This window comes from Streptomyces sp. NPDC000075 (genome assembly GCF_040301925.1).
GTDB classification, from domain to species: Bacteria; Actinomycetota; Actinomycetes; order Streptomycetales; family Streptomycetaceae; genus Streptomyces; species Streptomyces polychromogenes.
Genome location: NZ_JBEPFL010000037.1, coordinates 1 through 83,835, shown reverse-complemented (window position 1 = coordinate 83,835; position 83,835 = coordinate 1). Strand labels below are relative to the sequence as shown.

The window sequence follows — 83,835 nt, the reverse complement described above, 5'->3', positions numbered from 1 at the left end:
CTCGACCTCCTCGACATCCTCGTCAACGCCCACCTGCTGCAGAACCCCGCCCCCGACGTCTACCGGTTCCACGACCTCCTCGGCGAGTTCGCCGCGGAATGCGCGGAGCGGGAGGACGACGAAGACGAGCAGCGGGCCTGTCGCCTGCGGATCCTCGAGTGGTACCACGCGGCACTCCACCGGGCCAACACACCCACCGGCCCCCGACCGCACGCCGACCCCGCACCGCTGTCCGACGCCCCGCTGCCGGAGTTCGCTGGCCCGGGCGAGGCGCTCGCCTGGACCAGTGCGCACCTGGCCGCCATCCACCACGCCGTGAAGACCGCCGCCGAGATCCGTCCCCAGCTGAGTTGGCAGATCGCCAACTGCCTCTTCACCTGGACCACCACCAACTGGGGTGTCGCCGGGGAGTGGGAGCAGCCGTTCCACGACGCCCTCGCCGCAGCGGAGCGCGTCGGCGACCTCAAGGGCCAGGCGCGGATGCAGAACATGCTCGGGGTGGCCCACGGATGCTCCTTCCGCAACGAGACCAGCCTCGTGTACTTCCGCACCGCCGCCGCTCTGTACGAGCAGCTCGGGGTGCCGGAGCGGCAGGCCCAGGTCCTGGCGAACTACGGGACCGCGTGCGGCCAGGCCGGCAGGGTGGAGGAGGGGTTGAAGGCGATGCGGCGCGCCATCGAACTGCGCGGACCGGCTGCGGCTCCGACCGCCTCCTTCCTCCATCCCCTGGGCACCCTGCTCCTGGCAGCGGGGGACGCGGCGGCCGCGGAGGCCGTCTTCCGCCAGTGCCTGAAGATCAGCCGCGCCGACGGCCAGGTCCTTCACGAGGGCATCAGCCTCGTCACCCTGGGCGACTCGCTGCGTGCGCTGGACCGCCGTGAAGAGGCCGTCGCCTGCATCGAGGAGTCCCTGAGGATCTACCGTCGGCTCGGCAACGACTTCCACACCGCGGACGGCCTTGAGGCGCTGGCCCGCACCCACTTCCACTTCGGCGACCACGAACAGGCCAGGGACACCTGGAACCAGGCCCTGGCCATCGCCCGCGACCACCGGATCGAGCGCGTACGCGAAGACTGCCTGAAGGGACTCGCCGCCCTCGACTCCTGAACACGTGTCCGAGGCGGCGTGGGGAGTGCCCCCGCGGACCGCGGCCCCCGCCGGGATCTCCCGGCAGGGGCCGCTGATCATGCTCTACCTGGGGTGGTTCAGTTCCAGACCTTGCCGTAGAAGTAGCCGCCGGTGCCGTGCTCGTAGTAGTGCTGCCCGTACAGACCGCCCACGCACCTCGTCTTGGTCTCCACGGGGTTGCTGGCGAAGGAGGCGACCATCACGCCGGTGTCGGCGTCCCAGAGCTCGGCCCGACCCCAGTAGGCGAGGGCGGTGTGCGTGCCGGAGAAGCAGACCTGGTGGTTGCCGTTGGCCGGTATGCTCGCGCTGTTGCAGGTGTACCCCTCGCAGACGGCCTCGGCCGCGCTCGCGGGTCCGGCGGCGAGCAGGCCGAAGGTGGCTACCGCGAGGGTCGTCACGACAGCCTGACTGATCTTCTTCTTCTTCACGATGCCTCCATGGTGTTCGGGAAAGCCGGCTGGACGTCGCACGTCCACCGCTTGACTCGTCACAGGCGCCGCTCGCTGAGGAGGGGCACGCAGAGCACTGTGCCGGGCCCCGCCAACAGCCCACTAACACGCCACCAACACGGCCCGCGCCGGGCCGGCCTCTCGGTAATGGGCGACGTCGGCCGGCCCCGCGACCACCTCCCTGCCGTACGGCTGCCACGTGTATCGCCGCCTGCCGGGCATACGCTGGTGGTAGCCAGCCTGGTCTGGTGAGCCGGCCGAGGAGCCATTCCACCCGTACTTCGACGACCTCGGAAGCGAACGGTGGCTCTTCGCGCGCATCTTCCGAGCCGACCAGGGTGCTGTCGCAGAGTTCTCCGTCCGTCCTCCGGAGGACTGGCCACGGCTCAAGGCCCAACGGCTGGAGCACCATTTCAGGCGCAACAAGCTCGACCTCAAGTTCCGTGTCGAAGCGGCGCGACATCTCGCCACCCGGCGCAGAAAGGACGCGCGCACCTGCGCAGCCTCGGGGCGTGAGCTCTGCGGCTCGTACTCGTAGAAGACGCCGAGAGCGTCGCGGACGTCGACCCAAACGACTGGGAGTCGGCCTGGTTGTACGCCCTCGCTGAATGCGACTGGTACCTCGACGGCGGCATGAACGAGATCTGGCTGCGTAGGTGAGAACCGGCTCTGGTCCACTTCTCCATGAAACGGCCACGCAGAGTAACGAATTGGCTTGGTCTGGGCTCCAGGTACAGTCGGAGCGCCCCGTGAGATCGTGCTCGCACAGGAGTCTTCCTTGCTCGAACCGGACCGCTTCGCCCTTCTCATAGTCAAGCCAGACGGAGTGGCCCAGCACCTCACTCGGCTCATCTCTCACTGGACACGCGACCGGGGCTACAAGCTGCGCGGTTTCCGGGAGCTGACCCTGAGGCCGGAGCACCAGCTCATCCTCGATGTGGACTCCCACGTCGGAGGGCGGATCGATCGGCAGCTGAGCGAGGTGTTTTACGGTTTGGGACCGGTGCACGCCTTGCTCCTGCAGCGGGAGGGCAGCCGGTCCTCGGACGAAGGGTCGGCTGCAGCCGAGCTCGCGGGCCGTTTCATGGGGGATGCCCTTCCCCACCGGGCCCGACCGGGCACTCTGCGGGGGGATTTCGGGGCCCTGAACCCCGTCTTCAACCTGGTTCACGCAACCAACAGCACCGACGATCTCGACCGGGACGCCCGGGCCCTCTTCGACCGCCCTCTCGTCGACCTCCTGGGACTGAACGGTGCCAGACCGGATGGAATAGCCCAGACCCCGCACCTACTGCGTCCGTTCAAACTGTGGAGCACTGTGGCGGACGTCCTGACCACCTGGCTGGGGCCGGGGGTGGTACGGCCCATCGACTGGCCTGCCGACTCCCATGGCCCGTCCCATCCGGCGGCCGGCGCTGCCCTGATGGCCTGCGCCCGCGCCGCACAGCGGGCCGGGGCCGAGGATGGCGAAGTGCTGACGGGAGTGCTGGACGGGAACACTTCCTACGCGCAGTTCGCCCGCCAGGTTCCGACGGTGGACACATGGCGCGGATACCTCGCATACACGACGCTGCGTCACTTGACGCTGTGCGCTGACACCCCGTGAGCCCTGATCGCTACTGGCCGCGACGTTTTCGGTACAGCGACACCCAGTCACGCTAATAGGACGCGCTTGCGAAGGAGCTGGAATCCCGCGCGGCCGAACATCTGGCGTTTGAGCATCTTGATCCGGTTGACATGGCCTCGGAGGGTGGGGCGGAGATGCCCCGGCCTCGGCCGACGAGAGCGCTCGGGAGGGCTACTGTGGCTCATATGATCATCGAAGCGGGGGACGAGGCCATGCCCGACAACACCGGTCCGTCCAGGGCGATCATGATCGGGGGCGGGCCCGCGGCCCTGGCCCGCCCGACGGGAGCCCTGTTGGTCGACGACTGCGGCAGCCTGTTCCACCGAGGCGTGCTCGACAGCCTCGGCCACACCCCCGATCAGTTGCGGGCCCTCGACCGGTGCGGCTTCGACCCCTACCTCCACGCCGCGCCCACGGAGCGCGTGCCGAGCACGGCCGTCCGGGAATGGCTGGACCAGCTGGCCACCTCCGGCCCGGTGATCAACGGCACCGCCGAGCTGGCCGTGGACGTGGAGGGCCGTCTGGTCGCGATCATCGAGCCCGCAGGGGACAAGGCCCCCCTCACCCTCGACGTCGAGGGCATACCGACACTCGCCCCGGGCCTGCCCGGACAGCTCGTACCCGGCACCGACCCCGCACTGCACTCCTTCAACCAGGTCGGCCATGAGCTGCTGAAGACTCTGCACAGGACGGGTCCGGCGGCGAACGAGCTGGTGGGGGCACTCATCGACCTGGTCAACGAGAGGGGCGGCGGCCCGGCAGACGTGCTGGCCCTGCTGGAAGGTGCCGATCCGCTGCTCCTGGCACCGGTCACCGCGCCGGTCCAGGCCATCCGGGCGATCGCCGCCTTCTCGCGCGCCCGCGCGGACGCCGCCGGACGGCTCTGCTTCGGGGACTCCCTGGTGTACGGGCGGTACGCGGCGACGGCCGCCGACAGCTGGATCGTGGCCGGCGGCGGGGATCACGCTCTGGCCGCGGCCGAGGCCCTCCTCACCGGGAACCCGGCCGCCGAGGTCACCGTGGTCGCCGCCGCCATCGACACGGCAGCGGCCAACACGGCGCGCTACCGTGATCTGCGGAGCCGCCATACCGCGGACGGCGGTGGTGACGGACGTCTGCGGTTCCGTACGGGCACCGAGCCCGGCCCGATCACCCTCACCGGTACGGGCCGCTTCACCGAGGGCGGGGTGGAGGCGGACGGGTACGCGATGGCCATCGGCCGGCGGCGCGAGCTGCCGCACGCCGTGGGCAAGCTGACGTACTGGGCGCGATGGGCCCAAGGACGGATCACCGGCACGCTGCTCTTCGACACCGACCTGCACTACCTCGGCTACCGGCTGCACTTCGCCGGCGAGGGACTGGTGCACCAGGTGGACGTCACCGGTGCTGCCTCGTGGTTCCTGCCCGCCGAGGTGTTCCCGGCGGAGCAGGCCCGCCGGGTGGAACGCATGGGGCAGCGTGCGACGCCGCCGGAGTCGGGCCTCACCCCCACCGACGTGCTGCCGGTCGCCGAGCAGGGTGCCCGCCTGGCGGCCGCCCGACGACGGGGCACGGTGCGGGAGGCCGACACCGTCCCGGAGCGCTGGGTGCCCTCCGCCTGACCTGGCGCCGGACACCGGCCCGGGCGGCGTCATCCGTGCGGCCCACGACCTGCTGCCCGACCCCGGCCTCTCCATTACCTCTATCGCGAAGCCGCTGGGTGCCCCCCCCGGGCACCCTTTACAACCACATCCCCGACCTCCAGGAACTCCGTCCGGGCGCAGTGCCCCGTCAGCTCGAAGCCTCCGCGAAGCAGGCGAAGCCCAGCAAGATCGTTCTCACCGGGAGTTCTTGTACCCCAACTACTCACACCCGAAGAGGCCCGCGGGTTCAGGAAAACCGAAGTCTGTTCAGCGGGAACTCGCGGGTCGGTCCGTGTGCATCAGCTGGGCGAATCCGTGGGTTCGGCGGGAACCGTGGGGCGGGCTGCGAGGCGGCCGGCTTCGGCGGTGACCTCGGCATCGACCTGGTCCAGGGTTCTGTCGCCGTATTCGAGGATGTCGTACTCGTCGTCGAGTTCAGCGAGGCGCTCGGTCAGGGGCAGCTCATGTCCGTGGCGCTGGTGAATCTTGAATGTGAACTCCCGAGGCGTGAGCTCTCCAGTGAGCATGCGGCGTGCGAGGGCTCGGGCGGCGGCTTCCTGACCGGCCTCGCCGTCGACCGGATAGAAGGCGAGGCCGAGTTCGTCGAGTGCTATGGGAAGCAGGTAGTGGACGTCGTAGTCCGCCTCGGCGCGCGTGCAGGCGGCGAGGATGCGAAGGCCTGGGGTGTCGAGTCCGGCGACGAGCGCATCACAGGCGGCGTTCACCACGTCGCTCGCGCGGATTTCGCCCATGCTCCAGAGAGCGGCATGGTCCTGGAGCGCGATTGCTGCTGCTTCGGTCGAAATCACCCATCCATGATTCCCTTCACGGCACGTCCAGGTCGACCGGATTTCATCGAAGGTGCTGTTCAGCGGCCTGTTCCAGCAGGGCTCGTGTGGAGTCCGCGTAGCGCATCGCGGTCTTCCCGTCGAGCCCGAAGACCTCGGCGAGATGCAGTGGGTCAGGCCCGTGGGTCAGGGCCTCTTCGAGCTGCCGGTCAACACGAAGCCGCTCCAAGGTGGCGTCCTGTCCCCTCGTCGGAGCACTGATCCAATGGGTGCTGGCCCGGCTGGTCGTGTTGGCGGTCTGGTTGTTGATCAGCGTGTGGAGGTTCGCGGTGCTGGGCCACCGACGGCGCCGGTATTCCAGCCACTCCACCATGAACTCCAGAGTGAGGTCGTCGAGAGGCCGGGCGCCACCAGCGATGGTCAGCCGGCGGTTGCCGAGATCGATGTCGTCGAGCATGAGGGCGGCGATCGGGCCACCCGGGCAGCATGGACCGCCGCGAGGGCGAGAACGAGCCGCGCCGCCGGGGTCATCGCAGCACCAACGGAGCGTTCGACCTGCTCAGGGAGGAGCGGTTGCAACACCGCGTACTCGATCTGACCGACCTTGATCCGGCTGGTCAACCCTGGGGTCCGGCTCCCCAAAGGTCCTTCAGGGCCCGCCCCCATCAGCCGCACCGGATCATGAGACTCACCGGGGCACTCGCCTCTTCGACACCGCAACTGCCGCGGCCAGACCACTGAACCGCATATCGGGGCCGGCCGGGGACGAAGCGGAAGAGGTGCTGCGTGACCACCTCGCCTGATTCCCCGGCTGCCGGCTGCCGGCTGCCGGGAGGCCACGTGGGTCAGGGCCGTGATGGTCGCCCGCCTGCAGGCGGGCGGCGACCGGCGGCCTCTTCCCTCCCACACCGTTGCGGCGCTGTGAGGAAACCCGCCCGCCGGCCTGACCCGGCGCTCCGGCCGTCACCTTTCGACCCGTACGCCGAAGGAGCACCCACGCGATGAGCCGCTCGCCCACGAGGGAGAGCTGGGACGCCCATGACGGGGCCGGCCGCAACTTCCGCGCGCTCGACGACGCCGAAAAGGCCGTTCTCCACCAGCACCTCGCCCTCCCGGATGAGCGGCGGGGCGCCCGGGCGTCCTGTGTCCCGGCGTCCACCGCTGCCTCGGGGAGCGCAGACCGACCGCCGTCGCGGCCGGCCGCCGGGCGTTCGGGCCGTGCGCCTGGTCGCCGCTCGGTCGGGCCGACGCCCGGTGCAGGTCGTGCCGGTCGGGTGACCTGACCCATCCGAGTGGGCATGTTTCCGGCATATTCACCGGCGCCTGTGGCTTTGTGTGCGGCATGACTCCTCTCCGCCGCCCCGGCCGGTCCCGTCTGCTCGCGCTCTGCGTCACCGCCATGGCCGCGCTGCCCCTGGCGGCCGCCTCCGCCACCGGTGTCTCCGCCGCCCCCGCCGTCACCCGAGTCCCGTCTCCCTCGGACGGCGACGGGGCGGAGGTGCTCCGTGACCGCACCGTCCCGCTCGCACTCGACGACTTCCGGACGCTGTGCACCGGGGCTCCGTTCGGCGCCCCGCGCGCATGGACCTTCGACTTCTTCGACAACGTCCGCCTCACCGCCGTCGAAGACGGCATCGACGACGACGCGGGCACGCGTACCTGGTCCGGCCACGTCAAGGGCAGGCCGGACACCAGCGTCATCGTCTCCCTGCGCGGCGTCTGCTCCGCCGCCCGCACCCAGCCCGAAGGCACCGTCGTCGAGGTCGTCGCCGACCTCGGGAAGCACGTCTACCACCTGGAGACCCTGCCCGGCCGCCCCCTGCGCGCCCGCATCACCGAGGAAGACCCGGCCAAGCAGCCGCACCACGCCCCCGACGAGCTGGCGGTGAGTCCGTCCGCGCGCACCGCGCCCCGCCACTCCCTCGCCGGGCGGGCCGCGGCCACCTCGCAGAACCCGGCCGTCATCGACGTCATCGCCGGATACACCCCCCTCGCCGTGCAACGGGCAGGCAGCGAGCAGCAGGTCGTCAACACCATCCACTGGGCCGAACGCAAGATGAACGAGGCCCTCGCCGACAGCGGCGTCCCGGCCAGCATCGACATCATCGGCACCTACAACACCGGCTACACCGGCAACAACACCTCCTCGGTGATGTGGAGCAAGCTGAGCAACCCGCACGACTACGAGCTGGGCAGCGCCGCCGCAGATCTGCGCCGCCGCTACGGGGTGGACCTGATCACCGTCGTCAACAGCGTTCCGGGCCAGTCCTCCGGGCAGGGCAGCCTTCCGGTGCGCGGCAACTTCGACGAGAGCCTCGCCTTCTCGGTCGTCGACTACGACTCGCTCACCGGCTGGTACAACCTCGGTCACGAGATCGGCCACAACCTCGGCCTCTTCCACGACCGGCGGACCCTCTCCCAGCAGGTCCCCGACGGCAGCTGGGTCAACGACCTCAACACCCCGTACGGGACGGGCTGGATCACGGCCGACGAGGAGCACACCTCCCTGATGGCGTACGCCAGCTCCTGCCGCCGGCCGTGCCGCACGGAGAACACGTACTCCGACCCGCAGCTCAGCATCTACGGGCAGCCCCTCGGCAACGAGAGCAACGACAACGCCAGGCTCGCCCGCCTCACCGCTCCCATCGTGGCCGGCTACCGCGCCCTCACAGTGGCCCGGACCCGCTACGCCCTCACTCTGGAGAGCTCCGACGGCGGCAGCGTCCGCCCTGCCGTCTACGGCCCCTACAAGCCGGGCACGGTCGTCGCCGTCACGGCGACCCCGGCCGCCGGCCACCGCCTGGCGGCCTGGATCTACGACGGTCGCCAGTACGGCCCGAGCGAGCAGGTCAACGTGACCATGGACGCCGCCCACACCCTCAGGGCGGTCTTCATCGAGGCCTGAGGCCGGGCAGGCGTCGTCGGCGGCCACGCCGAACAACGAGCCCCCGTTACCTTCTTCGTGGGTCCCGCAATGGGGCCTCCGGCCTTCGGATCCGGCATGACTTCCCCCTTGTTGTCCATGAGCCGGGGGGTGTCACTAGGTCCGGAGGCATCGACGGACCGCTGATGAGGGGCTTGAGCACCGGTTTCACCCGAGCCAGAAGGACGAAAGCGTGAGGGAGGGGCCCGCACGTGATCGACACCGGCGACATCGACGTCTTCCTCGGCCTGGACGTCGGCAAGGGCGAACCCCACGCCACCGCCGTCACCCCGGCCGGGAAGAAGGCGTTCGGCAGGCGGTTGTCCAACACCGAGCCCACGCTCCACGAGCTGTTCGCCAAGCTGAAGGCCAAGCACGGAACGGCGCTGGTCGTGGTCGACCAGCCGGCCTCGATCGTGAGGCGAGGACCGACGCGAGGGACGCGTTCATCATCGCGGACGCGGCCCGCGCCCTGCCGCACACGCTGCGGGCGATGGACGGCGAGGACGAGACGATCGCCGAGCTGGAGATGATCGTCGGCTTCGACGACGACCTGGCCGGCGAGGTCACCCGGGTCGCGAACCGGCTCCATGGCCTGCTGACCCAGATCCATCCCTCGCTGGAACGGGTGTTGGGGCCGCAGTTGCAGCACCCGGCGGTCCTTGCCTTGCTGGAGCGGTTCGGGTCGCCGGCCCAGATCCGCAAAGCCGGGCGGCGCCGCCTGGTCACGGTGTTACGGCCGAAGGCACCAAGGACGGCCGAACGGCTGGTCGAAGACATCTTCACGGCCCTGGACGAACAGACCGTCACCGTTCCCGGCACCGAGGCGGCAGCGCTGATCGTCCCGAGCCTGGCCGGTTCCCTGACCGCCGTCCTTGACCAGCGCAAGCTGCTGGCCGGGCGGATTGAGGAACTGCTGGACGCCCGCCCTCTTTCTACGAACCCCGGCCGGCAGCCTCAGGCTGATCCTCAGCTGCCTCGCCGCACACGGGGCAGTCCCGCGCGTCGACCGAATCCGTCACGACCGGATGACCACAGAAGTCACACGGCCGCACGCCCTCGCCCGCCGAGTCTCGCGGCTGCGCCGCCGCCCTGTGTCACGCGCCTTACGAGTTCCTCTTCGCCTACTTCCAGACCTGGTAGTCGCTGCCGTTGCAGGCGTGGGTGTAGACCCTGCCCTCGCGGTTGCTGTCGAGGCACAGGCCGGTCAGTCGGCTGACGATCTGCATTCCGTCGCCTGTCCAGTTCTCCACCCACTGCTGGTTGACGTTGGCCGGGGATCCGCAGGGCTCGATGTAGACGTTCCCCAGGCCGTCCTGTCCCTGGTACCAGCTGGAGAGGCAATACCCGTTGGAGAATCCCGAAACGTTTGTGGTGATCTTCCAGAACTGGTTGTTGGTGTTTTCCTTGATGTTGTTCTGCGAGTCGTTCCAGATCGTGCTTGCGTGCTTGCCATCAAGGGGACCGGCCATACCGCAGCGCGCCACGGCCCCGGCGCCCGTGTCGATCGCACCGTTGTTCCAGACCCTCAAGCAGCCGCCGGTGGCCTTGCCTGCGGTCCGAAGGCTGGACTCGGCCATCTTTTAGCCACGGCTAAACGAACAGGGTGGGGATGCGCGTGGCAGTGGGGATCCGGCTCTCGGCGGCCGAGGTGGCGCGGGTACGGCTGGCGGTATCACCGCTGGCGGAGACGGTGTTCGGAGTGCGAGCCGCGCTCGGCACCGGGGGCCACGAGGTGCACCGGATGTGGGTGCGCGAGGCGCAGGTGGTGTTGGCGCGGGAACCGGAGCTGCCGTTGCTGCGGATGCTTCTCGGACACCTCGTGCCGTCTTTTCTGCTTCCTGTGCCGAGGGAGCGCCTGCCGGCGTTCGAAACCGAGCTGGCGGATGTGCGGGCCATGGAGCCTGAGTACGTCATCACGGAGTGCGCCGCCGCGCTGCCCGGTCGGGCTCGGGAGCTACCGCCGCCTGCGGTGCTCGTGGAACGGGTGGCCGATGCGCTGGAGCGCTGCCACAGCCTGCTGGTGGCACCGCACTGGGGGCGGATGCGGGCCGTTCTGGAGGCGGAACTGAGCCGGCTCGCGGTCGCGCTGGTCGATGGCGGGGTGGAAGGGCTCTTCGCGCAGGCGCACGGTGATGTGGTGTGGCGGGAAGGCGAGTTGTTCGTGCGGCGGCGCTCCCATCCGGATCAGGTCTGGAAGGTCGAGACCCGCGGCCACGGACTCGTCCTGATGCCTTCCGTCTTCGGCTGGCCGAACATCGGCGTCGATCACTCCCCCTGTGGTGCCGCCACGATCCAGTACCCCGCTCCCGGCGTGGGACTGCTCTGGGAGCAGCCCTCGCCGGCATCCGCGGGACTGGCCGTCCTCCTCGGCCGCACCCGCGCCGCACTGCTCGCGGAACTCGCCGAGCCCCGCAGCACTCCCGACCTCGCCGCCCGCCTCGGTGTCACCGCCGGTGCCGTCTCCCAACACCTCGGAGCTCTGCGCGGAGCCGGCCTCGTGACCACTCGACGCACCGGACGCACGGCCATCCACCTGCGTACCCGAACGGGCACTGCACTCACCTGTCAACCAGGAGAACCGACGGTCTGACACAAGCCGGGCAGCACTTGCCGGCAGCCGCCGGGTACGGAGGAACACGTCGACGGACCAGTGGCCGGTGGACGAGCTGCTCGATCTGGCGCGGGAAGGGCTCGGGATCGGGGCATGAGTGATCAGCCGGGGGTGCGTGCCCGGCGGCTGTGGAATGCGTCCAGGTGAGGGGTAGTACCGCGGCCGAACGGGGCGAGGGCCGGGCCCGCCACCGTTGCGGAGCGGACATCGCGGGAGTGCGTCCTAGGGTGGCCGTCGCTCGCAGGCGACGGACGAACGGACGCTGATGGCGCAAGAACGAGTGGACCGGACGATCCACGGGGCGGCCCCGGCCACGCTGACCCCCACCCCCGTCCACGACATCGGCCTGCTCCTGCTCCGGCTCGTCGTCGGCCTCAGCATGGCCGCGCACGGCACGATGAAGCTCTTCGGCTGGTTCGGCGGGCCGGGCCTCCCCGCGACCGGCAAGGGATTCACGGCGGCCGGCTATCCGGCCGGGGAGGCCATGGCCGTCCTGTCCGGTCTCTCCGAGACCCTGGGCGGCCTCGGCCTCGCCCTCGGTCTGCTCACCCCGCTCGCGGGCGCGGCCCTCATCGGCGTCTTCGTCAACATCCTCGACGTGCGGGGCCTGAGCGCGTACTTCCCTCCCCAGGGCGTCGAAATGGAGACGGTGCTGTTCGCCGCCGCGGTCACGCTCACCCTGACCGGGCCGGGCCGCCTCTCCGCCGACCACTTCCTCCCGGTGTTGCGCGAGTCGCGGGCCCGCCATGCCCTGCTCGCCGTGGTGGCCGGGGTCGTCGCGGGCCTCGTCGTCTTCTTCGTGAGGGACTGACCGCGCGGAGACACCGGGCGGGCGGGCTGGGGTGGTAACTCGGTTGCGCCGGTCCGTGCTACGAGCCTTCAGGGCTCACCGGTGCCCTGCCGGCTCCAGGGCTGGTGCACCTCACCTACGAGACCACGCTGGACGGACGCCGGGGCGGCGGAGTTCGCTCTGGCACAGGCAGGAGACGGCCGCGACGTGGCGGTTGTACTACCACCAGGCCACGCCCCTCCCGCCCGACGCCAGTGCGGTACCTGAACGCGAGGGCGGTGATCACCCCGCCGCGGTGGCCCGGTACCGGCAGCGAGGGCCGGTACCGGGCTACCGGGTGTCAGTAAGCGGCAGACCTTCAAGAACGGCCTAGTTGAGCCGTGCGGTCTGGCTGGCGACGAGTTCGCCGCCGACGAAGCCCTCCACACGGGCCGAGTGGGCGCCGGCCGCGTCGGGGACGGTGAGGTCGGCCTGACCGTTGGAGAGGTCGACGGAGGCGCGCGGGCGTTGGTCGACGTAGACGTCCAGCCGGTCGACGTTGACCGCCTTGACCTTGAGCCGCAGGGCGCCGGCGGCGGCGGTCGCGTCCGTGATGCTCAGGACGTGCGGCGTGAGGCCCTTGAGGACCTCCCCGGCGCGCTCGAACAGGTCGGCGTTGCCTTCCAGCAGGTCCCGGCGGGTCATCCGGTAGGGGATGTCGGGGGTGATGCCGAGGTCCTCCACCGGCGTGCCGGAGTTGGAGCCCACCCGCAGGCTGCGGCGGATCGCCACCCGCATGCCGGCTCCCTTCGGCAGTGGCCGGTACGGCGTCTCGGGGTCGCCCGCGAGGAGCTCGACGAGGTGCTGGTGCTCCCAGACGTTGGCGCCTCCGGCTCCGGTGTTCTCGTCGGTGCCGAGCACGGGGCCGATGCGGTGGTCCTGGAAGCCGGCGGCGAAGATGTCGGTGGCCGAGTAGCAGCGGGCGCTGGCGATGAGGACGACCGGGCCGAAGTACTGCTGGCCGATCGCGTTGGCCTTGTCCTCGGGCGTGAGGGGCACGGCGCTCGAATAGGTGGCGCCGATTTCGACGGCCTGCTCCATGGAGGGCAGCCAGTCGCCCAGTTGCTGCTGGTTCCTTCGGCAGATCCGGAGGTTGAGCGGGGTGTTGATGAACTGCGTCGGCTCCGGGGTGATGCGGCGGGGGGTGAGGGTCTGCAGGGCGAGTTCGGAGTTCCAGATGACGCCGCCGCCGTTGTCCCGGACGTCCAGGATCAGTCCGCGGTCCGGCATCTGGCGGAGCAGACCGATGAACTCGTTGATGAACCCCGCCACATCCGACTCGTTGAAGGTGAAGATCCGGATGTAGCCGAAGGTACCGGAGGCCGTCTGCACCTCCTGCGCCCGGAACACCTTGGGCATCGAGGTGGGGATCTCACCGGCCCTGACCTCCGGGGCGGTCTCGCCCGCTTCGAGGGCCCTCTGCCGGGCGATGACCTTGGGTGCGAACAGCATCACCTTGGCGCGGTTGGCCTCGTCCATGTCGAGGTCCAGGCCCATGGCCAGCGCGGCGCCGGTCGGTGCCGCCCCGCCCGCGAACGGCGGGAGGAGGGCGTTGTCCACGATCCGCCAGCTCTCGCGCAGCTCGCGGAGCGTCGCGCCGGCGCCGGCTCCGGCGTCCGCGTCGGTGTAGCTGACGGTCACCCACTCCTCGAACGGGGGAAGGTGCATCGCCAGCGGCCTCAGGGTCAGCGACTGGATCCCGCGGCTGCGACGGGCGGCCGCGTTGCTGCCGGCGAAGCGGGCGGCGTTGAGGTCGACGGCCTTGGCGATGGGGATTCCGCTCCAGTGGGTGATCTCGACGCCGGGCTCGAAGCCGGGGGCGGAGAAGCCCTGGGCCACGTGGGCGACCATGAAGTGCTCCCCCTGGGCGTCCTCGTACCGCTCCACGAGGAACGGCAGGAAGGCGATCTTGCCTCGGTACGGGTTGGGGAGGAGGTAGTTGGTATGGAGGTCCCGCACCGAGTGGAAGATCTCCGACATCTCGGCATGGAACAGCCATTCGACGGGTTTGGTCTCATCGGTCTGCTGCTCCAGCCGGCGGCGCAGCACCCGCAGGCGCTGCACCGGGTTGACGGCGTACATCGCGGACTTGAGCGGCAGGTGGACGTAGTTCTGGTCCAGCATGAGCAGCGCCTGGTCGACGATGAGCCGGCGCTCGGCCAGCGACAGGGTGCCGGCGCCCTCGAGGAAGGCGGGCAGTCCGGTGGCCGCAGCCAGGTGTTCCCGCACGGCTTCGGCGGTGTGGGGGACGAAGTCCGGGGTGAGGCTGTCGGCGCGGTGGGCCATGGTTCCTCCCGAGGTGGAGTGAGGTGGGGTGAGGTGCCGGTGCCGGGGTGCCGGGGGTCCGGGACCGGCGCCCTCAGGTATTCCCGGCGTCGTCGGGCGAGTGGGCCGTAGGCCTCTCTTTCGCCTGAAAGGAGCCACCCCCTCCCTTTCCGCGCCCGCCCGCCGTCACCGACGAGGCCGACAAGGCCGACGAGCGCGTCTTCGCCCCTGTGTCGGCAAGAACAGCACCCGGAGCGGCTGGGGGGGCCGGGCACCGGCTCGCCGGGCGGGGAGGCGCGTGCTGCCTGGAGGTTGGTGCGCTCGGATCCGTCGGGGAAGCGTTCCAGGAATCCTCGTGAGCGGCCCACCACGGACCGTCAAGCTACGCCCGAGGCCCAACGGGGCGGCCACTTCACAGCGATCAGTCCTGCCCGGCAGCAGCACGTCAAGGCACCTCTTCCGGTCCAACGCTTCCGCGTCGGCGGGCCGCCCGGCCCAGGTGGTCCTGGCTCTCCCAGGGAACGGCAGGCCCTGGTTGGCCGTCCCGGCCGGGCGCAGAGTGGTCCGCATCCGCCCACGTCGGGCCGGTCCAGCAGGACCGGCCCGCGCAACAGACCAGGAGCACCACATGAGCTACCCCACCCTCGCCGCCCGTACCGCTGTCGTCACTGGAGCGGCCAGCGGCATGGGCGCGGCCACCGCCCGCCTGCTCGCAGCGGGTGGTGCCCGCGTCGCCCTGCTCGCCCGGCGCGCCGACAGGCTGGACGCGCTGGCCGCCGAACTCACCGCCGCTGGGGGCCAGGCCCTCGCCGTCACCGCTGACGTCACCGACCAGGCATCCGTCGACGCCGCCGCCGAGGCCGTCCACCATGCCTACGGCCGGGTCGACCTGGTGGTCAACAACGCCGGCGTAATGCTGCCCAACCCCCTCGCCGAGGGCCGGCTGGACGAATGGACCCGGATGATCGACACCAACCTCACCGGCGCCCTGCGCGTCATCCGCGCGTTCACCCCCGACCTCACCGCTGCCGCCGCCGACGGCCGCACCGCGGACCTGGTCAACGTCTCCTCCATCGCCTCCCACGTCCTCTTCCCCGACTACGCCGTGTACGGCGCCACCAAGGCCGCCCTCACCCAGCTGTCCGCCGCACTGCGCACCGAGCTGGGCCCGCGCGACGTCCGGGTCAGCACCATCGAGCCGGGCCTGACCGACACCGAACTCGGTGGGCACATCGACAACCCGGAACTGCGCGAGCAGCTCGACGGGATGTTCACCGCGATCCCCGCCCTTGCCGCCGAGGACGTCGCCGACCTCGTGGCGTACACCGTCAGCCGTCCGCGGCACGTCAACCTGCGCCAGTCGATCGTCTTGCCGACCCGCCAGGCCTGATCCCCGTCTCCTGAGCGATGGGCCGCTGCCTGGCCCTGACAGGGCCAGGCAGCGGCCCATCGCGATCAGCCACAATCGTCGTATGACCACCGCGACCAGCCTGAGCGGCTTCCTCCGGACCCGCCGCGCCCGCCTGCACCCGCACGACGTGGCCCTGCCGGATTTCGGCGGCACGCGCCGGGTCGCCGGCCTGCGCCGCGAGGAGATCGCCCAGCTCGCCGGAGTCAGCGTCGACTACTACACCCGGATGGAACAGGGCCGCGTGTCCAACCCCTCGGACGCCGTGCTCAACTCACTGGCGCGCGCACTGCGGTTGAGCGACGATGAGAGCCGGCACCTGCACCAGCTGGCCCGACCGCGGCACACCGCCCGTCCGGCGCGCAGGCACCAGGTCAGCCGACAGCGCGTGCGGCCGATGCTCCAACGACTGCTGGACGAGCTGAAGGACGTGCCGGCCATGGTGATGGGCCGGCACATGGACATCCTGGCCTGGAACCCGGCAGCGGTCGCCCTCTTCGGCGACTACGCCGCCATGGACCCGGCCGAGCGCAACATCGCCCGGATCACCTTCCTCGACCCGGCCTCCCGAGAGCTGTACGCGGACTGGCCCTCCTGCGCCCGCGAGAATGTGGCATATCTCCACCTGGAGGCTGGACGGGACCATCCCGGCGACCCGCGGCTGGCACAGCTGATCGGGGAGCTGTCGTTGAAGAGCGCGGACTTCCGCCGCTGGTGGGCGGAACACCCGGTCCAGGACAAAACCTCGGGCACCAAGAGGTTCCACCACCCGTTGGTCGGCGACCTGGAACTGACCTACGAGACCCTGCGCCCCGCAGACGACCCCGACCAGGCGCTGATCACCTATGCGGCCGAGCCGGACACCTCATCCCACGACGCCCTCCGCATGCTGCTTGCGTGGACCGCCCCCACGGCCACCGGCACGCGTCAGGCGACCGAGTGACGCACGAGACCGGCACGCCTGAGGGATCGGTGTCAGCGGTCTCTGCGAGCATACGGATCATGAAAGGATCCGACGATCTCCTGGCAGGGCTGGACGACATCGACTGGGCGGCCCTGGGGCATGCCTACGGCAGCGCCGAGGACGTGCCCGGCCAGCTCCGGACGGTGTGCGGGCTGGACGAGGAGGCCCGGGAGAGCGCCTTCCGCAGCCTGTTCGGCAACATCTTCCACCAGGGCACCCGGTACTCGGCCTCTCCGTACGCCGTGCCGTTCCTCACCCGGATCGCCGTCGCGGGCCCGGCCGGCGCCCGGGCCGACGCGCTGCTGCTGCTGACCCGTCTGGCCGTTGACTGGCACGACGAGTACGACCTCCCGCTCGGCATCGACACCGCCGCGTGGCGCGCAGCGGCCGTCAGCCCCGAAGAGAATCTGCGCTGGTACGACGAGCAGATCGCCGCCGAGACCGACGAGAAGCGTCTGAAGAACCTGTGCGAAGGACGGGCGTACTGTGCGGCGGGGCACCCCGTCGACGCCCGCGAGGGCGCGCTGCGTTCCTATGACGCGGTCCGCGCCCAGCTTCCCTTCCTGCTCGAACTGCTCGACGACCAGGACGCGGAGATCCGCACCAAGACCGCGTACCTCCTCGGCTGGTTCCCCGAGGAGGCCAACACCACCCTGCTCCCGTTGCTGGCCCGCCTCGACGGCGAGCGGGACCCAGTCTGCGTCGCCACGGTCCTCGTCTCGGTCGGGCTGATCACCGATCACGATCCGGACGGCAGACTCCAGTACTACCTCGACGACGAGCACCCCTTGCCGCGCTGGGCCGCCGCCACCGCCCTGACCCGTTTGCTGGTCGCACACCCGGCCACCGCGCCCGGCCTGCCGCCGGCGGAGCGCATCGCCGCCGAGCTGGCGGCCTTCGGCGCCGGACCGGCCCCCGAGACCGTCACCGCCCACCACTCGGGCGACCTGCGCAGCTACACCGTCCGCAGTCTGCTGCACCTGATGGACGCCGCCGAGGACCCGGACGGGGTCCTCCTGGAGATCGTCCGCGCCCTGCCTCGTATCGAGGAGGCCGGAGTCGTGCCCCACCCGCTGGCGGCCCGCACCGAAAACCTGCTGGAAGCCCTGTTCGACCCCGCGGACGCCGTACCGGTGTTCGCCGAGCTCTCCCCCGGGCGCCGGGAGTTGCTGAGGGTCCTGGCAGAGCTCCTGACCGCCGCGGACTTCCAGCCCCTGCCGTTCGGCTCCGGCCTCCACGCGCGGTTCACCCAGTACGGCCTCCCCGGCACCCGCCCCGCCCTACGCGCCTACGTCGGACTGTCCACCGAGGGCGAGGACCCCAGCGCTCCCCTCCCCGACCCCTGGGCACCATTCCGCAACCACTGATCCACCGCCTCACCGAGCGCCGGCCGCTGGCGGAGAACGGGTGACAGGACCGGCCGCGATCGAACTCACCTGTCGGAGGACAGGAGGGGGTGGCGTGGGCCCCGACTCACAACCTCACACCCTCATCGCGAACCCGCTTCTACCTGGGGAAACGTCCTGTGAGCCTCGTAGACCTCACAGTCCGAGGCTCACGTCGCACCTGGGGTGAGAGGCGTGACGTAGTTCCAGGTCGCATCGTCCCGGGCTTCGCTTCGGCTGGTGACTAGCGACGACGGCCGTGGCCGGGGTAGGGCAGGCAGGCCGGCCGGGATCGCGTACACGCTGGAACCGCTGCTGCTTGGGACCGGCTCCCTACGCCACCCCTCGGCCGGCTCCAGCGACACCATCCGCAGCAATCCGTCCACGACGGGACGGGGAGCGGTCGCCTGTATCGGTTCTCCGGACAGGGGGCACCGCTCCCCTTCTGGCATGGAGTGGAGGGCAAGGGCGTTCTTGTACGTGACCGGGGTTCAGGTGCCGCAGCCGCACTCGAAGGCGTTCGTCAGCTCTTTGCAGGTCAAGACCACCTCCCCCGACTTTGGGCAGGCGATTGTGCCGCCCGGCGCTGGGTGTTCGAAAAGGGGACTGGTGCGCAGACAGACTCAGCGCGACGGCGTGCAGACGAAGGAAACGTGAGATGCCCAGGCGACGTCCTGGACACCATCCGTACACCCGTCGCCTGGACGCCTTGCGCGTACCGGCCGGTAGGGGCAGCAGGGCGGTCGCGCTTCTGCGTGCCGCTGTCGTTGCCCTCGCCTAGTGCCGGTCTTGCACAGCAGGGCGCACACGGGGCGCTATTGGGCATGCTCGCGTCAAGCGCGCTTGCACTGCGCGCCTCGGTGCACCCAGCTGAGTGCCCTGGCGGGTTCCGACCCTACGGACCTGTCGGCGAAGATCAGCTCGTCGGGCCTGCTGATTCGGGCCGTCGTTCCAGGCTGATCGATCGGCGTTGATGGGGGTGACTGTGGTCCAGGACAACCGCGGGGCGAGCGTGCATGAACGTCGGGAAGTGATCGGACGGGCTCCGTCTCCGCGACCGGCCGCAAAGTTAGTGACGGCCGGTAGCGGTCCGGGCGGTCCGGCTCACCTGGCGGTCATCCTCGATGGCAACCGCCGTTGGGCGCGGGCACGGGACCGGCATCCGGCTGAAGGCCATGTGGCGGGCCTGGCCAAGGTGCCCGAGTTCCTCGGCTGGTGCGAAGAGGAGGGATTGCGGTACGTGACGCTGTGGCTGCTGTCCCCCGACAATCTCAACCGTCGCTGGGATGAGCTCGCGCCGCTGTTCAGCACACTGGAGGACACGGTCCGTTCGGTGGGCCGGCTTCAGCGTTGGCGGGTTCGGCACCTGGGCAACCCCGCGATTCTGCCGACGGCTCTGGCTGAGGCTCTGGCCGAGTCGGAGACGAGCACGCGCGAGATCGCGGGGATGGGCGTGAACCTGGCGGTCGGCTACGGCGGCAGGGAAGACGTCCTCTTCGCCATCCAGCGCATGATCGCCCAGGCGCTCGAAGGAGGCATCGCCCCCGACCAGCTCGCCGACTGGGTCTCGGCGGAGCGTCTGGCGGACGAGCTCGGCACTGGCGGCCAGCCTGATCCCGACCTGATCATCCGCACCTCCGGCGAGTACCGTCTCTCCGGATTCCTCACCTGGCAGGCGGCACGGGCGGAGTTCTACTTCTCGCCCACGCTCTGGCCCGATTTCTCCCAGTCCGACCTGCGTGAAGCCCTCCGGTCCTACAGGCAGCGCAACCGTCGGTTCGGCGCCTGACTCCCCGGCACACCCGCGTCGGACGCCCGGGCATCCCGTGTTCGATGCACACCCGCGAACAGGCCAGACACAAACATTCCGGAGGAACGACGGGCATGCCTCGCATCGATCACTCGGTCTTCGAACCCGGGATCTTCGAACCGGGTAACCCCATGGTCAACCCGCTGACGCCGGCGGCCTACGGAGCGGCCGTGGCGTGGTGCCGTGGCGTCGGCATCCTGACCAGCGACGCCGAGGAGCAGCAGCTCCACTTGTACGACCTGGGTACCCTTGTCGGCAGCCAGCTCCCCGACGCCACCCTCGACCAGCTGGTCCTGGCCATCGAGGGGATGATCTGGTTCACACTGCGCGACAATCAGTGGGACAACCCGGCACTACCGGACCCTACCGAAGCCATCCGCGCCACCCGCAACGAGGTCATCGGCGTCTGCGAGCAGCCTGGACACGTCCCAGCCGATGCCTTCGGCGCCGGGTTCCATCATCTCTGGCAGGCGCTCAGAGCAGGCTCCAGCCCGGCAGCCCTGCGGCGCTTCCGCGACGGCGTGGTCTCCTACTTCGAGGCCAATGAGCGCCAGACCGCGCACACCACGTGCAAGACCGTGCCGGAGCTGCTGGAGTACATCACGTTGCGGCGCGCTACCGTCGGCGTGCCGACCTGGGTTGAGCTCCTGGTGTGCAATCTCGGTCTCCAAGTTCCCGAGCCGGTGCGTGATCACTATCTGATGCGTGAGATCGTCGATTGCAGCTCCGACATCCAGGGCATCGGCCAGGACATCATCAGCTTCGAGAAGGAGGATTCCGAGGCTTCCGCTGCAACATCGTCCACGTGCTCGCGCGCACTCTGGACTGTTCGGCGGAGGAGGCCGTGGGCCGCGCTCTCGCGCTGCACCGCGACCGGCAGCACACACTGCTGCAGGCCGAGGCCGAGGTGCCGGCTCTTCTCGTACGCCTGGGCTACTCAGATAAGGCGGCCACAGCACAGGAATTCGTTCGCATGGTCAAGAGGTCTGCCTACAGCACCCACTACTGGTTCGGCTCTCTGGCCAACCGCCGCTACAAGGTCGACCAGCTTTAGACCAAAGGTGTTTCCGGCTCCGAATCCGGCACCCGCGCGGCACCGTCGCTACAAGGCGGCCCATCCGTACGACGTGTTCAGTCGGCATGCGATGGGGCACGGCGACGCCAGGACGTATCGGTGAAACTACCGGCGTACCGCCGCGGGCAGTGGTGAGCCATGCACTGGCGCGCAGGAAGAAGGGAGATTTGGCTGTGGTAGATGTCTCTGGGACGCCGCCTGTCGATCACGGACACGCCGTGGTCGTGGGTGGAGGTATCAGCGGTCTGATCACTGCTCGTGTCCTGGCTGATCACTTCGCCCGGGTAACCGTCCTGGAACAGGACAGCGTCACGGCCGACACCGGGTACCACAGGGGGGTGCCTCAAGCGCGTCATCTGCATGCGTTGTTAGCCCGAGGCTCTCAGATCATGGAGCAGCTCTTTCCCGGCCTGCGTGACGAACTCGCCGCCCAGGGCGCGCCCGTCTTCGACATGGGGACGTCCGCTCGGGTCCTCTTCCCCTCCGGCTGGGCTCCCCGCACGCACATCGGTGTTCTCATTCAGAACTGCTCCCGTGCCACGCTTGAGCGGTGTCTGCGGGCCAGGGTGCTGGCGATCACGCGGGTGTCGGTCCAGTCGGGGTGGCAGGTAAAGGATCTCTGCTGGGATGGCACTCGCAGCCGTGTAACCGGGGTCGTGGTCTCCTCGATGAGCAAGGCCCCGGGCCAGCCGGCCGACGGCGATCCGCGACATGCCACCGCACCCGCGGTCGAGTCGATCACAGCGGACCTCGTCGTACATGCCGCAGGCCGCACCTCTCAGCTAGCGGACTGGCTGCACCAGGCCGGATACCCAAAACCGGCTTCCCGCACGGTTCACTCCGGTACGTCCTACGCATCACGGCTGTTCACGGCGCAGCCCGGCATCATGAACGACCATCACATCATCAGCGAAACCCCTCACGCCCCCGATGTGCGCCGCGGGGCCGCCGTACAGACGGTGGAAGGCGGGGCGGTCATGGTCACCTTGCTGGGGGCCGACGGGGAAGTTCCCCCCGCGGACGAACAGGGCTTTGTCGCCTACGCCCGCTCGCTGCGCGACTCCGCAGCCGCTGAGGTGATCACGTCCGGCACTCCGCTGGGACCCGCCTACCGTGCCCTTCGGCTGGACAACCGCTGGGTCCTTTACCACCGTATGCCGCGCTGGCCGGATCGCCTGCTGTGCGTGGGAGACGCCGTCTGCTGCTTCAACCCGGCGTACGGCCAGGGCATGACAGTGGCTGCTTTTGAAGGCCAACTGCTGGGCCGACTACTGGGCCGGAATCGCTTCGTCCGCGACCTGACCGGACTCGCTCCGATCTTCCAGCGCCGACTCGCCCGCGCCCTTGCCGTTCCCTGGGCCATGGCAACCAGCTCCGACCTGGGCTGGGCTCCGGACAAGCCACCGCTTGGGGCTCGCCTCGCCCGCTGGTACAGCGACCATCTCATCGCCCTCATTCCCGGCAGCCCCCGCGTCTACCAGAACCTGTACCAGGTGGCGCAGATGGTCCGGTCCCCTGCCGCACTTCTGCACCCGGCCATCCTGGGGCAGGTCGCCCGACGCGCCGTCCTTACCCGCAACCGACCCAAAACCAGGGAACCCGGAAAGCGGCCAGCAGGTCCACGCGAGCGGGCCGGCGACCTCCTCCTCGACCCCCCGGACTGATCACTCACGGGGCGACGAGGTCATGCAGTCCAGCCACCTGCGACCCCAAAGCTCCAGGCCCAGCAGATTCGGCTCCCAGCCAGCTCTCCCCATCACCAGCGCACCACGCCATCGGGACATGGAACTGCGGTGGTCCTGGTCGGGTTCGGTCTCGGCATGGTCAGCGGCCCGCTCGCCGACATGACTCTCGCCAAGGTCCCGCACGAGGACGCCGGGGCCGCTTCGGGCCTGTTCAACACCGCCATGCACCTGGGCATCGCCCTGGGCACGGCGCTGACCGCCCTGGTGTTCTTCGCCGTCACCAACGGCTCTGCCGACTCCGCACTCAACCGCGACGCGTTCCTTGACGTGCTGTGGTGGGTCAGCGGGCTCCTCGCTTTGATGTGGGCCCTGATGTTCTGCCTGCCCAAGCGGCCGGATGACCAGGCCGACTGAGCACATCGCCGAAGTCGCCAAGTAGGCCACCTTGCCACACAAGGTCCCTCCCCCTGCTCTGCTGGTCAGGGCCCGACATGGACTCAGCGATGGCCGCTCCTCGCACATGGGGCAGAGGCCATCGCTGTGTCCCCGGCCAGCTCAGGCGGAGGTCCACACCCCCGCCCGCGTCGGCGGCCGCTCTCGTCAGCGAGGTGTCGGCGGGCCGGATCGGCCACTTCCCCCACTGGTGGTCCGCCGAGGCCGGCCGGTGGCATCTCGGCGAGGACCGCTTCGAGAAGGCCGGAGGCGACCATTTCGGTGTTCTCCCACATCGGGATCCGACGGGGTCCGGCCGCCGGTGGTCAGGCCCGCTCGGCGAGGGCCTGCTGCCAGACCGGGCTGTCCACGTAGTGGTTGTCGAACCGCTCGGAGGAGTCCTTGATCTCCTGCGGGCTGGCCTCGCCGCGCATCACCCGGCCGAGCAGTCGCAGGTAGTCGAAGCGGGCCATGCCGGGCGTGAAGACGAACAGGACGTCCGCCTCGGAACCGGGGGCCGCCGCGAAGGCGTGCGGGGTACGCGGCGGCACAAGCAGGAAGTCGCCCTTCTCCAGGACGGTCAGCTCCTGGTCGAGCAGGACCTGGAGCGAGCCGTCGAGCACGAAGAAGAGTTCCGAGGCCCGGGTGTGGAAGTGCGCCGGCGCCCCCACCGCACCCCTCGCGAAGGAGGAGCGGTAGCTGGTGAGCTGACCGCCGGTGGTGTCGGAGTCGGCCAGCAGCGTCATGACGCTGCTCGGGTCACTAGTAGTCTCAGCGTCGGCGGCACGAGTGAGGATCGGAGCGAACGTCGTGTACTTGTTCATGATGATCACTCTAATCGTCAAGTGGCTTGGCTGATTGGTGCACATGAGTGTTGTGATGGTGGGCCAATTCCGTCTGGAGTGTCGACTGCGTGTGCCCGACCGGGCTGCCCTTGCAGGCGTCATGTACGTGTTGCGGACCGATGTCGCCTGGCGCGATGTCCCTCGCCGAGACCGTGGGCTCAACCGCCACGGCACCCCGATCGGCGCCACGCTCACCGGCGGGAACCGACATGACGTCACCCCGGTGCTGCCGCTACTGGACGCAGTCCCAGCGATTCGGGGTCTACGAGGACGTCCCCGCCACGAGCCTCGACGCCTGTACGCCGACCGGGGCTACGAAGCGCGGCACCAAGCCGATCAGCGCCCGACGCGGCGTCGCACACGGCTCGGGACTGGGGAAGGTGCGCTGGCTGGTCGAGCATGCCGCCGCCTGGCCGTATCAGTTCAAGCGGCTCCGCATCCGCTACGAACGACGCTCAGATCTCCACTCCACCAGGGCCTGCTCGACTAGCCTGCGGCCTCATATGTCTTCGCCGCTTCCGAACTTCATTCTGAAAGATCAGTAAGGGGCGACATCGGAGTCGGTGGCAGGGGGCGAAGTCGATTTGCTGCCCTTCCGAGCTGAACTCAGGTGAGGTCGAAGGTGACGCTCACCGAGCCGTCCCAGTCCGGTGCCTGCGGCAGCAGATGAGGGTGCAGGCGATGCCGGTGCAGGCCAGGAAGTGTTAGGCCTTGCGTTCGTAGCGGCGGTGGAGTGGGAGGCAGCCCCCCGCCGCCCGCGGTCACCGTGCGCAGCCCGTGCTCTGGCGGGTGCGGCCTCCTGGTGGAGCGCGGCGGCGGCCGGCTCGAAGACCTCAGGCCGGAGACCGTCCGGGCTCTCAGTACGCGGCCTTCGACGGAGCATGCGGAGCATGGCTTGCACCCCGCCCCTCACCCGTCTCCGGGATGCCGAGACCGGGATCCCGGAGAGGATGAGGAGCGGGGGCAGGCGGTTGGGCGGGCGGTCAGGCGGTCTGGGTGAACGCGTGGAGGTGTTCGCTGAGGAAGGCGGGCAGGGTCCTGGCGGGGCGGCCGAGGATGGTCTCGATGGTGTTGTTGGGGGATTCCGGTCGGGCGATGGCCAGTTGCTGGATCTCCACCACGTGGTCGGCGAGCCAGGGCGGCATGTGCGCGTTGGTCAGGAGGTGGCTGTAGAACTCGCTCGGCGGCAGGTCGATGTAGCGGACGGGGCGGCAGGTCAGCTCGCTGAGCAGACGGGCGAGCTCGGGGTGGCTGAAGGCCTGCGGGCCGGTCAGGGTGTAGGTGGCGCCGGCGAGGCCGGGGCGCAGGAGGGTTTCGGCGGCGACGTCGGCGATGTCCCGGACGTCGATGTAGTTGCAGGGTGCGTCGCGCATGGCCCCGATGAGTACGCCCCTGGCGATCGCGGGAGCGTTCAGGGGCAGCTTCTGCATGAAGGCGTAGGGCCGGAGGAGCGTGGCCGTCATTCCGGTGGCGGCCAGGTGTTCCTCGACCTGCCAGTGGCTGCGCGAGATGGCTACCGGTGAGGTGGGCTCGGCTGCAGGGGCGGAGAGTTTGACCACGTGCCGGACGCCGCGGTGGGCCGCGGCGTCTATCACGTTGGTCTCCAGCTCGGCCTGGCGCGGGCTGTTGGCCATGGCGAGGAACAGCTGCGTGGATCCCTCGAAGGCGTCGCGGAGCGTCTGGGGGTCTGCGGCGTCCGCACCGACGATCTCGACCGGCGTGTTCGCCCCGATGGCGGCGCGCAGGTTGTCGGGTGTACGGCTGACGGCGCGGCAGGGGACTTCGAGTTCGATGAGCCGCTGGAGCAGGGCGCTGCCGGTGGCGCCGGTGGCGCCGATGATGGTGATCACAGTGTGCCTTTCGTGACTGAGGGGTCAGGAGAGTTGAGTGGGGAGGGCCGGGTCAGGCCTGTTGCGGGTACGCCGTGCTGTGCCGTGCCACCGCCAGGTGATGATGGTGGTGGCCAGGCCGGCCGACAGCGGCAGGTCGATCCGCAGCCGCTTCAGCCATCCGGCGGCGGGCACCGGTGTGTGCGAGGGAAGCCAGTCGGACGCGAACCATCCGGCCAGGCCGGCGATGCCGACCGCGATCAGGACCAGTCCGAGGGTGAGGAGCGGTCGCGGCGCCGAAACCGTCCAGCGCCGGGGCCGGCCGCGGCGGTGCAGCCATGCGCCGACGAGGCAGGCCACCACGGCCGAGGTGACCCCGATGGAGGTGAAGGCCGCCCTGGTCACCGCGGGCTGCCCACTGAGGAATCCGCCGAGCCCGGCGGTGAGCGCGGGGGCCAGGTAAGCGGTCGCGACTTCCTTCCACAGGGTGAACGGACGCGTGACGGAACCGGCCTGGGAGGTTCTGGGAGGGGGACTCATGTGGCTGACTCCTCGTAGATAATCAGCTGGCTAAGTATTTGATTAGTGAGCTAACTATTTGGTTATGGAAAAGGGCGGCTCGCGGTCGAGGCGGTCGCCCCGGCACGGAAGTGATGCCGCGGCTATGCGGCAGTCAACGCGCCGATCCGCTGAGTGATCCGTTCCAGGAGGTCGAGGAACAGCCTGCGTTCGTCGGCGGCCAGTCCGCCGACCAGCGCCTCAAGCCGAGCGAAATGGTCCGCGGCCATACCGCGCAACCGCCGGCTGCCGCGCGCCGTGAGGACGACCACCGCACCTCGCCCGTCCTCCGTCGAGGCGCGGCGAGCCACCAGGCCTTCTCGCTCCAGGCCGACGACCAGGCCGGTCACGGTGGCGCGTGAGACGCCAAGACTCTTCGCGAGCTGCGACGGCGACTTCTCCCCGTCGCTGTCCTCAAGATCCACCAGGAGACGGTAACGCCCGGTCGACAGCCCCGAACGCGCGAAGTGCACTTCCGACGCCCGGTCCAGGCGCGCCCCGGCAGCCATCAGGCGCACCGCGACGAGCACCGCCTGCGGGTCGGCCTCAAGCCCGTACCGTTCGATCTGCTTCCGAGCCTGTTCGAGCGTGGGTGCAGCGCCGGGGTTCACGTCCTCGTCCCTCATGAGAAATAATATGGCAGCTAACCATCTGCCGGTCAAGCCGCCGAGCGCTTCGCATCCGCGGATTCCGGACGGCTCGCGCGCCCAGGGCCCGGGGCCACGGCAAGTTCGTGGTGGCGTCGTACACCAGGTGACTGGCCGTCAGCGGAGCACGGGGCACGGAACGTCGTCGCGGCGTCCGTGAACCAGCGGTACCTGCGGTACCGGGGTCCGCCCTGGGGCAGGAGGTGGAGCAGCGGCGCAGCCTTGTCCCCGCCAGCGGCGCGCGGAGCCGTTGGCACCTGAGCGGGGACCGAGGCGGGCGGGCGTACTGCGTGAGCAGGGACGGAGCCGCGTGCGGGAGCCGGGAGCGCAGGAGGACCGGCGTGGCGATGACCCGGTCGGTGAACACCAGTTGGCGATTCGGTCCCGCGCCGGCCGCACGTAACCGGCCGCAGTCTCGCGACGCTCTTGTAGTCGGCCCTCCTGCGCGGCCGTCCACGCCTCGGCCGGCCCTGCGATCCGGCGAACCGAGCCGTCGGTGCTTGAGGCCGGCGAAGAGACGGACGATGGGACAAGCTCGTGCGGCCGAGGTGTCGCGTCCCAACAACGCCCGGCCTGCACGGCCCTGTTCATGTCATGGCAGAAGCATGACCGTTACAGCGCGCCGCGCAGCCGGGTTTCCGGCGCCGGGTTCATCCCGAGCTCGGCGGGAGAGCGGAGAGCAGGGCCGAGGCGGCGCTGTCGAAAGGCGCGATGCTGCCCGCCGCGCGACAGAGGATGTGGGCGCCTTCGAGTGTGACGATCATGAGGGTGGCCAGATCGGCGGCCTGGGAGGGGCTCATTCCGGCGTGGGTGAGTTTTCCGGTGAGCTCGCCGACCCAGCCGGCGAATCCTTCGGCCGCGACAGTGCGCAGGCTGCTCTGGTCGGCGATGGCCGCACCGCCGTCGATGGTGACCGCCGCGACCGCGCAGCCGCCGCCGTCGGCGGAGGCCTGCACCACGGGGCGGATGTTGCCAAGGAACGCCTCCACGACTTCGCGTGGTGTGCGGGCCGGCAGTTCGCGCAGGTGGCCGCGGACGTCCTCCGCGTTGCGGCGGGCGGCTTCGAGCGCGAGCTGCTGTTTGCCGCCTGGGAAATGGTGATAGATCGCCCCGCGCGCGGCCCCGCTCTCGGCCAGGACGTCATTGAAGGTCATCGCGGCCAAGCCGTGGCGTCGCAGCAGTCCGATTGCTGCGCTGATCATGCGGGACTTCGTGTCCGTGGCCATCGCGACTCCCTTGACTAGTACGCCCATCCTAGTTCATGCTCGCCACTAGGACGCACGTACTAGTAGCGCGGGCTGGACAGCCCCGAAACCGGAGGTTCGTGATGGGCAAGACGTTTCTCTACACCGAGATCCAGGCGGCAGTGCCGTTCGATCAGTTCGACTGGCAGCAGATCAACGCGGCGCTGAAGACCGCGCCGGGCCTGATCCGCAAGACGTGGCTGTCCGGCATCGGCACGCACACCGTCGGCGGCTTCTACGAGTTCGACAGCGCCGAGAACGCCCTGGCCTTCGCCCAGGGCCCCTTCGCTGAGGAAGCCCGCCGGGCCGGAGCCCCGGCGACGACGCGGCTGTTCGACGGCGACATCGTCAAAGACGCCAGCCTCGACCTGAACTCGCCGTACTACACCTGACACCGCGCCGATCGCCGCCAGGTCAGCTCTGAACACCGCCTCGCCCCACTGCCGGGGCGAGGCGGCCCCGAGGGAGAGGCATCTCGATGGACATCACGCGGCACCCCGAGAACACCGTCAGCTGGATCGACCTCGGCACCCCCGACATGGAGACGACGACGGCGTTCTACACCGCCCTGTTCGGTTGGACCGTCCCCACCGGACCCCAACGGCTACCGGCTCTGCACACTGCGCGGGCATCTCGCCGCCGCCCTGGGTCCGGCCGAGGACCCCGGCGCACCCTACTGGACGATCAACGTCACCGTGTCGGACATCGAAGCCACCGCCACCCGCTTCACGAGCCTGGGCGCCCAGATCGTCGTGGCACCCACCCGAGTCGGGGCGCTCGGCCACGCCGCAGTCGCCCTCGACCCCGTCGGCGCACCGCTGTCACTCTGGCAGCCCGGCACCCACACCGGCATGCGGCTGGCCCACGAACCGGGAACCTTCGCCGGCATCAGCCTTCTCACCGACCACCCCGAGCACGCCGCCGCCTTCTACCGGCCGGCCCTGCACTGGAGCTCCAACCCCGAGCACACCGAGTTCCGGTTGCCGGACGACTCCACCGCCGTCACCGGGCCGCCGCCAGGTGAACCCACGGCGCAGCGATCACTCTGGCTGATCAGCTTCGCCAGCAACAGCCCCGAGGCCGACGCCAGGCGGGCCCGACAGCTCGGTGCGACCGAAGTCCGCCAGGACGCCGACGGAGACATGGTCCTGCGCGATCCCACCGGAGCTCTGTTCGGCCTCAGCCGGCATCGCGCACCAAGTCGTTATTGACTTCAGCTCGTCGGGGTGAATCGTTGTGAAGTCCCTGATGGGTGTGGGTGGGTGGCTGTATCCGTGCTGTGTGAGATACGCGGATGGGGGCGGGCTGACATCTGCGGGACGTCAGCGCCGGGAGACGGTACGAATGCAGGCGGCTGAACTGTTCGAGCGGAGGGTCAAGCCGTCGGAAGTCGCACAGCGGCTGCGGGTGAGCGTGAAGTCGGCGTATCAGTGGCACCAGTGGTGGCGGGATGGCGGTGTTCAGGCTCTTGCCTCCCGGGGTCCGAGCGGGAGCCGGTGCCGGCTGTCTCCGCGGTATCTGGCGAAGCTGGCCGGTTATCTGGAGGAGGGCCCGGCGGCGCATGGCTGGGTGGAGGACCAGGTGTGGACCGCGTCGAGGGTGGCAACGCTGATCGGCAGGAAGTTCCACGTCTCCTACAGCGTCTCGGGTGCCACCCGGTTGCTGCACCGGCTCGGCTTCAGCCCGCAGGTCCCCGCGCGGCGGGTCGCCGAGCGCGATGAGCAGGTTGTCACCGTGTGGCGGGAGGTGACCTGGGCGGAGGTAAAAGGGCCCGGGCGGCCTGCGGGGACTACGTCTGCTTCGAGGACGAGGCAGGCTTCAACCGTCGGCCGCCCCGGGGACAGACCTGGGGTCAGCGCGGAGTAACTCCGGTCGTCACCATCAGCGGCCGGCGGGCAGGACGGCTTTCCGTGGCCGGGCTGATCGCGATGCGGCCGGGTTCCAGAACCCGGCTGTGTCACCGCCTTCGGACCCACCCCGCCGGCAAGGGCGTACGCCGCAGCATGGGGGAGCGTGACTTCATCTCACTGGTCGACGGCGTTCATCAGCTGGTCAGAGCGTCGATCGTGCTGGTCTGGGACCGCCTGAACGCCCACGTCTCCCGCAGGATGCGCGACCTCGTGGCCGAGCGTGAATGGCTGACAGTGTTCCTGCTGCCTGCCTACTCACCCGAGCTGAACCCCGTCGAATGGGTGTGGGCCCACGTCAAACGCAGCCTCGCCAACCTCGCCCTCATGGCCCTGAGCCGACTCCAAGTCCTCGTCCGTCACCGGGGCAAACGCCTTCAGTACCGGCCCCACATCCTCGACGGCTTCATAGCCGGCACCGGCCTGGCCCTCGACGCACCAGTCTCACTCTGACAAGCCGACGTCAGTAGGTGATGGCTACCGGTGTTGAGTCGGCGGGCCGGTAGAGCCGTCCTGGTAGGGCGCTTTGACGCCGCTGCATGTGAACCGGGAACGCGCACGGGGATGGCTGCTTTCTACCGCGTCCCCGTGCGCATTCGGGTGGTGAGTTGACCCGGTATCTCGGTGGCTCAGCAGCCAGTCCGGAAGCACTCGTTCAGTCGGGCCGGCCGCCTGAACTCGGCCTGCGAAATCCGGTTCAGCAATTCCGCGAACTAATTCTCAGCGTCGACGTAGTGAACGCTTTGGTCGGTCCGCAACAGTGCAACATAACGCGCCAGGACGTCTTCTACGCGCTCTCGGTAGTTCGCACGGATAGCCTCTCGTACGAGTGGGTCGTCGAAGAGAGCCAGGCAGCTATGGCAGTGATGCGCATATCGATCCTCCCAGTCGATGCGAGAATCTTTACTCGCTGCCCACGCGAGTATCCGTTCAGGACCGTCAACGAACAACCACACCTTCATGAAGTCGCGAACGCCAGCAGTCAGGATGTCGTCAAGTGTCCCGCCGGCCCAATCTGCGTTCAGCTCCGGAATGAGCTCTCGCGTGAGGCCACAGCAATAGCCGACACGCTGATCTGGCGTTACCACGATCGTCTTCAAGACCGACGTACATCCTCCCCTCAAATGCAATGTTCGGCGATTGAGTAGCCTGTGTTGCGGCTGTTCGATGTTCTCCCGATAATCCATCGGCATCCACGGCGATTCTATGATGCTGAGCTGTTCGCCTTCTATGAGCTCGCGAATTCGCGGATCCGCCGCAAAGGTTTCTGAAGTTACGCTCCGATCCTTTCGCACCTCGACCATGATCATTGGCTTAAGGCCGAACTCGGCCGCTATGCAAGCGGCGTTAATGACACTCTCCTGCGGAACCCAGCGCTGATGAAAATCTCCGGTGCTAATATTCAGTTCCGCTAGGCCAGCCTCCACAAGTTCCCTCAGCCGGCGTCTGCCGTGGGGTATTCTTCGCGCCCAAAAGCCGTTGGTGACGCACCGCGTGTGCATCCCCAGGCTTGCTGCATATTTGACAGCGGAAACGAGGTCTTTTCCGAGGAGGAAACACTCTCCACCGGAGAATACAACCAATTTACATGTCGGATACCTCGCCCCCTCCTCCACGAACGACAAGATCTGCGCGAGATCCAGACGCTTCGTGATGAACGGATTACTGCCGAAGCAACAGTTCTCACATGCTGCGGTGCATTTGTAGGTTCCCAATATTGTCAGCGCTTCTGGCTCGAGAAATATGCGAGTGCCGGAGTGCGGCTCTCCGAGCCCGCCCTTCGAGGTCATCATGGGCGCCCCTCGAAGTTGCTGACGTGTACCATCATTTCCCCTGCAAGCCGGAAGAGCGCACCTGCAGTGGCCATTTTGCGCGCGGCATCGGGGTCGCCGAGAACAGCTCGCCGCTGCGTGTCGCGGCTGAAGTCGGCGTATACATTAACTTCTACGAGCAGCGTCACAATGGCACCCGCTTCAACAGCCGCAACGAGGGTTACTGCAGGACCGACTTCTAGGACGCCGAGCCCCCCGTACGGCTTCCCGATGCCGTAGTTTTCGTCCCATTCTTCTAGGATCGGAAACTCCCGGACTGCGCGCCGCTCCCCCACGGCTCGTACAAGTTCGTCAACGTATTCAGTGATTCTGTCCGCCGAGTACCGATTCAGGAGAATGCGTCGGTCATTGAGGTCGGTCAGGGTTGCAAGGAATACCCGGCGAAGCATCTCCGGATTACCCGCCAAATGCTCGAAACCTGCTATGTCGTATTCCAGGCTGTTGCCTAGCTCGCCTCCCTGAATCGCCGACTCGAAGGTTTGCCGATCGGATCCGGACGGACCGAAGCGCGAATAATGCTCTGTGAGCAATTCGAGCAACTCTCTGTTTGTCAGTACTGCATAAAAGACGCGATTGACGCGGTCGTGGATCTCTCGTGAGGTTTCAGGGTGAAGCCCGAGGCGGGTAACTACGCCACTGGGATCCCGCAGGAAGTCATTCGTGGTCGCAGGATCACTGATTATCCGAGTCATGACAGAGTCTACGCGCTCAAGATCGGGTGTTATGTCCAGGATGAGACGGTCGGGCGTTGGATCGGTCATGTCACACCTCCATAAGGCTAAAGTGCTGCAGAATTATCAATCAATCCCCGGCAGCGCGCGTCATCTGCAATAGGCAAGTAAGCTCCGGAAGCTTCTCTTGGTCTTTCGGTCGAGCGGCCAAGGTCATTGACTTGATTACGCCTTCTAGCGACGCGACGCGGAATGTCCCGGAGCCGATGGTGCACGGAACAGAATCTCGCAGCAATTCGAAATACCCACCCACCTCCGGGTAAAATGGATTGAAGAGCACCCCAAGACCAAAATCGCGAACGTCCAACGGTTCAGGTGGATTTGCTGGTACCCCTCCCGCGCCAAGCTCCTCCAGCCGCCGGCCTATGAGGTCTTGAGCTGCACGCCAGAGTGCGAGCCGATTGTCCTTCCTAAGGTCTGGCATGACGTCTACGTCGGACGTAGGCCCCGGCCAACCATGGAACATAGCCGCGAGTCCACCGAAGAGGATAAAGCGCACTTGATGACGTAGGAGGGTGCCGAGAACTTTGCTCGGCGACACTGCATAAGAAGTGCGTTCACGGAACCTGGGGGTGGCGGATTCCTGATCTCGCGCCAGCCAATTTTCCAGCTGATGAACTACGTTCTCGAATTCGATGTTCATCTGGGTCGCCATTGCTGCTCCGCCAGTCGAGAACCACAAATGGTCTGGTCCGTTGCTCTAGCGTTGGCATGCCAGAATGGGGCGCAGCGAAGGCTGGAGAAGCCCAGTGCGACCCGGGCAGCGGGCATGAAAGAAAACCACTACGGCTTTTTCGACCGCCTCATGTCACAGGCCCAAGGGCTGTCATCGGCGAGTGGTCTTCAGCCGCGGCCCGTGATCGGAGCCAAGGTAAGCCGCTTAACTCCTTCAGCGCCTACCAGTTGGTCGTATGTGGGCCTCGTGGTGCTGGGCGGCCTGGCCGCCTTGCCCTCAAGTATGCGTGAACCGACGGGTCCTTGCACACTGGTCGGCCACCGCATCCAGCCGCCATACCCGAGTGGCGGCCGCCGGTGGCCTCGGCGACGACGTCTGCGACGCTGGGCTTCTCCCTGAAGCGGTGGCCGATGTGCTCTTCCAGGGCGGCTACCGGGTGGGGAGGTCCAGACCCGGGGCCCAGCACAGCCGCACGGCGCGCACCAGGACGTCCCGGCTGGCCGGGAGGCAGAATACGCAGGCCAGTCCCTTCCGAACTACCGACGTCTTCACGCTCACCCGCAGCCGCTGTGCGACTTCCGACGGCTTGCCCCTCCGCTCGAAAGGTTCAGCCGCCTGCATTCGTACCGTCTCCCGGCGCTGACGTCCCGCAGATGTCAGCCCGCCCCCATCCGCGTATCTCACACAGCACGGATACAGCCACCCACACCCATCAGGGACTTCACAACGATTCACCGCAACAAGCTGAAGTCAGTATGGGTCGTAAAGCTCTTGGGCTCGGGCGGAATCGATGGGTCGGTCGTGGGGCAGGTGGAGGAAGTAGTCCAGCTGCCACGCCTGCGCAGTGCCGGCTTGGCGGTTGGTGGTGGTCACCCAGGGCGGGTAGACGCGGAAGGCTCGTTTCCCACCGGAGCCGTCTGTCGACGCGACACCGTGTCGGCAGAGCGCGTCCATGGGCAGGACGAACTGGCCGAAGTGCTGATGGTCGCGGGTGCTGACGACGACGAGGTCGACGGGGTCGGCGGCATCGAAAGGCTGGATGGGCCCACCCGGGGACCTCTTCCATACGGTGACGAACTGGCCGACCTTGGTCGGGGTCGTCTTGGCCGCGCGGAATCGGATGGCGAGGCCGTCAAGGGTGAAGGCGTGGGCGGCGTATGCGGCACTCTCGGCCTCCGGGGCCGGCTGCGAGCAGGTGAACCCGCAGGGGTCGTAGACGAGCGCTTTCGCGGCGAGGAGATCCCTATGGGCCGGGGCGGCGTCCGACCACGGCGTGAATCCGGTGGGGTGGAGATCGGGTGAGGGACCGCGGTTCGTCGCCATTCGATCATCTTGTCACGAACGCTGGAACGGTCTCCGGCCAGCCAGCCGCCCAGGTCACCGGCCTCCAGGAGGGCGCGGCGGTCAGCGTAGGTGCGGGTGAGGAGTTCCTGGCCGTCCTGCTGCAAGACGGGCAACTGCTCGGCGGCGGCCACCAGGTCGGGTCGGGCCACCGGTGCTGGACCAGCGCCCCGGGAGGGGTCTGCACCACCACCCGATCACGCGGGCCGGGCAGCGGTGAACAAAATCGCGCGGTGACGACCGTCGAGCTTCTGCTCGTAGGCCACCCCGGCCCGCAGAGCGGCCGGGCCCGGCACCGACTCGGCAGCCTGCGCGAGCATCGGCTCAACCGGCGGTCGCGACGTCACGCGGCCTCCCTCGCCCTCTCCTCCTCCCCCCCAGGGTCGACCGCATCCGGCGAGGCGACGCCCCCGCCTCGTCCATCCCGGGTGTGACTCAGCGGGGCGCGCCGGCGGTTGACCGCGTCATCGAGAGCGGCCGAACGGCATCAGTGCCGTGACGCTCCGAGGGCCTGGGCGGCCGTCGCGAAGCGGTGTTCCGCCGGCTTCAGCACTTCATGGATGGAGCTGAAGTACTCCGTTTCCGCCGTTCCCGTGAGCACCGCCAGCAGGAAGGCGAGGCACCCCATGTCGTGGTGCTCCCACAGCGGGCCGCGCCCTTCGTTGTAGAGCACGGTCCACTCGTCGGGGTGCTGGCCGGGCCGCGCCAGCCAGTAGAGGAACGCCCCCGTGCCCTCCTCGAACGCCCACGGCAGGACCCGGGCCCCCGCCTCCAGCAGGCCGGCCGGCTTCTCCTCGAACTCCCACAGGTCGGCCAGGATCTCGTCCCGCTCCGCCGTCTGTGCGTGCAGGTCGCAGTCGCTGTAGGCGGAGCCTGGGACGAGCAACCAGATCGTGTCGTCGAAGATGCCGTCGCCGTATGTCTCGACGAGCCGCTTGTAGTCGGCGGGCAGAGCCACCCCCAGGGCGCGCTCGGCCTGCGCCCAGTCCACCTCGGGCGGCCGTTGGGCGGGCGGCGGGCAGAGGCGGAGGAGGGCGTCGAGGGCGATCACGGAACGGACGCTACTGGACCCCCAGCCGGTGTCCGTGGGCAGGTCGGCAGGACAGGCGAGGATCCACACCGGCTCCGGCCCAGGTGGCACGCTCCAGGATGAAGAACCTCAGGACGCTTTGAGCATGTCGTTGGCCGATCGAGCACGGGAGAGGCACCGGGCAGGCCGCCGTGCGCGTCCACACCGGGGGTGCTGGGACACCTGCACCCGACGTATGCCCGCCACCCCCGACACCGCCCGGCGGGCCGTCGCCGACGGCGTCCCCGCCTGCCCGCAGTGCCGCCCGGACACCGCACTGGGCACGCTCGACCAAACGGCTCCTGGGCTGCAGCCGATCCGGGGCGTCGTCGATGAGGCCCCGTTATCGTCGATTTGACGAAAATGGGTTATTGTCGTCCCGTGATCAAAACGGGGACCAAGAACACCGGCCCGGCGGACAACTCGTTGGCTGAGCATGCCCGGCGGGTGGCGGCGGTGGTCACGGCCCAGGCCGTCGGCGAGGAGTGGAGGAACCGCCACCATATGGCTTTGGCCTTCTTCCCGGCCGGTGCCCGTTCGTCGCACGAGGAGGAGCATCACGCCCGGCGGTTGGACGAGTGGCAGAAGAAGATCGTCGATTGCCTCGAAGCCGATGCGGAGGCCGATGCCGAGCTCACCGCGCCACGAGAGCAACTCCAGGGCTGGATCCTGTGGGGTCTCGAATCCCCGGTCACACAAGGCAATGCAATGAGGTTGCGTACATGAAGAACTGTGGGGGGATCAGGTGACCGGCGTGCTTTGGATCGACATCGTCCTGGGATTCCTGCTGCTGGGTCTGCTCGTGTGGGCGTCACCGTTCCTCCTGGGGATCAGCGCCCTCGGGCTGATCATCTCGGTGGCCACCTGGGAGCCGTGGGGGATTCTGGTCTCCATCATCGGCTGCTTGCTCTCAGGGGGTCTGATGAAGCTTCGCGAGTCGGACACGGTCTACGTCATCGTCAAGCGCTGAACCTCACGGCTGATGGTGATGCCGAGAGCCGCCCTCCACGGTAATCAGGCCCACCACCGCCAACCCCTCTGCGGGCCGGCGGCGCGCTGTGGGTCCGGGCCGATCCGTCTGACCAGAGCCAGATCCGTGCCGGGCGGCACGAGCTGCGGGAGTCCGGGGTGGGTGGGACGGCCGACACTGGCCGTCGCGCTCACGCCGGGGCTGCGGGCCGAGCTGGAGCACCGCGGGCTTCTGCGGGAGTGGGGGCCCGTCCCGGCCGACGCCCCTGCGCACGAAGACCGGCACTCCGGGTGGTGCACCGAACCGTCCCGTCCTCGCCACTGGCGAGTCCTACGCCCGGACCGCACACCACAAGGTCGGCACCAGGCCCCGGAGAGTCAGCTGAACGGCCGGGTCAGGGGATCTATGGCCGAGTAGCTACGGCATCGACGCCAAGCGCCCTCATCTTGCGCGCCAGCAACTCCATCTCGGGCATCGTGCCTGAGTGGGTTCCCGCCAAGACCTCCCCCAGCAGGGACTTGACTTCCCCAAGACTGAGGCCATGTCCTGACCGCAGGGCCCGCATGACCACGGCGTTCCTCGCTGAGGGGTCCACCTGGAGACGCGCTGGTCCATGCTCAAAGAGCATTCGGGCCCGCAGTTCGGCGGGCAGGTCACCACCGCACGCGGCCACCGCGGACCCGCAGGCAGGGCAGCTGGATTCCGTGTCCCAGCGCAGGGAGCCGTTCGTCAGGGCTTGGACGCCCCAGCAATCCAGCTCCGCACCGCAGTCCTGGCACCCAGCCGAGTACCTGATGGACTCGAAGACCGTCTGATCCATCCCCACCCCTTCAAGGAGATGAGGTTAAACGACAAGATCAGCCCCTGTTCCTGATTCGGCGTGAGATCGGCGTCCCTCTGGGCGATGAGAGTACCGGCGACGGGTACTTCGAATCACGGGGCAGTGGCGTCGTGCCGGTGCGGTGAAGCCGATGTCCTCGCGTCTTTGCTTCGGTCGATCAGGGCGGCGAAGGCGTCGAGGACGCATTGCAGGCCGAAGGAGTAGGCGTGGGCGGGGTCGTAGGCACTGTTGTGTGCGGCGCCTGCGGCTGCGCCGACGCGGACGGCAGTGGGGTAGGCGTTCTCGTCGAGGACCCGGGCGAGGAGCGGGGCGTTCAGCTCCCACCACTGTTGGTCGTTCAAGGCGCTGTCGTGCTGTGCGGCGCGGACGTCGGCGACGGCGCGGGCGCATGCCTGCACGAAGGTGAGCAGGTGGGTCAGGCAGTCGTCCATCTCGACGTCGCTGAGGCCGAGGCCGTCGAGCCCAGACAGTTCGTGCTCGTACTTTGACATCTGCCCCGGCCCCAGCGGAGGCCTGACGGTGGAGACGGCCGCGGCCCATGGGTGGCGTTCGAAAAGGGCCTTGTTCTCCTCGGCGATGGCGGTGACGCGTTGGCGCCAGGGCTGTCCGGTGGTGTCGGTGCGGGGCATGCGGGCGTAGGCGGTGTCGAGCATGAGGTCGAGGAGCTCGGCCTTGCCGGGGACGTAGGTGTACAGCGTCATCGGCACCACGCCGAGGTCCTTGGCCACCCGGCGCATGGTCACCGCGTCCAGGCCCTCAGCGTCGGCGATGGCGGTGGCGGCGTCGACCACCGCGTCGATGCTCAGCCCCCGTCGTGGTCCTCGGCGACGGTCAGGGGTGGAGCCGCGCCAGAGCAGTTGCAGGGTGTGGGCCGGGTCGCCCGAGCTGGTTCGTTCCGTTGGCACGGGGTCATCCTCTCGCAATAAAACTCTGTACGTTGTACATTGTACTGCGTACAGTGAATCTGCTCAGTGCGATCTTGGAGGAGTTTTCATGAAGATCACCTCTAGTGCCGTTTCGCTCAACGTCGACGATGTCCCCGCATCCAGCGCCTTCCTCGTCGAGCACTTCGGGTTCCGGGAGGAGATGGCCGCCGACGGCTTCGCGTCCCTGACGCGCGACGACGCCGGCATGAACGTCATCTTTTTGCGGCGGGGGCTGGAGTCCCTCCCGGCAGACCAGCGCGACGAGCACGCCGCGGGTCTGATCCTGGCCTTCGTCGTCGAGGACCTCGAAGGCGAGCTGGCGCGCCTGCGCTCCGAAGGCGTCGCGATCACCATGCCGCTGACGGACGAGGAGTGGGGTGAGCGCGCCTTTCAGGTCCGCGACCCCAATGGCGTCATCGTCCAGCTGGTCGACTGGAACGCACCCACCAGCCGCTGAGACAACCGGCGCCGCCGCCCCAGAGCGATGACGCCCGGTCAGGGTGAGGGGCGCCGGGAGGAGAGGTCCTGACCTGTTGTTGAGCCCCCCAAGCAAGTAGAGCAAGTAGAGAACGCGAACGGCGGCTCTGGAGATTCTCGATGTGGCCGCCCTCGGCGGCCTGCTCCAGCAGGGCCCGTGCGGACTCCGCGTAGCGGATCGCCGTCTTCGAGCTGGCGGTCGATGCGGAGCCGTTCCAGGGTGGCGTCCTGACCGTGGAAGTCGTCCACGGGGCGGGTGCGTCCGGCACTGGTGAGCGGGCGGTTGCCCAGGTCCGCGTCGTCCAGTTGGAGAGCGCGCATGTCCGGCCCGGGCGGCGTGGGATGCCGCGAGTGCGAGGGCAAGGGGGAGCCCGGGCTGCGGACCGCTTCGACGGACCGGGTCACCTGTTGGGGCAGCAGAGGCTGCAGAACGGAGGAATCGACCGTACCGACCTCGCAGGACTGCACGGTGGCGAGTCACCTCGCCGTAGCCCACCTCGTGGCAGCCGTGGTGCGCGAGGAACCGGTGCTGCCCGCAGTCGGTCGTCACGAACCCCCACGCGCGGCTCCGGCGTAGGGCGCGCGGTGGCCAGGGCGAGCGCGACCAGTACCGACGCGGTCCGCCCGCCCCGCTGCGCGGGGTTGACCACGAGCCGGCCCGACTCCACGCCCTCGCCCAGGCCCGGGGCGTCCCCGCGAGCGTGCCTTCAAGGCTGTCAGCACGGGGCTTGAATCGGGGCATTCGAGCGGCCTGAGTCGGGCGGTAGCGATCAGCCGGCCGCCTCCGTCGCGGGCCCCGGGCAGTGCCACGTACCAGGCCCTGCCCCGGAAGCCCCGATCTCCGCTACCGCCGCCCCCTGCTCCACATTCAGCCGCTCCGCGCCCGCGATCCACCGCAGCGACCGCTGCGCGCCGGTCAGCCCATGACATCCTGGCCCAGTGCTCCTGAACGATCTTTCCAGCAGTGTCGACCTCCGCCCAGTCGGCTATCAGTTCGCCACCGTCCGGGGCGACTCGTACGACGACAACTGGCTGGTCATCGACGGCACGGTGATGACTCCTGAGGGGAACTGGTCCTTCGCCGATCCGTGTCTGCTCACCCATGAGGCCCGCCAGGTGTCCACGTGGCTGCGCGCGGTGGCCGCCGGGACGGTGGACATCACCGAACCTGATGCTGAAGGTGAGCTGTCGCCGGACACGTGGTTCATCGAGCCGGTCGTGGCTTTCAGCCTCGCCCATCAAAGCGAGGGCGGGACCGTGGTGATTCGCGTTCACCTGTCCCTGGAGGCGGCACCCCCGTGGCAACAGGACGATGACGGGGCCGACCTCTACCAGTACGTCGTGGAGGTCAGGTTGGACGCCAGAGCGCTGCACCACGCGGCCGACGAGTGGGACCTCTCTCTGGCTTCCCTCCCGCCCCGCTGATCCAGCCACCTGCCACTCCCCGTCGCCGGCTCATGCTCCACCGCCGCCCGGCCCGCGACTGCCCGCCGCGCGCCCCGGACGCGGGCGGGCTCGGACTCGGCGAGGGAGACGAGGGGTGGGGTGCGCAGGCTAACCGGCGATGGCCGGTCCGGACCGCATCGGGTTCTGGTGGGATGGGGCGACGGGGAACATCACGCCGGTGAGGTCTTCGGAGACGGCCCACAGCCGTTGCTGGACGGCCGTCTCGTACGACTGCGCGCTGGAGGTGGCCAGCCGAGGGTGACCCTTGATCTCAAGGCGTCCGCCGGGGCCGTAGTACTGGCCGCCCAGTACGGCGGGGTCGGCGGCGGCGCGCAGGGTCGGCAGCGCGCCCATCGCCGGGGTTTGGGTGATCAGCGGGGCGAGCCACGTGAGCGGAAGCCGGACGGCCGCAGGGCTGTTACGGGCCAGCTCGGTGCTGGACAGGCCGGGATGTGCGGCCACCGCGACGGTGGTGCCGTGCGAGGCGAGCCGGCGCTGCAGCTCGTAGGTGAACATCAGGTTGGCCAGCTTGGACTGACCATAGGCGCCGGCCCGGCTGTACGACCGCTCCCACTGCAGGTCGTCGAAGTGGATCGCGGCCCGGATGCGGTGGCCGGTGCTGCTGGCCGTGACCACGCGCGAGCCGGGCACCGGCAGCATCAGGTCCAGCAGGAGGCCGGTGAGTGCGAAGTGGCCCAGATGGTTGGTCCCGAACTGCATCTCGAACCCGTCGGCGGTCGTCTGCTTCGGGGTGTACATGACGCCGGCGTTGTTGATCAGCAGGTCGAGCCGGTCGTACCGGGATCGCAGGGCCTGGGCTGCCGCCCGGACGGAGTCGAGCGAGGTCAGGTCCAGCGCCTGTACGGTCACCTCGCCGCCGATGCGGGCCGCTGCCTTCTCGCCCTTCTCGACGTCGCGCACGGCGAGCACCACGGAGGCTCCGCGTTCGGCGAGCGCCCTGGCGGTCTCGAATCCCAGGCCGGTGTTGGCGCCGGTCACGACGGCCACCCGTCCGTGCTGGTCAGGAATGTTCGCGGTCGTCCACTTGTCGCTCATACCAGACTCCCAGCCTCTGAAGGTACCGAAGGTATCTTGCATCTCGGACGTTAAGGTACCGTCGGTACGATGTCAACGTACCGACGGTACGTAATCTAGACTGGGGAACGTGACTTTCCAGCGCGCGCGAACAGAGGAACAACGGAAGATCCGCCGGCAGGCGATCCTCGACGTGGCGTCGGCCATGCTCGACGAGATGCCGGTGGCCGCGGTCACCCTCAACGAGCTCAGCCGCCGGGTCGGGCTGGCCAAGCCGAATGTGCTGCGCTATTTCGAGTCCCGCGAAGCGGTGCTCTTGGAACTGCTCGATCGTTTCTTGCAGGAGTGGCTGGCCGAACTGGCAGAGGAGTTGGCCGCCGCTCTCGACAACGATCTCTCCATGCCCGAGCGAGCGGCAGCGGTGGCCGAGGTCCTCAGCCGCTCGCTGTCCGGCCGGGTGGTGCTGTGCGAGCTCCTCGGTGCGCAGGGCAGCGTGCTCGAACACAATGTCTCCGTTGAGGTCGCAGCCCGCTACAAGCGCGCCTCCCTGAACCGCCTGACGACCATGACCGACCTCCTCCGGACGTACCTGCCGGAACTGGGTGAGAACGCCACCCTGTTCAGTCTCCAGACCATGGTCATGGCCGGGGCGCTGTCGGCGTACAGCACGCCCCCGCCCAGCCTGCGGGCGGCCTACCAGGCCGAGCCCGACCTGGCCCGCTTCCACCTGGACCTGGAGGACTACTTGAAGCAGGCCCTGACGGCGACTCTCCTGGGTGTGCTACCCCGCCGTTGAAAACGCCGCGTATGTTCGGCTGCGGGAGTTCTGCGTAGTGGTCCAGGAGGTCGCGGAATCCGTAGCGGGCGTCCGGCCTCTCGTGCCGCCTCCTCCGCCCACAGCGAGGCACGCACGTTCTGGCCGATGAACCGGGCCGGCACCGAGCACTTGTCCTGGCGGACGACGATCCGGGAGGTCTTATTGTGAGCGGTCACGTATTTCACGTGACCGTCGGGCCGGGGAATCGCGTGACCGCCTCCCCGACGGGAGCAAGCACGGCACGGGGGGCTCGCCAACCGGAAACAACGTCGCGCCGACTCCACGCCGCGCAGCTCGAAGCCCTCGCCCGACTCGGGATGGAGTGGGCCGGCCGGCTCGCGGCCATCCGCCCGCCCCGGCCTGCGTGTCAAGGGCTTACGGGTGTGACGCCGCAGAAGATGCAACCCGACCACACGTCACGGAGGGACGATCGGCCCGTGATCCTGTGGTACGGGAGGCTTCCTCCGTCCATCCCGCCTCCCCCGCTCCCCCCTCCAGCGCCGATCAGTCCGCCACCACCGTCGGAAGGCGCGATCGCGGCTGGGGGGGCCGGGGTGCGACGTCGGCGAGGCGGCGAATGTACTGGTGGGAAGAAGCGCGCCGCCCGCAGCCAGGACGGTCGAGGCGGTGAGCAACGCAAGAGGTCCCCCCTCAAACCGGTCGGCTATCCGTGACCGGGCGCAGGCGGCAGGAAGCCGGTGGGGGTTCCGGCCCGCCTCCCGCCGGGCTGATCGCATGCCCGTTCACCGAACTCGTCGGCCGACGGCCCGCAGGTTGAGCCGGCCGGCGGTGATGGCCAGCCCCGCGAAGAGCACCGCTGCCGCGCCGATCATGACGATCGCCTCGTCGAGGGCCACGCGGTCCACGTGCGGGGCTTGCGGAGGCACCCAGCCGGCCGGATCCACCAGGACGTCTTGGGTCCGGCCGACATCGGAAGGGCCGAAGCAGCCTTCGTACCCCTCGAGGGCGGAGTGCGGCAGGGGCAGGCCGTCCGTGCGGCGTAGGTCGCACTTCCAACTGACGCGCCCGGCCTTGTCCTTGGACCTGTGGGCGGCGGTCACCACCACCGGGGTACGCACTCCGCGCAGGACCATCACCTCGGCCCGGACCGCAGGTCTGGACGCAACCAGCAGGACGATCTCCAGCGCGAGGGCCGGACCGATCAGCCACCAGGTAGGCCGCAGCCCGGTCACCACCCCGAGGCCGGCGACGAGCACCACGAAACCCGTGATCCCGCAGAGGAGGCCGTAGTCCGGATTGCTCGCCAGAGCCGCCAGGCCGACCAGGGCGCACGGGGTGACGATGGCGGTCGTCACGCTCAGGCGCGTCACCAGCCGGGGTGACATCGCGGCGGTTCGGCTGTTGCCGCGCCGCCCCTTGCCGACGGGTTTCCGCCGACCCGGCGCCGCGGGGATCCGTCCGCTGCCGCGTCTGTTGCTCATCCCCTGCTCCCCCGCCGACGACCGGGACAGCCTGGCGGATTCCCGGGGCGGGGGAAAGAGGCCAGGGGCGGCTGATCTCGATGTCGGGCCGGGGACGGGGCCGGGGACGGGGACGGAAGCGGCGTCACCGCTTCCGTGTGCCGCAGGGATGCGAACGCTGTGCGGGCGTGGGTGAGAGTGGCTGCGGTGGCGGCTGCGGATAGCAGTGGCGGGACCGCTGCGTCGCCGGGCTCGCGGACGAGTTCGGCCGCGCCCATGCTCTGGTCCAGGCGCTCCTCGGGGGTGGCGTCGGCCGGGGCGGTGCATCGCCCTGCCCCGCTGAGCGGCGCACCGGCTCTGGAGCGCGGCGTACAGTGCAGGTATGGCGCCGCCGTTGCCGGGCCCGCTGGCCCACCTCGCCCCGCTGCTCGGCCATTACGGGTACTGGGCCGTCGGCGTCGTGATCTTCGTGGAGGACTTCGGCGTTCCCGCCCCGGGCGAGACGATTCTGATCGCCGCGGGGATCTATGCCGGAGCCGGCCGGCTGAACATCGTGGCCGTCGCCGTGATCGCTTTCGTCGCGGCCGTCGCCGGGGACAACGTCGGCTACCTGATCGGCCGCTCCGGTGGACGAGCCTTCGTCCACCGCTGGGGCCGCTACGTCTTCCTCACCCCCGAGCGCTTCCGCAAGGCCGAGTTGTTCTTCACCCGCCACGGCGGCGCGATCGTCACCGTGGCCCGGTTCATCGAGGGGCTGCGCCAGGCCAACGGCATCATCGCCGGGACCAGCGGCATGCCCTGGCGCCGTTTCCTCGCCTTCAACACGCTCGGCGCCGCACTGTGGGTGGGCCTGTGGGCGACGCTGGCCTACCTGGCCGGCAGCCACATCACCACCCTCTACGACGAGATCACCCGCTACCAGCTCTATGTACTCATCGCGCTCGGCGTCCTGGCCGCAGCACTCGTCGTCCGGCATCTGCTGCATCGCCGGCACCGGAGCTGACGAGGCGTCTGGGGCCGTTCACACCGTTGTGTCTGCTCCTGGGCGGCGGACGATGCCGCCGAGCACCGGTACGGGAACGCCGCCACCGCGAGGAACCCGGTCGGCGCGGCGAGCGCCCCGAAGCCATAGGTGAGCGTGGCGATCGAGGCGACGGTGGCCACAAGCAGCGGGACGCCCGCGTCGCCGAGTTCACGGCCGGGTTCGGCGGATCCCATGGTCTGCCCGAGGCGTTCGGCGGGGGTGCTCGCGGCCGGCGCAGTGAATCCGAGCAGGGTGATCAGCCCGGTGCCGGCGCCGATCAGGATCGCCGCGAGGAGATGCCGGTCAGCCCCGGCAGCATCGCGCAGGCCAAGCCTGCGACGGTGAGCGACAGCCCTGCGGCGAGGCCGGTCCGGGTGGTGAGGCGGCCGTCGTCCAGAGCGCGTCCGGCCTGCGGCTGGACGAGGGCCGCACAGCCGGCGAGCACCGACACCGCGGCCCCGATCGCCACGGTGCCCAGCCCGGCGGCGACCGACAGTGCGGCGGTGGCCCCGGCGAGGGCGGCCGTGGGGGCGCGGAAGACGGGATCGGCCAGTCGGCGGGCCAGGGCCAGAGCCAGGTCGAGGACGGTCTGCCGGGGCTTGGGCAGCGGCGGTACGACAGGCACGGCGAGTACGGCGAGTATGGCGAGCACGGCCCAGACGGCGACCGCCGCGCCGAGCACCGCGAGGACGGTGAACAGCAGGCGCAGGCCACCGGCCCACACCAGGACGCTGCCGAGCAGCGGGCCGAGGGTGTAGCCGACGGCCTTGTGGAAGCCGTAGCCGCCGAAGGCACGCCCGTGCCTGGCCGCCGGGTTCAGGCGGGCGACCGGTGCGGAAGCGGACGGGAAGAAGGCGGAGGCCGCAGTGCCCTGTCCCAGGCGCGCGGCCCACAGCCAGCCGGGGCTGTCGGCGACGACGTACAGGGCGGAGGCGGCGGCGGCGATGAGGCCGCCGACGAGGACGGGATTGGCGCCGATGCGGTCGGCGACGCTGCCGAAGGCCGGCTTCAGGAGGAGTTCGGCGCCGTCGTAGAGGGCGAGCAGGCCGCCGAGGACGAGGAGGGAGGAGCCGCCTGTGGGGCGGGGGCGGGGCCGTGGCGGTTGCCGGTCGCCTCCCTCGTGGAGAACGGCGAAGACGGGCTCGGCGTAGTCCTCGCACGCGGCTGGGCGTCGGGGGCGTAGCGGTTCAGGGTGTCGAGGGAGACTTCCCAGTTGCCGCCGTCCTTTCCCGCGCCGGCCGGGGGCTTGGAGATCGCGCCGACGGTGAGGGTCCTTGGTCTGGTCGATCATGACCTTGTCGGCGGTGGAGTCGGCCACGTACGGGGGGCGGCGCACGGCTTGGTCGACGGGGGCGGTGTCTACGCCGGAGAGGGCGGCCTGGAGGCCGTCGCGGTGGGCGCGGGCGTTGCGCTGCCGGGTGACCGGCTGGAAGCCGGGGATCACCTTCACCCAGACGGGTTACATCGTGGCGGAGTCCTGCGTCAAAGACGTGAGGCCGTTCCTGAGCCGCGCACGCCCATGCATGGGCCCGGGGCCTGGTCGTGCACAGGAGGCTGGAGGCAGGCGGCGGCGTACGGCGGCCGTATGGGCGCCGTCTTCGCAACCGGACCACGCGCGTGGGCAGGGGTTGCCCAGGCGTGAGCATCCGGCACACGGGCGGGCACGGTGCCCTGAAGGACCAGCGAGGCCGTGAGCGACTTCGTGAGGCCGTCCGGCAGCAGCCCCCGCCGCCACAAGGCGTCCGTCTCTCGCGGATTGCGGGGTCCGGCGGGCTGTGTCAGCGTGGTTAGCCGGTAGCTGGGGGGTGTCAGGGGCGGGGACGACCCGAGGAATCCCGGACGAGGGGAAACCCATGAGGCACATTCCGAGTACTGCCGTGAGCGCGGCCGCAGCACTGCTCCTGTCCGTCGGCGGAGCTTCCGCCGCCTTCGCCGCCGATCCGAGCCCCAACCAGAGTGCGGCGGCGGCGCAGTTGTGCACCGATCTGAACGAACTCCGGTCCGACGCGACGGCACTGTTCGGACTGAATCCGGCGTCCGCGACGAAGGACCAGGTCAAGAGCGCGTACAACGACGTCAGGGACGAGTGGGGCGAGGTCTCGAAGTCCACGGCGGCATGGAACGCGGCGCAGAAGGAGGCCGTGAAGTCCGCGGCGGACGGGCTCAAGAAGACCTGGGACGACCTGCCGGGCAACGCTACCGGCGCCGAGGCCGCCACCAAGCTGAAGCCGCAGGCCCAGAAGCTGGACAGCGCGGTGAAGTCCGCCCGGACCGGCCTGAAGTGCCCGGGCTGACGACTGCACCCGGACCCACGACGGTGATCCCCGCGACGTGTGACCACGCTGCGGGGATCACCGTGCCGTCCAGGCCTTCGGAGCCGTACGGACTCCGCTGATGTGTCCCGCGCGGGGGCGTCCTCGTGCCGCTTCGCGCGGCCGGCGTGTCCGGTTCCGGTGCCGGGTCTACGCCGGTGTTCTCCCATCGGTCGTTGTCGAACTCCGTCCCGCAGCCGGCGCAGACGGGGCGGGCGGCTTCGCGCTCGGCCCGATGCTGCACGGCCGCGCGGTGCGGCTGCTCTTGGTACTCCTCCCGCTGTGCCCGGGCCCGGCGTCGTGGGCGATCTGATGGCCGACTCGTGCCAGCCCACCAGCACGTCGTGGAGGGCTTCCGAGGGAACCTCGGATCGGTCACCATGGAGGTCCGTCGGCGATCCGAGGGTGGGGATGAGCGAGGGTGGGAGCGTTGTAGACGGGCAGCGGAACGGGCCGGAGGAGGTCGGAGCCGCCCCGTGGCTGGCGCTGGCCTGTCTGGTCGGGCTGGTTCTGGCCTACGTCGTACTGACGAACTTCACCACGGAGCTGCGGACGGCGCTGTGGGGCGAGCCCGGCACCGTGACCCAAGCCGACTGCCGGACGTACGACGCCACCGTGGCCAATGCGGGAACGTCGACATCCTGCTCGGGCACCTTCACACCGGACGACGGCGGCTCGGCGTTCGTAGTCCCCGTCGAGGGCGACATCGATGCGCGACCGGTCCGCGCGTGGCTGGTGGACGGTACGTCCGGCACCGCGTACGTCTCGCCAACGGTGTGGGCCGGGGTGCTCCCGATCGGGCTGTCCCTCCTCCTGGCCGGTCTCCCGGTGGCGGTGACGGTGACGCACGTGCTGCGCGTCCGCCGCACAACACCCGGACGCAGAGGGCCGTTTCACGGATCAGACCCAGAGTCGAGTGCCTGATCGACGACGAGTACGACGGGGAGCGCGAGCACGTCGCTCCAGCCGATCTGTGAGCGCTGGAGAGGGTCGCTGTTCGGGCGATGTCCTTGCTACCCGGGACTCGGGACGGGGTCGTCGGGGCCGGCGGTGCAGGCTCTCGGCGAGGGGGTACGGGGCGCCGTGCCGGGCCGCGACCAGGGCGGCCGGCAGGCCGGCAGGCCGACCGCACCCCGCACAGTGCTGCCGTCAGGGTCCAGCGGCCGGCTCGCGGCGCGGGGCCGGTCCTCACCGGGGAGCGACCAGGGGCCTCAGCGGTGAGGTGCCCAGCCGCTGCACGAGGGGAGTCGCGCGGCGGGCCGTGCGGGTCAGCGGCCAGGCGATCACCGCACCGACGACCAGGCCGAGGGCGACGTCATGGGGGTAGTGGGCGCCCACCCAGACCCGGCAGAAGGCCATCAGCAGTGCGGCGGGGACGGCGATGGCCGCGAGCCGGCGGTCGGTGAACCACAGGGCCATGGCCGCCGCGGCGGCGATGGCGGCGTGGTTGCTCGGGAACGACCAGTCGCCCAGCGGCGGACAGGCCTCCAGCGTGACCGTGTGCAGGGTCTGACAGGGCCGCTGCTCCCGGAAGACCGATTTGATGCCGGTGTCGACGAGGAACGCGGCGACCACGACGAGGGGCGCCGCCAGCGCCATGGCCGTCCTCGCCGCCTCGGCACTCGCCCGGGCCCGCCACCAGACGAGGAGCATCAGTACGGCGAAGAGGCCGAGGCCGTACGTGGACCAGGCGGTGACCAGGCCGTCGAGCCAGGAGGGTGCACGCTGGGCAAGGCCGGTGGTCCAGGTGTAGAGGTTTCCGTCGACGGCGGGGCCGTCCACGGCGAGGCCGAGCAGGCTCAATGCGAGCCTCCGTTCGAAGGGCGGGCACCCCGTCGGCGGAACGCTTCCACGGCGACCGGAGTGAGGGAGACGAGAACCACGAGAGCGACGATCGGCAGGAGGTAACGGTCGACGTTGGGCACGGAGGAGCCGAGCGCGTAGCCGGCCAGCACCAGTCCCACCGTCCACACGAGCCCGCCGACGACCTGCCAGAGCGTGAAGACGCGGGAGGGGACGCCCAGCGCCCCGGCCATCGGGTTCAGGACGGTGCGCACGATGGGGACGAAGCGCGCCAGAACGACGGCCTTGGCGTGGCCGTAGCGGCCGAGGAGTTCCTCGGCCCGCTCGGCGCCCTCGTGGAGTTTGCGGCTGTGGCTGCGGGCCAGCAGGGCCCGTCCGCCGCGCCGTCCGATGAGGTAGCCGGTCTGTGCTCCGAGCAGGGCTCCGGCCACGGCCGCGCACAGGACCTGCGGGAGCGAGAGGTGGACCGCTCCGTGGTTGCCGGGTACGCAGAGCAGGCCGGCGGTGAAGAGGAGCGAGTCGCCCGGCAGGAAGAAGCCGACGAGGAGGCCGGTCTCGGCGAAGAGGACGACCGCGACGCCGAGGGCGCCGAAGGCCGACAGGAGCGAACCGGCGTCCAGCAGGTTCACGGCCTGTGGGCTGAGTGCCTGCGACGCTGCGGCGAAGACGGTCAGGGGCATGTCGAACAGCTCCCATAGGGTGAGAGGGCAAGGCTCGGTACGACACCCTCCGAGCTATGACTACAGTTCCGTAGACGGTCTACAGCACTGTAGACGATCAGATGTGTGGAGGAGTGCACCCCATGGGCGACAAGAGCGTGGAGCGGCGCCCTGCCGGCGAGCTGGAAGCCGGCGTGCTGGCGGCGCTCTGGGCGGCGGACGGCCCGCTGACCCCGGCCCAGGTGCAGGAGGCGCTCGGCGGGTCGCTCGCCCGTACGACCGTGACGACGATCCTGTCCCGCCTGCACGAGAAGGGCACCGTGGCCCGGAAGCGGTCAGGCCGCGGGTTCGCGTACGTCCCCGTCGAGGACGCTTCCGGGCTCACCGCCCGGCGCATGCACGCGGAACTGGCGAAGGACGAGGACCGCGGAGCCGTACTCAGCCGCTTCGTCTCCCAGCTGAGCGACGAGGACGAGCGTCTGCTGCGCGCCCTGCTCGACGGCGAAGGAGACGCCGGGTGATCCACGCCGTCTGGCTCTGGCTCCCGCTCCTCGTGCCGTTCCTGGCCGGCCCGGCAGGCAGGCGGCTGGCATCCACCCTGCCTCCGCGGCAGGCGGTCTGGCTGCTGACGACGACCGCCGCCGGCCTCGCCGCCGCCAGCACCTGCGCACTGGCCCTGCTCGTGGTGCCCGGCGCCACCCACCTGCGCGTCATCGCCGCACTGGGCCACCTGCTCACCCCGCTCGGCGGCGGATCCCCCGACGCCGTCGTCGCGGTCGCCGTTGCCTCCGGGGCCCTGCTCGCCTGGTGCACGGCCCGGCTGGCACAGGGGGTGCGGCGGCGCTGGATCCAGCTGCGCCGGGCCGCAAGACTGGCAGCCCAGGCCCGCGGCGAACTCGTCGTGCTCACCCACGACCACCCCGATGCCTACGCCCTCCCGGGGCGCCCCGGACGCATCGTCGTCACCACCGGCATGCTGCGTGCGCTCTCGGCGCCCGAGCGCGAGGCCCTCCTCGCCCACGAGCGCGCCCACCTCGCAGGCCGTCACCATCTCTTCGCCGCCCTGGTCGACCTCGCCGCCGTGTGCCACCCTGCCCTGCGCACGCTGCGCGAACCCCTCGCCTACGCACTGGAACGCAGCGCCGACGAGTCCGCCGCCGACGCCGTCGCAGACCGCCGACTGGCCGCCCGGGCCATCGGCCGCGCCGCTCTCGCGAGCCAGGCGTCCACGGCCGCCGCGAACGCCCGCCCCGGCCTGGCCCTCGCCGCCACGGCAGGTCCCGTACCCCGGCGCGTCGCCGCCCTCCTCACCGAACGCCGCGCAGGCGGCCCGCGCCGTCGGCTCCTGGCCCCGTGCCTCGCGGCCATCACGCTGCTGGCCTGCCTGGCGCTGTCGGCGGGCGCCTCACTCCAGGCGGCCGACGACCTCCACGACGGGGTCGAAGTGGCCCAGGGAGAACTCCCCGACCACTGACTCGCGAGTCCACAGAAGGCCCGCGCAGTAGCGCGCCGCGTGCACGATCGGGCTGTGGAACCGGCTGCGGACCGGCTGGCCCGGATCCCCGTAGGAGCCGTACGAGGGCCTGCGCGCATGTCTCCGCATCACGGATGTCCCCGCCACACCGGCGCCGGCGGATGGCTTGCCGTTGCTCAGGGCACGTCTATGGGCTCGTAGAGCACATCGGTTCTGAGAATTGTTTTCGTGCCCTCGAGAATCGGGGCCGAGTCGTGAAGCGTCCGATGCCAGAAGAGGAGCGCGTCGCCGGGTTCGGGGCGGTGGGTGCTCACTATCTCCTCGGGCTTGGCGAGCCGGGGCCAGTCCGAGAAGTCGCGTTCCGCGAAGGGAAGCTCGTTCTGCCGGTCGGCGATGAACCGGGTTTCTCCGCCCACCGCCTCATACGACAGGTAGACGACGACCGTCAGGAGGGTTCGCCTTCCGTCGGGGGCGAAGTAGGGCGAATCGTAGTGCGGGACGAGGAGGCCCCCGTGTTCGTACGTGATGAAGCGCATACGCGGATTGACGGCCGCCGGCTTCCAGGGCCTGCCGTCCGAGTCCGTCGGATCGTCCGGTCCCACTTCACGCGACAGGAACGTCCGCAGCCTGCGGTAGAACTCCGCCGCCAAATCTGTGGATTCGGCCGTGGCACGGAGATGCGCGACCGGATCTCCCTCTGCGTAGTTGTCGGCCACGCCGTCCCGGCCCACCGGTACGAAGCGCTGGGCAGCCAGTTCGGCCGCGAACACCTCCACTTCAGCCGGCGTGAGGAAATGGCGAATCACCCTGGCACCGACGTGTGGGATCTCCGACTCCACAGGCGCCCATGAGTCATCAGCCGATATGCGGCTCAGCGCTTCTTCGGAGAGCTCGAAGGGGTTTACCGGCATTTCGAACATGCTCACTTCTCCGCCTTGAGGTCGTGGACCCAACCGCCAGGAACGCCCGCGGGTAGAGCGGTTATCGTCACGCTGACGATATTAGGCCGGGGTGAACCCGCAAAGCAAGCAGGACGACCCCGGAGGAGGATCGGCCGGATTGGCGGGGGGCGGCCGGATGGGCGGGGGGGCGGCCGGTTACGCCAGCAGTGGTGCGGTTACGCCAGCAGGGGTGCGAGGGTGCTGCGCAGCTGGTCGGCGTGCTGGTAGTGGAGTCCGGTCAGGCCGGCCTCCCGGGCCGCTGTCACGTGACCGGGTGTGTCGTCGATGAACAGGCACCTGTGCGGGTCGGCCGCCACACTGCGGGCGGCCGTCTCGAAGACGCGGCGGTCGGGTTTGGCCACCCCGATACGGGCCGTGTTGATCACCGCGTCGAAGGCGTCTGCCAGGCCCAGGGCGGCGAGATCGTCTTCCAGCCGTGTGGTGGCGTTGGAGACCAGGACCACCGGCACGCGGCGGCGGGCACCGGCCAGAAGCTCCAGTACCTCCATGTCGACCCGGCCCGTCAGCGCGGACCATGCGTGGACGAGGCCCTGAGCCCGGACCGGCCCCCAGGTCGCGGCGAGTTCTTCCGTGACCCGCTCCCGCCACTGGTCGTCGCTGATCCGTCCCGTGACGGCCTCCTCCAGAAGGCCCGGACGGAACGCCGCGGACGCCAGCGTCCCCCCGGGCACCCCCAGCTCACGATCGAGCGCGGTCATCCCGTCCGGATCCCACAGCCGCAGGACGCCGTCGAAGTCGCACAGGACAGCGTCGAAAGGTGAGTCGCTCATGGTCCCGATCCTGCCAGTTCGCCTCTGAGCAGAGGCAGACAGGACCCCGCGCGCAAGCCTGCAGGTCACACCGGCAGCGCGGCCCTGCGGTGCCGGCGCCGGTCCCGACGCTGTCGGCCGGCTGTCAGGGACGGCGGTGCTCTGTCGGCGCGGTGTGGGCGGCACCGGGAAGCCTGGGTGCCGGGCACGCCGAGCCGGGCGCGCCCTTCCAGACCACACCGAGCCTCCGGGAGCCCGCCGTGCCGTCCTTCCCCTCCGTACCTCAGGCCCCGCCGTGGGACGTCCACCGGCTGCCTCGCGCCGAAGGGAAGACCTTCCTGGTCACCAAGGGCAACGCGGGCATCGGGTACTTCGTCGCCGAGCAGCTCGCGGGCACAGGGGCCACGGTCGTCCTCGGCAGCCGCGACGGCGCGAAGGCCGAAGCGGCGATCGCCTCCCTCGTCTCGCGCGTCCCCGGTGCCCGGGTCGGGCACGTACGCCTGGACCTGGCCGATGCCGCTTCGCTCGGGGCGTCCGTGGACGCGCTCGGACTGGACCACCTCGACGCGGTCGTCCACAACGCCGGCGTGGCGCTCGACCACCCACCGCGCCGCGAGACCCGCGACGGCCACGAGCTGATGTTCGCGACCAACCACCTTGGACACTTCGCGCTGACCCACCACCTGGCCCCCTTGCTCGCGGCAACCCCGGGGAGCCGGATCGTCACCACCGGCAGCTTCGCCGCCAAGTCCGAACGCCTGAACCTCGACGATCTCCAGAGCGCACACGACTACCGGCCCCAACGCGCCTACGCCCGCTCCAAGCTGGCCCAGATGCTCTTCTCCCTCGAACTCGACCGCCGTCTGCGGGCCGTCGGCAGCACGACGCTGAGCGTGCTCGTCCACCCTGGCGGCGCGCTCGACTCCCTCACCCCTTCGCGCCCGCCGTTCCACGCCCGTACCACCGGCACCCGGCTGAGCCGCCTGCCCCTCCGCCTCGTCGTCCAGGGCAAGGACGCCGCCGCGTGGCCCGCCGTCCGGGCCGTCCTCGACCCGGGCGTGCGCGGCGGCCACATGCTGGGGCCCCGAGCGTTCGGGCTGCGCGGGACGCCCAGGGTTGAGCCCCTGTGGAGCCACTTGGCCGACCCCACCACCTCGGCGCGTCTGTGGGAGGCCAGCCGCGACCTGACCGGCACCGACCCGTGGTCCACCTCACCGGCGCGCTCCCGTGGGACCAGCTCCCCCGCATGAGGGCAGACCTGTGCAACGCAACGCAACGCCCTACGGGCGGAACACCAGATCGTCGGAGGCCCGCTCCCGGTGGACTCCCGTGCGTCCCGGGAACTGCCGGTCCAGGACGGCCCGGGCCTTGTCCAGATCTCCGTCTATCCCGGCCTCGACCTTTCCGTTCTCGGTGATCCGGGTCGAGACGACCGTGAACCCGTCGCCCCTGGTGTGCTGCACCCGGTACTGGAGCACGAGTTCGCGCGGGGTGTGCGCCCCTCCTTCGTCCGGGCTGTACGCGACCGGCACCGTCTGGCCGGGAAAGCGGGAGTCCAGGACCGCGCGGGCCTTGGCCACGTCTCCGCACACCGTCACGTCGTACAGGCCGGGCCTGACCGGGCCGACTCCGCAGATGGTGAAGCCTTCGCCGGTGACGGACATGATCTGTTCCTGGGTGTCACCGGGCGAAGGCTTCGTCACCGCCGTACGGGGATCAGCGTGGCCGGTACCGCACCCGGTGAGGAGTATCGCGGCCAGAGCGGTGGCGGCGGTGCGGGTCATGGTCCGTCTCACGAAGCTCCCCTGGCAGGTCAGGTGTTGAGGTTGAATCCCATCTTGTTCACCATGGCAGACATCCCGATGAAGGCGACACCCTCGTAGCACGTGGTCGCGCTGTTGGCTACGCTGCCGGCCGGGCACGTCACGGTGCTGCCCCAGGAGCCGCTGATCAGGCCGCGGGCCTGCATGTCGTTGCCGTAGGTGCCGTCCGCGCTGGTGACGACCGGGCCGCCGCTGTCACCTCGCGCCACCGCCATGCTGGTGTCCGTCCGTATCGCCTGGACGACGTTGCTCCGGTCGACGCCGCCGATGTTCATCGTGACCCCCGCGTACTTCACCAGGAGGTTGATTCTGCACGTCCTTGACGTTCTGCGGGACCTCGCCCTTCCAGTACAGGGAGAGCTCACCCGCTTTCGGGTGCACCACGACTCCGCCGTACCCGCCGGTGCGCTCACTCTCCGTGCCGCTGGTGCGGCGAGCGCGTCCAGTTGGGCCTGCCGCTTGAGGGTCGCCTTGTCCACCGTGGCGAGAGTGGAGGACGTCGGGATCCAGCGTTCACCTGAGTGTTCTTCGGAGACGACGCGGCCCCGGCGAACGGGGCGACGGCTAGGGTCGCTTGTCCGGCTATCATTCGTTGAACGTGTTCAATTGAATGCGTTCAAGTGGAGGGGGCGTGGGGTGGCTGAACAGCGGAAGGTGTCCGGTCGGCAGCGGGGTTGGGCCGTGGCCGGGGCGCTGGCGGCGTGGGGTGCGGTGGCCGGGTGGCTCGCTCGCGGTACCGAGCCGGACGGGGTGTTCGTCGCGTTCGTGGTCACGGCGGTCGCGGCCACCGTCCCGCTCCTGTTGCAGGACGGCCCCCGGACCTTCGCCCGGGCCTGCCTCGTCAGCGGGTTGGTCCTGCTGGTGTGGGGACCGCTCGGTGCGTCCATCGGCGCCTTCTGGTTCACTCCCGCCGCCTTCCTGCTGCTCGTCGCCGCCTTCGTCGACGCCGGAAACCGCCCGGGAGCGTGGTTCTCGGTGATCGCGCCCTTCGCGGCCGTGGTGGTCACGGCTCTGTGCCTCGCGCCGGCCCACGACTCGCCGTCGGAGAACGAACCGCCGCCCTCCCTCCACGCGGCGCTCGACTCCGCGAGCCGGGTCCGCGACCAAGACCTCGGTCCGGGCCTGGAGCGGCTGCGGGACTTTGGCGCGGTCGGGGTCGAGACGGTCGAGACGGAGCCCGGCCGACCGGTGCTCGTCGTAAAGATGCCCAGGCACTTCACGGGAGGACAGAGCCAAGAGCGGCTCAGGGAGGAGGTCCTACGGCTGCCGGGCGTCCTCGACGTGCGCGTCTGCACGTTCCACACCTGCTGACGCCGGCCGAACCGACAGCACCGCTGCGGCGGCCGAGCGCCTGTCGGGCGGTCCGACGGACTGGTTGCCCGGCGGATTCAGGTGCGCTGGTCGGATGCGTTCCTGAAATCGAGCGTGGTCCTGGCTGCCTCGGACAGCTCCCCGACTCCGTTCTGTGCGAACGTGCCGAGGGTGCTCGCGTCACTCCAGGCACAGATGGACAGGGCGGGGTTGTTCTCGTAGTGCCCGCAGGCCAGACGGCCGCCGAGCGGGCCGGCCGGATACTCCGCCGAGTCGCTGCTCCTGGCTCCGGCGAAGAAGTTCCGGAACTCCTGCGTGATCGAGTCCCTCTGCTTCTCGGCGGCCAGCTTCTGCGACCACTGGGTGGTGTCGACGTGGAGGATGCCGTCGGCGCGGCCGTCACCGTCGCGGTCGTAGTACCAGGTGCGGCCACGCGGAGGGCGGGCGGCCTCCGCCCGCCGGTAGGAGGCCGTCTCCTCCTCCGTCATCAGCCGGTAGCCGTCCAGGGTGTCGGGCGGCGTGATCGTACGCGCACCGGCCGGGGCCGCTTCGGCTTCCACCGGGCCGCTCGCGGCCCCGGCGGTCTCCGCCGCGCGCGACTCCGGCCTGTACGGGAGTACGGCACTCACCACCGCGCCCGCCCCGAGCAGGCCCAGGATGATCAGAACCGTACGACGCCGGCGCACTCGCAGCGCCGCGGTGTGCCCGCCGGCGGCGGCGCCGGGAGGCAGGGCACCGGCCCGCCGCCATGACGTGGTGGCGAACCAGAGCACGAGCATCAGCACTGCGGCGCCGACGAGGATGCCCAGCGCCCTCCCGCTTTCGTACGCCTCGGAGGTGGCGCCGAGGGACAGGTAGATCATCACCGGCGCATCGTACGCATGCCCGAAACCCGCGCGTCGGCCCGTCCGGGCAGCCGAAATCCCGTGGAGCTCGCCTGCGTGGCGTGGAATGCTCATCGGCGACCGCTGACTGAAGAGAAGGCTGAAAGACGTGTACGTACCGCCCTCCGCACGCGCTCTCGATGATGACGAGCGTGAGCTCGTGGAGCTGGCGCGCCGCACCATAGACGCGCACACCGACGCCGGGCCCGACGAAGACGGGATCCACACGATGGGCGCCGCGGTCATGGCCGCCGACTACCGGATGTTCGCCGGCGTGAACCTCTACCACTTCACCGGCGGCCCCTGCGCCGAACTCGTGGCTCTGGGAGCCGCACGAGCCCAGGGCGCCCGCCAGATGCGCTGCATCGTCGCCGTGGGAAACCACGGGCGGGGGGTCGTCGGCCCGTGCGGGCGTGACCGGCAGGTCTTCGTGGACTACTACCCCACCATGCGCGTCATCGTGCCCACGCCCGAGGGACCCAGGTCCGTTCTCGCCGCCGACCTGATGCCCCTGACTCAGCGATGGACCCCGGAGGCGGGCATGAACGGTCTCGACCCCTCGCTCTATCAAGACCCCGAGACGGCCGGCCCTCCGATCATCCGGTTCAACCCCCGCTACCTCGAAGCCGTCCGCTCCGGCGCCAAGACCAAGACCACCCGCTACCGGGACCCGGCCCGGCCCGGGCCGGCGCGGCTGGTGTTCGAGAGCGACCCCGAAGTCGTGCTGCCGGCGGAGGTGACCGGCGTCAGGCACTGCCGGGTCAGCGACCTCACCGACGAGGACGCCCGGGCCGAAGGCCTGACGACCGCGAGCGAACTCCGGGAGAGCCTCAAGGGCCACTACCCGGATCTGACGGGAACCGACGAGGTCGACGTGATCACCTTCCGGATCGACGACACGTCAGGCGCCGCCGCTTAAGCCGCTGGCCGTGGCACGGGGGTTGTACGGGGGCGGCGCACCGGCCGGGGGGCCGGTGCGCCGTGGGGGGTCAGCGGTTATCGTGGAGTTCCTGGTGCATCTGGGGCTGGTCGTCCTCGCCCTGGGTCAGGGCGAAGCGCTGGATCTCGTTGTAGCCCTTGGAGGCGATGCCCAGGATGTCCTTGTACGGGTTGACGCCCGTGGCCTTCTGCGCGGTGCCGCCCAGCAGGCCGCCGCCCACGCCGCTGACCAGGCCGTGGCCGGCGGCCAGGGGCTCGGCGGCCGCGCCCAGGACGCTCTTGGGCAGGCCGGCCATGTCGGCGTACTTGTCGGAGAGGGCGTGGCGGACCATCGCGAAGAACGCGTCGTGGACGCCCGGCGGGTAGAACTTCTTGTAGAAGTCGACGGCCTGCTTCGTCATGAAGACGCCGTCGTCGGTCTTCTTCCACTCCTTGTCGCGTTCCTGGTTCCACATGGCCTCGACCACGTCCGGGTCCTTGGGGAGCAGCCACTTGTCGGGGGTGCCGAGGTAGTGGTTGACGTAGTGCCAGGCACACATGAAGCCCTTGGCGTCGTCCTTCGACACGTCCACCCCCAGGCGCTTCATCGCCTGGAGGATCTGGGTGGAGAAGACGCAGGCGGCGCCGGAGGTGTACTTCTGCGAGACGGGCTCACCCCACTTGGCGTAGTCCCATTCCCCGCTCTTCTTGTGGAGCTGGCGGACCGAGGCGTGGACCAGGCGGACCTTGGTGACGTTCGCGGCCAGGCTGCCGTCCCGGAGGGCGTTCTTGTCGCCCATGTCGAGGAAGAGGCGGGAGGACTGCGACAGGCGGCGGCCCGGGCCCTCGACGCCGCCGAGGCGGCCGGTGGAGCGGAGGGTGAAGGCGCCGGTCGGGGAGAGGTAGGTGCCGATGAGGCCGACGGTGCCCTGGAGCATGGACACCTCGCCGTGGTGGCGGGCGAAGAAGGACTCGGCGGCCTTGACGTCCGCCTCCGACCAGTCCGGCGGCGCCGCCGCGGCCTCCTTGAGGAACGTCGCCAGGCGCGGCGGGAGGGTGGAGAAGTCCATCCCGGGCTTGAGGGTGCCGATGGTGCGGAACAGGGCGTTGACCCCGTCCACTTCCTTGTTGTCGATCAGGTCGGAGACGAGCTCGTCGGCCTTCGGGTCACCGACCTTGCTCGCCGCTTCCAGCTCTTGGGCGATCGTCGCGGTCGTCAAAGCCACAGGGAAACCTCTTCCTGGAGGTGTGCGTGGGCAGGTGGGTAGGGGCAGGGGGCATCCCCGGCGGAGATGCGTGTGCCGGGCCGGCGGTGAAACCGACCAGCGGCATGCTCGCGCCGCCCTCGTCCGGTCCCCAACCCGGCAACGATGCCGGATCGTTTGCTCCTCACCCGTGTAGCCCAACCCACCTGCCGCCCAGGGGCGCTCCGCTCTCCCACGAGCCCCTCCCGGGCGCCGTGGGCTCCCCCGCCGGGCGCCCCTCCGGGAGGGTGACGGCCTGCGCCGTGTGCGCTCTGACCTGCTGAAACGGTCCACCTGGGCTGCGTGCCCATCCCGGTGAGTGAGCCGGGCTTCAGGGAACGGCACGTCCGGCCGGCGGTCCGGTGAGCCGACGACCCCCAGCTCGGCGGTCTTCGACGGCCCTAGCCGACTGCGCACATGGCCGCCGGGCAGCAGCAGGGCCACGGCCCTGACCGCTCCCTCTCCCTGCCACCGCGTCAGGTCCGCAACCCACCATGGGCGTTGATCAATATCATGATCGGGCCGGGCCCGACCAGGACCCCTCCGCACAGGGCAGAAGTGGCCCTTCGTGGGCGGTGTGATGAGGTGATCCCGCACAAGATCGCAGCGCAGGGACACAGAGGGGGCGGAAGTGCGGGGCAGGACACGTCGAGGTGGGTCGTGGCGGAGGGCGGCGGGGGTCATCGTCGCGGCATGGGCGGTCACCGCAGGCACGGTGACTCCGGCGGCTGCCGATACCGACCCCCGGGGCTACCTCACGAAGATGAAGGCCCAGGAGATGTGGAAGGTCGCCGACGGCACCGGTATCACGGTGGCCGTCATCGACAGCGGCGTCAAAGACGTTCCGGGACTGGAGGGGCGGGTCCTTCCGGGCGTTTCGTTCATGGAACCGCCGTTCGAACGTCCGGATGTGACATATCCGCCGCACGAGGACTTCGTCGGGCACGGGACGACCATGACCGCAGCGATCGTCGGCGACGGCTCGGCGGGAGGCCCCCGGGGCCTCGCGCCCGGTGCCAAGGTCTTGCCCATCCGCACCAGCGTCGGCACGCCCATGGCCTTCGCCGTGATCCCCGAAGCCGCCAAGGGGCTCCGCTACGCGGTCGACCACGGAGCGAAGGTCATCAACCTGTCCCTCGGCGCGTTCCCGGGGTGGCCGATCGACAAAATCAAGCCGGCCGTCGAATACGCCCAGAGCAAGGGTGCGCTCATCTTCGCCGCCATGGGAAACGAAGCGGAGCGCGACAACTACAACAACACCGTCGCCTCCCTGCCGGGAGTGCTCGGTGTGGGTGCCGTGAACGACGAAGCCGAGGCCATGCCGTTCTCCTCGCACGGGCCCGACACGGACCTGTCCTCCATCGGCGGCAAAGTCATACGCCGGTGCACCGAGAACACCGGCTGGTGCGTGGGAGACGGAGGTACCTCGTACGCCACCGCTCTGGCCTCGGCTTCCGCCGCGCTGGTCTGGTCGGCTCACCCCGACTGGACCGCGAACCAGGTGGCCCGTGTCCTCATCCAGACCGCGGGTGGCCCCATTGACGGCTCCAAGCGCGACGACTGGATCGGCTACGGAGTCGTCCGCCCCCGCAAGGTACTGCTCGACCACGAGGGAGACCCGGGAGCACCGGACACCGACCCTCTGGCGAGCCCGGCACCACCCGCGAAGGTCCCCTCCTCCCCCGCCCCTCAGGGAACGGACGCGGCGCCACACCATGCGGAGGCGGCGGATGCGCCGTCCGGGTCCGTCCCCTGGAAATGGCCGGCACTCGGCGCCGGCATCGCCCTGAGCCTCGGCGTCACGGTCCTCGTCAGGCGCCTTCGCCGTTGACCCTTCCAGCGCCTCGGCGGCGCCGGCGCACCACCGATCGCGCGGCGGCGGGCCGGGCCTCAGGGGCGACGGGTGGATGTGGATCAAGGCACGGGCTCGGCCGCATACCGTGGAGGCTAGGGTGTGACGCCGTACTCGGCGGATCGCTCCCCGGAGGAGGGTGGGAATGGGGCTCACGGACGTGGACCACGCGGGGCTGGTCGTCGCGGCGCAGGCCGGTGACGACCGGGCGCGCGAGGAGCTGATCGCCGCGTACCTGCCGCTGGTCTACAACATCGTCAGGCGAGCGCTGAGCGCCGACGCCGCCGCCGACACCGACGACGTCGTCCAGGAGACCCTGCTGCGCGCGGTGCGCGACCTGCCCGCCCTGCGTGCCCCCGAGAGCTTCCGGTCCTGGCTGGTGGCGATCACGCTCCGCCAGATCACCACGCACTGGCAGCGGCACCGCGCCCTCGCCGACCGGACCGCGGACCTCGACGAGGCACTCCGGATACCGGCTGCCGGCGCCGAACCCGAGGACGCGACGATCCTGCGTCTGCGGATGTCGGACGAGCGCCGCCGGGTCGTCGAAGCCGGCCGTTGGCTCGACCCCGACCACCGGGTGCTGCTGTCGCTGTGGTGGCAGGAGTGCGCCGGCCTGCTGAGCCGTGAGGACATCGCCGCCGCGACGGGCCTCACCGTCGCCCATACGGGCGTGCGCCTGCAACGTATGCGCGAGCAGCTCGACCTGAGCCGGACGATCGTCGCCGCGCTGGAGGCCCGCCCGCGCTGTCCGGGGCTGGACGAGACCGTCGCCGGCTGGGACGGTCTGCGTGCACCGGTGTGGCGCAAGCGGATCGCGCGGCACACCCGCGACTGCCGGGTCTGCCCGGCGGCGACGCAGCGGGTCCCCGCCGACGAACTGCTGCTGCTCACCCTCACGCCGCTGGCCGTCCCGGCCGGACTCGTCGCCGCGCTGGCTGCCAAGGGTCTGCTGTCGGGTGGCGCCGCGAGCTCCGCCGGGCTCGCCATGGCACCCGCCGCCGCCGGCACGGCGACGGGGGGAGGCGGGCTGCACGGCGCGCTGAGCGCCAAACTGCAGGTGGTGACCGCCCATCCGCTGCTGAGCCTCGCCGCCGGCGCGGTGCTCGTCGCGGGGACCGTCACCTACGCGGCCTGGCCCGAACCGGCGCACCGGGAGCCCGGCGTCACCGCCGCCCGCACGGCGGGCGATCCCACGCCGGTCCCCCCGGCCACCACCACGCCGGCCGCCCCGTCCCCATCCCCATCCCCGTCCCCGTCCCCGTCCACGCCCCCGGTGAGTCCGTCCGCCGTCGTCGGCACCGTTCCGCTGGGCGCGCGGTCGCTGGAGTCGGTGGACGAACCGGGGCTGTACCTCTCGTATGCCGAGGACTTCGCGACGCTCGGCCGGGTTTCCGCCTCCAGCGGCGCGCAGGCGCGCAAGCGGATCACCTTCACGGTCGTCCAGGGGCTGGCCGACACGCGGTGCGTGACCTTCCGCGCGGCCGACGGCCGCTATCTGCGCCACCGTGACCTGCGCCTGCGGCTGAGCGCCGACGACGGCAGCGAACTCTTCCGGGAGGACGCCACCTTCTGTCCGCGCCCCGCGGCGGTCGCGGGGTCGGTGACCCTGCACGCGCACAACTATCCGGGATCGGTCATCCGCCACCGCGACGGCGGCATCTGGCTCGACGGCTCCGACGGCACGCGGACCTTCGCCGGACAGGCGTCCTTCCTCGTGCGCGCGGCCCAGGACTGAGGTCCGCGCCCCGGGCCTGCCCCGGGGACGACCAGGCCGGCGGGCTCGTCATAACACTTTCCGCCTGCGAGATGCATCACCGGGCGATCGTCCGGGCGGGGCGACTTTTTCGTTACGGGGCCGTGCGTTCGGAAGCCTCCACTTCGTGGGGTTTTCCTTTCCGCCGCTCACCACGTGGTGCCGGCGCGGAAGGTTCCCCGGCTTCCACCGTACGTATCGCCTGAAGAAAGCCTTTCCATGACGCGAACGCGACACACCCACCGATTCCCGGTGCCCGGTCCGTACACGACCTCGGCACCCGAGGCGGCCCGTTGCCCCCGAGGTGAAGCATGACGGGCACGCACCGGCTCACCCGCCGGCGCCGGACCGTGACGACGGCGCTGGCGGCCGGCGCGCTGGTGGCGGGCGTCGTGACGCTCCTGCCTGGCTCCGCCGGAGCGGCGACCCCCCTGGGCACGCAGGCGGCCCCCTCGGGCAGGTACTTCGGCACCGCCGTGGCCGCCGGCAGGCTGGGCGACCCGGCGTACTCCACGATCCTGGACCGGGAGTTCAACGTGGTCACCCCGGAGAACGAGATGAAGTGGGACGCCACCGAACCGTCCCGGGGCAACTTCAGCTTCGGCGCCGCCGACCGGATCGTCGACCACGCCGCGGCACACGGTCAGCGCCTGCGCGGCCACACCGCGGTCTGGCACTCGCAGCTCCCGCTCTGGGTCAAGTCCATCGGTGACGCGAACACGCTGCGCGGCGTGATGAACAACCACATCACCACCCTGATGTCCCACTACAAGGGCAAGGTCTACGCCTGGGACGTGGTCAACGAGGCCTTCGCCGACGGCTCCACCCAGCACCGGGACTCGGTGTTCCAGAAGGTGCTGGGCGACGGGTTCATCGAGGAGGCGTTCCGCACGGCCCGGGCGGCCGACCCGTCGGCCAAGCTCTGCTACAACGACTACAACATCGAGAACTGGTCGGACGCCAAGACCCAGGGCGTCTACAGCATGGTCAAGGACTTCAAGTCCCGTGGCGTGCCGATCGACTGCGTCGGGTTCCAGAGTCACTTCGGCCCCGGCGGCCCGCCGTCCAGCCTCCGGACCACCCTCTCCGGCTTCGCCGCGCTGGGCGTCGACGTCCAGATCACCGAGCTGGACATCGCGCAGGCCTCCCCCGCCCACTACGCCGACACGGTCAAGGCCTGCCTGTCGGTGGCCCGGTGCACCGGTATCACGGTGTGGGGCATCCGCGACGGCGACTCCTGGCGGCGCGGCGAGAGCCCCCTGCTGTTCGACGACGAGGGCCGGCCCAAGGCCGCCTACACCGCCGTCGTGAACGCCCTCAAGGCCGCCACCGGCACCACCGGCGGGACCGGAGGAAGCGGTACCGGGGCGATCAAGGGCGTGGCCTCCGGCCGGTGCGTCGACATCGACGGCTCCAGCACGGCCGACGGCACGCAGGCACAGCTGTGGGACTGCAACGGGCAGACCAACCAGCGCTGGACCTACACCGCCGGCAAGCAGCTGACGGTCTACGGCGACAAGTGCCTGAGCGCCAAGGGCGACGGCACCGTCAACGGCACTCCGGTGGTCATCGGGAACTGCACCGGCGGCGCCGGCCAGCAGTGGAACGTCAACCCCGACGGCTCGATCGCCGGCGTCCGGTCCGGGCTGTGCCTCGACGCCGTCGGCGCGGGTACCGCCAACCGCACCAGGATCCAGCTGTACTCCTGCTGGTCCGGCGGCAACCAGAAGTGGACCGGCCCGTCCGGGACGTCGGCCCCCACGACGCCTGCGCCGACGGGCGGCACGTGTGCCCTCCCGTCGACGTACCGATGGGCGTCGACGGGTGCGCTGGCGCAGCCGGCGAACGGGTGGGCGTCCCTGAAGGACTTCACCACCGTGACGTACAAGGGCAAGCACCTGGTCTACGGGTCGGACTACTCGGGATCCGCGTACGGGTCGATGATGTTCGCTCCCTTCACGGACTGGCCGGACATGGCTTCGGCCGGGCAGGCCGGGATGAACCAGGCCGCGGTGGCGCCCACGCTGTTCTACTTCGCGCCCAAGAAGATCTGGGTGCTGGCCTACCAGTGGGGCCCGTGGCCCTTCGTCTACCGCACGTCGAGCGACCCGGCGAACCCCGACGGCTGGTCCGCGCCGCAGCCGCTGTTCACCGGCGGCATCCCCCGCACCGAATCGCCCACCGGCCCGATCGACCAGACCCTGATCGCCGACGACGAGAACATGTACCTGTTCTTCGCCGGGGACAACGGCAAGATCTACCGGGCGAGCATGCCGCTCGGGAACTTCCCGGGAAGCTTCGGCTCCTCGTACACGACCGTCATGAGCGACACGCCGGAGAACCTCTTCGAGGCGCCGCAGGTCTACAAGGTCCAGGGCCGGAACCAGTACCTCATGATCGTCGAGGCCAGGGGCGCCCACCAGGACCGCTACTTCCGCTCGTTCACGGCCCCCGGCCTGAACGGTCCGTGGACCCCGCAGGCCGCCGGCGAGAGCAACCCCTTCGCGGGCAAGGCCAACAGCGGCGCCACCTGGACCAACGACATCAGCCACGGTGACCTGGTCCGTGACAACCCCGACCAGACCATGACCATCGACCCCTGCCACCTGCGGTTCCTCTACCAGGGCAAGTCCCCGGCGGCGGGCGGACCCTACGACCGGCTGCCGTACCGGCCGGGTGTCCTCACCCTGCAGCGCTGACCTGCCCCGATCCACGGTGACACGCAAGGAGAACACCTCCCCATGAAGAACCCCACGAACGACGGGCGCCGCGGGCGCCACCGCCGCCGCTGGGCCGGGACCGGACTGCTGCTCGGTGTGCCGGCCGTCCTCGTGCCGTACCTCCTGTTCGTGCAGGACGACTCGCAGGCCGCGACGGTCGACGGCGACGCCTACTACCGGCTGGTCTCCGTACGCAGCGGCAAGGTGCTGGACGTCAACGCCTTCTCCACCGCTGACGGCACCCGCGTGCAGCAGTGGACCGACCAGAACACCGCCAACCAGCAGTGGAGGCTGCGCCCCACTGGGGACGGCTACTACGAGCTGGTGAACCGCAACAGCGGCAAGGTCCTGGGCATAGCCGGGGACTCGACGGGCCGGGCGGCCGCCGCCGAGCAGCAGAGCGACAGCTCCTCCCCCTCCCAGGAGTGGCGGATCGACGAGGTCAGCGGTTCCGACGCCGTCGTCCTCACCTCCCGCAGGAGCGGCCAGGTCCTGGACGTCTCCGCGGGCTCCGCGGCCGATGGCGCGGCCGTCATCCAGTATCCCGGCCACGGCGGCACCAACCAGCAGTGGAGGCTGGTGAAGGCGGCCGGGACCCAGGCGCCCGGATCCGGACCGTACACGTGGCGCAACGCCCAGGTGGTGGGCGGCGGTTACGTCACCGGGCTGGTGTTCAACCCGCGGGAGAAGGGCCTGCTGTACGCGCGTACCGACATGGGCGGCGCCTACCGCTGGGACACCGGCGCCGAGCAGTGGGTCCCGCTGACCGACTGGCTCGGGGAGAAGGACTGGAACCTGCTGGGCATCGACTCGCTGGCCACCGACCCGGTGGACCCGGGCCGGCTCTACCTCGCGGCGGGCACCTACACCAACGACTGGGCCGGCAACGGCGCGATCCTGCGGTCCACCGACCGGGGCCGTACCTTCCAGCGCACCGAGCTGCCCTTCAAGCTGGGCGGCAACGAGGACGGCCGGGGGGCCGGGGAGCGGCTGGCGGTCAACCCGTCGGACAACGGCACGCTGCTGCTGGGCACCCGCAAGAACGGCCTCTGGCGCAGCACCGACCACGGTGCGACGTGGAGCCGGGTGTCCTCGTTCCCCGTGAAGGACGGGGCGGGCAGCGGCGCGGGCATCTCCTTCGTGACGTACGGTCCCGCCGGCAGCGGGACGGTCTACGTGGGCGTCGCCGACAGGTCCACCTCCCTGTACCGCTCGACCGACGGCGGCGGCACCTGGCAGGCCGTCCCGGGGCAGCCCACCGGCCAGCTGCCGCAGCACGGCGTGGTCTCCGGTGACGGCTCGCTGTACCTGACGTACACCGACGCCCTCGGCCCCAACGGTGTGACGGGGGGCTCGGTCTGGAAGCGCACCCCGGCCGGCGGGGCGTGGAAGAACGTCTCCCCGTCCCAGGGTGGCTACGGGTTCTCCGGTCTGGCCGTCGACCCGCGCAAGCCCTCCACGGTGATGGTCACCACCCTCGACCGCTGGTGGCCGCAGGACGAGATCTACCGGACCACCGACGGCGGCACGACCTGGAAGGCGCTGGCCGGGACCTCGGTACGGGACGCTTCCGCCGCCCCCTACATCGGTACCGGCACCGGGCACTGGATGACCGCCCTGGCCATCGATCCCTTCGACTCCGGGCACGTGCTGTACGGCACCGGCAACGGCATCCTGCGCAGCAAGGACGCCAACGCCTCGGACGGCGGCGGCACCAGCCACTGGGCCGTGGGCGCCCGGGGGCTGGAGGAGACCTCGCTGCTGGACGCGATCGCCCCGCCCGGCGGCGCCCAGGTCGTCACGGCCATGGGCGACCAGGGCGGATTCCGCCACGGCTCCCTCACGGAGGTGCCCGCCGGGCGGCTGAAGGACCCGCTGATGGCGAACAGCACCGGGATCGACTTCGCCCAGTCCAACCCGTCGGTCATGGTCCGCGTCGGCAAGGGTGGCGAGAAGGACGGCGCCTACTCCACCGACGGCGGCATCAGTTGGCACGGCTTCGCCTCGGAGCCGGTGGGCGGCGCCGACGGCGGTCATGTGGCGCTGTCGGCGGACGGTTCGGCCATCGTCTGGACCGAGGCCGGGCAGGTCCCGTACCGCTCGGCCGACAAGGGGGCGAGCTGGTCGAAGGTCAGCGGCCTGGGCGCCGGGTCCGTGGTCGTCGCCGATCGCTCCTCGGCCGGTACCTTCTACTCGCTGGCCGGCGGGACGCTCTACGCCAGCACCGACGGCGGCGCGACCTTCACCGCCCGCGCCACCGGCCTGCCCGACGGCCGGCTCAAGGCCGTCCCGGGCATCACCGGCGACCTGTGGATCGCCGGCGGCGCCCAGGGGCTGCTGCACTCCACCGACGGCGGACGCACCTTCACCACGCTCCCCACGGTGCGGTCCGCTTCCGCCCTCGGCTTCGGCAAGGCCGCACCCGGTGGCTCCTACCAGGCCCTGTACCTGATCGGCACCGTCAAGGACGTCACCGGCGTCTTCCGCTCCACCGACAAGGGCGCCACCTGGCTCCGCGTCAACGACGACGCCCACCAGTGGGGCGGCATCGGAGCCCTCGGCGTCATCACCGGCGACCCCGACACCTACGGCCGCGTCTACATCGGCACCAACGGACGCGGCCTCCAGTACGGAGACCCGTCCTGACCCCCACGCCGGCGCGGGCGCACGCCCGGCGCGTGAGCTGAGCTGACGCGCGACCGGCGGCAGAACGGAAGGCCGCTCCTCCCGACCGGTGCGCATTCTGGGTCGGGAGGAGCGGCTTTCCGCTGGGGGGCCGGGGGCGGCAAGTGGGATGCAAGTGCCCGGCAATCGCGGTGCGGAGAGTGGGTGGCATGACCACGAGCGATGTTTCCGAACCCACCGTCCACCCCTACACCCGTGAGATGGCGATGATCCACCAGGTGTTCCGCCGCGAATCGCGCCTGCTGGCCGAGCTCGTCCAGGACGTGCGGCCCTCCGACACCGCGCGTGCCCGGGTCCTCGCCGAGCACTGGCGGCAGTACACCGTGGGCCTGCACGCCCACCACACCGGGGAGGACGAGATGCTCTGGCCGGTCCTCCTCCCCCACCTCGACCTCGACGCCGAGCAGGTCCTCGCGATGGAGGCGCAGCACCACGAGCTGACCGAGGGCATGGACGAGGTCCAGGTGCTGATGGACCGCTGGCAGGCGCGGGCGCTGCCGGAGGACCGCGACGAGCTGGCCGAAGCGCTGCGCAGGCACCACCGGCAGCTGTGCGCCCATCTCGACGAGGAGGAGCGGGAGGTCATGCCGCTGGTCGCGCTCCACGTGGGCGAGGAGGACTGGCGGGCGGTCGGGGAGCGGGGTCTGGCCGAGACGCCCAAGGACCGGCTGTTGATCGCCCTGGGAGCCATCCTGGAGGACTGCCCGCCCGAGGAGCGCCGGGAGTTCCTGGCCCGTCTGCCCGTCCCGGCGCGGGTGCTGTGGAAGCTGCTGGGGCAGCGGCAGTACCGGCGTGAGACGCGCCGGATCCGCGGCCGGCGCGCTTCCACCGCGTGAGCCGTCGTACCGGCCGGCCGCGTCCGTTCGTACCGTCCCACCGGACTTCCCTTACCGATCGAGGAAACCCCACCGATGCGTTTCGGATTCTCCGTCCCCCAGTTCGGCCCGTTCGCCGACCCCGGCCGCGCGGCCTCGATGTGTACGGCCCTGGAGGCGCTGGGCTGCCACAGCCTCTGGGTGGCCGACCGGCTCCTGGCGCCGCTGACCCCGCCCGAGGGCTACGCGGGCGGGCGGATGCCCGACCGGTACGGCACGCACCTCGATCCGCTGCTCGCGCTGGGCGTGGCGGCCGCTGCGACCGAGCGGGTGCGGCTGGGCAGCAGCACGCTCAACGCCCTGTGGCAGCCGCCCCTCGTGCTCGCCCGGGCGCTGACCACCCTCGACCTGATCAGCGGCGGACGTCTCGACGTGGGGCTCGGGCTGGGCTGGATGCGTGAGGAGTACGAGGCCACCGCGGTTCCCTGGCGGGGGCGTGGCGCCCGGATGGAGGAGACCCTGGACGTCCTGGAGGCCGTGTGGCGGCCCGGCCCGGTCGTCCACACCGGCCCGCTGTGGACGATCCCGCCCTCGACCGTCCTGCCCCGGCCCGTCCAGAGCCCGAGGCCCCCGCTGCTGCTGGGCGGGTTCACCCCGTTCGCCCTGGAGCGGGTCGGGCGGCGCGCGGACGGCTGGCTCGCGGCCTCGATGCCGCTGCCGTACTTCGACGCGCTGTGGGCGGTGGCCCGCGACGCCGCCGAGCGGGCGGGGCGCGACCCGGCGGCGCTGCGCCGGGTGTTCCGCGTCAACGCCCACGTCACCACGGCCGAAGCGGACCCCGCGGAGACGCATCAGCGGGGAACCGTGCGGCAGATCTGCGACCACCTGCGGACGATGTGCCGGGCGGACACCGACGAGGTGCTGGTGGACCTCCAGTTGACGACGGACTCGCCCGAGGAGTTCCTCGATCTGGCGGGGCGGTTCACGGCCGAGCTGAGCGGCGGCTGACCCCGGCCGGTCCTACGCGGGAGCGGACGCCGCCGGCAGGCCGGCCAGGGCGGCCCGGGCATCGTCCTCCCAGAGGGGCGAGTCCCAGGCGGCGGCCACCCGTACGGCTTCGTGGAAGTGGCGCCGGGCGTCGTCCGGGCAGCCCAGGAACCGGGCGAGTTCGCCCAGGGTCTGGGCGACGGGCCGGAAGACGAGGCTGAGGCTGCTCGCCCCTCCCGCCAGCCCCGCCAGGGGCAGCAGGTCCGCGTAGACCTCGGCGGCCGCCTCGCGGTCCCCGAAGGCGATGGCGGCCGCGCCGCGCAGCCCGGCGAGGATGGAGTAGGCGAAGTCGGGCAGCAGCGGGGCGCGCCGGGCGAAGACCGCGCGGGCTTCGCCGGGGCGGTCCGCGGCGAGCAGGGCGAGTGCGGTGAGGGCCTCGTTGTGCGGCTGGTACTGCTCCCACACCGCGAGGAGCACGGGCAGGACCTCGGCGAGGCGGCCCTGCCGCAGCCGGATGCACCCGACGGCGAGGCCCGCCAGGCCGCTGAGGTCCACCGCTCCCCGGGCCCGCAGTTCCGCCACCGCCGCGCCCAGTTCCCGTTCCGCCTCGTCGAAGCGGCCCTGTGCCATGGCGAGCATGGGGCGGCGCAGCCGGGCCACCGCGAACGCGCCCTGGAGCTCGTAGGTGCGGGCGATGCCGTCGGCGCGCGCGAGGCAGCGCTCCATGTGCTCCGGGTCGTTGCGGGCGGCGGCGACGCGGGCGGCGGTGTAGGCGCTCATCCAGGAGTACTCGGGACTGTCCTGGGAGGCCGCCACCTCGGTGAGTTCCTCCTGGAGCGGGAGGTAGGCGCCGGGGTCGAGTTCGCAGTCGAGCCGGCGCAGCAGGGAGGTGAGCGTCAGCCCCCGCAGGCGCGGCTCGCCCAGGGCCCGGGCGGCCTCCACGGCCTGGTACGCGACGGTCAGGGCGCGCGGATCGGTGTCGTCGAGCGCGTCGGCGAGCTGGTCGAGGAGCAGGCACCGCTGCCGGCCGGCCAGGTCCCGGGTCTCCAGCAGCCTGCCGAGTTCCTCGACGGCCTCGGGGTCGGAGTCCGCGTAGGCGCGGACGCGCCAGGGGGTCGGTTCGGTCCAGGTCGTGTAGGCCGCGGTCAGCAGATCGGCGCGTCCTTCGGCGCGGGCGACCCGTACGGCCTGCCGCTGCGCCTCGCGGGCGGGCACCACGGCGCCCATCCGGATCCGGCAGTCGACCAGCTGGCCGAGGAGCAGGACGCGCAGCAGGGGGGTGTCCTGGCCGGCGAAGGCGGCCGGGTGGTCGGTCAGCAGGCGCAGGGCCTCGCCGAGGAGGGTCTCGGCGTTCTGCGGTGCGTAGCGGCGTACGGCCTGCTCGCCCGCGAGCCGGGCGTGGTGGACGGCGGGCCCGGCGTCGGCGGTGACGACCGCGGACGCCCGCAGGAGGTGGTGGGCGGTGGCGGCGACGTCGTCGGAGCCGAGGGCGATCAGGCTCCGGCCGAGGCGGGAGTGCATACGGGCCAGCCGCAGGCGGGTGAGGTCGGCTTCCAGTGCGTCCCGTACGAGGGCGTGGCTGAAGCGGACCGTGCCCGGCCGCGGTTCGGTGAGCAGTCCCGCGGTGATGCCCGCGTCCAGGGCGTCGAGCAGCTGATCGGCGTCGTGGTCGGCGGCGTGGACCAGGAGGGCGACCGGGGCCTCGCGTCCGGCGACGGCGGCCAGGCGCAGCCCGGCCGTGACGGTCGGCGTGAGCAGGGCCAGCCGTCGGCGCAGCACGTCCTGGACCCCCTGCGGGATGCTGGCCAGCGCCTTCTCCTCGCCCTCGCCGGCCAGCAGGAGCGAACTCTCGCGCAGGTAGAAGGGGTTGCCGCCGGCCCGTTCGGCCAGGGCCGCCGCGGCCCGGTCGCTCATCCCGCTCGCCGTGCGCCGCAGCAGCCGCCTGGCCTCGGTGTCCGACAGTCCGGCGAGTGCCAGGCGTAGGGGCGGGTGGGCGGCGAGGCGGGCCAGTGCCGCGGTCAGGTCGCCCTCGCCGGTGCGGTACGAGCCGACCAGGAGCAGCGGTACGTCACGCAGGTGTTCGGCGCAGAGCAGGAACAGCTCGACGCTCTCCTGGTCGCCCCGGTGCAGGTCGTCCAGGAAGACGGCCAGCGGCTGCCGCAGTGCCGTCTCGCGGAGCCAGCCGAGCAGCGCCTTGTGGAGCCGGAAGCGGCGGGCGGGGCTGCCGTCGGGCTGCGCGGGGCCGGTCTCGGTGCCGGGGGCCAGGAGGGGGGCGAGCTCCTCGGCGTACGGGCCGGGCGGGGCGGCCTGTGCGAGGGCCGGCAGCATGTCGAACCAGGCCCGGCCGGGCGGGGCGCCCTCGGTCTCCGGGCACTGTCCGAAGGCGGAAAGCCAGCCCTGTGCGGGCAGTTGCCGGAGGGTGGCCTCCAGGAGGCTCGATTTGCCGATTCCGGCTTCTCCGGAGACCAGGACCACCTGCGCCCGGCCGGCGCGTGCCCGGTCGGCGGCGTCGGCGATGCGGGCGAGTTCCTCGTCGCGGCCCAGGAGACGGTCGGCGGCGAGCACCGTCGGGGTGGCGGTCGTCGCGTACGGGGCGAGTGCGGCGGCCGGTGTGCCGTGCCCGGCGGCGGGGGGCGGCGTGGCGGCCGCCGCCGGCACGGCGGGGGGCGCCGTCTGCGGCTGGGTGGGGGGTACGGCGGGGGCGGCGGGGGCGGCCGGTGCGCCGGGTACGCGGGGTACGCCCGGTGCGGCGGGTACGCCCGGTGCGGCAGGGGCGGCGGGTACGTCCGGCGCGGTGGGTGCACCGGATGCGGCGGGCGCTGCGGGGGCGCCGGTTTCGCGGTGGAGGAGGTCGAACCGCTGGTGGAGCAGGGCCTGTTCCAGCTCCAGCAGGGCGGGGCCGGGTTCGACGCCCAGGTCCTCGCCGAGGATGCGCCGGGCCTGCCGCAGTGCGGCCAGTGCGTCGCCCTGCCGGTCGCGGGCCCACAGCGCCAGGGCCAGCAGCCGCCAGCCCTCCTCGTGGAGCGGCTGCTCCCTCGTCAGCGCCGTCGCGTCCGCGAGCGCCTGCGCGGTCTGTCCGCAGCGCAGCTGGGCCGCCGCGAGCCGTTCGCGTGCGCTGCGGCGCGTCTCCTCCAGCCGGGCGCGCTCCCCGGCGGTCCACGGCTCGTCCGCGAACTCGGCGTACGGCTGCCCGCCCCAGGCGGCGAGTGCCCGGGTCAGGCCGTCGGCGGCCAGGTGGGCGGGCAGACCCGCCACCGAACCGGCGGCCACCTGGTCCTCGAACACCCAGGCGTCCACCGCGCTCCGCTCCACGGCGAGGGAGTAGCCGTAGGGTGCGCTGACCAGGATCCGCGCCGGGGTGCGGGGCGCCCGTTCCGGTTCGAGGGCTCGCCGCAGGCGTGCGACGTAGGCGTGGAGCGACGCCTGCGCGCTCGGCGGGACGCGCGTGGGCCACAGCCGCTCGATGATGCGCTCCGTGGGAACGACCGACCCACGGGCGACCAGCAGCTGGACCAGGACCATCCGTGCGAGCCGGCCCCGGGTGTCGACCGGACGGCCGTCGACCTCGGCCCGGAAGGGGCCGAGCACCTTCATTGTGATCATGACAAGAACATCCTAGACGGGCCCCTGGTCAGTGGTGCGGGGAGCGCAGCACGGCCGGCAGTCGTGCGCGCCCGTCCTGTGCGGGGAGCGCGGGGCGGACCGAGGGGTGCGGGGGCCGGGTGAGGGCGGTGACGAGGCGGTTCAGGAGGGTGCGCACGCCCGCTCCTTCCGGGCAGGACGGCGGTTGGTCACCCTCGGCTCCCGTCCGTCCGCTGTCCCGGCTCCGCGAGGGCGCGGAACCGGTCCCACTGCACCTTGGGGCGGCGCAGGCCCCGGCGCCGGAGGTAGCGGTCGGTGGACCGCTTCGTCTGCCGCAGGACCCGCAGGGCGTCGCTCGCACGGCCCGAGCCCATGGGCTCGATGACGGTGGAGGGCGTCAGGAGCCATCCCTCGTCGGTATGGCGCAGGTCGCCGCGCACGAGCGCGTTGTACATGTGGTTGAGCAGTGCGTCGTGCCGGTGGACCAGCAGGCTGGCCGGTCCCGGTTCGACGGCGCAGTCCGCCGGCACCTCGACCAGATAGCCCGACCGCGTCGGCCTGGGGCGGGTGCGGGCCAGGACCGGCGCCCCCGAGGCATCGCGTGCGGCGAGCACCGCCGAGGGCAGGCGCCCCAGCTGTTCGGCTCCGGGCAGTGGCGGGTTGCCGGCGGCGGTCGGCAGGTCATGGTCCAGCAGCTCCTCCAGGGGCAGCCGCACCGTGACCTGTTCCGGTTCGACGGTGATGAGGAGGCGCAGGTAGTACCAGGACATCATCGGCCGCAGGGGCAGCCGGAGGTACGCGCGGCTGTGCGGCTGCCGCTCGAAGAGCATGCGCCAGTACTCCTCGGCGCCCCGTGGGCCCGTCATGACCGTGTCGGGGCAGACGGCGCGGCCGCTGACGAAGATCTGCGGGGCGTGTGCGAGACCGCTGCCCGTCGGGTCGGAGAAGAGCAGGGCCACCCGGCCGTCACGCCGGACGTTGAACGCCTTCTGCGCGAAGGCGAGGGAGGTGGTCAGCAGCAGGGTTCCGTCCTCGCGGCGTGCGACGGCCGTCGGCCAGGCCAGCGGCGTCCCGTCCTTCGCCAGGGTGACGAACTCGCAGGTGCGGTAGGCCTCCAGGACGCCGCGCGGTGCGGAGTCCAGCGGCGTCGTGCCGCTCGGTCCGGCGCGGTGCTCACCGGCCGGGGCGAGGGGGCGGACGTCCTGCGTCTCGTGGGTGCGGGGGACCTCGGGGCGACTGCTGGGGGACATGCTCGTGTGCTCCAGGATCGGATGCCGACAGCGGATACGACACCGTGCCCGTCCCCTCTTGGTGGGCACTTGGCGCTGACTTGCCGCCACGCCCCGGTCCCGGGTGTGTGCGGATCAGCGGGCGATGGAGATCGCGAAGGGTGTGAATCCACTGGCCCGGATCACGTGCGGTACGAACAGGATCGCGGCCTCCGTGGCGCGGGCGGACCGGATCCCGCCGAGATCGGTGATCCACTCGCTGCGCCAGCCGAGGCTGACGAGGAGTTCACGGACGGTCTCCTTGGCCTGCGGGTCGTCGCCGGAGAGGTAGGCGTCTGGCGCCTGGGTGAGGATGGCCGGCGCGGTCATCACCGGGAAGAGCATGGTGTTGAGCGTCTTGACGACGCGGGTGTCGGGGAGCGCTTCCTGGAGTTGCTCGGCAAGGCTCGAACCGGGGTAGAGGAGGTCGGCGGGCAGTCCGTCCGGTCCGTCGACGGTGGCGTTGGAGACGTCGACGAGGATCTTGTCGCGCAGCTCCCCGCGCAGGGCGGCGAGCCGGTCCAGCGAGCCGGCGCCCGGGGTGGCGTTGATGACGATCCGGGCTGTGCGGGCGGCATGGGCGGCGGCGCCCGGCGCGCGGTCCGCCACGGTCACCTCATGCCCTGCCCGGGTGAGGGCCGTGGCCAGACTGCCGCCCACGCGGCCGTTTCCGAGAACTGCGATCCTGGTCATGATGATCTGGTCCTTCCGTGCGTACGGGGGGTGTGGTGCGCGGTCAGCGGGAGAGCGTGGCGACGGCCTCGGCGTGGACGCCGGGCGCGGCGGCCAGGAGGCTCTCGCTCCGCGGGGTCCAGGGGCGGCCCTCGGCGTCGGAGATGCGTCCGCCGGCCTCGGTGACGAGCAGCGCCCCGGGCAGGAGGTCCGCGCGGGCGCCGGCGAACTGCCAGAAGGCGTCGATCCGGCCGGCGGCCACGTTCAGCAGGTGCAGTGTGGCGGGTACGGCGGTGCGGACGACGAGCGCGTCGAAGAGCATCGCGGTGATCGAGGCGCCGACGCGCCGTACGACCTGCTCGTCCTCGTCCGGCCGGGCCTGGCTGGTGGCCACGATGCTCAGGCCGAGGTCCGCGGTCCGGGAGACGTGCAGCGGACGGCCGTCGAGGTGGGCGCCCGCGCCGGTGAGCGCGGTGTAGGTCTCGCCGGTCAACGGGAGGTGGACCGCCGTGAGCACCGGCCGGTTGTCGCGCACGAGGGTGGCGGTCACCGCCCACTCCGGCAGGGCGTGCAGGTGGTTGACGTTGCCTTCGGCCGGATCCACGACCCACCATTCGCCGGGCGGCAGCTCCCCGCCGTCCAGCTCGTCCTCCACCCAGCCGGCGGCCGGGCGCAGTGCCGTGAGGCGGGGGCGCAGGACGGCGAGGGCCGCGTCGTCGTTGGCGGCGAGCGCACGCATCAGCTCTTCGCGGGTCTCGTGGCGGACCACCTCGCCGAAGCGCTCGCGCAGCGCGGAACCGGCCGCGCGCACGGCGCTCACGGTCTGGGCGAGCACGTCGGCGTCGGAGGCGGCGACGTCAGTGGCCTGAGACGTTTCGGGCATGGCGGTACTCCCGTGTGAGAAGGGGTGGTTGAGGCGGGCCGGACCGGGCTGGGCGTTCCGTGCCGCGCTCTGGTATCGAAGGTATCCAGGCCCTTGATTGACTTCAAATGCATGTCAAGCACGCCTAGGATTACTCGGATGCAATTGGATCTGAATCTGCTCGCCGCGCTCGACGCGCTGCTGGAGGAGGGCAGCGTGGCCGGGGCGGCCGCCCGCCTGCACGTCACCGCCCCCGCGATGAGCCGGAGTCTGGGCCGGATCCGGCGCACGACCGGGGACCAGATCCTGGTGCGCACCGGGCGCACGATGACCCCGACGCCGTACGCGGTCGCCGTCCGGCAGCAGGTACACGAGCTGCTGCACCAGGTGCGGGGGGTGCTGGCGCCGAGCCGTGAACTCGATCTGGCGACGCTGGAGCGCACCTTCACACTCCGCTGGCACGATTCCCTGGTCGCCCTGAGCGGTGCCCCGCTGCTCTCGGCCGTACGGGAGCAGGCGCCGGGCGTGCGCTTGCGGTTCGTCGCCGAATCGAGCGTCGACACCCCCGGGTTGCGGCGCGGCGAGGTCGACCTGGAGGCGAACGCCAACCGGCCGAGCGCACCGGACATCCGCGCCGAGGAGGTGGGCCGGACCCGCCTCGTCATCGTCGTGAGGCAGGGGCACCCGCTCACCCGCGCCGGAACCGTCACCGCACGGCAGTACGCCTCCGCCGAACACGTCACCGTCTCGCGACGCGGAAACCTCACCAACGCCCTGGACGAGGCCCTCGCGCCGCACGGCCTCACCCGCCGCGCGGTGGCGAGCGTGCCCACCGAAGCGGCCGCGCTGGAGTTCGTGCGCGGCTCCGATCTCCTGGTCAGCGTCCCCGAAGCCACCGCACGGCAGGCGGTCGCCGACCTCGGCCTGGCCGTACTCCCCCTCCCGCCCGAACTGCCGTCGGCGTCGGCGCCGGTGTACCTGTCATGGCATCAGCGTTACGACACCGACCACGCCCACGCCTGGCTGCGCGGACTGGCGCGGACCGCGCTGGCCCTGGACGGGGCGGCGCCGTAGCGGGCGCCACGGCGCCCGCGGCCGGCGGGTCCGTGCCGATGAGGGCGGGTGCGGTCAGTCCCGGGCGTACGTCCCCGTGAGTTCGGCGCCGATCCGGGCCAGCCACTGCCGTACCTCCGGGGGCTCCAGCACTTCGACCCGTGAGCCCAGCCCGGCCAGGCGTCCTGCCAGGGCCTGCGCGGCCGGGCCTTCGACCCACACCTCGGTCCATCCGTCGGGCAACGGCCCGCCGACGCGCACGCGGCCGCCGAGGAGCCGGTGCAGCAGGGCCAGCGCGTCGGGGTGGACGCGGGCGCGGGCGGTCACCGCGCTCATACCGTCCTGGAAGGCCCCGGACAGGGCCCGCCACTCCGTGGCGAGGTCGAAGTCGGGCGGCCGTACCACCGGTTCACCGGTCGGCTCGACGGAGGTGACCCGGCTGAGACGGAAGGTGCGCAGGCCCTTGTCCGTGCCGGCGACGAGGTAGTCCACTCCCGCCTTGGCCACGAGCCCGAGGGGGTCGACCGTCCGCTCGCCGGCCGGTTTGCGGGCACCCGCGTAGCCGAGGCGGACCCGGATCCCGTCGATGACGGCGGCCTGGAGTGCGGAGCGGTGGGCGGCGTCGGCGGTGACGGCGTTGCGGGACCAGTCGGTCGTGTCGACGACCCCTGCGCGGGTCGCGGCCTGGGCCTGCTCCCGCAGGGGCGGCGGCAGGGCGCGGACCAGCTTGCGCAGGGTCGTGCGCAGCTCGGGGGTGGCGGACAGGGGGCCGGTGAGGAGGAACAGCGCCCGGATCTCCTCGGCGGTGAGCCCGGTGAGGTTCGTACGGGCTCCTCCGACGAGGGACCAGCCGCCGCCGCGGCCGCGCTGCGAGTAGACGGGTATGCCGGATGCGGCCAGGGCCTCCAGGTCCCGGCGCGCCGTGCGCTCGGACACCTCCAGTTCGGCGGCCACTTCGGGGACGGTGACGCGGCCGCGTTCTTGGAGGAAGAGCAGGGTCGCCACCAACCGGTCGGCTCTCACGTGTCCCGCTCCTCCTCGGCCTGGGCCGGCGTCCTCGTCATCGCATCTCATTCTCTTCGGAAAACTGGCCAGAAGGTGGCCACTTCTGCTTCCAGGATGAACGCATGAACAAGATCGAGCAGTTCACCGAGACCCCCTCCGGCTCCACCGACACCGCCGCCTCCCCTGCCCCTGCCCCTACCCCTGCCCCCGCCCCCGTCGATCCGCGGGCCGACCTCGCCGCCGCCATCGAGCTGGCGGGCCGCACGCTGGCCGCCGTCCGGCCCGAGCAGTACGACGCCCCGACCCCGTGCGAGGAGTTCGACGTGCGGCGGCTGTCGAGCCACCTCGTCGGCGTCGTCCGCCGGATCTCGGTGATCGGACGCGGCGAGGACCCGTTCAGCGTCCCGTCCTTCGCCGACGAGGTCGCCGACGGCGGATGGGCGGCGGCCTGGGAGCCGGGCGCCCGCGAGGTCGCGGAGGTGTGGGCGGACCCGGACATCCTCGGCCGGCAGCTGCGCCTGCCCATGGGTGTCCTGCCGGGCGCGGCGGCCGCCGCCATCTACACGCACGAGGTCACGGTGCACACCTGGGACCTGGCGAAGGCGACGGGGCAGGAACCGGAATGGGACCCGGCCCTGATCGAGCGGGTGATCGGCGTCGTCCGTCGCGCGCTGCCGGCCGAAACCCGCGGCGGCCGGATCCCCTTCGCCGAAGCGGTGGCCGTGGACCCCGGAGCCCGGGCCATCGACCGTCTGGTGGCCTGGGCCGGACGCCGCCCCTGAACTCACGGACCGCCCGCCCCCGCGGCCCGCGCCGCGCGGGGGCGGGGCGGGGCAGCGGGCGGCGTGCCGGCCGGCCGGGCCCGGCTCTTCACGGTGCTGAAGACCGACTTCGACGCTGTCGCGGGTGCCCCAGCGGTTGATCCGGTGGCAGGTGACCATGGCGTAGAGGTACATCGGCCGCAGGACGACCGCGCGCCACAGGGCGGCCGCGGGGGCCAGGGCGAAGAGGAGGACGGTCTGACGTGTGGTCATGTCGGAGCGCCGTACGGTGAACAGGCGCAGGGCCATCAGGTAGCTCATCGCCGTCGCGATGACCAGGCCCCAGAGCAGCAGCGTTCCCAGGTGACCGCGCAGGTCGGGCTGGGACAGGACCGCCACGGGGATGGCGAGGCCCAGCAGGACGTGGACGTACTCGGCCACGGTCGTCCAGAACACGATCCCGGCGGCCGGGAGGTAGCGCAGCCACCACAGGTGGCGCACGGTGGTGCCGCGCATCCAGCGCATCTGCTGGCGCAGGTAGTGGCCGGGCTGTTCCGGGGCGAGGGTGAACACCAGGGAGGACGGCTGGTGGACGGTGTCCCCCGCCAGCAGGCCGTAGAAGGTCAGCATGGAGTCGTCGTTCATCTGCATGGGCCGGCCGCGGAACGTCTCGTTCTCGTATACCCCCGCCGCGCCGCGCACGATGTCCGCCCGGTAGAAGGCGAGGGTGCCGGAGTTGATCGTGACCCTTCCGAGGACGGACTGGGCGCTGCGCAGTCCGCGGGTGAAGGGCAGGTAGAGCAGGTTGATCATCCTGGTCAGGGCGTTGGCGTCGTGGTTGAGGACGAGGACCTGGCCCGCGACGGAGGTGACCTTCGGGTCGGCGAAGGGCACCAGGCCCTCGTCGACGGCGTGGGGGTCGAGTACGGAGTCGCTGTCGAGGGTGACGAAGACGTCGGCGTCGTCGTGGGCGAGGACGGTCATCTGGGCGTGACGTTTGCCGCGGTTGGGCGTGCGGTTCCAGGTCACCTCCGGCATGCCGGGGGTCCGGGTCCGCTCGAAGAGCTCGGCGCGGACGTCGTCGTAGGTGAAGGGGGCTCCCGCGTCGTCGACCGATCCGTCGTCGACGACGCGGATCCGCTGTACGGGGCGGGTCTGGCGGAGCACCGAATCGAGGCAGGCGCGCAGGGCCCGGGGGTCCTCGTTGTAGACGGGGATCTGGACGGTCACGGTGAGCGCGTCGAGGTCTGGGCGGGCGGCGGGGGGTCCGCGGGCGGACGTGGCGGGCGCGCGGCGGGTCCGGGACGGCGGGCGGGGAGGACGTCCGTGCCGCGAGGCCTTCCGGCGTGTGAAGGGTCGGGGTCACTGTTCCACCGGTCCCTTCTCGCGGCGGAACGCCAGGCGTACCAGCAGTGCTCCGGCGATCACGATGGGGACGCTCGCGGCGACGAGCCACAGCTGGCCGGTGGCCAGACCGGTGGCGGCGAGGGTGCCGCCGGGGGCGGTGGCGGATGCGTAGGGCATGGGGGCCTTCCTTCGGATGCGGGGGGATTCCTGGGATCTGGGTGCGGGAGGGCGGACGTCGTCGCGATCGGGGCGGTCGGGCCTCGGCCCGGCGGGGTGGGGCGGGGCGCCGTTCTCGGCGGTGTGGTGGCCGGGTGGGCCGTTCTACGGACGGGGCAGACAGGCGATGGCGCAGAGGTCCCGGGCAGGGCCGACGGGTCGCTGCCCGGCCGGCCACACGGCCCGCAGCCGGCGCCGGATGCGTAGTCCGGACACGGTGACGGCGGTCAGGGTCCCGGACGTCAGGTCGTGCGCGACGGCCAGTGAGCTCATCACCGCCGGGCCCACTCCGCCCATCACCGCGTTCTTGATCGCGGTCGTGGAGGGGAGTTCCAGCAGGGGTGCGGGCTTCCAGCCGGGGGCGTGGGCCCTCATGGCGTGCTCGAACGCGGTACGGGCGCCCGAGCCCTCCTCGCGCTGGAGGAGCTCGGCGGACGCCAGTTCCTCGATCGTGATCGCCGTGCGCCCGGCCCAGGCGTGCCGGGGGGCGACCACGACCAGCAGTTCGTCCTGCGCCACCGTTCTGCCGGCCAGTCCCCTGGGGACCCGGGGCCCCTCGACGAAGCCGACCGGGAACCTGCCTTCGAGGACGGCCGCCGCCACCTGCGCCGAATTGCCCGCGTCGAGCGCCACGGCGATGCCGGGGCTCCGCAGCCGCAGGTCCTTGAGCCAGCGCGGAAAGAGGTACTCCACGACCGTCTGACTGGCGACGACGCTCATCTGCGAGCTGTGCTGGTCGCGCAAGGTCGCGAGGGCGACGTCCATGCGTTGTGCGGCCTCGATCACGTCCCGCGCCAGCGTCGCCACCAGCGTCCCGGCGGGGGTGGGTGTGGAGCCGAGGGCGGAGCGTTGCAGGACGGGCACGCCGACCAGCTGTTCCAGGTAGCGGATCCGGGAGCTGACCGAGGGCTGGCTGATGTGGTGGGCCTGAGCGGCCCGGCCGAGGCTGCCGAGCTCGATGACGCTGAGGAGCAGGTCGAGGGCGGGGAGATCGGGTACTCGGGGCGAGATGCGCATGAAGGGTGCCTCGTCGTCGGTGGGCCGGCCCCGGCAGCCGGGGCGCGGCGGCCGTCGCTTACCGGTGGTGTGGAGCGGCGGCTCCCGCAGAGGCCACATACAGCTAGCCATGACGTATCCGGATAGGTCAAATCCGGATCTAGCGGTCGAATCGGCTCACTGGATATGACGCGTCCGGATGACTACGGTGGCGGGGTGGCGGCTGATCAGCACGATCCGAAGACAACCCGGCCTCAGGGCGGCCTGCGGGAGCTCACCGGCCCGTCCCCGGTGCCGCCGCCCCTGCCGGACCCGGTGGGGGCCGGAGGAACCTGGGTGCGGGAGGAACTCGCCCACGGCACCTTCGAGGCCTGGCACTTCTTCCCTCACGAATCGGCGGGCGCCGCGCCCACCCACGTGTTCATCCAGCCCCTCGCGAGCGGGGATCCCGCCGCTGTCGCACGCGGGGTCACCACGACGGTCCTGCGTGAGATGCGGCCTGCCGAGGCCGCCGACGCCGCACGCCGGCGCCACCCGTCCCGGCACGAGGAGCGGTATCCGCTGGCCGAGCGCGTCGAGGAGCTCCTGCGGACGTCGGCCCGTCCCACCGATGCCTACCTGGCGGCGGTCGCCCTGCGCTACGAACGCCTGGCGGATGCCGGCGACCGCTCCCCCGTGCGCAGCCTGGTGGACATCACCGGTCTGCCGCTCGGCACCGTCAAGTCCCACATCCAGCTCGCCAGGAAGAGAGGCCTGCTGGAATCGGTCGGCGCGAAGGCGGGCGGGCGGGCGACCGACCGGGCGCACGCTCTCGTGGCGGCCGTGAAGTCCGGAAGCGGCGGCTGACCGCTCCAGGATCCGTCCGTACCCTGCCGTAGCTCCAGCAGGCTCGTCCCGCGTCCATCCAGCGCCCTTCCCGACGGCAACCACGTGCGGCCTGGCCGGCCGGTCCGCCCCTTGCTCGTTCCCGCGTCCCCGAACGCCCCGGGGCTCCGGGGCTGCGGGGCTGCGGGGCTGCGGGGCTGCGGGGCTGCGGGGCTGCGGGGCTGCGGGGCTGCGGGGCTGCGGCCAGCATCGCCGCCGCGGCACCCCCTGCCCAGGGGGAACGGACCGATGCGTCCATAGGGCCGTCCTATGCGCGGCGGCCCGACCCGCACGCAGTTGCCCTGGCATGCATCGACCCGGTCTATGGACTCATCGGATCGACCGCCCTACCGCCGGACGCCCTCCCTGCGGAGGGTGAGCTGAAGCGAACCGCACCATGTAGGGACGAAGACGTGAACGTGAAGCACATGACCGTGGCCACCGTGGTCGCGGCGATGGCGCCGGTGGCCCTTGGGGCCACCCCCTCGACCGCGGCCGAGCGGTCCGGCGCCGGGGTGAGCGTGCCGGACCGGGCCCTGGAGGCCGACGCCGGGTTGCCCCGCGAGGGGGACGGGCCGTCAGCGGCGCCGGCACAGCCTGCGGAGGAGGGGACGGAGGGCACCCGGGCCTCCGAGGCCCCGGTCCTGGGGCTGGGCGGCGTGCCGGAGTCGTTCGAGGCGGGCGGAGACTGGGGCGAGTTCTCCGTCACCGTGGACCACTCCGCGGGCAGCGAGGAGGAGCGCTACCACCTCATCCTGGTGGTCGGATCCAACGGGCGGGTGGCAGGGCGGGACATCCGGCTGCAGGCCTTCCTGGAGGGGGCCTGGCACGACCTGCCGTTCAGCCCGGACGACGGCGAACCCGTCGCGTACATCGGACGGAACATGGTGATCCCCGACGAGCGTCCTCACGATCCCCGTCCGCGCGAGATTCAGCGCGCAGGCCCCTCTTACGGACGTCTACTTCACCGTTGGGGGCAGCAGCGCGACGCACGAGGACGTGCAGTCCCCCAGCACCTATGCCCGGTCGGAGATCGTCGCCCCGTCCGAAGGCGGTGAGGCCCCGGGGAACGGCGAAGAGCCCGGCGAGGGCGAGGACCCCGGGCATGGTGAAAACCCCGGGCAAGGTGAACAGCCGGGGAACGACACCGAGCCCGGGAGCGGGGAGGGCCCTGCCCCGGGGGGTGCCCCCGCAGGACAGGGTGACGGCGGGGCCGTCGTCCCCGTGCACACGCCAGGAGGCGAGGGCCGGCTTGCCGAGACCGGAGCCGACGCACGCGGCACCGGCCGGCTGCTCGGTATCGCCGCACTGGTGACGGCCGCCGGGGGCGGGCTGATCGTCGGAACCGGCAGGCACCGGCGGCGAAGCCGACCGGCCGCCTGACGGCCCGCAACGCCACGGCCGGGAGGAGCTCGGGTCAGCGGAACTCGGTGACCCGGTGTTCCTTGCGCGCGCCACAGTTGGAGTCGTACACCTGCACGTGCACGTTGCCGATGCCCCCGCCCCAGTCGACGCAGTGACCCTTGCCGTACACGTAGGCCGGGCCCGCGTACGAGGTGTACCGGCCGAAGTCCTCGCCCCGCTCCGAGGTTCCGGTGACCTCGATCCAGAGAGC

76 protein-coding genes and 5 pseudogenes are annotated in these 83,835 nt (G+C 70.8%); 42 read left to right on the top strand and 39 right to left on the bottom strand.

All coding sequences use genetic code 11. From position 1 onward, the window contains the following. Nucleotides 1-1,107 (top strand): tetratricopeptide repeat protein (locus tag ABT403_RS32200; protein WP_351650416.1); only part of this gene is annotated, 1,107 nt, incomplete at its 5' end. A 98-nt stretch (nucleotides 1,108-1,205) separates the two neighbouring features. Here the strand turns inward: ABT403_RS32200 and ABT403_RS32195 are convergent. Next, nucleotides 1,206-1,556, bottom strand: coding sequence for a hypothetical protein (locus ABT403_RS32195; protein WP_344153259.1), 351 nt, complete (start codon nucleotides 1,554-1,556; stop codon nucleotides 1,206-1,208). A gap of 799 nt (nucleotides 1,557-2,355) precedes the next feature. Between ABT403_RS32195 and ABT403_RS32190 the strand changes: the two genes are divergently transcribed. Together ABT403_RS32190 and ABT403_RS32185 are read left to right on the top strand one after the other, a co-directional pair. Then, the gene (locus tag ABT403_RS32190) at nucleotides 2,356-3,183 is read left to right on the top strand and encodes a nucleoside-diphosphate kinase (RefSeq protein WP_344153257.1); all 828 of its coding nucleotides are present in this window, start codon (nucleotides 2,356-2,358) and stop codon (nucleotides 3,181-3,183) included. Nucleotides 3,184-3,389: 206 nt separating this feature from the next. Beyond that, nucleotides 3,390-4,805, top strand: coding sequence for a hypothetical protein (locus ABT403_RS32185; RefSeq protein ID WP_344153254.1), 1,416 nt, complete (start codon nucleotides 3,390-3,392; stop codon nucleotides 4,803-4,805). Between the two features lie 320 nt (nucleotides 4,806-5,125). Here ABT403_RS32185 and ABT403_RS32180 read toward each other — a convergent pair whose 3' ends face one another. Together ABT403_RS32180 and ABT403_RS32175 are read right to left on the bottom strand one after the other, a co-directional pair. Continuing rightward, a complete protein-coding gene (locus ABT403_RS32180) occupies nucleotides 5,126-5,635 on the bottom strand; it encodes a vWA domain-containing protein (RefSeq protein ID WP_344153251.1) in 510 nt (169 codons plus the stop codon). A gap of 43 nt (nucleotides 5,636-5,678) precedes the next feature. After that, complete coding sequence (locus ABT403_RS32175) at nucleotides 5,679-6,071, bottom strand: hypothetical protein (RefSeq protein ID WP_344153248.1); 393 nt, start codon at nucleotides 6,069-6,071, stop codon at nucleotides 5,679-5,681. An 885-nt stretch (nucleotides 6,072-6,956) separates the two neighbouring features. On the opposite strand from ABT403_RS32175, the gene ABT403_RS32170 reads away from it, so the two are divergent. Further along, nucleotides 6,957-8,519, top strand: a complete 1,563-nt coding sequence (locus tag ABT403_RS32170; protein ID WP_344153245.1) for an InlB B-repeat-containing protein — start codon at nucleotides 6,957-6,959, stop codon at nucleotides 8,517-8,519. A gap of 230 nt (nucleotides 8,520-8,749) precedes the next feature. Further along, nucleotides 8,750-9,474: pseudogene (locus ABT403_RS32165) on the top strand (IS110 family transposase); the annotation flags it as partial. Nucleotides 9,475-9,661: 187 nt separating this feature from the next. On the opposite strand, the gene ABT403_RS32160 reads toward ABT403_RS32165, so the two are convergent. Then, on the bottom strand, nucleotides 9,662-10,117 hold the full coding sequence (locus tag ABT403_RS32160) for an RICIN domain-containing protein (protein WP_344153242.1): 456 nt from the start codon (nucleotides 10,115-10,117) through the stop codon (nucleotides 9,662-9,664). Between the two features lie 32 nt (nucleotides 10,118-10,149). Here ABT403_RS32160 and ABT403_RS32155 point away from each other — a divergent pair, with 32 nt between their 5' ends. Both ABT403_RS32155 and ABT403_RS32150 read left to right on the top strand, forming a co-directional pair. Beyond that, on the top strand, nucleotides 10,150-11,130 hold the full coding sequence (locus ABT403_RS32155) for an ArsR/SmtB family transcription factor (RefSeq protein ID WP_344153239.1): 981 nt from the start codon (nucleotides 10,150-10,152) through the stop codon (nucleotides 11,128-11,130). 286 nt (nucleotides 11,131-11,416) lie between these two features. Beyond that, on the top strand, nucleotides 11,417-11,962 hold the full coding sequence (locus ABT403_RS32150; RefSeq protein ID WP_344153236.1) for a DoxX family protein: 546 nt from the start codon (nucleotides 11,417-11,419) through the stop codon (nucleotides 11,960-11,962). Between the two features lie 348 nt (nucleotides 11,963-12,310). Here ABT403_RS32150 and ABT403_RS32145 read toward each other — a convergent pair whose 3' ends face one another. Further along, a complete protein-coding gene (locus ABT403_RS32145; RefSeq protein ID WP_344153233.1) occupies nucleotides 12,311-14,266 on the bottom strand; it encodes a S41 family peptidase in 1,956 nt (651 codons plus the stop codon). A gap of 607 nt (nucleotides 14,267-14,873) precedes the next feature. On the opposite strand from ABT403_RS32145, the gene ABT403_RS32140 reads away from it, so the two are divergent. The 7 genes from ABT403_RS32140 (at nucleotide 14,874) to ABT403_RS32110 (ending at nucleotide 22,986) form a co-directional block, all read left to right on the top strand. Next, nucleotides 14,874-15,635, top strand: coding sequence for an SDR family oxidoreductase (locus ABT403_RS32140; protein ID WP_344153230.1), 762 nt, complete (start codon nucleotides 14,874-14,876; stop codon nucleotides 15,633-15,635). Nucleotides 15,636-15,717: 82 nt separating this feature from the next. Further along, nucleotides 15,718-16,596, top strand: a complete 879-nt coding sequence (locus tag ABT403_RS32135; protein ID WP_344153227.1) for a helix-turn-helix transcriptional regulator — start codon at nucleotides 15,718-15,720, stop codon at nucleotides 16,594-16,596. 59 nt (nucleotides 16,597-16,655) lie between these two features. After that, nucleotides 16,656-17,984: a HEAT repeat domain-containing protein gene (locus ABT403_RS32130; protein WP_344153224.1), complete on the top strand. Its 1,329-nt coding sequence runs from the start codon at nucleotides 16,656-16,658 to the stop codon at nucleotides 17,982-17,984. Nucleotides 17,985-18,987: 1,003 nt separating this feature from the next. Continuing rightward, entirely contained in the window at nucleotides 18,988-19,791 is an 804-nt protein-coding gene (gene uppS / locus ABT403_RS32125) for a polyprenyl diphosphate synthase (protein WP_344153221.1), read from the top strand. A 95-nt stretch (nucleotides 19,792-19,886) separates the two neighbouring features. Next, nucleotides 19,887-20,990 (top strand): terpene synthase family protein, encoded by a 1,104-nt coding sequence (locus tag ABT403_RS32120; protein WP_344153218.1) that lies wholly within the window; start codon nucleotides 19,887-19,889, stop codon nucleotides 20,988-20,990. Beyond that, a complete protein-coding gene (locus ABT403_RS32115; RefSeq protein ID WP_344153215.1) occupies nucleotides 20,953-22,551 on the top strand; it encodes an FAD-dependent oxidoreductase in 1,599 nt (532 codons plus the stop codon). Before ABT403_RS32120 ends, ABT403_RS32115 begins: the two co-directional genes overlap by 38 nt. A 129-nt stretch (nucleotides 22,552-22,680) precedes the next feature. Beyond that, entirely contained in the window at nucleotides 22,681-22,986 is a 306-nt protein-coding gene (locus ABT403_RS32110) for an MFS transporter (protein WP_344153212.1), read from the top strand. 344 nt (nucleotides 22,987-23,330) lie between these two features. Here ABT403_RS32110 and ABT403_RS32105 read toward each other — a convergent pair whose 3' ends face one another. Then, nucleotides 23,331-23,828, bottom strand: a complete 498-nt coding sequence (locus ABT403_RS32105) for a cupin domain-containing protein (RefSeq protein ID WP_344153208.1) — start codon at nucleotides 23,826-23,828, stop codon at nucleotides 23,331-23,333. 82 nt (nucleotides 23,829-23,910) lie between these two features. Between ABT403_RS32105 and ABT403_RS32100 the strand changes: the two are divergent. Then, nucleotides 23,911-24,383 (top strand): annotated as a pseudogene (locus tag ABT403_RS32100) (transposase); the annotation flags it as partial. 449 nt (nucleotides 24,384-24,832) lie between these two features. On the opposite strand, the gene ABT403_RS32095 reads toward ABT403_RS32100, so the two are convergent. From ABT403_RS32095 to ABT403_RS32080, 4 genes are all read right to left on the bottom strand, one after another. Then, nucleotides 24,833-25,699, bottom strand: coding sequence for an SDR family oxidoreductase (locus ABT403_RS32095; RefSeq protein ID WP_344153205.1), 867 nt, complete (start codon nucleotides 25,697-25,699; stop codon nucleotides 24,833-24,835). A gap of 24 nt (nucleotides 25,700-25,723) precedes the next feature. Continuing rightward, nucleotides 25,724-26,218, bottom strand: coding sequence for a hypothetical protein (locus ABT403_RS32090; RefSeq protein ID WP_344153202.1), 495 nt, complete (start codon nucleotides 26,216-26,218; stop codon nucleotides 25,724-25,726). 122 nt (nucleotides 26,219-26,340) lie between these two features. Continuing rightward, the gene (locus ABT403_RS32085) at nucleotides 26,341-26,862 is read right to left on the bottom strand and encodes a MarR family winged helix-turn-helix transcriptional regulator (protein ID WP_344153199.1); all 522 of its coding nucleotides are present in this window, start codon (nucleotides 26,860-26,862) and stop codon (nucleotides 26,341-26,343) included. A 671-nt stretch (nucleotides 26,863-27,533) separates the two neighbouring features. Next, the gene (locus ABT403_RS32080; RefSeq protein ID WP_344153196.1) at nucleotides 27,534-28,109 is read right to left on the bottom strand and encodes a TetR/AcrR family transcriptional regulator; all 576 of its coding nucleotides are present in this window, start codon (nucleotides 28,107-28,109) and stop codon (nucleotides 27,534-27,536) included. Nucleotides 28,110-28,210: 101 nt separating this feature from the next. On the opposite strand from ABT403_RS32080, the gene ABT403_RS32075 reads away from it, so the two are divergent. The 3 genes from ABT403_RS32075 (at nucleotide 28,211) to ABT403_RS39100 (ending at nucleotide 30,487) form a co-directional block, all read left to right on the top strand. Next, complete coding sequence (locus ABT403_RS32075) at nucleotides 28,211-28,519, top strand: hypothetical protein (protein ID WP_344153193.1); 309 nt, start codon at nucleotides 28,211-28,213, stop codon at nucleotides 28,517-28,519. Between the two features lie 303 nt (nucleotides 28,520-28,822). Continuing rightward, nucleotides 28,823-29,338, top strand: coding sequence for a VOC family protein (locus ABT403_RS32070; RefSeq protein WP_344153190.1), 516 nt, complete (start codon nucleotides 28,823-28,825; stop codon nucleotides 29,336-29,338). Between the two features lie 70 nt (nucleotides 29,339-29,408). Next, nucleotides 29,409-30,487 (top strand): IS630 family transposase gene (locus tag ABT403_RS39100; protein ID WP_425580125.1). Its coding sequence is split into 2 segments (ribosomal slippage): nucleotides 29,409-29,976 and nucleotides 29,976-30,487, totalling 1,080 coding nucleotides; the frame shifts between segments, so codons are not numbered across the junction. A 260-nt stretch (nucleotides 30,488-30,747) separates the two neighbouring features. On the opposite strand, the gene ABT403_RS32055 is transcribed toward ABT403_RS39100, so the two are convergent. From ABT403_RS32055 to ABT403_RS32030, 7 genes and pseudogenes are all read right to left on the bottom strand, one after another. Next, nucleotides 30,748-31,827 carry a radical SAM protein gene (locus ABT403_RS32055; RefSeq protein WP_344153184.1) on the bottom strand — a complete coding sequence of 360 codons (1,080 nt, stop codon included), beginning with the start codon at nucleotides 31,825-31,827 and terminating at the stop codon, nucleotides 30,748-30,750. Then, nucleotides 31,824-32,627 carry a hypothetical protein gene (locus tag ABT403_RS32050; protein ID WP_344153181.1) on the bottom strand — a complete coding sequence of 268 codons (804 nt, stop codon included), beginning with the start codon at nucleotides 32,625-32,627 and terminating at the stop codon, nucleotides 31,824-31,826. The genes ABT403_RS32055 and ABT403_RS32050 overlap by 4 nt, the downstream gene beginning before the upstream one ends. A gap of 40 nt (nucleotides 32,628-32,667) precedes the next feature. Next, nucleotides 32,668-33,240 carry a hypothetical protein gene (locus tag ABT403_RS32045; RefSeq protein WP_344153178.1) on the bottom strand — a complete coding sequence of 191 codons (573 nt, stop codon included), beginning with the start codon at nucleotides 33,238-33,240 and terminating at the stop codon, nucleotides 32,668-32,670. A gap of 573 nt (nucleotides 33,241-33,813) precedes the next feature. Next, nucleotides 33,814-33,957, bottom strand: a pseudogene (locus ABT403_RS39095) (IS630 family transposase); the annotation flags it as partial. A 66-nt stretch (nucleotides 33,958-34,023) separates the two neighbouring features. Then, complete coding sequence (locus ABT403_RS32040; RefSeq protein WP_344153175.1) at nucleotides 34,024-34,596, bottom strand: MepB family protein; 573 nt, start codon at nucleotides 34,594-34,596, stop codon at nucleotides 34,024-34,026. Between the two features lie 215 nt (nucleotides 34,597-34,811). Next, nucleotides 34,812-34,961: a hypothetical protein gene (locus ABT403_RS32035; protein ID WP_344153172.1), complete on the bottom strand. Its 150-nt coding sequence runs from the start codon at nucleotides 34,959-34,961 to the stop codon at nucleotides 34,812-34,814. 140 nt (nucleotides 34,962-35,101) lie between these two features. Beyond that, entirely contained in the window at nucleotides 35,102-35,665 is a 564-nt protein-coding gene (locus ABT403_RS32030) for an SMI1/KNR4 family protein (RefSeq protein WP_344153169.1), read from the bottom strand. Between the two features lie 124 nt (nucleotides 35,666-35,789). Between ABT403_RS32030 and ABT403_RS32025 the strand changes: the two genes are divergently transcribed. The 3 genes from ABT403_RS32025 to ABT403_RS32015 are packed head-to-tail and all read left to right on the top strand — an operon-like array spanning nucleotide 35,790 to nucleotide 36,653. Further along, nucleotides 35,790-36,041 (top strand): DUF6233 domain-containing protein, encoded by a 252-nt coding sequence (locus ABT403_RS32025; protein ID WP_351650404.1) that lies wholly within the window; start codon nucleotides 35,790-35,792, stop codon nucleotides 36,039-36,041. 23 nt (nucleotides 36,042-36,064) lie between these two features. Continuing rightward, nucleotides 36,065-36,409 (top strand): hypothetical protein, encoded by a 345-nt coding sequence (locus ABT403_RS32020; RefSeq protein WP_344153166.1) that lies wholly within the window; start codon nucleotides 36,065-36,067, stop codon nucleotides 36,407-36,409. A gap of 28 nt (nucleotides 36,410-36,437) precedes the next feature. Continuing rightward, complete coding sequence (locus ABT403_RS32015) at nucleotides 36,438-36,653, top strand: hypothetical protein (protein ID WP_344153163.1); 216 nt, start codon at nucleotides 36,438-36,440, stop codon at nucleotides 36,651-36,653. A gap of 933 nt (nucleotides 36,654-37,586) precedes the next feature. Here ABT403_RS32015 and ABT403_RS32010 read toward each other — a convergent pair. Further along, nucleotides 37,587-38,399, bottom strand: a complete 813-nt coding sequence (locus tag ABT403_RS32010; protein WP_344153160.1) for a TetR/AcrR family transcriptional regulator — start codon at nucleotides 38,397-38,399, stop codon at nucleotides 37,587-37,589. A gap of 88 nt (nucleotides 38,400-38,487) precedes the next feature. Between ABT403_RS32010 and ABT403_RS32005 the strand changes: the two genes are divergently transcribed. Next, the gene (locus ABT403_RS32005; protein WP_045948181.1) at nucleotides 38,488-38,877 is read left to right on the top strand and encodes a VOC family protein; all 390 of its coding nucleotides are present in this window, start codon (nucleotides 38,488-38,490) and stop codon (nucleotides 38,875-38,877) included. Between the two features lie 959 nt (nucleotides 38,878-39,836). Beyond that, on the top strand, nucleotides 39,837-40,322 hold the full coding sequence (locus tag ABT403_RS32000; protein ID WP_344153151.1) for a WapI family immunity protein: 486 nt from the start codon (nucleotides 39,837-39,839) through the stop codon (nucleotides 40,320-40,322). Nucleotides 40,323-40,451: 129 nt separating this feature from the next. Here the strand turns inward: ABT403_RS32000 and ABT403_RS31995 are convergent, their stop codons facing one another. Further along, the gene (locus tag ABT403_RS31995; RefSeq protein ID WP_344153148.1) at nucleotides 40,452-41,399 is read right to left on the bottom strand and encodes an SDR family NAD(P)-dependent oxidoreductase; all 948 of its coding nucleotides are present in this window, start codon (nucleotides 41,397-41,399) and stop codon (nucleotides 40,452-40,454) included. A 109-nt stretch (nucleotides 41,400-41,508) separates the two neighbouring features. On the opposite strand from ABT403_RS31995, the gene ABT403_RS31990 reads away from it, so the two are divergent. Next, on the top strand, nucleotides 41,509-42,174 hold the full coding sequence (locus ABT403_RS31990) for a TetR/AcrR family transcriptional regulator (RefSeq protein WP_344153145.1): 666 nt from the start codon (nucleotides 41,509-41,511) through the stop codon (nucleotides 42,172-42,174). A gap of 764 nt (nucleotides 42,175-42,938) precedes the next feature. Here ABT403_RS31990 and ABT403_RS31985 read toward each other — a convergent pair. Beyond that, entirely contained in the window at nucleotides 42,939-43,637 is a 699-nt protein-coding gene (locus ABT403_RS31985) for a hypothetical protein (RefSeq protein WP_344153142.1), read from the bottom strand. 361 nt (nucleotides 43,638-43,998) lie between these two features. On the opposite strand from ABT403_RS31985, the gene ABT403_RS31980 reads away from it, so the two are divergent. Further along, nucleotides 43,999-44,619 carry a DedA family protein gene (locus ABT403_RS31980; RefSeq protein WP_344153139.1) on the top strand — a complete coding sequence of 207 codons (621 nt, stop codon included), beginning with the start codon at nucleotides 43,999-44,001 and terminating at the stop codon, nucleotides 44,617-44,619. Between the two features lie 298 nt (nucleotides 44,620-44,917). Here ABT403_RS31980 and ABT403_RS31975 read toward each other — a convergent pair whose 3' ends face one another. After that, entirely contained in the window at nucleotides 44,918-46,090 is a 1,173-nt protein-coding gene (locus ABT403_RS31975; RefSeq protein ID WP_425580124.1) for an MFS transporter, read from the bottom strand. Nucleotides 46,091-46,493: 403 nt separating this feature from the next. Between ABT403_RS31975 and ABT403_RS31970 the strand changes: the two genes are divergently transcribed. Together ABT403_RS31970 and ABT403_RS31965 are read left to right on the top strand one after the other, a co-directional pair. Next, nucleotides 46,494-46,934 carry a hypothetical protein gene (locus ABT403_RS31970; protein WP_344153136.1) on the top strand — a complete coding sequence of 147 codons (441 nt, stop codon included), beginning with the start codon at nucleotides 46,494-46,496 and terminating at the stop codon, nucleotides 46,932-46,934. A 429-nt stretch (nucleotides 46,935-47,363) separates the two neighbouring features. Further along, complete coding sequence (locus ABT403_RS31965; RefSeq protein WP_344153134.1) at nucleotides 47,364-47,876, top strand: hypothetical protein; 513 nt, start codon at nucleotides 47,364-47,366, stop codon at nucleotides 47,874-47,876. A 264-nt stretch (nucleotides 47,877-48,140) separates the two neighbouring features. Here ABT403_RS31965 and ABT403_RS31960 read toward each other — a convergent pair whose 3' ends face one another. Next, nucleotides 48,141-48,749, bottom strand: coding sequence for a phosphatase PAP2 family protein (locus ABT403_RS31960; RefSeq protein ID WP_344153271.1), 609 nt, complete (start codon nucleotides 48,747-48,749; stop codon nucleotides 48,141-48,143). A 2-nt stretch (nucleotides 48,750-48,751) separates the two neighbouring features. Further along, complete coding sequence (locus tag ABT403_RS31955) at nucleotides 48,752-49,435, bottom strand: DedA family protein (RefSeq protein WP_344153131.1); 684 nt, start codon at nucleotides 49,433-49,435, stop codon at nucleotides 48,752-48,754. A 122-nt stretch (nucleotides 49,436-49,557) separates the two neighbouring features. Between ABT403_RS31955 and ABT403_RS31950 the strand changes: the two genes are divergently transcribed. Together ABT403_RS31950 and ABT403_RS31945 are read left to right on the top strand one after the other, a co-directional pair. Beyond that, complete coding sequence (locus ABT403_RS31950; RefSeq protein ID WP_344153128.1) at nucleotides 49,558-49,935, top strand: BlaI/MecI/CopY family transcriptional regulator; 378 nt, start codon at nucleotides 49,558-49,560, stop codon at nucleotides 49,933-49,935. Continuing rightward, nucleotides 49,932-50,888, top strand: a complete 957-nt coding sequence (locus tag ABT403_RS31945) for a M56 family metallopeptidase (RefSeq protein ID WP_344153125.1) — start codon at nucleotides 49,932-49,934, stop codon at nucleotides 50,886-50,888. The genes ABT403_RS31950 and ABT403_RS31945 overlap by 4 nt, the downstream gene beginning before the upstream one ends. A gap of 176 nt (nucleotides 50,889-51,064) precedes the next feature. Here the strand turns inward: ABT403_RS31945 and ABT403_RS31940 are convergent, their stop codons facing one another. Both ABT403_RS31940 and ABT403_RS31935 read right to left on the bottom strand, forming a co-directional pair. Then, complete coding sequence (locus ABT403_RS31940; protein WP_344153268.1) at nucleotides 51,065-51,808, bottom strand: 2OG-Fe(II) oxygenase; 744 nt, start codon at nucleotides 51,806-51,808, stop codon at nucleotides 51,065-51,067. 197 nt (nucleotides 51,809-52,005) lie between these two features. Continuing rightward, a complete protein-coding gene (locus ABT403_RS31935; protein WP_344153122.1) occupies nucleotides 52,006-52,620 on the bottom strand; it encodes an HAD-IA family hydrolase in 615 nt (204 codons plus the stop codon). 239 nt (nucleotides 52,621-52,859) lie between these two features. On the opposite strand from ABT403_RS31935, the gene ABT403_RS31930 reads away from it, so the two are divergent. Then, a complete protein-coding gene (locus ABT403_RS31930) occupies nucleotides 52,860-53,849 on the top strand; it encodes an SDR family NAD(P)-dependent oxidoreductase (protein WP_344153119.1) in 990 nt (329 codons plus the stop codon). Nucleotides 53,850-53,879: 30 nt separating this feature from the next. Here the strand turns inward: ABT403_RS31930 and ABT403_RS31925 are convergent, their stop codons facing one another. Together ABT403_RS31925 and ABT403_RS31920 are read right to left on the bottom strand one after the other, a co-directional pair. Next, on the bottom strand, nucleotides 53,880-54,383 hold the full coding sequence (locus tag ABT403_RS31925) for a hypothetical protein (protein WP_344153116.1): 504 nt from the start codon (nucleotides 54,381-54,383) through the stop codon (nucleotides 53,880-53,882). A gap of 29 nt (nucleotides 54,384-54,412) precedes the next feature. After that, nucleotides 54,413-54,718, bottom strand: a complete 306-nt coding sequence (locus ABT403_RS31920) for a hypothetical protein (RefSeq protein WP_344153113.1) — start codon at nucleotides 54,716-54,718, stop codon at nucleotides 54,413-54,415. A gap of 340 nt (nucleotides 54,719-55,058) precedes the next feature. Here ABT403_RS31920 and ABT403_RS31915 point away from each other — a divergent pair, with 340 nt between their 5' ends. After that, a complete protein-coding gene (locus tag ABT403_RS31915; RefSeq protein WP_344153110.1) occupies nucleotides 55,059-55,733 on the top strand; it encodes a hypothetical protein in 675 nt (224 codons plus the stop codon). 77 nt (nucleotides 55,734-55,810) lie between these two features. On the opposite strand, the gene ABT403_RS31910 is transcribed toward ABT403_RS31915, so the two are convergent. Further along, nucleotides 55,811-56,599, bottom strand: a complete 789-nt coding sequence (locus ABT403_RS31910; protein ID WP_344153107.1) for a hypothetical protein — start codon at nucleotides 56,597-56,599, stop codon at nucleotides 55,811-55,813. 178 nt (nucleotides 56,600-56,777) lie between these two features. Here ABT403_RS31910 and ABT403_RS31905 point away from each other — a divergent pair, with 178 nt between their 5' ends. Further along, nucleotides 56,778-57,536: an ASCH domain-containing protein gene (locus ABT403_RS31905; protein WP_344153104.1), complete on the top strand. Its 759-nt coding sequence runs from the start codon at nucleotides 56,778-56,780 to the stop codon at nucleotides 57,534-57,536. A 70-nt stretch (nucleotides 57,537-57,606) separates the two neighbouring features. Here the strand turns inward: ABT403_RS31905 and ABT403_RS31900 are convergent, their stop codons facing one another. After that, nucleotides 57,607-58,761, bottom strand: coding sequence for an oxygenase MpaB family protein (locus ABT403_RS31900; protein ID WP_344153101.1), 1,155 nt, complete (start codon nucleotides 58,759-58,761; stop codon nucleotides 57,607-57,609). Nucleotides 58,762-59,542: 781 nt separating this feature from the next. On the opposite strand from ABT403_RS31900, the gene ABT403_RS31895 reads away from it, so the two are divergent. From ABT403_RS31895 to ABT403_RS31870, 6 genes are all read left to right on the top strand, one after another. Further along, the gene (locus ABT403_RS31895) at nucleotides 59,543-60,610 is read left to right on the top strand and encodes a S8 family serine peptidase (protein WP_344153098.1); all 1,068 of its coding nucleotides are present in this window, start codon (nucleotides 59,543-59,545) and stop codon (nucleotides 60,608-60,610) included. A gap of 166 nt (nucleotides 60,611-60,776) precedes the next feature. Beyond that, nucleotides 60,777-62,369, top strand: a complete 1,593-nt coding sequence (locus ABT403_RS31890) for a sigma-70 family RNA polymerase sigma factor (protein WP_344153095.1) — start codon at nucleotides 60,777-60,779, stop codon at nucleotides 62,367-62,369. A 329-nt stretch (nucleotides 62,370-62,698) separates the two neighbouring features. After that, nucleotides 62,699-65,086: a non-reducing end alpha-L-arabinofuranosidase family hydrolase gene (locus tag ABT403_RS31885; RefSeq protein ID WP_344153092.1), complete on the top strand. Its 2,388-nt coding sequence runs from the start codon at nucleotides 62,699-62,701 to the stop codon at nucleotides 65,084-65,086. 42 nt (nucleotides 65,087-65,128) lie between these two features. Then, nucleotides 65,129-67,753: an RICIN domain-containing protein gene (locus ABT403_RS31880; RefSeq protein ID WP_344153087.1), complete on the top strand. Its 2,625-nt coding sequence runs from the start codon at nucleotides 65,129-65,131 to the stop codon at nucleotides 67,751-67,753. 188 nt (nucleotides 67,754-67,941) lie between these two features. Next, nucleotides 67,942-68,628 (top strand): hemerythrin domain-containing protein, encoded by a 687-nt coding sequence (locus tag ABT403_RS31875; RefSeq protein WP_344153084.1) that lies wholly within the window; start codon nucleotides 67,942-67,944, stop codon nucleotides 68,626-68,628. 75 nt (nucleotides 68,629-68,703) lie between these two features. Further along, complete coding sequence (locus tag ABT403_RS31870; RefSeq protein WP_344153081.1) at nucleotides 68,704-69,615, top strand: TIGR03619 family F420-dependent LLM class oxidoreductase; 912 nt, start codon at nucleotides 68,704-68,706, stop codon at nucleotides 69,613-69,615. A 12-nt stretch (nucleotides 69,616-69,627) separates the two neighbouring features. On the opposite strand, the gene ABT403_RS31865 is transcribed toward ABT403_RS31870, so the two are convergent. The 5 genes from ABT403_RS31865 to ABT403_RS31845 form a co-directional block, all read right to left on the bottom strand. Then, nucleotides 69,628-73,197 (bottom strand): ATP-binding protein, encoded by a 3,570-nt coding sequence (locus tag ABT403_RS31865; RefSeq protein WP_344153078.1) that lies wholly within the window; start codon nucleotides 73,195-73,197, stop codon nucleotides 69,628-69,630. A 28-nt stretch (nucleotides 73,198-73,225) separates the two neighbouring features. Further along, nucleotides 73,226-73,354, bottom strand: a complete 129-nt coding sequence (locus ABT403_RS31860) for a hypothetical protein (RefSeq protein WP_344153075.1) — start codon at nucleotides 73,352-73,354, stop codon at nucleotides 73,226-73,228. A gap of 31 nt (nucleotides 73,355-73,385) precedes the next feature. Further along, entirely contained in the window at nucleotides 73,386-74,426 is a 1,041-nt protein-coding gene (locus tag ABT403_RS31855) for a pyridoxamine 5'-phosphate oxidase family protein (protein WP_344153072.1), read from the bottom strand. 114 nt (nucleotides 74,427-74,540) lie between these two features. Further along, nucleotides 74,541-75,137: an NADPH-dependent F420 reductase gene (locus ABT403_RS31850; protein WP_344153069.1), complete on the bottom strand. Its 597-nt coding sequence runs from the start codon at nucleotides 75,135-75,137 to the stop codon at nucleotides 74,541-74,543. 43 nt (nucleotides 75,138-75,180) lie between these two features. Beyond that, nucleotides 75,181-75,999 carry an inositol monophosphatase family protein gene (locus tag ABT403_RS31845; protein ID WP_344153066.1) on the bottom strand — a complete coding sequence of 273 codons (819 nt, stop codon included), beginning with the start codon at nucleotides 75,997-75,999 and terminating at the stop codon, nucleotides 75,181-75,183. 138 nt (nucleotides 76,000-76,137) lie between these two features. Between ABT403_RS31845 and ABT403_RS31840 the strand changes: the two genes are divergently transcribed. Further along, nucleotides 76,138-77,052 carry a LysR family transcriptional regulator gene (locus ABT403_RS31840; protein ID WP_344153063.1) on the top strand — a complete coding sequence of 305 codons (915 nt, stop codon included), beginning with the start codon at nucleotides 76,138-76,140 and terminating at the stop codon, nucleotides 77,050-77,052. A 54-nt stretch (nucleotides 77,053-77,106) separates the two neighbouring features. Here the strand turns inward: ABT403_RS31840 and ABT403_RS31835 are convergent, their stop codons facing one another. Beyond that, nucleotides 77,107-78,054 (bottom strand): helix-turn-helix transcriptional regulator, encoded by a 948-nt coding sequence (locus tag ABT403_RS31835; RefSeq protein ID WP_344153060.1) that lies wholly within the window; start codon nucleotides 78,052-78,054, stop codon nucleotides 77,107-77,109. Nucleotides 78,055-78,158: 104 nt separating this feature from the next. Between ABT403_RS31835 and ABT403_RS31830 the strand changes: the two genes are divergently transcribed. Next, a complete protein-coding gene (locus ABT403_RS31830; RefSeq protein WP_344153265.1) occupies nucleotides 78,159-78,818 on the top strand; it encodes a TIGR03086 family metal-binding protein in 660 nt (219 codons plus the stop codon). A gap of 354 nt (nucleotides 78,819-79,172) precedes the next feature. Here the strand turns inward: ABT403_RS31830 and ABT403_RS31825 are convergent. From ABT403_RS31825 to ABT403_RS31815, 3 genes and pseudogenes are all read right to left on the bottom strand, one after another. Beyond that, nucleotides 79,173-80,027: pseudogene (locus ABT403_RS31825) on the bottom strand (glycosyltransferase family 2 protein); the annotation flags it as partial. Nucleotides 80,028-80,159: 132 nt separating this feature from the next. Then, nucleotides 80,160-80,321 (bottom strand): hypothetical protein, encoded by a 162-nt coding sequence (locus tag ABT403_RS31820; protein ID WP_344153057.1) that lies wholly within the window; start codon nucleotides 80,319-80,321, stop codon nucleotides 80,160-80,162. 144 nt (nucleotides 80,322-80,465) lie between these two features. After that, nucleotides 80,466-81,377: a LysR family transcriptional regulator gene (locus ABT403_RS31815; protein ID WP_344153054.1), complete on the bottom strand. Its 912-nt coding sequence runs from the start codon at nucleotides 81,375-81,377 to the stop codon at nucleotides 80,466-80,468. 195 nt (nucleotides 81,378-81,572) lie between these two features. Between ABT403_RS31815 and ABT403_RS31810 the strand changes: the two genes are divergently transcribed. Then, a complete protein-coding gene (locus ABT403_RS31810; protein WP_344153051.1) occupies nucleotides 81,573-82,202 on the top strand; it encodes a hypothetical protein in 630 nt (209 codons plus the stop codon). A 431-nt stretch (nucleotides 82,203-82,633) separates the two neighbouring features. Then, nucleotides 82,634-83,278 carry a hypothetical protein gene (locus ABT403_RS31805; protein ID WP_344153048.1) on the top strand — a complete coding sequence of 215 codons (645 nt, stop codon included), beginning with the start codon at nucleotides 82,634-82,636 and terminating at the stop codon, nucleotides 83,276-83,278. Between the two features lie 359 nt (nucleotides 83,279-83,637). Here the strand turns inward: ABT403_RS31805 and ABT403_RS31800 are convergent. Next, a pseudogene (locus ABT403_RS31800) lies at nucleotides 83,638-83,835 on the bottom strand (spore-associated protein); the annotation flags it as partial.

Excerpts from the sequence above, each read along its gene's own strand:
- ABT403_RS31995 (WP_344153148.1), bottom strand. The coding sequence starts at position 41,399 with ATGAGCGACAAGTGGACGACCGCGAACATTCCTGACCAGCACGGACGG.
- ABT403_RS31955 (WP_344153131.1), bottom strand. The coding sequence starts at position 49,435 with ATGCCCCTGACCGTCTTCGCCGCAGCGTCGCAGGCACTCAGCCCACAG.
- ABT403_RS31925 (WP_344153116.1), bottom strand. The coding sequence starts at position 54,383 with ATGACCCGCACCGCCGCCACCGCTCTGGCCGCGATACTCCTCACCGGG.
- ABT403_RS31870 (WP_344153081.1), top strand. The coding sequence starts at position 68,704 with ATGCGTTTCGGATTCTCCGTCCCCCAGTTCGGCCCGTTCGCCGACCCC.
- ABT403_RS32170 (WP_344153245.1), top strand. The coding sequence starts at position 6,957 with ATGACTCCTCTCCGCCGCCCCGGCCGGTCCCGTCTGCTCGCGCTCTGC.
- ABT403_RS31940 (WP_344153268.1), bottom strand. The coding sequence starts at position 51,808 with ATGTTCGAAATGCCGGTAAACCCCTTCGAGCTCTCCGAAGAAGCGCTG.
- ABT403_RS31890 (WP_344153095.1), top strand. The coding sequence starts at position 60,777 with ATGGGGCTCACGGACGTGGACCACGCGGGGCTGGTCGTCGCGGCGCAG.
- ABT403_RS32140 (WP_344153230.1), top strand. The coding sequence starts at position 14,874 with ATGAGCTACCCCACCCTCGCCGCCCGTACCGCTGTCGTCACTGGAGCG.
- ABT403_RS31970 (WP_344153136.1), top strand. The coding sequence starts at position 46,494 with ATGAGGCACATTCCGAGTACTGCCGTGAGCGCGGCCGCAGCACTGCTC.
- ABT403_RS31880 (WP_344153087.1), top strand. The coding sequence starts at position 65,129 with ATGAAGAACCCCACGAACGACGGGCGCCGCGGGCGCCACCGCCGCCGC.
- ABT403_RS32150 (WP_344153236.1), top strand. The coding sequence starts at position 11,417 with ATGGCGCAAGAACGAGTGGACCGGACGATCCACGGGGCGGCCCCGGCC.
- ABT403_RS32085 (WP_344153199.1), bottom strand. The coding sequence starts at position 26,862 with ATGAGGGACGAGGACGTGAACCCCGGCGCTGCACCCACGCTCGAACAG.
- ABT403_RS31885 (WP_344153092.1), top strand. The coding sequence starts at position 62,699 with ATGACGGGCACGCACCGGCTCACCCGCCGGCGCCGGACCGTGACGACG.
- ABT403_RS32175 (WP_344153248.1), bottom strand. The coding sequence starts at position 6,071 with ATGCTCGACGACATCGATCTCGGCAACCGCCGGCTGACCATCGCTGGT.
- ABT403_RS32155 (WP_344153239.1), top strand. The coding sequence starts at position 10,150 with ATGCGCGTGGCAGTGGGGATCCGGCTCTCGGCGGCCGAGGTGGCGCGG.
- ABT403_RS32135 (WP_344153227.1), top strand. The coding sequence starts at position 15,718 with ATGACCACCGCGACCAGCCTGAGCGGCTTCCTCCGGACCCGCCGCGCC.
- ABT403_RS31965 (WP_344153134.1), top strand. The coding sequence starts at position 47,364 with ATGAGCGAGGGTGGGAGCGTTGTAGACGGGCAGCGGAACGGGCCGGAG.
- ABT403_RS32115 (WP_344153215.1), top strand. The coding sequence starts at position 20,953 with ATGCGATGGGGCACGGCGACGCCAGGACGTATCGGTGAAACTACCGGC.
- ABT403_RS32105 (WP_344153208.1), bottom strand. The coding sequence starts at position 23,828 with ATGAACAAGTACACGACGTTCGCTCCGATCCTCACTCGTGCCGCCGAC.
- ABT403_RS31820 (WP_344153057.1), bottom strand. The coding sequence starts at position 80,321 with ATGCCCTACGCATCCGCCACCGCCCCCGGCGGCACCCTCGCCGCCACC.
- ABT403_RS31845 (WP_344153066.1), bottom strand. The coding sequence starts at position 75,999 with ATGCCCGAAACGTCTCAGGCCACTGACGTCGCCGCCTCCGACGCCGAC.
- ABT403_RS31875 (WP_344153084.1), top strand. The coding sequence starts at position 67,942 with ATGACCACGAGCGATGTTTCCGAACCCACCGTCCACCCCTACACCCGT.
- ABT403_RS32130 (WP_344153224.1), top strand. The coding sequence starts at position 16,656 with ATGAAAGGATCCGACGATCTCCTGGCAGGGCTGGACGACATCGACTGG.
- ABT403_RS32160 (WP_344153242.1), bottom strand. The coding sequence starts at position 10,117 with ATGGCCGAGTCCAGCCTTCGGACCGCAGGCAAGGCCACCGGCGGCTGC.
- ABT403_RS31855 (WP_344153072.1), bottom strand. The coding sequence starts at position 74,426 with ATGTCCCCCAGCAGTCGCCCCGAGGTCCCCCGCACCCACGAGACGCAG.
- ABT403_RS32120 (WP_344153218.1), top strand. The coding sequence starts at position 19,887 with ATGCCTCGCATCGATCACTCGGTCTTCGAACCCGGGATCTTCGAACCG.
- ABT403_RS32080 (WP_344153196.1), bottom strand. The coding sequence starts at position 28,109 with ATGGCCACGGACACGAAGTCCCGCATGATCAGCGCAGCAATCGGACTG.
- ABT403_RS32005 (WP_045948181.1), top strand. The coding sequence starts at position 38,488 with ATGAAGATCACCTCTAGTGCCGTTTCGCTCAACGTCGACGATGTCCCC.
- ABT403_RS32050 (WP_344153181.1), bottom strand. The coding sequence starts at position 32,627 with ATGACCGATCCAACGCCCGACCGTCTCATCCTGGACATAACACCCGAT.
- ABT403_RS32025 (WP_351650404.1), top strand. The coding sequence starts at position 35,790 with ATGTCGTTGGCCGATCGAGCACGGGAGAGGCACCGGGCAGGCCGCCGT.
- ABT403_RS32090 (WP_344153202.1), bottom strand. The coding sequence starts at position 26,218 with ATGAGTCCCCCTCCCAGAACCTCCCAGGCCGGTTCCGTCACGCGTCCG.
- ABT403_RS31850 (WP_344153069.1), bottom strand. The coding sequence starts at position 75,137 with ATGACCAGGATCGCAGTTCTCGGAAACGGCCGCGTGGGCGGCAGTCTG.
- ABT403_RS31980 (WP_344153139.1), top strand. The coding sequence starts at position 43,999 with ATGGCGCCGCCGTTGCCGGGCCCGCTGGCCCACCTCGCCCCGCTGCTC.
- ABT403_RS32075 (WP_344153193.1), top strand. The coding sequence starts at position 28,211 with ATGGGCAAGACGTTTCTCTACACCGAGATCCAGGCGGCAGTGCCGTTC.
- ABT403_RS31830 (WP_344153265.1), top strand. The coding sequence starts at position 78,159 with ATGAACAAGATCGAGCAGTTCACCGAGACCCCCTCCGGCTCCACCGAC.
- ABT403_RS32145 (WP_344153233.1), bottom strand. The coding sequence starts at position 14,266 with ATGGCCCACCGCGCCGACAGCCTCACCCCGGACTTCGTCCCCCACACC.
- ABT403_RS31935 (WP_344153122.1), bottom strand. The coding sequence starts at position 52,620 with ATGAGCGACTCACCTTTCGACGCTGTCCTGTGCGACTTCGACGGCGTC.
- ABT403_RS31815 (WP_344153054.1), bottom strand. The coding sequence starts at position 81,377 with ATGCGCATCTCGCCCCGAGTACCCGATCTCCCCGCCCTCGACCTGCTC.
- ABT403_RS31895 (WP_344153098.1), top strand. The coding sequence starts at position 59,543 with ATGAAGGCCCAGGAGATGTGGAAGGTCGCCGACGGCACCGGTATCACG.
- ABT403_RS31865 (WP_344153078.1), bottom strand. The coding sequence starts at position 73,197 with ATGATCACAATGAAGGTGCTCGGCCCCTTCCGGGCCGAGGTCGACGGC.
- ABT403_RS32185 (WP_344153254.1), top strand. The coding sequence starts at position 3,390 with ATGATCATCGAAGCGGGGGACGAGGCCATGCCCGACAACACCGGTCCG.
- ABT403_RS31840 (WP_344153063.1), top strand. The coding sequence starts at position 76,138 with ATGCAATTGGATCTGAATCTGCTCGCCGCGCTCGACGCGCTGCTGGAG.
- ABT403_RS31985 (WP_344153142.1), bottom strand. The coding sequence starts at position 43,637 with ATGAGCAACAGACGCGGCAGCGGACGGATCCCCGCGGCGCCGGGTCGG.
- ABT403_RS31950 (WP_344153128.1), top strand. The coding sequence starts at position 49,558 with ATGGGCGACAAGAGCGTGGAGCGGCGCCCTGCCGGCGAGCTGGAAGCC.
- ABT403_RS32055 (WP_344153184.1), bottom strand. The coding sequence starts at position 31,827 with ATGATGACCTCGAAGGGCGGGCTCGGAGAGCCGCACTCCGGCACTCGC.
- ABT403_RS32040 (WP_344153175.1), bottom strand. The coding sequence starts at position 34,596 with ATGGCGACGAACCGCGGTCCCTCACCCGATCTCCACCCCACCGGATTC.
- ABT403_RS32045 (WP_344153178.1), bottom strand. The coding sequence starts at position 33,240 with ATGAACATCGAATTCGAGAACGTAGTTCATCAGCTGGAAAATTGGCTG.